The 115,343-nt window shown below is 35.3% G+C and carries 106 protein-coding genes (1 of these 106 running past the window's edge); 64 read left to right on the forward strand and 42 right to left on the reverse strand.

Going from position 1 to position 115,343, the window contains the following annotated elements; genetic code table 11:
* The 5 genes from ACFSRZ_RS00005 to ACFSRZ_RS00025 all read left to right on the forward strand — a co-directional run.
* Positions 1-1,469, forward strand: a 1,469-nt coding sequence (locus tag ACFSRZ_RS00005; RefSeq protein WP_379664453.1) for a T9SS type B sorting domain-containing protein, incomplete at its 5' end; no start/stop codon positions are given.
* 64 nt (positions 1,470-1,533) lie between these two features.
* Positions 1,534-3,522: an excinuclease ABC subunit UvrB gene (gene uvrB, locus ACFSRZ_RS00010; protein ID WP_379664454.1), complete on the forward strand. Its 1,989-nt coding sequence runs from the start codon at positions 1,534-1,536 to the stop codon at positions 3,520-3,522.
* 41 nt (positions 3,523-3,563) lie between these two features.
* Complete coding sequence (locus ACFSRZ_RS00015) at positions 3,564-5,936, forward strand: hypothetical protein (protein WP_379664455.1); 2,373 nt, start codon at positions 3,564-3,566, stop codon at positions 5,934-5,936.
* 87 nt (positions 5,937-6,023) lie between these two features.
* The gene (locus tag ACFSRZ_RS00020) at positions 6,024-7,250 is read left to right on the forward strand and encodes a hypothetical protein (RefSeq protein WP_379664456.1); all 1,227 of its coding nucleotides are present in this window, start codon (positions 6,024-6,026) and stop codon (positions 7,248-7,250) included.
* A gap of 137 nt (positions 7,251-7,387) precedes the next feature.
* A complete protein-coding gene (locus tag ACFSRZ_RS00025; protein WP_379664457.1) occupies positions 7,388-8,950 on the forward strand; it encodes a M28 family peptidase in 1,563 nt (520 codons plus the stop codon).
* A gap of 107 nt (positions 8,951-9,057) precedes the next feature.
* Here ACFSRZ_RS00025 and sucC read toward each other — a convergent pair whose 3' ends face one another.
* On the reverse strand, positions 9,058-10,254 hold the full coding sequence (sucC, locus tag ACFSRZ_RS00030) for an ADP-forming succinate--CoA ligase subunit beta (RefSeq protein ID WP_379664458.1): 1,197 nt from the start codon (positions 10,252-10,254) through the stop codon (positions 9,058-9,060).
* A gap of 343 nt (positions 10,255-10,597) precedes the next feature.
* Here sucC and ACFSRZ_RS00035 point away from each other — a divergent pair, with 343 nt between their 5' ends.
* The 7 genes from ACFSRZ_RS00035 (at position 10,598) to ACFSRZ_RS00065 (ending at position 19,954) form a co-directional block, all read left to right on the forward strand.
* Positions 10,598-13,033: a DUF5916 domain-containing protein gene (locus tag ACFSRZ_RS00035; protein WP_379664459.1), complete on the forward strand. Its 2,436-nt coding sequence runs from the start codon at positions 10,598-10,600 to the stop codon at positions 13,031-13,033.
* Positions 13,034-13,090: 57 nt separating this feature from the next.
* On the forward strand, positions 13,091-13,750 hold the full coding sequence (locus tag ACFSRZ_RS00040) for an ABC transporter ATP-binding protein (RefSeq protein ID WP_379664460.1): 660 nt from the start codon (positions 13,091-13,093) through the stop codon (positions 13,748-13,750).
* Positions 13,747-14,508, forward strand: a complete 762-nt coding sequence (locus ACFSRZ_RS00045) for a TIGR02757 family protein (RefSeq protein ID WP_379664461.1) — start codon at positions 13,747-13,749, stop codon at positions 14,506-14,508. The genes ACFSRZ_RS00040 and ACFSRZ_RS00045 overlap by 4 nt, the downstream gene beginning before the upstream one ends.
* Positions 14,509-14,596: 88 nt before the next feature.
* The gene (locus tag ACFSRZ_RS00050; RefSeq protein ID WP_379664462.1) at positions 14,597-16,081 is read left to right on the forward strand and encodes a S10 family peptidase; all 1,485 of its coding nucleotides are present in this window, start codon (positions 14,597-14,599) and stop codon (positions 16,079-16,081) included.
* Positions 16,082-16,098: 17 nt separating this feature from the next.
* A complete protein-coding gene (locus tag ACFSRZ_RS00055) occupies positions 16,099-18,054 on the forward strand; it encodes a BatA domain-containing protein (RefSeq protein WP_379664463.1) in 1,956 nt (651 codons plus the stop codon).
* Complete coding sequence (locus ACFSRZ_RS00060) at positions 18,051-19,307, forward strand: dihydroorotase (protein WP_379664464.1); 1,257 nt, start codon at positions 18,051-18,053, stop codon at positions 19,305-19,307. The genes ACFSRZ_RS00055 and ACFSRZ_RS00060 overlap by 4 nt, the downstream gene beginning before the upstream one ends.
* A gap of 2 nt (positions 19,308-19,309) precedes the next feature.
* The gene (locus tag ACFSRZ_RS00065) at positions 19,310-19,954 is read left to right on the forward strand and encodes an alpha/beta hydrolase (protein ID WP_379664465.1); all 645 of its coding nucleotides are present in this window, start codon (positions 19,310-19,312) and stop codon (positions 19,952-19,954) included.
* Between the two features lie 62 nt (positions 19,955-20,016).
* Here the strand turns inward: ACFSRZ_RS00065 and ACFSRZ_RS00070 are convergent, their stop codons facing one another.
* The 3 genes from ACFSRZ_RS00070 to ACFSRZ_RS00080 form a co-directional block, all read right to left on the reverse strand.
* A complete protein-coding gene (locus tag ACFSRZ_RS00070; protein WP_379664466.1) occupies positions 20,017-23,991 on the reverse strand; it encodes an FG-GAP-like repeat-containing protein in 3,975 nt (1,324 codons plus the stop codon).
* The gene (locus ACFSRZ_RS00075) at positions 23,988-24,407 is read right to left on the reverse strand and encodes a hypothetical protein (RefSeq protein WP_379664467.1); all 420 of its coding nucleotides are present in this window, start codon (positions 24,405-24,407) and stop codon (positions 23,988-23,990) included. Before ACFSRZ_RS00075 ends, ACFSRZ_RS00070 begins: the two co-directional genes overlap by 4 nt.
* A 532-nt stretch (positions 24,408-24,939) precedes the next feature.
* Positions 24,940-25,701 carry an MBL fold metallo-hydrolase gene (locus ACFSRZ_RS00080; RefSeq protein WP_379664468.1) on the reverse strand — a complete coding sequence of 254 codons (762 nt, stop codon included), beginning with the start codon at positions 25,699-25,701 and terminating at the stop codon, positions 24,940-24,942.
* A 77-nt stretch (positions 25,702-25,778) separates the two neighbouring features.
* Here ACFSRZ_RS00080 and ACFSRZ_RS00085 point away from each other — a divergent pair, with 77 nt between their 5' ends.
* The 4 genes from ACFSRZ_RS00085 to ACFSRZ_RS00100 all read left to right on the forward strand — a co-directional run bounded on the left by ACFSRZ_RS00085 (position 25,779) and on the right by ACFSRZ_RS00100 (position 28,964).
* Entirely contained in the window at positions 25,779-27,227 is a 1,449-nt protein-coding gene (locus ACFSRZ_RS00085; RefSeq protein WP_379664469.1) for a TonB-dependent receptor, read from the forward strand.
* 137 nt (positions 27,228-27,364) lie between these two features.
* On the forward strand, positions 27,365-27,913 hold the full coding sequence (locus ACFSRZ_RS00090) for an RNA polymerase sigma factor (protein WP_379664470.1): 549 nt from the start codon (positions 27,365-27,367) through the stop codon (positions 27,911-27,913).
* Between the two features lie 32 nt (positions 27,914-27,945).
* Positions 27,946-28,491 carry a hypothetical protein gene (locus ACFSRZ_RS00095; RefSeq protein WP_379664471.1) on the forward strand — a complete coding sequence of 182 codons (546 nt, stop codon included), beginning with the start codon at positions 27,946-27,948 and terminating at the stop codon, positions 28,489-28,491.
* 2 nt (positions 28,492-28,493) lie between these two features.
* Positions 28,494-28,964: a hypothetical protein gene (locus ACFSRZ_RS00100; protein WP_379664472.1), complete on the forward strand. Its 471-nt coding sequence runs from the start codon at positions 28,494-28,496 to the stop codon at positions 28,962-28,964.
* Between the two features lie 37 nt (positions 28,965-29,001).
* On the opposite strand, the gene ACFSRZ_RS00105 is transcribed toward ACFSRZ_RS00100, so the two are convergent.
* The 5 genes from ACFSRZ_RS00105 to kdsB form a co-directional block, all read right to left on the reverse strand.
* A complete protein-coding gene (locus ACFSRZ_RS00105) occupies positions 29,002-29,199 on the reverse strand; it encodes a hypothetical protein (protein ID WP_379664473.1) in 198 nt (65 codons plus the stop codon).
* Between the two features lie 126 nt (positions 29,200-29,325).
* A complete protein-coding gene (locus tag ACFSRZ_RS00110; protein ID WP_379664474.1) occupies positions 29,326-29,592 on the reverse strand; it encodes a hypothetical protein in 267 nt (88 codons plus the stop codon).
* A gap of 24 nt (positions 29,593-29,616) precedes the next feature.
* The gene (locus tag ACFSRZ_RS00115; RefSeq protein ID WP_379664475.1) at positions 29,617-30,240 is read right to left on the reverse strand and encodes a CatA-like O-acetyltransferase; all 624 of its coding nucleotides are present in this window, start codon (positions 30,238-30,240) and stop codon (positions 29,617-29,619) included.
* Complete coding sequence (locus ACFSRZ_RS00120; protein WP_379664476.1) at positions 30,237-30,932, reverse strand: HAD family hydrolase; 696 nt, start codon at positions 30,930-30,932, stop codon at positions 30,237-30,239. Before ACFSRZ_RS00120 ends, ACFSRZ_RS00115 begins: the two co-directional genes overlap by 4 nt.
* Positions 30,925-31,662, reverse strand: coding sequence for a 3-deoxy-manno-octulosonate cytidylyltransferase (gene kdsB, locus ACFSRZ_RS00125; RefSeq protein ID WP_379664477.1), 738 nt, complete (start codon positions 31,660-31,662; stop codon positions 30,925-30,927). Before kdsB ends, ACFSRZ_RS00120 begins: the two co-directional genes overlap by 8 nt.
* A gap of 463 nt (positions 31,663-32,125) precedes the next feature.
* Between kdsB and ACFSRZ_RS00130 the strand changes: the two genes are divergently transcribed.
* Positions 32,126-32,479 (forward strand): hypothetical protein, encoded by a 354-nt coding sequence (locus tag ACFSRZ_RS00130; RefSeq protein ID WP_379664478.1) that lies wholly within the window; start codon positions 32,126-32,128, stop codon positions 32,477-32,479.
* 56 nt (positions 32,480-32,535) lie between these two features.
* Here the strand turns inward: ACFSRZ_RS00130 and ACFSRZ_RS00135 are convergent, their stop codons facing one another.
* The gene (locus tag ACFSRZ_RS00135; RefSeq protein ID WP_379664479.1) at positions 32,536-33,507 is read right to left on the reverse strand and encodes a type I phosphomannose isomerase catalytic subunit; all 972 of its coding nucleotides are present in this window, start codon (positions 33,505-33,507) and stop codon (positions 32,536-32,538) included.
* 169 nt (positions 33,508-33,676) lie between these two features.
* Here ACFSRZ_RS00135 and ACFSRZ_RS00140 point away from each other — a divergent pair, with 169 nt between their 5' ends.
* From ACFSRZ_RS00140 to ACFSRZ_RS00150, 3 genes are all read left to right on the forward strand, one after another.
* Positions 33,677-34,405 (forward strand): DUF6090 family protein, encoded by a 729-nt coding sequence (locus tag ACFSRZ_RS00140; protein ID WP_379664480.1) that lies wholly within the window; start codon positions 33,677-33,679, stop codon positions 34,403-34,405.
* Positions 34,406-34,508: 103 nt separating this feature from the next.
* Entirely contained in the window at positions 34,509-35,318 is an 810-nt protein-coding gene (locus ACFSRZ_RS00145) for a DUF6090 family protein (protein WP_379664481.1), read from the forward strand.
* Between the two features lie 35 nt (positions 35,319-35,353).
* Complete coding sequence (locus tag ACFSRZ_RS00150) at positions 35,354-36,028, forward strand: DUF6090 family protein (RefSeq protein WP_379664482.1); 675 nt, start codon at positions 35,354-35,356, stop codon at positions 36,026-36,028.
* On the opposite strand, the gene ACFSRZ_RS00155 is transcribed toward ACFSRZ_RS00150, so the two are convergent.
* Both ACFSRZ_RS00155 and idi read right to left on the reverse strand, forming a co-directional pair.
* Positions 36,029-36,442, reverse strand: coding sequence for a 6-pyruvoyl trahydropterin synthase family protein (locus ACFSRZ_RS00155; protein WP_379664483.1), 414 nt, complete (start codon positions 36,440-36,442; stop codon positions 36,029-36,031). It lies immediately after the preceding gene.
* Entirely contained in the window at positions 36,435-36,953 is a 519-nt protein-coding gene (idi, locus tag ACFSRZ_RS00160; protein WP_379664484.1) for an isopentenyl-diphosphate Delta-isomerase, read from the reverse strand. Before idi ends, ACFSRZ_RS00155 begins: the two co-directional genes overlap by 8 nt.
* 126 nt (positions 36,954-37,079) lie before the next feature.
* Here idi and ACFSRZ_RS00165 point away from each other — a divergent pair, with 126 nt between their 5' ends.
* From ACFSRZ_RS00165 to ACFSRZ_RS00185, 5 genes are all read left to right on the forward strand, one after another.
* On the forward strand, positions 37,080-37,784 hold the full coding sequence (locus tag ACFSRZ_RS00165; protein WP_379664485.1) for a peptidylprolyl isomerase: 705 nt from the start codon (positions 37,080-37,082) through the stop codon (positions 37,782-37,784).
* 7 nt (positions 37,785-37,791) lie between these two features.
* The gene (locus ACFSRZ_RS00170; protein WP_379664486.1) at positions 37,792-38,466 is read left to right on the forward strand and encodes a hypothetical protein; all 675 of its coding nucleotides are present in this window, start codon (positions 37,792-37,794) and stop codon (positions 38,464-38,466) included.
* Between the two features lie 90 nt (positions 38,467-38,556).
* Positions 38,557-40,146, forward strand: a complete 1,590-nt coding sequence (locus ACFSRZ_RS00175; RefSeq protein ID WP_379664487.1) for a peptide chain release factor 3 — start codon at positions 38,557-38,559, stop codon at positions 40,144-40,146.
* Between the two features lies 1 nt (position 40,147).
* Positions 40,148-41,692: a hypothetical protein gene (locus ACFSRZ_RS00180; RefSeq protein WP_379664488.1), complete on the forward strand. Its 1,545-nt coding sequence runs from the start codon at positions 40,148-40,150 to the stop codon at positions 41,690-41,692.
* A gap of 19 nt (positions 41,693-41,711) precedes the next feature.
* Entirely contained in the window at positions 41,712-42,641 is a 930-nt protein-coding gene (locus tag ACFSRZ_RS00185) for a peptidylprolyl isomerase (protein ID WP_379664489.1), read from the forward strand.
* Positions 42,642-42,695: 54 nt separating this feature from the next.
* Here the strand turns inward: ACFSRZ_RS00185 and ACFSRZ_RS00190 are convergent, their stop codons facing one another.
* Positions 42,696-42,977, reverse strand: coding sequence for a hypothetical protein (locus tag ACFSRZ_RS00190; RefSeq protein ID WP_379664490.1), 282 nt, complete (start codon positions 42,975-42,977; stop codon positions 42,696-42,698).
* A gap of 224 nt (positions 42,978-43,201) precedes the next feature.
* Here ACFSRZ_RS00190 and ACFSRZ_RS00195 point away from each other — a divergent pair, with 224 nt between their 5' ends.
* A complete protein-coding gene (locus ACFSRZ_RS00195; protein WP_379664491.1) occupies positions 43,202-43,618 on the forward strand; it encodes a cupin domain-containing protein in 417 nt (138 codons plus the stop codon).
* A 10-nt stretch (positions 43,619-43,628) separates the two neighbouring features.
* Positions 43,629-44,339 (forward strand): metallophosphoesterase family protein, encoded by a 711-nt coding sequence (locus ACFSRZ_RS00200; protein ID WP_379664492.1) that lies wholly within the window; start codon positions 43,629-43,631, stop codon positions 44,337-44,339.
* 2 nt (positions 44,340-44,341) lie between these two features.
* Here the strand turns inward: ACFSRZ_RS00200 and ACFSRZ_RS00205 are convergent, their stop codons facing one another.
* On the reverse strand, positions 44,342-45,658 hold the full coding sequence (locus ACFSRZ_RS00205) for a sulfatase-like hydrolase/transferase (protein WP_379664493.1): 1,317 nt from the start codon (positions 45,656-45,658) through the stop codon (positions 44,342-44,344).
* Positions 45,659-45,842: 184 nt separating this feature from the next.
* Here ACFSRZ_RS00205 and ACFSRZ_RS00210 point away from each other — a divergent pair, with 184 nt between their 5' ends.
* From ACFSRZ_RS00210 to ACFSRZ_RS00250, 9 genes are all read left to right on the forward strand, one after another.
* Positions 45,843-47,168 (forward strand): hypothetical protein, encoded by a 1,326-nt coding sequence (locus tag ACFSRZ_RS00210; RefSeq protein ID WP_379664494.1) that lies wholly within the window; start codon positions 45,843-45,845, stop codon positions 47,166-47,168.
* 189 nt (positions 47,169-47,357) lie between these two features.
* The gene (locus ACFSRZ_RS00215; RefSeq protein WP_379664495.1) at positions 47,358-48,179 is read left to right on the forward strand and encodes a hypothetical protein; all 822 of its coding nucleotides are present in this window, start codon (positions 47,358-47,360) and stop codon (positions 48,177-48,179) included.
* Positions 48,180-48,196: 17 nt separating this feature from the next.
* Positions 48,197-49,465: a hypothetical protein gene (locus tag ACFSRZ_RS00220; RefSeq protein WP_379664496.1), complete on the forward strand. Its 1,269-nt coding sequence runs from the start codon at positions 48,197-48,199 to the stop codon at positions 49,463-49,465.
* A 2-nt stretch (positions 49,466-49,467) separates the two neighbouring features.
* Positions 49,468-50,388 carry a glycosyltransferase family 2 protein gene (locus ACFSRZ_RS00225; protein ID WP_379664497.1) on the forward strand — a complete coding sequence of 307 codons (921 nt, stop codon included), beginning with the start codon at positions 49,468-49,470 and terminating at the stop codon, positions 50,386-50,388.
* Between the two features lies 1 nt (position 50,389).
* Complete coding sequence (locus tag ACFSRZ_RS00230) at positions 50,390-51,562, forward strand: hypothetical protein (protein WP_379664498.1); 1,173 nt, start codon at positions 50,390-50,392, stop codon at positions 51,560-51,562.
* Between the two features lie 98 nt (positions 51,563-51,660).
* Positions 51,661-52,335, forward strand: a complete 675-nt coding sequence (locus ACFSRZ_RS00235) for a tetratricopeptide repeat protein (protein WP_379664499.1) — start codon at positions 51,661-51,663, stop codon at positions 52,333-52,335.
* Between the two features lie 17 nt (positions 52,336-52,352).
* Positions 52,353-52,883, forward strand: coding sequence for a YfiT family bacillithiol transferase (locus tag ACFSRZ_RS00240; protein WP_379664500.1), 531 nt, complete (start codon positions 52,353-52,355; stop codon positions 52,881-52,883).
* A gap of 507 nt (positions 52,884-53,390) precedes the next feature.
* Positions 53,391-53,849 (forward strand): Mpo1 family 2-hydroxy fatty acid dioxygenase, encoded by a 459-nt coding sequence (locus tag ACFSRZ_RS00245; protein ID WP_379664501.1) that lies wholly within the window; start codon positions 53,391-53,393, stop codon positions 53,847-53,849.
* 5 nt (positions 53,850-53,854) lie between these two features.
* Positions 53,855-54,193, forward strand: coding sequence for a tRNA-binding protein (locus tag ACFSRZ_RS00250; RefSeq protein ID WP_379664502.1), 339 nt, complete (start codon positions 53,855-53,857; stop codon positions 54,191-54,193).
* Between the two features lie 101 nt (positions 54,194-54,294).
* Here the strand turns inward: ACFSRZ_RS00250 and ACFSRZ_RS00255 are convergent, their stop codons facing one another.
* The 3 genes from ACFSRZ_RS00255 to ACFSRZ_RS00265 all read right to left on the reverse strand — a co-directional run bounded on the left by ACFSRZ_RS00255 (position 54,295) and on the right by ACFSRZ_RS00265 (position 57,927).
* Positions 54,295-54,453 (reverse strand): YqaE/Pmp3 family membrane protein, encoded by a 159-nt coding sequence (locus ACFSRZ_RS00255; protein WP_379664503.1) that lies wholly within the window; start codon positions 54,451-54,453, stop codon positions 54,295-54,297.
* Positions 54,454-54,564: 111 nt separating this feature from the next.
* Positions 54,565-55,206 carry a peroxiredoxin gene (locus tag ACFSRZ_RS00260; protein WP_379664504.1) on the reverse strand — a complete coding sequence of 214 codons (642 nt, stop codon included), beginning with the start codon at positions 55,204-55,206 and terminating at the stop codon, positions 54,565-54,567.
* Positions 55,207-55,419: 213 nt separating this feature from the next.
* Positions 55,420-57,927, reverse strand: a complete 2,508-nt coding sequence (locus ACFSRZ_RS00265) for a M14 family metallopeptidase (protein WP_379664505.1) — start codon at positions 57,925-57,927, stop codon at positions 55,420-55,422.
* Between the two features lie 179 nt (positions 57,928-58,106).
* Between ACFSRZ_RS00265 and ACFSRZ_RS00270 the strand changes: the two genes are divergently transcribed.
* The gene (locus ACFSRZ_RS00270) at positions 58,107-59,168 is read left to right on the forward strand and encodes a bestrophin family protein (protein WP_379664506.1); all 1,062 of its coding nucleotides are present in this window, start codon (positions 58,107-58,109) and stop codon (positions 59,166-59,168) included.
* 84 nt (positions 59,169-59,252) lie between these two features.
* On the opposite strand, the gene ACFSRZ_RS00275 is transcribed toward ACFSRZ_RS00270, so the two are convergent.
* On the reverse strand, positions 59,253-60,065 hold the full coding sequence (locus tag ACFSRZ_RS00275) for a DUF1338 domain-containing protein (protein ID WP_379664507.1): 813 nt from the start codon (positions 60,063-60,065) through the stop codon (positions 59,253-59,255).
* A gap of 160 nt (positions 60,066-60,225) precedes the next feature.
* Here ACFSRZ_RS00275 and ACFSRZ_RS00280 point away from each other — a divergent pair, with 160 nt between their 5' ends.
* The 3 genes from ACFSRZ_RS00280 (at position 60,226) to ACFSRZ_RS00290 (ending at position 65,169) form a co-directional block, all read left to right on the forward strand.
* Complete coding sequence (locus ACFSRZ_RS00280) at positions 60,226-60,684, forward strand: Lrp/AsnC family transcriptional regulator (protein WP_379664508.1); 459 nt, start codon at positions 60,226-60,228, stop codon at positions 60,682-60,684.
* 3 nt (positions 60,685-60,687) lie between these two features.
* The gene (locus tag ACFSRZ_RS00285) at positions 60,688-63,618 is read left to right on the forward strand and encodes an FAD-binding and (Fe-S)-binding domain-containing protein (RefSeq protein WP_379664509.1); all 2,931 of its coding nucleotides are present in this window, start codon (positions 60,688-60,690) and stop codon (positions 63,616-63,618) included.
* A 285-nt stretch (positions 63,619-63,903) separates the two neighbouring features.
* Complete coding sequence (locus ACFSRZ_RS00290) at positions 63,904-65,169, forward strand: MFS transporter (protein WP_379664510.1); 1,266 nt, start codon at positions 63,904-63,906, stop codon at positions 65,167-65,169.
* A gap of 167 nt (positions 65,170-65,336) precedes the next feature.
* Here ACFSRZ_RS00290 and ACFSRZ_RS00295 read toward each other — a convergent pair whose 3' ends face one another.
* The gene (locus ACFSRZ_RS00295) at positions 65,337-67,862 is read right to left on the reverse strand and encodes a DEAD/DEAH box helicase family protein (RefSeq protein WP_379664511.1); all 2,526 of its coding nucleotides are present in this window, start codon (positions 67,860-67,862) and stop codon (positions 65,337-65,339) included.
* A gap of 233 nt (positions 67,863-68,095) precedes the next feature.
* On the opposite strand from ACFSRZ_RS00295, the gene ACFSRZ_RS00300 reads away from it, so the two are divergent.
* Positions 68,096-68,533: a hypothetical protein gene (locus ACFSRZ_RS00300; protein ID WP_379664512.1), complete on the forward strand. Its 438-nt coding sequence runs from the start codon at positions 68,096-68,098 to the stop codon at positions 68,531-68,533.
* Between the two features lie 62 nt (positions 68,534-68,595).
* Here the strand turns inward: ACFSRZ_RS00300 and ACFSRZ_RS00305 are convergent, their stop codons facing one another.
* Positions 68,596-69,414, reverse strand: coding sequence for a tetratricopeptide repeat protein (locus ACFSRZ_RS00305; protein ID WP_379664513.1), 819 nt, complete (start codon positions 69,412-69,414; stop codon positions 68,596-68,598).
* A 149-nt stretch (positions 69,415-69,563) separates the two neighbouring features.
* Here ACFSRZ_RS00305 and ACFSRZ_RS00310 point away from each other — a divergent pair, with 149 nt between their 5' ends.
* Entirely contained in the window at positions 69,564-71,006 is a 1,443-nt protein-coding gene (locus tag ACFSRZ_RS00310) for a hypothetical protein (protein WP_379664514.1), read from the forward strand.
* Positions 71,007-71,232: 226 nt separating this feature from the next.
* On the opposite strand, the gene ACFSRZ_RS00315 is transcribed toward ACFSRZ_RS00310, so the two are convergent.
* On the reverse strand, positions 71,233-73,866 hold the full coding sequence (locus ACFSRZ_RS00315) for a valine--tRNA ligase (protein WP_379664515.1): 2,634 nt from the start codon (positions 73,864-73,866) through the stop codon (positions 71,233-71,235).
* Between the two features lie 225 nt (positions 73,867-74,091).
* On the opposite strand from ACFSRZ_RS00315, the gene ACFSRZ_RS00320 reads away from it, so the two are divergent.
* The gene (locus tag ACFSRZ_RS00320; protein ID WP_379664516.1) at positions 74,092-74,511 is read left to right on the forward strand and encodes a DUF1573 domain-containing protein; all 420 of its coding nucleotides are present in this window, start codon (positions 74,092-74,094) and stop codon (positions 74,509-74,511) included.
* Here ACFSRZ_RS00320 and ACFSRZ_RS00325 read toward each other — a convergent pair.
* Entirely contained in the window at positions 74,508-75,734 is a 1,227-nt protein-coding gene (locus ACFSRZ_RS00325) for a retropepsin-like aspartic protease (protein ID WP_379664517.1), read from the reverse strand. The genes ACFSRZ_RS00320 and ACFSRZ_RS00325 overlap by 4 nt on opposite strands.
* Positions 75,735-76,008: 274 nt before the next feature.
* Here ACFSRZ_RS00325 and ACFSRZ_RS00330 point away from each other — a divergent pair, with 274 nt between their 5' ends.
* Both ACFSRZ_RS00330 and murB read left to right on the forward strand, forming a co-directional pair.
* A complete protein-coding gene (locus tag ACFSRZ_RS00330) occupies positions 76,009-77,199 on the forward strand; it encodes a pyridoxal phosphate-dependent aminotransferase (RefSeq protein WP_379664518.1) in 1,191 nt (396 codons plus the stop codon).
* Positions 77,200-78,210, forward strand: a complete 1,011-nt coding sequence (gene murB, locus ACFSRZ_RS00335) for a UDP-N-acetylmuramate dehydrogenase (protein ID WP_379664519.1) — start codon at positions 77,200-77,202, stop codon at positions 78,208-78,210. It begins immediately after the preceding gene.
* Positions 78,211-78,337: 127 nt separating this feature from the next.
* Here murB and ACFSRZ_RS00340 read toward each other — a convergent pair whose 3' ends face one another.
* The 5 genes from ACFSRZ_RS00340 to ACFSRZ_RS00360 form a co-directional block, all read right to left on the reverse strand.
* Positions 78,338-79,495, reverse strand: coding sequence for a YHYH protein (locus ACFSRZ_RS00340; protein WP_379664520.1), 1,158 nt, complete (start codon positions 79,493-79,495; stop codon positions 78,338-78,340).
* Positions 79,496-79,510: 15 nt separating this feature from the next.
* Positions 79,511-80,701: a cytochrome-c peroxidase gene (locus ACFSRZ_RS00345; protein WP_379664521.1), complete on the reverse strand. Its 1,191-nt coding sequence runs from the start codon at positions 80,699-80,701 to the stop codon at positions 79,511-79,513.
* A gap of 140 nt (positions 80,702-80,841) precedes the next feature.
* On the reverse strand, positions 80,842-81,318 hold the full coding sequence (locus tag ACFSRZ_RS00350; protein ID WP_379664522.1) for a Spy/CpxP family protein refolding chaperone: 477 nt from the start codon (positions 81,316-81,318) through the stop codon (positions 80,842-80,844).
* Between the two features lie 5 nt (positions 81,319-81,323).
* Positions 81,324-81,647 carry a hypothetical protein gene (locus ACFSRZ_RS00355; protein WP_379664523.1) on the reverse strand — a complete coding sequence of 108 codons (324 nt, stop codon included), beginning with the start codon at positions 81,645-81,647 and terminating at the stop codon, positions 81,324-81,326.
* Positions 81,648-81,688: 41 nt separating this feature from the next.
* Complete coding sequence (locus ACFSRZ_RS00360) at positions 81,689-82,270, reverse strand: RNA polymerase sigma factor (RefSeq protein WP_379664524.1); 582 nt, start codon at positions 82,268-82,270, stop codon at positions 81,689-81,691.
* Between the two features lie 112 nt (positions 82,271-82,382).
* Here ACFSRZ_RS00360 and ACFSRZ_RS00365 point away from each other — a divergent pair, with 112 nt between their 5' ends.
* The 7 genes from ACFSRZ_RS00365 to lipA all read left to right on the forward strand — a co-directional run bounded on the left by ACFSRZ_RS00365 (position 82,383) and on the right by lipA (position 87,530).
* Positions 82,383-82,586 (forward strand): membrane or secreted protein, encoded by a 204-nt coding sequence (locus ACFSRZ_RS00365; protein ID WP_379664525.1) that lies wholly within the window; start codon positions 82,383-82,385, stop codon positions 82,584-82,586.
* 9 nt (positions 82,587-82,595) lie between these two features.
* Positions 82,596-83,702 carry a glycosyltransferase gene (locus tag ACFSRZ_RS00370; RefSeq protein ID WP_379664526.1) on the forward strand — a complete coding sequence of 369 codons (1,107 nt, stop codon included), beginning with the start codon at positions 82,596-82,598 and terminating at the stop codon, positions 83,700-83,702.
* Entirely contained in the window at positions 83,693-84,256 is a 564-nt protein-coding gene (locus ACFSRZ_RS00375) for an RNA polymerase sigma factor (RefSeq protein WP_379664527.1), read from the forward strand. The genes ACFSRZ_RS00370 and ACFSRZ_RS00375 overlap by 10 nt, the downstream gene beginning before the upstream one ends.
* Positions 84,253-85,476, forward strand: a complete 1,224-nt coding sequence (locus ACFSRZ_RS00380; RefSeq protein ID WP_379664528.1) for an Nramp family divalent metal transporter — start codon at positions 84,253-84,255, stop codon at positions 85,474-85,476. The genes ACFSRZ_RS00375 and ACFSRZ_RS00380 overlap by 4 nt, the downstream gene beginning before the upstream one ends.
* 29 nt (positions 85,477-85,505) lie before the next feature.
* Positions 85,506-86,150, forward strand: coding sequence for a hypothetical protein (locus tag ACFSRZ_RS00385; RefSeq protein ID WP_379664529.1), 645 nt, complete (start codon positions 85,506-85,508; stop codon positions 86,148-86,150).
* A 142-nt stretch (positions 86,151-86,292) separates the two neighbouring features.
* Positions 86,293-86,607: a hypothetical protein gene (locus tag ACFSRZ_RS00390; protein WP_379664530.1), complete on the forward strand. Its 315-nt coding sequence runs from the start codon at positions 86,293-86,295 to the stop codon at positions 86,605-86,607.
* A gap of 53 nt (positions 86,608-86,660) precedes the next feature.
* Positions 86,661-87,530 (forward strand): lipoyl synthase, encoded by an 870-nt coding sequence (gene lipA / locus ACFSRZ_RS00395; protein ID WP_379664531.1) that lies wholly within the window; start codon positions 86,661-86,663, stop codon positions 87,528-87,530.
* A gap of 279 nt (positions 87,531-87,809) precedes the next feature.
* Here the strand turns inward: lipA and ACFSRZ_RS00400 are convergent, their stop codons facing one another.
* The gene (locus tag ACFSRZ_RS00400) at positions 87,810-89,123 is read right to left on the reverse strand and encodes a dipeptidase (RefSeq protein ID WP_379664532.1); all 1,314 of its coding nucleotides are present in this window, start codon (positions 89,121-89,123) and stop codon (positions 87,810-87,812) included.
* A gap of 70 nt (positions 89,124-89,193) precedes the next feature.
* On the opposite strand from ACFSRZ_RS00400, the gene ACFSRZ_RS00405 reads away from it, so the two are divergent.
* On the forward strand, positions 89,194-89,694 hold the full coding sequence (locus ACFSRZ_RS00405) for a hypothetical protein (protein ID WP_379664533.1): 501 nt from the start codon (positions 89,194-89,196) through the stop codon (positions 89,692-89,694).
* Positions 89,695-89,802: 108 nt separating this feature from the next.
* On the opposite strand, the gene ACFSRZ_RS00410 is transcribed toward ACFSRZ_RS00405, so the two are convergent.
* From ACFSRZ_RS00410 to ACFSRZ_RS00420, 3 genes are all read right to left on the reverse strand, one after another.
* Positions 89,803-91,161, reverse strand: a complete 1,359-nt coding sequence (locus ACFSRZ_RS00410; RefSeq protein ID WP_379664534.1) for a pyridoxal-phosphate dependent enzyme — start codon at positions 91,159-91,161, stop codon at positions 89,803-89,805.
* 89 nt (positions 91,162-91,250) lie between these two features.
* Positions 91,251-92,381 (reverse strand): serine hydrolase domain-containing protein, encoded by a 1,131-nt coding sequence (locus tag ACFSRZ_RS00415; RefSeq protein WP_379664535.1) that lies wholly within the window; start codon positions 92,379-92,381, stop codon positions 91,251-91,253.
* A 130-nt stretch (positions 92,382-92,511) separates the two neighbouring features.
* Entirely contained in the window at positions 92,512-93,747 is a 1,236-nt protein-coding gene (locus ACFSRZ_RS00420) for an ABC transporter permease (RefSeq protein ID WP_379664536.1), read from the reverse strand.
* Between the two features lie 4 nt (positions 93,748-93,751).
* Between ACFSRZ_RS00420 and ACFSRZ_RS00425 the strand changes: the two genes are divergently transcribed.
* A complete protein-coding gene (locus tag ACFSRZ_RS00425; RefSeq protein WP_379664537.1) occupies positions 93,752-94,978 on the forward strand; it encodes an exo-beta-N-acetylmuramidase NamZ family protein in 1,227 nt (408 codons plus the stop codon).
* A 58-nt stretch (positions 94,979-95,036) separates the two neighbouring features.
* On the opposite strand, the gene ACFSRZ_RS00430 is transcribed toward ACFSRZ_RS00425, so the two are convergent.
* From ACFSRZ_RS00430 to ACFSRZ_RS00440, 3 genes are all read right to left on the reverse strand, one after another.
* Positions 95,037-95,798: a thioredoxin family protein gene (locus ACFSRZ_RS00430; protein ID WP_379664538.1), complete on the reverse strand. Its 762-nt coding sequence runs from the start codon at positions 95,796-95,798 to the stop codon at positions 95,037-95,039.
* Between the two features lie 40 nt (positions 95,799-95,838).
* Positions 95,839-96,678: a sterol desaturase family protein gene (locus ACFSRZ_RS00435; RefSeq protein ID WP_379664539.1), complete on the reverse strand. Its 840-nt coding sequence runs from the start codon at positions 96,676-96,678 to the stop codon at positions 95,839-95,841.
* Positions 96,679-96,779: 101 nt separating this feature from the next.
* Entirely contained in the window at positions 96,780-97,277 is a 498-nt protein-coding gene (locus tag ACFSRZ_RS00440) for a YkgJ family cysteine cluster protein (RefSeq protein WP_379664540.1), read from the reverse strand.
* 172 nt (positions 97,278-97,449) lie between these two features.
* Here ACFSRZ_RS00440 and ACFSRZ_RS00445 point away from each other — a divergent pair, with 172 nt between their 5' ends.
* The 4 genes from ACFSRZ_RS00445 to lpdA all read left to right on the forward strand — a co-directional run bounded on the left by ACFSRZ_RS00445 (position 97,450) and on the right by lpdA (position 102,022).
* Positions 97,450-97,917, forward strand: coding sequence for a hypothetical protein (locus tag ACFSRZ_RS00445; RefSeq protein ID WP_379664541.1), 468 nt, complete (start codon positions 97,450-97,452; stop codon positions 97,915-97,917).
* Positions 97,886-98,629 carry an iron-sulfur cluster repair di-iron protein gene (gene ric, locus ACFSRZ_RS00450; protein ID WP_379664542.1) on the forward strand — a complete coding sequence of 248 codons (744 nt, stop codon included), beginning with the start codon at positions 97,886-97,888 and terminating at the stop codon, positions 98,627-98,629. The genes ACFSRZ_RS00445 and ric overlap by 32 nt, the downstream gene beginning before the upstream one ends.
* A 136-nt stretch (positions 98,630-98,765) precedes the next feature.
* A complete protein-coding gene (gene argS / locus ACFSRZ_RS00455; protein ID WP_379664543.1) occupies positions 98,766-100,538 on the forward strand; it encodes an arginine--tRNA ligase in 1,773 nt (590 codons plus the stop codon).
* 95 nt (positions 100,539-100,633) lie between these two features.
* Positions 100,634-102,022: a dihydrolipoyl dehydrogenase gene (gene lpdA, locus ACFSRZ_RS00460; protein WP_379664544.1), complete on the forward strand. Its 1,389-nt coding sequence runs from the start codon at positions 100,634-100,636 to the stop codon at positions 102,020-102,022.
* A gap of 51 nt (positions 102,023-102,073) precedes the next feature.
* On the opposite strand, the gene ACFSRZ_RS00465 is transcribed toward lpdA, so the two are convergent.
* Positions 102,074-102,613 carry an outer membrane beta-barrel protein gene (locus tag ACFSRZ_RS00465; protein ID WP_379664545.1) on the reverse strand — a complete coding sequence of 180 codons (540 nt, stop codon included), beginning with the start codon at positions 102,611-102,613 and terminating at the stop codon, positions 102,074-102,076.
* A 299-nt stretch (positions 102,614-102,912) separates the two neighbouring features.
* Here ACFSRZ_RS00465 and ACFSRZ_RS00470 point away from each other — a divergent pair, with 299 nt between their 5' ends.
* Positions 102,913-103,278, forward strand: coding sequence for a glyoxalase/bleomycin resistance/extradiol dioxygenase family protein (locus ACFSRZ_RS00470; RefSeq protein WP_379664546.1), 366 nt, complete (start codon positions 102,913-102,915; stop codon positions 103,276-103,278).
* On the opposite strand, the gene rlmF is transcribed toward ACFSRZ_RS00470, so the two are convergent.
* From rlmF to ACFSRZ_RS00485, 3 genes are read right to left on the reverse strand one after another with little or no spacing between them, the layout of a single operon-like run.
* Positions 103,275-104,141, reverse strand: a complete 867-nt coding sequence (gene rlmF / locus ACFSRZ_RS00475) for a 23S rRNA (adenine(1618)-N(6))-methyltransferase RlmF (protein ID WP_379664547.1) — start codon at positions 104,139-104,141, stop codon at positions 103,275-103,277. The genes ACFSRZ_RS00470 and rlmF overlap by 4 nt on opposite strands.
* A complete protein-coding gene (gene bshC / locus ACFSRZ_RS00480) occupies positions 104,141-105,733 on the reverse strand; it encodes a bacillithiol biosynthesis cysteine-adding enzyme BshC (RefSeq protein ID WP_379664548.1) in 1,593 nt (530 codons plus the stop codon). The genes rlmF and bshC overlap by 1 nt, the downstream gene beginning before the upstream one ends.
* Positions 105,734-106,393: a methyltransferase domain-containing protein gene (locus ACFSRZ_RS00485; RefSeq protein WP_379664549.1), complete on the reverse strand. Its 660-nt coding sequence runs from the start codon at positions 106,391-106,393 to the stop codon at positions 105,734-105,736.
* Positions 106,394-106,506: 113 nt separating this feature from the next.
* Here ACFSRZ_RS00485 and ACFSRZ_RS00490 point away from each other — a divergent pair, with 113 nt between their 5' ends.
* The 5 genes from ACFSRZ_RS00490 to ACFSRZ_RS00510 all read left to right on the forward strand — a co-directional run bounded on the left by ACFSRZ_RS00490 (position 106,507) and on the right by ACFSRZ_RS00510 (position 111,384).
* Positions 106,507-108,990, forward strand: coding sequence for a M14 family metallopeptidase (locus tag ACFSRZ_RS00490; protein ID WP_379664550.1), 2,484 nt, complete (start codon positions 106,507-106,509; stop codon positions 108,988-108,990).
* A gap of 80 nt (positions 108,991-109,070) precedes the next feature.
* Positions 109,071-109,895, forward strand: a complete 825-nt coding sequence (locus ACFSRZ_RS00495; RefSeq protein WP_379664551.1) for a hypothetical protein — start codon at positions 109,071-109,073, stop codon at positions 109,893-109,895.
* A gap of 17 nt (positions 109,896-109,912) precedes the next feature.
* On the forward strand, positions 109,913-110,347 hold the full coding sequence (locus tag ACFSRZ_RS00500) for a hypothetical protein (protein ID WP_379664552.1): 435 nt from the start codon (positions 109,913-109,915) through the stop codon (positions 110,345-110,347).
* Between the two features lie 2 nt (positions 110,348-110,349).
* On the forward strand, positions 110,350-110,766 hold the full coding sequence (locus ACFSRZ_RS00505) for a DUF3995 domain-containing protein (protein ID WP_379664553.1): 417 nt from the start codon (positions 110,350-110,352) through the stop codon (positions 110,764-110,766).
* Positions 110,767-110,889: 123 nt separating this feature from the next.
* Entirely contained in the window at positions 110,890-111,384 is a 495-nt protein-coding gene (locus ACFSRZ_RS00510; RefSeq protein WP_379664554.1) for a hypothetical protein, read from the forward strand.
* A gap of 3 nt (positions 111,385-111,387) precedes the next feature.
* Here the strand turns inward: ACFSRZ_RS00510 and ACFSRZ_RS00515 are convergent, their stop codons facing one another.
* The 4 genes from ACFSRZ_RS00515 to ACFSRZ_RS00530 form a co-directional block, all read right to left on the reverse strand.
* Positions 111,388-112,119 (reverse strand): Dph6-related ATP pyrophosphatase, encoded by a 732-nt coding sequence (locus ACFSRZ_RS00515; RefSeq protein WP_379664555.1) that lies wholly within the window; start codon positions 112,117-112,119, stop codon positions 111,388-111,390.
* Positions 112,116-113,432: a 30S ribosomal protein S12 methylthiotransferase RimO gene (gene rimO, locus ACFSRZ_RS00520; RefSeq protein ID WP_379664556.1), complete on the reverse strand. Its 1,317-nt coding sequence runs from the start codon at positions 113,430-113,432 to the stop codon at positions 112,116-112,118. Before rimO ends, ACFSRZ_RS00515 begins: the two co-directional genes overlap by 4 nt.
* 32 nt (positions 113,433-113,464) lie before the next feature.
* On the reverse strand, positions 113,465-113,818 hold the full coding sequence (locus ACFSRZ_RS00525) for a four helix bundle protein (RefSeq protein ID WP_379664557.1): 354 nt from the start codon (positions 113,816-113,818) through the stop codon (positions 113,465-113,467).
* 77 nt (positions 113,819-113,895) lie between these two features.
* Positions 113,896-115,343, reverse strand: the 3' portion of a protein-coding gene (locus ACFSRZ_RS00530; RefSeq protein WP_379664558.1) for an amidase family protein. The gene runs 193 nt beyond the window's last position; 1,448 of the gene's 1,641 nt are visible here — the last part of the coding sequence; its start codon lies off the right edge, out of view; its stop codon occupies positions 113,896-113,898.

The raw sequence follows: 115,343 nt of genomic DNA on the forward strand, positions 1-115,343 counted from the left end.
TTCAAAACACAACTCAAAATCAACAAACAATATATGTGAGAGTAACAAACATCTCTACAACCTGTTTCAACACTGTCTCTTTTGATCTAATTGTGAATCCTCTCCCTGTAAACAGCCCTATAAGCGATCTTGTCTTATGTGATACTGATACTGATGGGCTAGTGCAAAACATTGACCTTAGCCTACAAACACAAAACATTATTGACGGACAAAGTCCAGGCGATTATTCTGTAAGCTACTACACCTCTTTGAATGATGCGCAAAACAATACAAACCCTATTGTTGGGCCTTTTACCAACACAACTCCTTTCTCGCAAACAATATATGTGAGGATAACCAACAATACAACAGGATGCTTTAGTACTGATAGTCAGTTTGATATCATTGTCAACCCTGAACCTTTTGCTAACAGAATAAATGATCTAGAATTTTGTGACAATGATCTAGATGGAGACGATACCAATGGTTTTATTCAAGATATAAATTTCGAAAACTTGGCAGCTTCAATTTTAGGTCCAAGTCAAGATCCAAATGATTTTCAAGTTACTTTCTACGAAACACTAGACGATGCTAATACAACGAGTAACCCTATTACTTTTCCTTACAGCAACTCAACAGCCAACGTACAGGAAATATTTGTAAGAGTAGATAATAATAATACAGGGTGCTTTAACACAAGAGTATCTTTTCAATTGAATATAAATCCTCTCCCTGAATTTGAAGTTACCTCGCCTCAATATATTTGTCTTGGTGATACTGGCTTGTTACTTGAAGTAGAAAACCCTACAGAACTCTATGACTATTTTTGGGTTGACGCTAACGGAAATACAGTTTTAGGTGAAACAATAACTGCTACTCAAGCAGGCACGTACTCTGTAACAGCTACTAAGTTAGATGGCACAGGCTGTTCTAGAACTAGAGATATTGTTGTGATTGCCTCTAGTGTAGCAACTATTACAGAAGAAGATGTAATTATTGATGATGGTGATAGTGATAATTCGATTTTAATTAACAACAATAATGGAAACTTAGGAATTGGCGATTATGAATTTGCCCTACTAGATTCTGAGAATAACATTGTATACAACTATCAAGATGAACCTTTCTTTGACAATCTTCCAGGAGGTATTTATACCATCTTAGTTCGTGACAAGAATGGCTGTGGTGAAGCAGAACTGGAAGTTGCTGTTATAGAATTACCTAAGTTTTTCACACCTAATGATGATGGTGTAAATGATACTTGGAATGTAAAAGGAGTTAATACCGACTTCTTTCCAAAAAGTAGAATATCTGTCTTTGATCGATTCGGAAAACCCATTGCTCAATTCAGTATAGATCATCCCGGCTGGAATGGTAGATACAATGGTCGAGTTGTAATCTCTAACGATTATTGGGTAAGAGTTGAACTTACAGACAGAAATGGAAAAGTAAGAGTTGAAACGCAAAATTTTGCTTTATTGAGAAGATAAAAATCCTCATTTTTATTTTCGATTTTCCATCCCATAAAATGAAAAAGCTTCGTATTTTTATGGGATGGATTTTAAGCTACAGTCAGAGTTCAAACCCACTGGTGATCAACCCGAAGCAATCAAACAACTTTCAGAAGGAATCGTATCGCAAGAGAAGTACCAAACCCTCTTGGGAGTTACCGGTTCCGGTAAAACATTTACCGTTGCCAATGTGGTAGAAAAGGTAAACAGACCTACCTTGGTATTGGCTCACAACAAGACTTTGGCGGCACAATTGTATTCAGAGTTCAAACAGTTCTTTCCGGAAAATGCCGTAGAGTATTTTGTTTCTTACTATGATTATTACCAACCGGAAGCTTATATCCCCGTTACAGGAACTTATATAGAAAAAGACCTCTCTATTAATGATGATATTGAAAGGCTGCGTTTAAGCACTACTTCTTCTCTCCTATCCGGAAGACGTGATGTATTGGTAGTAGCCTCTGTATCCTGTTTGTATGGTATTGGAAACCCTATAGAGTTTAAAAAGAATGTCATTCCTGTTGAAGTAGGTCAGATTATTTCCAGAACAAAATTCTTGCATCAACTAGTTACCAGTTTATATTCACGAACAGATGTAGAGATCAAAAGTGGAACTTTTAAAGTCAAAGGAGACGTGGTTACCATTTTCCCCTCTTATGGAGAGAACGGATACCGAGTACATTTCTTTGGAGATGAGATCGAAGAAATAGAATCCATCGATATTGTTAGCAATCAGGTTCTAGATCGATTTGAAAGCTTAACCATCTATCCAGCTAACTTATTTGTAACCTCACCGGAAGTATTACAAAATGCCATTCATCAGATTCAAGATGACCTGATGAAGCAACACGATTACTTTAAAGAAATAGGAAAACATTTAGAAGCAAAGCGTTTGAAAGAACGTACAGAGTTTGATCTAGAAATGATCCGAGAATTGGGTTACTGTTCTGGAATCGAGAATTATTCTCGTTATTTGGATGGTCGTGAGGCCGGAACTCGTCCTTTCTGTTTGCTAGATTATTTTCCGGATGATTATTTAATGGTGATTGATGAGAGTCACGTAACCATTCCTCAGACACATGCTATGTATGGTGGAGATCGTAGTAGAAAAGAAAACTTGGTAGAATATGGTTTCAGATTACCTGCTGCTATGGACAACAGACCTTTGAAGTTTGAAGAATTTGAAGCATTGCAAAACCAAGTGATCTACGTAAGTGCTACTCCGGCTGATTACGAATTACAAAAAACAGAAGGGCTATTTGTAGAACAGGTCATACGACCTACAGGTTTGCTAGACCCGGAAATTGAAATTCGTCCTAGTTTGAATCAAATTGATGATTTGATCGAAGAAATACAAATTCGTGTAGAAAAGGATGAACGTTCTTTGGTAACTACTTTGACCAAAAGAATGGCAGAAGAACTGACCAAATATCTAACAAGAATTCAAATTCGTTGTCGATATATCCATTCAGATGTAGATACTTTGGAACGTGTTGAGATCATGCAAGATTTGAGAAAAGGACTGTTTGATGTATTAGTGGGTGTAAACCTACTTCGTGAAGGGCTGGATTTGCCTGAAGTATCGCTCGTTGCCATATTGGATGCTGATAAAGAAGGTTTTTTACGCTCGCATCGATCTCTAACTCAAACAGTAGGGAGAGCTGCCAGAAACGTAAACGGAAAGGCCATCATGTATGCAGATAAGATCACTAGAAGTATGCAGTTGACTATTGATGAGACCAACAGAAGGCGCGAAAAACAAATTGCTTACAATACTGCAAACAATATCACTCCAAAACAGATCAATAAAAAGATTGATGAAACTCTTTCCAGGCAAGCTGTAGCGTCCTATCAATACAATACTGCAACACAGAAAGTAGCAGAACAAGATTTGGAGTATTTGCCGAAATCTGAAATTGAAAAACGAATTAGAGACAAGCGAAAACAAATGGAAGAAGCTGCTAAAGCCTTAGACTTTATAGTAGCTGCTCAGCTAAGAGATGAAATTAAAGTACTGAAGGAAAAACTTTAAATTAGGATTTCCTTATTTATTGTGATACTTTTATTCAAGTTATGAAAAACTTGAATCTTATCACACTTAGATCTTTTTGCGTTTTTTGTTTTTTATTATGCATCTCATCATATTGTTTTTCTCAAACCAATATTGTTGATGCATACAAGAATCACCACAAATATCCGCAAGAAGAATTCCATCTTAGATTTAACAAAGAAGCTTTCTATCCCGGAGAAAAGGCTTGGTTTGAAGCATTTGTGACTAATTCAAAATCAGGGAGACTCTTTGAGCACACAAAAAAGGCCAGCTTACTCATATACGATCATGAAGGCAAGTTGATTGCTCAAAAATACTTACAATTTCAACAGGGAATCTCCAATTCTTTTATTCAGATTCCTGCAACTTATAAAGCATCTACGCTATTCTACAAACTGACAACAAATTGGAGTAAAAACTTTGACACAAACAAATTGTATGAATTAAAAATTTATACCAAAGAAAAAGGGAAAACAACAGGAAGTCTTTTAAACAGTGTCTCTTTCTTTCCTGAATCCGGTCATATAATTCACGGAATAAACAGTTTCACCGGAGTAAAAGTTGTCGATAAAAACGGAGATGGTATCGTCGTTAGTGGGAAGATCAAAGATGAGAATAACAAAGTAGTTGCTATCTTTAGAACAGACATTACAGGAATTGGAAAATTTAGGTTTCGCCCGAATTCTGCATTAAAATACTTTGCTGAGATCGATCAAGATTCAGAATACAGAAAGTTTGCTTTACCTCAAGTTAAAAGTTCAGGTATTCTTATTAGTGTTGTAGAGAAAGAAGACTCCTTTTCTTTCTATTTTAAATCCAAAGATTTTACTCCCAAAGACACACCTGCTATCATCATCCATTCAAAAGGAAATGTAGCACTATCAAGCCCTATCAATCTCAAAGGAGGACAAGTCTTTTTCAGCCTCCCTAAGCGACAACTCTCAAAAGGGCTAAATACCATCACACTTTTTGATGGAACCACTCCTCTAGCAGAAAGACATTTCTTTAATAACTATGGTATCTCTTCAAACAGAGAAGACGTTCTGGTAAAAGCTAAACGAGCTTCTATAGATAGCGTTGAATTTCAACTTCGCAACTGGCTTCCAAATTCTCAGATGTACTTGTCAGTTTCTATTGTTCCGGAGGAAAATTTACTTGTAAAAAAGAACACATTTAAAACACACTTTTACCTTGGTAACCTTACCAAAGGATTCAATTACTTTAATTCTACTGAAAGTATTTCAAAGATCAACACACACTTGCTCACCTATACCAAAGATAAAAGCAAGTGGATACGAATCATTACACAAGATACAACTGGTATTGAACATCCTTTTGAGACAGGCTTTACTATTAAAGGGAAGCTTTTAGACAGGAAAAAGAAAGGAATCCCCAATGTCAAAGTTGATTATTACACCGATCATCAAATAGGTTATATAAATACTGATGCATCTGGAAACTTCTTGCTAAAAGATCTGATTGTAAATACAAACGACAAAGTGATACTTTCTGCCAAAAAAGGAAAAGGAAGTCAACGTCAAATTTCATTCGAAGTTTCAGAACACACAGAAAACCACGATACTATTGTTACCTTAAAAAAGAAGCAAGTAATAGATATCAGCAATACATCATACTCTCCTTTTGTTGAGGATAGCGAACTCTTAAAAGAAGTTGTTGTCAAAGGAAACGCTACCGCAAAAGATGATGATACTTATGTCAATCCTATGGACAAGTCTACGTTTAACGAGTCTTTTACAGTTACAAAAGACTTGATCACAAAATACAGAGATGTATTGTCGTATTTGAGCACACGAGGCGGTGTTAGAGTTATTTATAGTGCAGGAAGCATTTACATCTATTCTACACGTACAAAAGATCAGACAATTTTAGGCAGAAACAATTTTGGTGTAGATGTTGGAAGTCCGGGTAATATGATGAATGTTTATGTAAACAGAACTTTGATCAGACCCAATCAATTTGAAATATTGAAAGAGATTTCTTTAGATCAAGTGAAAAGCATCAAAATCAATCGTTCCGGTATTGGTGATGGAGGGAAAAATCCTTTTGGTTCAATCAATATTTATTTAACTAACGAAAGTATTTTTGGCTATAAAGATCCTACAGACACAAGTGTTTATCGACATGAGTTCTTTGCCAAAAACGGGTTTTCTAAGTCTACTCCATACGAAGCACCAAATTACCTTTACGATCCGTACAGTAACGAGTATAAAAAACATGCGACTTTATACTGGAAACCAAACATCATGCTTGCCGATCAACCGTATACTTTTCGAGTTGAGATTCCTGAAAACATTCAGAGATATAAAGTTGTAATTCAAGGAATGACTTCAAATGGTGATATTATTGATTTTACAAAGGAGATTTCTTTACAATAATCATACGTAAATTTCTTTTGCAAAACATTGAAATCATGTACCTTTACCCGTGAAAAAAAATTGTATTTCTAAAATTTATTTAACGGTATGAAACAAAAAATTTTGCTATGCCTGCTATTATTGGCAGGAGCAACTGCTATGGCACAAATCGAGTTTAAAAAAGGGTATTTTATTGATCGAGAGGGAACAAAAACCGAATGCCTTATTAAAGATGATAATTGGGATGTGATCAAAGGATCTTTTGAATACAAAATCTCAGAAAACGATCCTGAAATTATCAAAGAGTTTGGTAGTATTGATGAAATCAGCATTTATGACATTAACAAATACAAAAGGTTCAATGTAGATATTGATGTAAGTATTAGCAACATCAACAGGTTAAGTGCAGACAGAAAACCTAAGTTCAGGAATGCTCCCCTTTTATTAAAGGTATTGATCGAAGGAAAGGCTTCATTATTTCAATACAAAGAAGATAAGATTGTTCGCTTTTTTTACACAAATGAAGCTAACCAAGTACCTGTTCAGTTAATCTACAAAAGATATTCTACCTCTAGAGGAACGTTGGGGTATAATGAGCAGTACAAACAACAATTGAACTTAAATGTAAAATGTGAAGGGACAAAGAACGCTTTAGATCGTATATACTACTCAAATACAGCTTTAACAAAGTACTTTATCAAATATAACAACTGTTTTAGCGATTCTTTTAAAGAGTATAAAGAGTTCGAACAAGGTAAAAAACTTTATGTAAAAGCAAAAGTTGGTACTTCTATGTCTAATATGTCAATAAAAAAATACGGTACTCAATTTATATTTGGGTACGAGGTTGATTTTGGAAATAAAATCGTTCCTATTTTTGGTTTTGAACTAGAATATATGCTACCTACAAAAGGAAACAAATGGTCTCTATTTATCGATCCTAAATTTAGATCTATCAATACCACAGTTACAGCGGTAACGTCAGATAGACCTATAAACAATACTGAAGAAATTGAGCTCACATACAAATCAATCGAAATCCCTATCAGTATTCGTAATTATATATACTTAAAATCTAAATCCAGACTTTCTCTTAGTTTTGGTATTATGTTTGAAAAAGGGTTCAAAAGTTCTAAGTTCGATTTTGGAAGAGACATCCCTAATATAATCCCTAAGCTGGATGCTTTCAATGGTTTAGTATTTGGTGTAGGCTTTCACAAAAATGATTATGCAATTGAATTAAAATACAACTCAAGAAATGTAATAGAAAATACTTCAGGTTGGTCAACTAAGTATCAAAACTTAGATCTTAGCTTTAGTTATACCTTATTTTAAGAGTAAAATTTCAGCCACTCAGTCGAGTGGCTTTTTTTATGCTTAAATTTTTGTTAATAAATGTTAAAAAACGAAGGCTTGTAAAGCCTCTCTCCCATCTTTTTCGTAATATCACGGGTCAAATCAACATTTCAAAAATGAAAAAAACACTATTACTAGCCAGCGCCTTAACGGTCTTGTTCTCTTGCCAAAAAGAAGCAACCAAGGAAGACGTTGTGAATTATGCCAGTTCTATTACTCAAGATGAGCTAAAAGAACATTTATACATTTACGCTTCAGATGAGTTTGAAGGACGTAACACTGGAGAACCTGGGCAAAAGAAAGCTGTAGAGTACCTTAAAAAGGAATACGAGAAGTTAGGAATTGGACCTGTTATTGAAGGAAACTATTTCCAAACTGTTCCTTTAAATGAAGTAAGCACTCCAAAAGTTAGCATTACCGCTAATGGAAAATCATTCAACTATTACGATGATTTCATTGCTCTTGGTTCTGCAGAATCTGCAAAAGTAGACGCTACTGAGATTGTATTTGCCGGATACGGTATTGATGATGAAAAATATTCTGACTACAAAGGTCTTAATGTAACAGGGAAAATAGTTGTCGTAAAAGCTGGAGAGCCTAAAGACAAAGCCGGAAACAATGTAATTACCGGTGATAAGAAAGCTTCTAAATGGTCTAACGGACGTCAGGCGCTTTCTGCTAAAAGAGACGCTGCTAAAGAGCAAGGAGCAAAAGCTTTATTCTTTATGGACAATAGTACATTTGAGCGTTATTCTTCATTCTATAAAAGACGTGAAGAAAGCGGACATGGTAGTCGTTTGTCTTTACCTCGTAAAAAAGACGCTGAGACAAACATGTACTTTTTCTTGATCAGTGATAAAATGGGGAAAGCATTGGTGAAAAACATCAATAAATCAGCAAAACCTGCTACAGTTCCTTCAAAGTTTGCAATGGACTTCCAAACTTCTACTACTCCAAAACCTTCAGAGAATGTAGCTGCTATCATCAGAGGTTCAGAAAAGCCTGATGAGTATATTGTTATTTCTTCTCACTTAGATCACGTTGGTGTAAACGAAAAAGGAGAAGTTTTTAACGGTGCTGATGATGACGGTTCCGGAACAGTTTCTATTTTAGAAATTGCAGAAGCATTCAAAACTGCTGCTGATGCAGGTCATGGTCCAAAGCGTTCTATCATTTTCTTAAACGTAACTGGTGAAGAAAAAGGATTGTTAGGATCTAGATACTATACAGATTACGAGCCTTTAGTACCGCTTGAGAATACAGTGGCAAACTTAAACATTGATATGATTGGTCGTATCGATCCAAAACGTAAAGGAGATCGTAATTATATTTATTTGATTGGAAGTGATAAGTTAAGTACTGAACTACATAACATTTCTGAAAAAGTAAACGATGAGTTTATGAACATAGAATTGGATTATACATATAATGATGAAAATGATCCAAATCGTTTTTACTACAGATCAGACCACTACAACTTTGCAAAGAACAACATTCCAATTATTTTCTACTTTAACGGTACACACGATGATTACCACAGAGTAACTGATACTCCTGATAAGATTAACTACGATCTTTTAGAGAACAGATCTCGTTTGGTTTTCCATACTGCTTGGGAATTGGCTAACCGTCCAGAGCGTATCAAAGTAGACAAAGGTGAAGAAACAGTAAAACCTTAATTAAATAGTCAATACATAAATAGAAACACCACTCAAATGAGTGGTGTTTTTTTTATAGTGTAACAACTAGTCTTCTATCCTGTTGTCTTGTTTATCTAGTCAAAGAATTATTTCGTCAATACTTCTTGTACTTTATCAGCAGCTTCTTGGAACTCTGTTGCAGAGATAATTTCCATTCCACTGTTGTCAATCAATTCTTTAGCTTCTTTAGCGTTGGTTCCTTGTAATCTACAAATAATAGGCACATTAATCTTATCACCCATGTTCTTGTAAGCATCTACAACACCTTGTGCTACTCTATCACAACGTACAATACCTCCAAAGATATTTACCAAGATCGCTTTTACATTAGGATCTTTTAAAATGATTCCGAAAGCTGTTTCTACACGCTGTGCATCAGCAGTACCTCCAACATCTAAGAAGTTTGCAGGATCTCCTCCAGCTTGTTTGATCAAGTCCATAGTTCCCATTGCCAATCCGGCTCCGTTTACCATACACCCAACGTTTCCGTCAAGATCAACATAGTTTAATCCGGCAGCATTTGCTTCAACTTCAATTGGGTTTTCCTCTCTTAAGTCACGTAACTGAGCATAGTCTTTATGACGGAACAAAGCATTGTCATCTAAAGTTACTTTAGCATCTACTGCTAAGATCTTATCATCAGATGTTTTTAAAACCGGGTTGATCTCGAATAAAGAAGAATCAGATTTTACGTAAGCAGTATATAATGCTGTTACGAATTTTGTCATCTCTTTGAAAGCTCCTCCAGATAATCCAAGGTTGAAAGCAATCTTACGAGCTTGAAATGGTAATAATCCCATCATTGGATCGATCTCTTCTGTAAAGATCAAATGTGGAGTTTCCTCTGCTACTGCTTCAATATCCATTCCTCCTTCAGTAGAATACATGATCATATTTCTACCAGTTGCTCTGTTTAATAAAACAGACATATAGTATTCTTCAGGTTCAGAATCTCCAGGATAGTATACATCCTCAGCAATCAATACCTGATTTACTTTCTTTCCTTCTGGTGGAGTTTGTGGAGTTTTTAACATCATTCCAATGATATCATTAGAAATAGTTTCAACTTCCTCTAAGTTCTTAGCAAGTTTAACTCCTCCTCCTTTTCCACGACCTCCCGCGTGAATCTGCGCTTTAATTACATGCCAGCTAGTTCCTGTCTCTGTAGTTAATTGTTTTGCTGCATCAACAGCTTCCTTATGATTACTGGCAACGATTCCGCGTTGAATTCTCACGCCAAAACTGCTTAAGATTTCTTTTCCTTGATATTCGTGTAAGTTCATGTATAATCTTTGTTTAAAACGCTAGCAAAAATACAAATTTCGATTCGATATCATCACTATGATGTTGATAAAAAATAAAACAATTTTAGAGTCGATTTCAAATAGTTACAGTTCACTACATTCTTGTTACAGTTCATGTCATTTCATTTTTCGAAGAGAGCAACCCATTCTAATTTAGCCACATCTATGAATGTTATAGAAATCTTAAAATTCGGATTTCAAATGTTAACATCTGTAACGCTTAAGATTTAGCGTTGTCCTTAGGGTAAATCAACAGGTTCAAATGAATCCTGAAAGAATTGATAAATAGATAAGCAACCATTTAAACTACAAATCAACCAAAATGTCTAAAGTTCTATCCTTATTTGTTATTCTTTTTTTATCGGCAAATTGTTTATTTGCTCAAGAAGAAATTAATAGCAATCGAAAAAGAATCAAAACCACGAGAATTACTAAAGCGCCTAAAATTGATGGGCTCTTAGATGATGAAGCATGGAAAAGTGCCGAAATTGCCAAAGACTTTGTTGTATTCAGACCTGACAATGGAGAGAAAGCTCCAGATACTCATAAAACAGAAGTAAGAGTAATATACGATAATGACGCTATATATATTAGTGCCAACATGAACGATCCTGATCCGTCTAAGATCCCTATGGAATTTACCAATAGAGATAACTTTGGACAATCAGATTTCTTCTTGGTAACCATCAATCCTAATGATGATGGGCAAAATGGATTCGAATTCATTGTAATGAGTACAGGATCACAAGCCGAATCTAAAATTTCTGAAGGAAATGAAGATTTTAGCTGGAATGCTGTATGGCAAAGTGCCGCAAAAGTAAATGGAGTTGGATGGTCTGTAGAAATGAAGATTCCATACAGAGCCTTACGTTTTGCCAACAAACCTGTACAATCTTGGGGATTTAATTTCCACAGAAGGGTTTTGAATGAAAATGCACAATATACATGGAACTGGATTGACAATACCAAAGGTGTTTGGACTCAATACGATGGTTTGGTTGAAGATTTTAGAGATATCAAACCTCCAACACGTTTAGCTTTTTACCCTTATACCTCCGGAACTATTGATTCTTATGATGGAAATTCTGAAAGCTCAGGAAGCATCGGTATGGATGTTCAGTATGGTATTACAGAAAACTTCACCTTAGACGCAACATTAATTCCTGATTTTGGTCAAGTTGGATTTGACAATGTGAGTTTGAACTTAGGGCCTTTTGAACAAGTATTTAACGAACAAAGACAATTCTTTGTAGAAGGAACCGAATTGTTTGGAAAAGGAAACCTTTTCTTCTCAAGAAGAATTGGAAACACACCTACAAACTTCTCTGCCGTTTATGACAATTTGGGTGCAGATGAAGAAGTTGTTGATAATCCTAATGGAGTAAAAATGCTAAATGCCGTTAAAATCTCCGGAAGAACAAAAAAAGGATTGGGTATCGGTTTCTTTAATGCAATTACAGAGAAAACAGAAGCTACCATCAGAAATAACAATACAGGAGAAGTACGTAAAGAAGTTACCGAGCCTTTTGCCAACTATAATATTATGGTATTGGATCAAACATTCAACCAAAACTCTTCCATCACATTAATCAATACCAATGTAACCAGAGATGGTAATTTTAGAGATGCCAACGTAACCGGATTGCTATGGCATGTAAGAACAAAGAATAGTAAGTATTTTGTTGACGGATCTTACAAGCAAAGTAACGTAATGCAAGGTGGTACTACTGTTACCGGACATACTTTTGACACTAGTATAGCAAGAGCTGCCGGAAATTGGAGATGGGAAGCCGGATACAATTTTGAAGACAAGAACTACAATCCAAATGATTTGGGAGTATTGTTTAGCAATAACGAGCAAACTTTCTACGGAAATGTTTCTTACAGAATCTTACAGCCAAAAGGGAAGTTTAACAACTACGGTGTAAATGCATGGTGGAATATCAACTATTTACACACTCCGGGAACATACACCGGTAATAACGTAGGAATTTCTTCATGGTACAATACTCGTAATCAAATTAATTTTGGAGCAAACATCAATGGAAATATAGGACGTCAGTTCGACTTTTTCGAGCCAAGACAAGGAAGTACGTCTGGAGTTTTCTTCCTAAGACCTACTAGATTAAGAGCTAATTCATGGTTTAACTCAGATAGAAGAAAGAAATTGTCTGTAAGTGCAAATGCCTACAAAACAGCATTCTTAAATCACCCTAGAGACGGATACGGATTCAATGTTTCTCCTCGTTACAGATTTAGCAACCAATTATCTTTCTCATACGGATTCGGATTCAACCAAGATTATAACGATCAAGGTTGGGTAGGTGAAGACAGCGGAAATCAAATATTCGGACAAAGAGATCGTAAAACCTTTAATAATACCATCTCTGCGAAGTACAACTTTAGTATCAACTCTTCATTGAGTCTGACATTCAGACACAACTGGTCGGATGTTCGTTACGAATCGCAATTTTACAATTTGAGAACTGACGGATATTTAGATCCAAACTTAAACTACAATGTAAATCACGATATCAACTTTAACAGTTGGAACTTAGACCTGAACTATTTCTGGCAATTCGCTCCGGGAAGTCAATTAATTGCCTTCTACAGAAACAGTATTTTTAGTGTAAACGATCAAACCGGAGACGATTTCTTTACCAATCTGGATAATTTATTCAGCGAACCAAAGCAACATATCTTTTCTTTGAGATTGGTATACTTTATAGATTACAACAGAGTAAAAAACATATTCTAAAATCAGTAGCCTTTTTGAGCACTTTTTAATACTTTCGTTATCATTAAGTGCTCATCAATGGTTATTGCAAAAAACATACACAAATATTACGGAGATGTAGAAGTATTAAAAGGTGTTGACCTTGAAATACAAAAGGGAGAAATTGTAGCAATTGTAGGCCCTTCCGGTGCCGGAAAGACAACGCTGCTGCAAATTTTAGGAACACTTGACAAGCCTATCAAAGAACTGGATTTCGAACTATCTATCAACGGAACCTCTCTTAAATCTCTTTCCGACAAACAAGTTTCATCCTTTAGAAACGAGCACATAGGCTATATTTTTCAATTCCATCAGCTATTACCGGAATTCACTGCCTTAGAAAATGTTTGTATTCCCGCATTTATTGGCAAGAAAGACAAAGTCAGTACAGAAAAAAAAGCCAAAGAGATCTTAACTTTTCTAGGATTGGAAGATCGTATTCAACACAAACCCAATGAACTTTCGGGAGGTGAGCAACAAAGAGTTGCCGTAGCCAGAGCTTTGATCAACGATCCTTCTGTTATTCTTGCTGATGAGCCTAGCGGAAATTTAGATTCAGCCTCAGCTGAAAGTTTGCATAACTTATTTTTTGAACTGAGAGACAAATTCAATCAAACCTTTATCATTGTAACCCACAATGAAACTTTAGCCAATATGGCTGACAGAAAGTTGACAATGAAAGATGGTGTTATTGCATGAAAAAGTCAGAATTAAAGGAATTTCTTGACGAAAAGGTCATCCAATACAATCATCCAAAATTTGTAACCTCAGACCCTATTCAAATACCACATTCTTTTTCAAAGAAAGAAGATATCGAGATCTCTGCATTTCTTTCTTCTACCATCGCTTGGGGAAATAGGACTATGATTATTAAAAATGCCAAGAGAATGATGGAGATCATGGATCATGATCCCTATAATTTTATTTTGCATCATACCGAGAAAGACTTAAAAGGAGTAGAATTTGTTCATAGAACCTTTAATGCTATTGACTTTACTTACTTTATCAAAGCATTGCAAAACATCTATACAAAGCATCAAGGATTAGAATTTGCTTTGCTCCCATCCAAAGACGCAATCAATTATCAACATGCAGTTGCCAATTTTAAGACATTGTTCTTTGAACTGGATCACCCAAGCAGAACAGAGAAACACATTTCCAATCCTTTAAAAAATTCTGCTGCCAAAAGAATCAATATGTTCTTACGATGGATGGTACGAAATGATAATTGTGGTGTAGATTTTGGTATTTGGAAATCGCATTCTCCTGCAAAACTCTCTTGTCCTCTAGATGTACATACCGGTAATATTGCCAGAAAGCTTAAGATCTTGAACAGGAAACAAAACGATTGGAAAGCACTGGAACAGCTAGATACTACCTTACGATCTTTTGATCCTAACGATCCTGTAAAGTATGATTTTGCTCTTTTTGGATTGGGTGTCTTTGAGAAATTTTAAACGGATACTTGCTACCTGTTTAATTAACATTTCTCTTGGAGATAAGTCATTTTTTTCCGCTAAATTAGACGTCCTTAATTCTTTTCACATGAGAAAACTATTACTTCTACTAACCATCATTTGTTTTGTAAATGCATTTGCACAAGACAAAAGAATTCCTTTAGATACTACAGTTGTTACAAATAATGAAGTCGTTATCAACGGTAAAAAAATTTCTTATCAAGCCACTACAGGAATGCAACCTGTTTGGGATGATAATGGTGAGATCATAGCCTCACTGTACTACACATACTACAAAAGAACCAATGTAAAAGACGCTTACAAAAGACCTATTATCATGTCTTTTAACGGCGGACCGGGCTCTGCTTCTGTATGGATGCACATTGCATATACCGGGCCTAAAGTTTTGAAGATAGATGATGAAGGATATCCCATTCAGCCTTATGGAGTAAAAGACAATCCGAATTCTATTTTGGATGTTGCTGATATTGTATATGTAAACCCTGTAAACACAGGATATTCAAGACCTGTAGTAAAAAAAGGAAAGAAACTAGATAAATCAAAATTCTTTGGAATTAATGCAGATGTAAAATATTTAGCCGGTTGGTTAAACACTTTTATTACGCGTAACAATCGTTGGCAATCTCCCAAATACATTATTGGAGAGAGCTATGGCGGAACTCGTGTAATGGGGTTGGCTGCCGAGCTACAGAACAGACAGTGGATGTACTTAAACGGAGTGATCATGGTATCTCCGGCAGATTATTTGGTATTAAGAACCGGAAGTTCAGTAGAATCTGCTATTAACCTTCCTTACTTTACTGCTGCAGCGTGGTATCACAAAATGTTACCGGCAGAATTACAAAGCAAAGATCTTTTAGAAGTATTACCACTTTCTGAAGACTATGCAATTAATGAGTTAATCCCGGCCATGGCAAAGGGAGGCTTTATTTCTCCAGAGGAAAGAGATAAAGTTGCAGAGAAGATGTCTTACTTCTCAGGAATTAAGAAAAAAGTGATCTTACAACACAATTTAGATGTTCCAAAAAGTTATTTTTGGAAAGAGTTATTACGTGATAAAAATGGGATGACTATAGGTAGATTAGATTCAAGATACAACGGTATTGACAAGAGAGTAGCAGGCGACAGCCCCGATTACAACTCAGAAATTACTTCTTGGCTGCATTCTTTCACCCCGGCAATCAACTACTATATCAGAGAGCACTTAAACTTCAAAACAGATGTTAAATACAATGTATTTGGACCGGTAAGCCCATGGGATCGTAGAAATAACGATGTAAGAGAAGGTTTGCGTCAGGCTATGGCACAAAATCCGTATTTAAAAGTCTTGATCCAATCAGGGTATTATGATGGAGCTACCACCTATTTTAACGCAAAATATACCATGTGGCAAGTAGACCCTAGTGGAAAAATGAAAGATAGATTTGAATTCAAAGGATACAGAAGTGGGCATATGATGTATCTTAGAAACGAAGATTTGAAGAAATCAAATGATGATTTGAGAGAGTTTATCAAAAATAGTTCGGCAAAAGGAAAAGCCGCAAAATATTAATTGGCAGACGTAGATTTATGCAGTTTAAACACCCTGAAGTTTTTTATTTTTTATTACTACTTTTAATTCCAATTCTTGTACATTTATTTCAATTACAGAAGTTTAAGAAAGTAGCATTTACAAACGTTTCTTTTCTTAAGAAAATAAGCTTAGAAACCAGGAAGAGTTCACGCTTAAAAAAGTGGTTGATTTTAAGCACAAGACTGCTTGGACTTTTAGCGTTACTTTTTACATTCTCACAACCCTACTTTAGTAGTAAAAAAGTAGAAGAAAAAAATCACAATTTTGTTTATTTGGATAACTCCATGAGTTTAAATACGAATGGGAGTAACGGTAATAAATTACGAATTGCAACTCAGGAATTGATCGAAAATTCTTCAGAGTTAGATGAGTATACTTTGCTAACAAATGATGAAATTTACAGAGATCTTACCAAAAAAGAGTTTGAAGAACTCCTAAAAAACGTTCCATTTTCTTCAAAAAAAGGAAATTTAGAGCAAAAATTGCTAGAAATCGAAAGTCAAAAAAATACTAAAAGCAAAACTTTATATAAAAATATATTAATTTCTGATTTTCAATACTTTACAAAAAACAAAAATACAAAGTTTACAAATGTAAATAGCGCTTTTTCTCTAGTAAAACTGAAAAACAGTCAACAAAATAACGTTTCTATAGACAGTATGTTTATCTCAAACAATACTGCAGATGAAATTAACATCTCTTTTGTGATCAAAAATCAAGGAGGAGAAAAAAAGGACATCCCCGTTGCTTTATATGATGATGAAAATTTGATTAACAAACGCTCCTTCTCTATCGAAAAGGATAATGCAAAAAACATCGAATTTTCAATACCGAAAACTACGAACTTTAAAGGAAAAATACAAATAACTTTTGACGATATTTTTCTTTTCGACAACACTTTTTTCTTCAGCATAAATTCGCAACAAAAAACACAAATTCTAAGCATTGGAAACGACAGTGATTTTCTCTCTAGAATATTCACTCAAGAGAGCTTTGATTTTTCAAGTTCATCACTTCAAAATGTAAACTATAATACTATTCCGGAACAACAATTAATTGTTCTGAATCAGCTCAAAAATATTCCAAGCGTTTTACAAAATTCACTAGTGCAATTTTTAAAAGAAGGAGGACATCTTTTAATCATTCCCGATAAAGAATTAAACATCTCATCTTATAATACTTTTTTTAGATTGTTTGCCAACGGATCTATTAATGAGGTAAGAAAAGATTCTCTTAAGATCACAAAGATCAATTTTGACCATCCTTTGTACACAAATGTATTTTCGAAACGCGTCAGCAATTTTCAATTTCCTTCAGTAGCTTATCAATTTACAAACACACTACAAGGAGATCAGATTATCTCTTACGAAAACAACAGAGCATTTTTGCAAGAAATCTCAAATCCCTACTCAGAAGTTTACTGGTTCTCCTCCCCTTTGGATTCAAAAACAACCAATTTTACCAACTCTCCTCTTATTGTACCTACTATTTTTAATATTGGACAACGAAGTTTGGAAGTTTCCAAGCCTTTTTACACGTTGCAAGAAGAGAATACGATAGAAATTAATAAAAAAATCAAAAAAGACGAGATTCTCACCATTTCAAACGAAGCAGAATCTTTTATACCTCTGCAACAATCGTATCCCAATAAAGTAAAGCTTACTACAAAAGAGAAACCTATACTTCCCGGATTTTATAAGATTTCCTTAAAAGAACAGGCCTTAGAAACAATTGCCTACAATATTTCTAAAGAAGAAAGCTCCCTAGATTTCTACAGTACAAATGAGCTAACCAAGGTCAATGAGAACTTTAAAGTATATGACTCAATAGAAGAACTTTTTACAGAAATCAATCAAAAAAATGAAGTTCAATGGCTATGGAAGTTGTTTTTGGCAATAGCTATTGTATCTTTGCTGCTGGAAATTTTAATTTTAAAATTCTTCAGAACATGACCACGCTTATAAAATCGGCTACGATTATAGATGCTTCAAGCTCGCATAACCTTAAGAAAAAAGACATTTTAATCGTTAACGGGAAAATCGCCCAGATAGCCAATTCAATTAAGCAAGAATCCAATTACAAAGTAGTTCAACTAGAAAATCTTCATGTTTCTTCCGGATGGTTCGATACCAGCGTTTGTTTTGGTGAGCCCGGTTATGAAGAAAGAGAAACCATTACCAATGGTTTGAAAGTTGCTGCTAAAAGTGGATTTACAGCAGTAGCAGTAAACCCAAATACTCATCCTATTGTAGACACAAAGTCAGATGTTGAGTTTTTAATTAATAAGGCCAACAATTCGGCAACAAAACTTTTTCCTATCGGAGCTCTTACACAAGGAAGCAATGGGATAGAACTTGCTGAAATGTTTGATATGCAACAATCCGGAGCAATTGCCTTTGGAGACTATAACAAGTCTGTAGTTAACGACAATCTACTAAAAGTAGCTCTTTTGTACGCTCAAAACTTTAATGGTTTGGTACTTAGTTTTCCTAAGAACAAAGCCATTGCCGGTGAAGGTGTTGCCAATGAAGGTGTAAACAGCACTAGATTAGGATTGAAAGGAATTCCGGCTTTAGCTGAAGAAATACAAGTAGCCAGAGACTTGTTCTTACTGGAATACACAGGAGGAAAACTACATATTCCAACTATTTCTACAGCCAAATCAGTACAATTGATCAAAGATGCTAAGAAAAAAGGATTACAAGTTACTTGTAGCGTTTCTGCACACCACCTTTCTCTTACCGATGATGAATTGGAAGGGTTTGATAGCAATAGCAAAGTAACTCCACCTTTGCGTACAAAGAAAGACACCAAAGCATTGATAAAAGGATTGAAAGATGGTGTGATCGATATCATTACATCTGACCACAATCCAATTGATATAGAAAACAAGAAAGTAGAGTTTAGCATTGCTGAGGACGGAACCATTGGTCTGGAAAGTTTATTTGGAGCCGTAAACGCTCATTTAGACATAGAAACCACTGTTAAAGCCCTTACAGTTAATCCTAGAACCATCTTTGGACTAGACAATTACTCTATCGCAAAAGACCAGGAAGCAAATCTGACGCTTTTTGACCCAACAACAGAATACACCTTTACTAAAGAAGACATCCTATCTTTCTCAAAGAATTCTGCTTTTACAGGAAAGCAATTAAAAGGAAAGGTTTACGGAGTATATTCTAACAAAAAATTAGTGTTACAATAATTATGAGCAATTCTTTGCACTACATCGTAAGAGAACCTAAAAAAGGTTCTGAAAACCCGCCTTTATTAGTTTTATTACACGGATACGGCAGCAATGAATTAGATCTATTCTCCTTTGCAGACGAATTACCTGACGAGCTACTGATAGTAAGCTTAAGAGCTCCTTATGAAATGGGATTTGGAGGGTATGCTTGGTATGCTATCAACCTAGATGCAGAGAACAACAAGTTTTCAGATTTGGTGCAAGCTAGGGAATCTTTAACTAAGATAGCTTCTCTTATTGATGAGCTAAAAACGCAATACAATTCTGATCCTGAAAAGACTTTCTTGTTAGGGTTTAGCCAAGGTGCTATTTTAAGTTATGCTTTGAGCTTTAATCACCCTAACAAAGTACAGCATGTAGTTGCGCTAAGTGGCTACATCAATCACGACCTTATGCCTGAAAACATTGAAGAGAAATTCAATACTGATTATTACATTTCTCATGGTTCTGTAGATCAGGTTCTTCCTGTAGATTGGGCAAGAAAGGCTTCTCCTTTCCTGGATTCTTTAGGGTTAAACAATGTATACAGCGAGTATCCCGTAGGTCACGGTGTTGCTCCGCAGAATTTCTTTAGCTTTAAAAAGTGGATTGAAGAAAGATTATAAATATCAAAAAAAGGAGTTCATCTAGAACTCCTTTTCTTTTTTAACTCTTACTTATTACATTGCTATCTCCTATCAATTATTACCTTTTTGGTAATTGTACCTTCTCTAGATATAATCTTTAGAGTGTATATTCCCATAGATAATTTTCTACGTCCTATTTTCACGTCTTGTGATTTAGAACTTTGCTTTATAGATTTTTCTTCTATAAGCTTACCAAAGAAATCGTAGAGTCTAATTTTCACATCCTCTTTTGCATTAACCAGTTTTATTTCAAACTCGCCATTAGAAGGATTTGGGTAAACAATTGCATCAAAAGTATTCTCTTCATGATTCTCTTTGATATTATTTTTCAACAGAGCTTGAATATTTCCTTCAATACAAGTAGCTCCACATTCACCTAAGCTATCAGGGTGACTTGTTCCTACACCGTGATTTGTTAAGTGATGCATTACTGCATTAGGACTAATACTTATAGTTACATGTTTCGTTCCTTTTTTACCATTTGTATGATGACATACTATTACTTTCCCATTGGGGTTTCCGGCATTATTATATGCTCTAACATCTATAACACACACATAGATATCTGTTGTTGCCGAACATCCATTGGAATTGGTTACAGTAACAGTGTAAGTCGTAGAAGCCTCAGGACTTATTGTTGGATTTGCAACATCTGCTACAGCTTCACCTGAAGAAGATGTCCAATTGTAAGTAAATCCGGTTCCTCCGGTAACTACTGTGTTTAAAGTTATACTTTGCGGACCAAATCCTAAATAAATTGTGTTAGTGTCTTGAGTTTGCACCGCGGTAAAATCATCAATAGAAATAGTAGGTATATCTCCAACCACAGTAACAGTAGCTGTTTGAGAACTTGTATTTCCTGAACTATCTACGGCAGTTAATGTAACTGTATGATCTCCTATGTCTGAACATGCAAAGCTATCTCTACTAACAATTAATGAGAAATCACAATTATCATAGGAGCCATTATCAATACTCGCAGCTGTAATATTTGCCACACCATCAACTAGAGTAACAGAAATATCTTGAGTTACAACAGTAGGCGCTATATTATCTATTACTGTTACTGTAGCGCTTGCTGATGATATATTACCACTAGTATCTGTAACATATAGACTAACTGTATTATCTCCTAAATTTTCACAAGTGAAGGAAGCATTATCCAGTTCAATTGTTTCAATAGCACAATTGTCTGAAGATCCGTTGTCTATTTGCTCTGCGGTAATTGATGCGTTTCCGTTTCCATCTAAATAAACTGTTATGTCTTGTACCTGAACATCCGGCGCAGTATTATCTTCTACAACAATATCAAAAGTTTGCTCATCATTTCCGCAAGCATTTGACACTTGTAAAGTAACAGTAGTTACACCAATATTGAAAGCTGCCCCAGAACCGGAACCACTTCCGCTACCAGAGGTTGCTCCACTAAAACTATAGGTTAGAGATGCTTCCGGGTCTCCCTCAAAATCAGGCGTATAATCTACTACCGCACTACAAGCATCCGCATCATTTCCTACATCAATATCTGCAATAACACTTAAGAAGCTAGCCGGTAAACAAGTGATTTCTGCTGTTAAAGAAATTCTTATTTCTGATTCATCACAATCATTAGAGTTTACCACAAACTCGGCATTATACACTCTAATATCAACTGCATTAAACAAAACATCAACTCCTATTGTTGTGTTTCCTAAAGTGCCACTTGTTCCAAATCCAAATGTATCTAAACTGAAAAATGCTGCATCTGGACCTTCTATAGAAATATTGGTTATATCTAAAATAGAGCCGGCTACAGTATTAGAAATTGAAAATGATTGACTTACATTTTGGTTTGGAAATACATTTCCAAAATTACCATCCCCAAGAACATCTATTTCTGCAGGGTTCTCACTAACACTTACTACATCAGAAGTAGCAGAACATCCAAACAAGTCAATTACTCTTACACTATAATCTCCCGCAGAAGTAGCTACATAGGATTGCTGTGTCGCATTGGGTATATCTACTCCGTTTAACATCCATTGATAGATTGAAGATTGCGATGCTGTTAGAACCGCTTCTCCATTTGGTGGACACAGAAATGCATTTCCGCTAGGCGATACATCTACCGTTGGGTTTTCATTTACTACAATAGGTGTAGGTAAAGATTCTCCCGAACATCCTCCTGCATTGGTAACTTCTACAGTATACGAACCTGAAGTTGTTGCGATATAGGTTTGATTTGTTGCTCCCGGAATGTCTACCCCATCAACCTTCCATTGGTATGAGTCTCCGTCATTAGCATTCATTGTTACTGTTTCTCCTTGACAAACGGTAGTTTGTCCTGACACAATAATTGCTGCAGGTTGTACATTTACTGTTGCCGTACAGGAAGCTGTATTTCCTGCTCCATCTGTTGCAGTTAAAGTAACTGTATTTTCCCCTATGTCTGCGCAAGTAAAATCTGTTTGCGACAATGTTAAAGACTCGATCCCACACGCATCTCCTGAACCATTATCTATCATTTCTGGTGTGATACTAACCGTTCCATTAGGATTCAATGCAACAGTAATGTCTCTACAGGCAACAGTAGGAGGAGTTACATCATTTTGAGCTCCTGTATTTCTATGAAACCTGATTGTATTACTGCTAATCCCAGAAGTTGCAATATCCGGAACAAAATCTCCGTCCAAATCTCCAATAACAATTCCAGATACTTCCGCTCTAGAAGACGAAGTATAATCAAACCTTGGAGCAAAACTTACGCTTCCAGTTGTAGCTGTTGTATTTCTGTAAACAGAAAAGACATTAACCCCTAAAGATTTTGTTACAATATCGGGGTATCCATCTCCATCTACATCTCCTACTCCAATTCTATAATTATTTCTTGGAGAAGGAATATTTACAGTAGGAGCAAATGATATATTTCCTACAGTTGACGTATTTCTCCATATTGCAGTATTGGTTGTTCCTAAATAATTACACGAGGTAAAGTCTATTCTTCCATCCTTATCAAAATCTGCAATTTGAGATCTGTACGGGAAACTTCCTCCTGACCCCCAATATTCTGGATTTTCAAATGATGCTGTAAAACTACCATCTGCTGTTGTATTCCTAATAGACACCGCTCTATTGGCTCCTCCTTGAGATGCAATAAAATCGGTTTTCCCATCACCATCAATATCTGCAGCTTGTATACCGGTACATCTACTTCCAACGTATTTAACCAGAATTCTATTTGTAAAATTAAAATTACCCGGTCCTGTACTTGTGTTAAAAGCCACATATATCCAGTTACCGTTTTCTCCTATAATGTCAATTTTTCCATCATTATTAAAATCACCGGCAGCTATTTGATAACCTGAAACTCCTCTCGAATTTACAGCATATGCTAATCCAAAATTACCCGGTCCTGTACTTGTATTTCTTAAAACACTTACATTGGTTACCACATCTTTCTTTCCATCTCCATCAAAATCTGCTATGGCTAGTGTTCTTGTTGATGTAGGAAAATTATATGCAGAAAAACTAATAGTTCCCGGAGAACTATTGTTCTTTGCTATGGTAACTCCTCTATTTAATCCGGCAGAAACTACTTCCGGTTTCCCATCATTGTCCATGTCTTGCGAAACCATATTATAAGCTCCATAGATTCCTCCCAACTCTTGTGCAACATTTTGATAGGATGTTGATGTAAGCGGTGTAGGACAGAAAATTCCGTTAAAATGAGTCTTTGAATAGGCTGTTAAATTGCATTGGTTTTTAACACTAATTAAAGAAGTAGTACTTCCTTCCGGAACCCTAACTTCTAGTGTACCGAATGTTGAAGAAACCACTGTAGCTTGAGTAGCTCCAAAGAAAACTTGATTATCGCCAGGAGTTGCGCTAAAGTTAGCTCCTGTAATCGTTACTGTACTTCCAATAAACCCTGTTTTAGGCGAAAAATCATTAATAATAGGTCTATCGTTACATTGCGCATTTAATTGTTCGCTTACTCCCAAGCAAACAATAAAAATAAGTAATGCTATCTTTTTCATAACCCTGTTTGATATGTTATTTCAATTTTCATTGTTTTTAGATCAATCTTCTCCGGGTAATCAAACTTTAAGTTTGAATATTTGCTAGAGTCGCATGATGCTATAAACATATCTCCAAGCTTTGTTTTGAATGGAGTAATCTTAACTACTGCTGTATTACCATTATCATCAGAGAAGTTCAAAGTAAATCCAACTTTAGGATTTGTTCCGTCTTCATTGAATGCATTTAATAAAACCACAGCTTTAGAATTAGGAGAACATTTTACAATACTGTAAGAAACATCAAAGTGAAATTCTGCTTCTTCGAGAGCTGTCCAATTTTTAATCACTTCAGGACTAGTTTGAGCAGCCAAGTTAACTGTAAATAATAGCGCCATAGCAATAATGACACTAAAAGAAAAAGGATTTTTGTGCATAGTTATTTGATTTAGTTAATTGATTTATACATGTTATAAATTGAATTATAAATGTCATCTAGAGGGCATTAACTATAAAAGCTCGTAATCAAAAAAATGATAGGGAACCATATTAGAAATAATATGCTCAGATAGGGAACTAGAGAAATTTTAGATTAACTTATTGTCTTAACAATAAATAGTTGTTGTAGTTTATTTTTAGCTATTGCTAAATGAGAAAGGAATTTTGTGCATAGTTATTTGATTTAATTGATTATACATGTTGATAGGTTACATTGTAAATGTTATCTAGAGGGAGGTATACCATGTAAAAAATAGTAATCAAAAAAGCGATAGGGAACCATATTAGAAATAATATGCTCAGGTAGGGAACTAGAGAAATTTCAGATTAACTTATTGTTTTCTAAAATTAAATTTGAATGTTAGTTATTAATTGTGTTATTGTTACTGATTGCTAATTTAAGAAAAAAAATAATACAACGCAATGAATATCAGTTATTTACATACAAACCCCTTTGTTTACCTAGCAAAATCATATGCTAAGCACCAATCCATCATAGCTCAAAAACACATTCTCAGGAAGTAGTTTTTCTACTTCTGCGTGAAACCCTAGCTTATGACTGATATGGGTAAAATAGGCTTTTTTAGGTTTCAATTCTTTTACAAAAGCTAAAGCCTCTTCTAGATTTAAATGTGTAGGATGTTCTTCTATTCGAAGTGCATTTACAATTAAGACATCAAGGTTTTCCAATTTCTTTTTTTCTTCATCAGAAATTGTTTTTAAATCTGTGATATAGGCTACATCATCAAATCGATATGCAGTAATCGGCAGCTTGCCGTGTATTACTTCAATAGGAGTTACCTCTACCCCATCCAATTCAAAAGAATCTTTATCAATAATATGTTCTTCTAGTTTAGGTGCTCCGGCATATCTATTTTCTGTCTCAAAAATATAGGCAAACCTGATTTTGAGGTTATCTACAATTCTTTTTTTGGCATAGATAGGAACTTCACCCATTTGATAACAAAAGGGACGCAGATCGTCAATTCCGGCTGTATGATCAGAATGTTCATGTGTAAATAAAACGCCATTGATAGACTGTACATTCTCTCTCAACATTTGCTGACGGAAATCTGGACCACAATCAATAATATAGTTTACATCACCCCAAGATATCATTACAGAAGAGCGCAATCTTTTATCTCTTGAGTCTTCAGATAAACAAACAGGATCATTATTAGCAATCATAGGAATTCCTTGCGAAGTTCCTGTTCCTAAAAAAGTAATCTTCATATACACAAAAATAGCATAAAATTTGATGGTTGATTTCTAAATTTAGTACTTTTGTTTTTCAAGCAAAACCTAGTAAAATGGCTATTTCTTTAAAAGGAGATCAAAAAATAAGCAATGTCCCTGCTACGAAAGCAAAAGCATTACGAATTAATTTAAATACTGACATCTACGGTACGTTTGCAGAAATTGGTGCCGGTCAGGAAACGGTGCGTAATTTCTTTAGAGCTGGTGGGGCTTCTGGAACGATTGCAAAAGCGATGAGTGCGTATGATAAAGATTTTTCTGATGCAATTTATGGAATTGAAGAAGACGGACGTTATGTAACAGAATCTCGTTTGAAAAGAATGCTTAGACATGAGGTAGATCTTATTGAAGATCGCTTGAGCAGAAAAAAACACCCGGACAAGTTGTTCTTTAGCTACGCAAATACTGTAGCAACAATAGATTTTTCTAAAAAATTCAAAGGACATGGTTGGGTAGGTATTCGTTTTCAACTAGATCCATTAGAGGATTATAATGAAATTGTATTGCATTTACGTTTTAAAGAAACGGATGCTCGTTTGCAACAAGAAACACTAGGGGTTTTAGGAGTAAATCTTATTTATGGAGCATTTTACTTAAATGACAATCCTAAAGAGTTACTAAAATCATTCTACGATAACTTAGACAAAGATCAGCTTGAAATTGATATGATCAATTTCTCAGGGCCTCGATTTATGTATGTAGACAATCGTTTGATGAGTTTACAATTAGTAAAGAACGGCATGACCAATGCGGTAATGTTTGGGCCTGATGGAAACAACTTACTACCGGCACAAGTTCTTTACAAGAAGAATATCTTAGCATTAAGAGGAAGTTTTAGACCTGTAACCAAGGTTAATATGGACATGTTCGAAAATGCTAAAAAGCTATTCTTTAAAGAAAAGAAGGTAGATCCTGAAAACTCTCAGATCATCTTTGAGATCACCTTGAGTAATTTACGTGCCGAGGGAGAGATTAATGAACGTGATTTCTTAGACAGAGCTGAATTGCTTTGTTCATTAGGTCAGAATGTGATGATCACCAACTTCCAAGAATACTTTAAACTGGTAGAATACTTTAGTGAGTTTACCAAAGCTCGTATGGGATTAGCCATGGGTGTATACAACCTTATCCAGATCTTTGACGAGAAATACTACCGTCATATGAGTGGAGGAATTTTAGAAGCCTTCGGAAAACTATTCTACAGAGATCTAAAGGTATACATGTATCCTTATAAGGATGAAAAAACGCAAGAGTATATTACTAGTGATAACCTGAAAGTTCACCCTCGTATGAAAGAACTTTATAAGTTCTTTAAGAACAACGGTAAATTAATTGACATTACTGATTTTGATCCTGAGATCTTACATATCTTCTCTAGAACTGTACTGAGAATGATCTCTGAAGGAGAAGATGGGTGGCAAGAAATGTTACCGGAAGGTATCTCTGAAACAATTGTTCAAAACAGACTTTTTGGTTATTCAAGAGCTAGAGTAAGAAAATAACAGTTCGCAAGATCTCGTAAATATATTTACAGTTCTTTGTCTCGGATAATTGGATAATCTAACCAATAGAGCATCTAAAAAATAATTTAATTAAACCTTTCTATCTTTACTAGGTCTAAAATAGAAAACTAGTTAAGTTGGTAGATGAAGTAACTTTAGTTGAACAACTCCAGGATGTTCAAACCAAAGAGCAGGCTTTTCGAATATTGATCAAAGAATACAAAGAGCGTTTGTATTGGCATATTCGAAAGATCGTTATATCTCATGATGATACTGACGATGTGCTGCAAAACACCTTCATCAAAATTTTTCGAGGAATTGACAATTTTAAACAGGATAGCAAGTTATATTCTTGGATGTACAGAATTGCTACTAACGAATCCATTACATTTTTAAATAAAAGAGCTCGAGAACGAAATACAGATATTTCTGAGATCAAACAAGATTTGGTAGGGCACTTAAATTCTGATGATTGGTTCTCTGGTAATGAAATTCAACTAATTCTACAAAAGGCAATTGCTACTTTACCGGAAAAACAACAGCTGGTATTTAATATGAAGTACTTTGACAACATGAAATACGACGAGATTTCCAAAATTCTGGAAACCTCTGTTGGAGGCTTAAAAGCGTCATATTTTCATGCAGTTAAAAAGATAGAACAATATATAAAGTTATATACAGATTAAACTTTTATAATAAAAGTTTGTCTAACAAGAAGATGGAAAACAACTATAGAAATATCGAAGATCGATTATCAAAAATCCCAAAAGATTCAGGATTTGAAGTTCCTCAAGGATATTTTGATCAGGTTGAGGATGATTTTTCTTTTAAATTAAAGGAAGAGATCATACCTACAAACTCTGGTTTTGACCTTCCTGAAGGGTATTTCGAATCTTTAGAAGATCGTATCTTAGAAAGAGTTGAGCTACCTAAAAAAGGGAAAATAGTTCCGTTAAGAACTAGAATTGCTCGATTCTCTAGCGCAGCAGCAGCTGTGGTTCTATTGTTTGCATCCTATTTAATTGTTTATGGCAAAGGTGATCCAGATCTTACTTCAGACGAAGTAATTGCTTGGATTGATGAGAATATTGAAATCGTTTCTACAGAAGATATTGTAGATGCATTTGATGAAGACACAGATCTTGAAGATACTTTTGTCTTTGATAATGATTTAGAAAATGATATTATTGATAAATATTTAGACGAAAATGACACTTACATTCTAATTAAAGAATCTGAGGGTCTGTTTGAAGAACTTAATTAATTATGAAAAACATTCGTTACATAATCCCCATACTCGTGTTCTTTTTAACTGTGAATGCGTATTCACAAAGAAGAAGTAAGCACGATCCAGATAAGATTAGAGCTTATAAGATTGCTTATATCACAGATAAATTAAACCTTTCAGAAGAAGAGGCAAAAAAGTTCTGGCCGGTATACAATGCTCATGAAAAGAAAGTATCTGAACTTCGAAAAGAAGAAAGTACTAAGATCTGGAGAATGATCAGGAGCAAAGATCAAATTAGCGAATTATCTGAAGCAGATGCCAAAAGTGTAATCACTTCTATGATGGCTATTCAAGAGAAATATCACAAGGTAAATAAAGAATATGCCCAAAAGTTAAAGAGTATTTTTACTTACAAGAAGATTCTTCAACTGAAAGTTGCTGAGAGAGGGTTTAAACGAGAACTTTTTGAAAAGCTACGAAAGCAACGAAAAAGAGTTAAGAAAGAATAAATGAAATAAAAAAAGGAAGCAATTATGCTTCCTTTTTTTATTCTCTTATGATGGCTAAACAGGCCGATAAATCGGGTTTATTTACTGTGTACTCTTTTAGCCATATGGTTAATTCTTTTACTTCGTGTGGTAGTAGTCTTGTTAATGCTTTTTCTAATTCTTTGCAAAATAGATCTGAACTAAAACTTACCTTTTTCAGGATGGTTTTAGTATACTCATACATTGCTCTAGCCATTTGGGGATAATTTTAGGTTCATAAATATAACGAAGCCGAAACTGTTTTCGTATGTAAACAAAAATAAAAAATAAAAACCACTCTTGAACAAAGAGTGGCTTATCAGAATTATAAAAAAAAGTTAATTTATAATTTGTTTACTTTTTCTATCAATTGCGTAGCTTTTGATTCTAACTCAGCACTAATAGATTTAAAGTGTGCTCTCTTGTCTTCAACATCTTTTGCGTTTACCTTAGCAATTAACTCATCTATGGCTTCAACAGCTTCACCTATAATTGCTTCAGACTTCTTCATATCTGCTTTTGGGTTAGAAATTTCCCATAAACAGCATTCTACTATAATATCATCAAAAACACCGTTAATGTCTTTCTTTAGATTCTTAATACTTGCCATATCGTTCTATTTTAGGCTACAAAGTTAGCCTATTTTATCTAATTCTGATTGATAGTGTTTAAAAAACTCACCCACATGATACCCATCAGCCAACGCATGGTTTACAGCTATAGAAACCGGCATCATTAATCTCCCTTCTTTTTCTGAAAACTTAGCAAAAGCTAACTTAGGAACAGATTCTTTGAATCCGGATACAGGTTCTTTATGACTGGAAAATTGAATCCATGGCAATGCAGAACAATAAATACAATCTTCTGTATTCACCGGAGGAAATAAGTCAGTGCTATTTACAATGCGCTCTTTCTCTTTTTCCAAGTTATTATTAAACTCTTCAAAGTCTTCTGAATAATGGATAAATGAAAATCCGAATGTGGTATCTTCTCTTGGAATGGTAGCAGAAGCATGAATTACATCATGAATAACCACCTTATCTCCTTCTATTCTATATTTTAAATTCTCTACAGCATTGATTGCTTTGATACATGCATGTAAGTACAAAGCAAAAAACGAGATCTTCTTTTCTTTTGCGTATTGAAAAGCTTTGGTAACATCTACATCTGCAACAACAGCAAAATAAGGGTCTTGTAGTTTACTAAAATGCTCGAAATGTTTTTTTCTGTTCCAGTTTTCTATATCCAAATATCTCATAGCACTAAAGCAGGTATGTCTTTTATAGATTGAACGGTTTTATAATCGGAATTTGCAGCATCTTGCTGAGATACTTCTTCATGAGCCCATGTTGTATGGAAAGGCACATGAATAGCCGATGCTCCTATTTCAATAAGCGGTAACACATCAGATTTTAAAGAATTTCCTATCATTAAGAGTTCTTTGGGTTCTATATCTAAGTGTTTTACCAACTTTTTATAGTCAGGTACTTTCTTTTCGCTCATCACCTCAATATGATGGAAATAATCTAACAATCCAGATTTTTCCAACTTTCGTTCCTGATCCAATAGATCTCCTTTGGTAGCAACAATTAACTTGTATTTACCTTGCAATTGCTTCAAAACCTCTACAACTCCATCCAACAATTCAATTGGTTTCTCAATCATCTCTTTTCCTATATCTAAGATCTCTTCAATGACTTTCTGAGAAATTGTATAATTAGAAAGTTTTAAAGCGCACTCTACCATAGACAACATGAATCCTTTTACTCCGTATCCATACATATCTAAGTTCTTGATCTCGATTTTGAATAATTCTTGATCAATTTTATTCTCAGTCTCGTATTGTGAAAGTAAGCGAGCAAATCTCTTTTCTGCCTCTCTAAAATATGTCTCATTTACCCAAAGGGTATCGTCTGCATCAAATGCAATGACTTTGATATTCTTATGCATTGTCTTTTAAAATTCTTTTTGCTTTTTCTAAATCTTGCGGAGTATCTATTCCTACTACAGCACTACTGGTTTCTACCATTTTAATTCTCTTTCCTACTTCCAAATAACGAATTCCTTCAATACTTTCTGCCAATTCTAATGGTGTTTTGGGAGTATAATAGAAGTCGATCAATGCGCTTTTTCTAAATGCATACACACCAATATGCTTGTAGTGTTTTACTTCTATTGAAGTATTTCTTACATAAGGAATTGGGTTTCTTGAAAAGTACATAGCAAAATCATCCTGATCAACAATCACCTTTACATTGTTCGGGTTTTCTATCTCATCTACTCCATTCATCTGCACTTTTAGAGAAGCAAGATCTATCTTTTCTTCCGGATCATTCTTAAAAACATCAATAAGCTTAGCCAAAGAAATTTCGTCAATAAAAGGCTCATCACCTTGTACATTAATAACAATATCTACATCCAATTCTTCAACGGCTTCGGCAATTCTATCGGAACCACAATCGTGTTCTTTCTGACTCATAATTGCCTTTCCTCCTGCATTGGTAATGGTTTCAAAGATCACATCCGAATCTGTAACTACATAAACTTCATCAAATAACTGTGTAGCTAAAGTAGCTTCATAGGTTCTTAGAATAACCGGTTTTCCTCCCAAATCTTTCATTAATTTCCCCGGAAAACGCGAAGCACTGTAGCGTGCAGGTATCATGGCTATTATTTTCATCTGCTGATGTCTGATTTTAGGCCTCAAAGATACATATTTATGCATTCTTAATTTTGATTAGCTCAAATATTGAAATCTTTAAAACTTTAACATTATAATTAACAAGTTGATTTCTTGTACTCAAAATTAATATCTACATTTGGTGTATATGAAAGGCCTTAAAAACACATATAGATTTATTGCTCAGATGATGGTTTCCGTGATCTGTAAGAAGACTATGCGTCAACAATATATCTATGTAGAAAAAAGCACCGATCATATACGTAGGAAAAGATAAAATCTTATCAAAATATATTTAGTAAAAGGTGCTTTTTTAAAAGGCACCTTTTTTTGTTTGTATAACTTAAAAAGGAAATATCATGAAAATTAGTAAAACAGTAAAAACATGCATGCGTCAACAATTCATTAACTCGTCACAAAAAGTAAAAGACCCAGAGCCATTGTTGAATTTTAATCCGTAGTCATGCATAAGTTTTATATAGAAAAAAATAAGAACTCTTTTGAGTTTACAGTAAATAAAAGACAGGTAAATAAGTACAAAGCTTTGAGCACTTCAGTTCTCTTTGATAAAGTGGAATACATCGCCAAAAGTTCGATATTTCCTTACAACGATATTTTAGAGGAAATTCCTAAAAGTTTTGAGTTGAACTTTGTGCAAAATGCTTATTTGAATGATGAACTGATTGTAGAGAACCAGATCAAAAAGCTAAGCAATTCCGATCTGGAATTATTGGTAAAAGTTTCTAAAAAACAATCTGTTAAAAATGAAATTATCTGTGAAGCCGTCTTTGGCTACACATTTAAAAGAGCTTCTTAATTTGTTTTAAGTTGATTTTGGTTTGTTTGCAACAGGCTCGGTTTACCGAGTCTGTTCTATTTTATGTATACCTCTAACAACTCTGCTTTGGTTTTCGAAGTAATTGAAAACTGTTGTAATGAAGCCGGCACCAATAAGGTTTCTCCGGTTTGCAGCTGCTCTTTTTGTCCTTCTTTCTCAAAGACCACTTCGCCTTCTACACACATGTAAATAACAAAAGAGTCTTTGCCTTTATGATCTATTGATACTTCTCCGTTTACAGGAACAACATGGGTTGTAAAATAAGGGCAAGAAACAATCTCTGAAGATGTGTTCTGAGTTTTTTCATATACCGTCTTGTAGGTAGGTTGCGCTTTGTAATCGATGGCATCAATAGCTTCTTCGGTATGCAGTTCTCTATAATTCCCTTGAGCATCTTGACGATCCCAATCGTACACGCGATAGGTAATATCTGAAGTTTGTTGAATTTCTGCTAACAACACTCCTGCCCCAATAGCATGAACTCTTCCGGTTGGAATGAAATACACATCACCTTTAGATACTTCGTCTATGTTCAGAATATCTGTCAACGACTTATTTTCTAAATGATGTAAGTACTCTTCTTTGGTTACATCTTTTTGAAAACCTACGATCAAATTTGCTTTTTCATCAGCTTGCATCACATACCACATCTCTGTCTTTCCAAAAGAGTTATGGCGTTTCATAGCCAAATCATCATGTGGGTGCAATTGTATACTTAAAGCTTCTTTTGCGTCGATGAACTTGATCAATAAAGGAAACTTATTTCCAAAATGATTGTAAATTTTTTCACCAACCAATGCTCCTTTAAACTCCTCGATCAATTCTTTTAAGTCCTTTCCTTTTAGCTTTCCGTTAGCTACAATTGAAGTATCTCCTTCTACATCAGAAATTTCCCAACTTTCTCCAATATCTTTTCTTTCAGATTCTTTTTGAAGAAGAGTCATTAGCTTCTCTCCTCCCCAAATTTTGTCTTTTAAAATAGGTGTGAACTTTATGAACTGATCCATAGATTATATTTGAGCCGCAAATTTAGGATAAATCCCAAAGAAAAGCATCATTAAAAAATAATTAACTTTGAGATAAGCTGTAAAGTATTAAATATAAATTTTGCAAGCTTAATTATTTGTAACATTTTTACAAGAACAAAAACTAATCATTAACTAATCAACCTTTTAGATGCTAAAAATTTTTAGAAGAGTTCGCCAAAAATTACTTCGAGAGAACAAGGTTAGCAACTATATGCTATATGCTATTGGTGAGATTGCTTTGGTCATGATAGGAATTCTTTTGGCCTTACAGGTAAACAATTGGAATGAAGAGAGAAAGAGCAACAAGCAACTAAAAAGCATTCTTAAGAATGTTTCGCTAGATCTTAAAAGAGATACTGCATCTGCAAGTAGAATCATTCGCTTTTACGACACCATTAAGAAAAAAAGCGACCTGATCATTCAAAAAAAACTCGACAGAAACAATTATAAAGAATGTCCGGAATGCAGAAGTTTGGTAACTATTTATCAACCTTTTGTCATACAGAAAAAAGGATATGAGCTTCTTAAGGACTTTTCTAATAATCATCAAACAAAAACAGATACGTTAATTACCAATATCACTCAATTCTACACTACATTCGATGTTTTGGTAAAAGACAGTAACGCTTTTATCAAAGAAGAAGTCTTTAAGAATATAGAGTTCTTTAAAACTAAAGATTGGTTTGTAGATTGGACTTTAGGCAAGTATTCTAGAGATATGGTTATCTTTTTTACAGAAAGTGAAGAGTATCGGAAAATGGTGGCTGCCAATGATGTATTGGCCGGAAGAAATCACAAACTTTTTGTAGATCTGTATAATAAGGGGGCTGTTGAATTATTAAAAAAGATAGAAGAACGAATCAAAAAAACGGAATAAATGGATGGGTTTGATATTGTAATGGTTATTGCCATTATCTTGTTTGCTAGGTTGGGAATCCGTTTGCTTATAGGATATAAAAAGCATAAAAAAGACAACAATAATGATCAAGTTCTTTAGAAACGTAAGAAGATCTCTTGTTTCAGAAGGAAACACCGGGAAATACTTTCGTTATGCCATCGGAGAAATCCTTTTGGTCGTAGTAGGTATTTTACTGGCGTTGCAAGTAAGCAATTGGAATTCTGATTTAAAAAGAGAAAAACAGGAGTTAGATTTTCTCGAGCATATAAAAGAAGACCTTTCTAGTATGCTTAGCGATATCAATGACGATTTCCATTCTTTGCGATTAGGAGAACGTGCTCATTTTAGAATTATAGATCAAATTTCTAAAAACGAAAGTTATCAAGATTCTCTGTGCTTTGATTTTTATTGGTTGATGAAAGATGAGTATGTATATCCTGTACGTTCTACTTACGACGCTATAAAAGAGGAAGGTTTTGCCATTATAAAGAACGATTCGATACGAAAAGGAATACAAATTGCTTACGAGAACATTTTTCCAAGAATAAGCAAACAGAACCCTTTTTATCCGGATGTAGAAATCTTCTTTTCTGACTATTTGCAAAAGCATTTTACAGCCAACACCGACTCTACACTGGTAATGATAGAAAAGTTCCCAGATTTCACATTGAAGTACCCTTATAAAAAAGCAAGTGAAGGAAAACCTCACCTTGTTACTGTTGGATTTGTACCTAAAAACTTCGAAGAATTAAAAAAGGATGACACATTTAAAGTTTTGATGCGCCAAGCTTATCGATATAGGTCCTATAAAATCAATCGCTATCGTGGAGGGCAATTCTATGTAAAACAATTAATTGCTCTTTTGGAAAAAGAACTAAAAAGACGAAAATGATCAAACTTTTTAGAAAAACACGTCAAAATTTTCTTATGCAAAACAAAACAGGTCAGTATTTTAAATATGCCATTGGAGAAACACTCTTAGTTGTGGTTGGAATTCTTATTGCGCTATACATCAATAACTGGAATGAAGGTAGAAAAGACAGAATAAAAGAGAAGTCTATTTTAAAAGAACTTCACAAAGACTTCTCTAAAAATTTGCAGGAGTTTAAGAGTGTAAAAGACATTTATGAAAGTTCATTAGCCGCATCAGAGAAATTCAAATTTTACATCAATCATCCCAATCCTGTTCAGGTAAAAGACAGCATAGGTAAGTATTATTTTAAAGCGTTTAACGGTATTACTTACAATCCTTCTAACGGTATTATAGAATCTTTGATTTCTTCAGGAGAATATCAATTGATTAGCAATGACACATTGAGAAACTATCTAATCTCATGGAAAGATGCATTAATGGATTATGTAGAAGAGGAACAAGTTGCTAATGTATTCTGGTCAGAAAAGATTGAACCTTTTTTAATTGACAACGGAGATTTCACCAAATTAGAAAATCCTGTAAATTTTAAAGTTATTACGACCCAAAAGTTTAAGAATTTGACAGAACGCCATATTTTCTATTTACGAAATGTATTGCGTTCCATTAAATATGAACCTCTGGATTCTTACTTGAATGAAATTGTTAGACTATCTAAAACTGAAGAATAACTACGCTCCAGAGTAGCTTACAGAATTTCTTGGTGTTTCGTACAAAGTAACTTCTAAGTCTAGTGTTTCTTTTATATGTACTCGTAGCTTGTTGTAGATTACCACACAGATATTTTCCGCAGTTGGATTTAACTCCTTGAATTCCGGCACTTCAATGTTTAGGTTTTTATGATCAAAAGCATCTTCTATTTCTGCTCGAATCAATTGCTTTAGTTTTCCCAGATCATATACAAAACCCGTTTCAGGATCGATCTCTCCGGTTACAGAAACAATCAATTCATAATTGTGTCCGTGATAATTAGGATTGCTGCACTTTCCAAAAACCTCTAGATTCTTCTCATCACTCCAATCCGGGCGAAATAATCTATGTGCTGCATTGAAATGTGCTTTTCTATGTGCGGTTACTCTAGGCATCTTTTAATTTAGCATAGGATTCCTGAAAAATAATCTTGAACCAAGCTGTATAAATTTCAGGATTCTTCTCTATGTCTTCCTTCACAGCTTCTAGAGGCATCCACTTATAATCTTCTACCTCTTCCTTGTTAATGTTAGGCTCTCCATTAAATCTTCCTATCATTACATGATCGAGCTCATGCTCAGTCAATCCATTATCAAAAGGAGCTTTGTATACAAACCAAAAAATCTCTTCTAACTCACAAACAAACCCCATTTCTTCCTGTAAACGACGTTTCCCTGCTTCTAAAGAAGTTTCTCCATCTCTTTGATGCGAACAACAGGTATTTGTCCATAATAAAGGAGAGTGATATTTGTCAGCTGCTCTTTGTTGCAGCATTAATTCGCCTTGGTCATTAAATACAAAAACCGAAAAAGCTCTGTGTAATACTGCTTTTTCGTGTGCCTCCATTTTTGGCATGAGCCCCAATTGGTTGTCTTGCTCATCAACCAAAATAACTAGTTCTTCCATTGATAATCTTTCGTAAAGCAAAAATAAGAAATTGAAACTAGACTGATTCAACCGCCTTTTGTTAATCTTTCGCCAAGAAAAACAAGCTAGAGTTTCTTAAATTTGTTCATTCCAAAATTACTATCAATGAGATATTTTGTTGTTTTATTCCTTCTGTTGGTTGCATTTTCTCAATGTAAAGACAACGAAGTAAAGCAAGAAGTAAAAGCTACTCCTCAAAAAACTATCAAGAAAAAATCTGAGACTTCTACTGTAAAAAAAGAAGTTCCGGTAGAAAAGGAAACCGATACCATTAACAAAAATAATGTAGTAGAATTCTTAACAGCTTACGGAAAGTTAAACCCGGAAACCATCGTTCTTTTTGAAACTCGTTTGGGAAATATCAAGATCCGTTTGTATAAAGACACACCTCTTCACAGAGCTAGTTTTATCTTTCTAACCAAAACAGGATACTTTAGCACAACTTGTTTCCATAGAATTGTTCCCGGTTTTATTGTACAAGGAGGAAACTCAGATCTTCCTATTACTCGTAAAAAAAGAATCAAATACAACTATAGAATTCCTGCCGAAATAAAATCATATCACAAACACAATTACGGGTCATTGGCAGCAGCCAGACAATGGGAAGACAATCCTAAGAAGGTATCTTCTCCTTTTGAATTCTATATGATTCAAGACAAAAGGGGAAGTCACCATTTAGATGGAGAACACACTATTTTTGGTGAAATTATTGAGGGGCTTAGTACTATGGAAAAGATTGCTAAACTGGAAGCAGATAATAAAGAGTGGCCGGTAAAAGATGTTTTTATAAAAGCATCTGTAGTTAAGTAAATATACCATGAAACAGTTTGTTCTATCCATACAGAAACTCACTAAAATCATTCAAGATGATCAGAGCTTGGCTGAACAAACCTATGATTTTGTTGATCTTCTTCAGCTCTCAGAAAGCGAATTGGAGCAAATAAGAAAAGAAGTTGTAGATATCAAACTTATTGATTCTAACGATTTTTGGGATCTCACAGAAGAAGTCTATAAAAGTTTGATCTTAAAAACTATCCAATCAGACCTGCTTCAATATTTTAAAAAACTACAAGAAAATCAAACTTTCATTATCCGGTATAACTTTCATCCTTGGCACAAGTTTTCTCTTACAGCAGAAAACATAGAACCCCCTGAGAAAAAACACTCAGCTGTTTTGGAGATGAAAACCAGTTATGCAGAAAAACAGTTGCAAACGCTACTGGATCATTTTCAGATCAAAGGCGGAAACTGGAAAGATGATCTGTACGATTTTGACTATCATTTCAATTTTGAAAGTGTTGTAGAAACTCTTTTTTGTGAATTGGCTTTTGAATGTTGGAAAGAAGTAAAACCCAATACAATTAGCTTTATTACAGAAATCAATGGCGGTAGTTACACGTATGATCTTAGCAATGGAGAAAATTTAGACAAAATGAATTTGACGGTTCAAGAGTATATTAATCAAGCAAATTCAACAAAAAACAACTCGTAACTCAGTATTCGCAATTCAACATTTGTAATTCGTAATTCTCTATTCGTAATTTTCAATATTAAACTTACCTTTGCACATCAATTTTTGTAGATGAGTTTTTTAGAAGAAATACAACGTAGAAGAACATTCGGAATCATTTCTCACCCTGATGCCGGAAAAACCACATTAACAGAGAAGTTATTATTGTTTGGAGGAGCTATTCAAGAAGCAGGAGCTGTAAAGAATAACAAGATCAAAAAAGGAGCTACTTCCGACTTTATGGAGATCGAACGTCAGCGTGGAATCTCGGTAGCCACTTCTGTATTGGCTTTTATTTACAAAGACAGAAAGATCAACATTCTAGATACTCCTGGGCACAAAGACTTTGCTGAAGATACATTTAGAACACTAACGGCTGTTGACAGTGTAATTGTAGTAATTGATGTTGCCAAAGGGGTTGAGGAACAAACTGAGAAACTCGTAGAAGTTTGTAGAATGCGTAAAATTCCAATGATCGTATTCATCAACAAACTAGATAGAGAAGGAAAAGATGCTTTTGATCTTTTAGATGAAGTAGAACAAAAATTAGGGCTTAGAGTAACTCCTATGAGTTTTCCTATTGGAATGGGATACGATTTCAAAGGAATCTATAATATTTACGGAAAAAAGATCAATCTCTTCTCAGGAGAGAACAAACAAACCATTTCTGAAGGTGTTGAGTTTGACGATATCACCAATCCTGAATTGGATGAAATTATTGGAGAAGATGCTGCTGAAACCTTAAGAGAGGAATTAGAGTTGGTATACGAAGTGTACCCTGATTTTGATCAGGAAGAATATGTAAATGGAAACTTACAACCTGTTTTCTTCGGGTCTGCCTTAAACAATTTTGGAGTAAAAGAATTGCTAGATTGTTTTATAGACATCGCTCCTAACCCACAACCTAAAAAAGCAGAAGAGCGTGTTGTAGATTCTAAAGAAAATAAGATGTCCGGGTTTGTCTTTAAGATTCATGCAAACATGGACCCTAAGCACAGAGACAGATTGGCATTTGTAAAAATCGTATCTGGAACCTTTAAAAGAAACACACCTTACTTACACGTTCGTAACAAGAAAAAATTAAAATTCTCGAGTCCAAATGCATTCTTCGCAGAGAAGAAAGAGATCGTTGAAGAATCTTTCCCGGGAGATATTGTTGGACTGCATGATACCGGAAACTTTAAGATCGGAGATACTTTGACAGAAGGAGAAGTTCTGAATTTTAAAGGAATTCCGAGCTTTTCACCAGAGCATTTCCGCTATGTAAACAATGCTGACCCGTTGAAGTCTAAGCAATTATACAAAGGTTTAGATCAATTAATGGACGAAGGTGTTGCTCAATTGTTTACCTTAGACATGAATGGAAGAAAAATTATTGGAACTGTTGGGGCACTCCAATACGAAGTAATTCAATATCGATTAGAGCATGAGTACGGAGCCAAGTGTACCTATGAGAACATACACGTACACAAAGCTTGCTGGGTACAACCGGAAGATGAGAAAAATGAAGAATTTAAAGAATTCAAAAGAGTAAAACAACGTTATCTTGCTAAAGACAAGCAAGGACAATTAGTATTCTTGGCAGATTCTGCTTTTACCATTCAAATGACACAGCAGAAATATCCAACAGTGAAATTGCATTTCACAAGTGAATTTGAATAACATGAAACAACTGACCACACTTTTAGCTGTATGCTTGTTTTCTACTACGCTTTTTGCTCAAGAAGATCTGAGTAATCTAGAAGGAAACACCTTAAAAACAGGAATTCGACTTAGTTATCATTCGGTACAAATGCCTAATGAGAAAGTAAGTTATCCTTTAGAACCTAGAATGGGCTTTTTAGGAGCCAATTATCTAATCCATATCAATGATTGGTTGTATACCGGTTTAGGATTTCACGGAGCTCTGTTTGGCGATCAGGGTGGACTTTTTACACTGGGCGCTAATCTTGGTGTAAACACAAAAATTTACAAGAACCTTTATTTTGATGCCAATATCCATGTAGCCGGAGGTGGTGGTTTTCGCTCACTGGTAAACGGTGGATTGATGCTAAATCCAAACATAGGTTTGCAATACAAAAAGAAAGGTTTTGCGTTTGGAGCACAATATTCTGCTATTAACTTTACCAACGGAATTATAAGAAGTGATGGTGTTTCTTTCTTTGTAGAGATTCCTAGTTCTGTTAGAAAAGCTAGTTACGAAGACGCTCAGAGAGAATTCGTTGCTAAGAACCTAAACTCAGATAACTATTGGAAGAAGCCTGTAGTAAGAAGTGTAACACAAGCTCGATTTGATTTCTATTTCCCTATTGGAGACTCAAAGAAAGATAATGGCGAAGATTTAGATGTTACCTTATATGTTTTGGGAGGTGAATATCAAAAGTATTTGACAGAAAGAACGTTTATCTATGCGCATACAGATGCTATTTACAGAGGTTTAACAGCAGGTTACATGCAATTGTTCTTTGGGGGTGGTCATAATTTTGTACAAACCAGAAGCATCAATCTCTTTGGAAAGTTTGGTTTGGGAGCTGCCGGAGGAAGAGTAGCACAAGAAGGAGGTTTTATGATGTACCCAAGTGCTGGTTTTGATATTAAAATAGCTAAAAAAGTTGCATTTAGCGGACATGGTGGATACCTAAGAGCTTTAGATGGATCTTTAGAAGCTTATACATTAGGATTTGGAATCAAGTATTTGAACTTTACAGGAGGTTCAGAAGATCCTAATGGAAACTCGATCGAGAAGTTTAGAACTCAAGGAATTCGTATTGCTATAGAAAATCAATCCTTTGCAGATGTAAAACGTTTTGGGGCTCACACAGTAGATCTTCAATCTATTGCATTTAGAGTGCTGTACGACATCTCTAAATCGTTCTACTTAGCAGGTGAAGCCAGTTTTGCTTACGAAGGAAATTCCGGAGGGTATGCCCATGGTTTATTTGCCTTAGGATATCAAACACCTAAATTCTTCAACCAAAACTTCTCATTGTACTTTGAAGGTGGTGTAGGAGCTGCCGGAGGAGGAAGAGTAGATACAGGTGAGGGAATTATTGTAAGACCAGTTGCAGGTATCAACTATCACATTGCAAAAGACTTTAGCGTCTCTTTCTCAGGAGGAAAATTAATTACTCCTATTGGAGATGCCAATTCAACAAATATAAATATCGGACTTACCTATGGTTTGTCTACATTAATCGCAAAAAAATAAAAAACGAAAATCAATACTCATGAATAACGGAATCTATGCAAAGTTTACAACTCCAAAAGGAGACATCTTGGTAAACTTAGAACATGAAAAAACGCCGGGAACAGTTGGAAACTTTGTAGCGTTGGCAGAAGGAGATCTTGAAAACAGTGCAAAAGCTCAAGGAACTCCTTATTATAACGGATTAAAATTTCACCGTGTGATCCCAGATTTTATGATCCAAGGAGGATGTCCTCTAGGAACAGGAACAGGAAGCCCGGGATATCAGTTTGATGATGAAATTCATCCAGATCTAAAACACGACGCTCCAGGTAAATTATCTATGGCCAATGCCGGTCCTGGAACTAACGGTTCTCAATTCTTTATCACACACGTAGCTACTCCTTGGCTAGACGGAAAGCACACTGTTTTTGGAAGTGTGTTAGAAGGACAAGATGTTGTAGATGCTGTTGCTCAAGGTGATGAAATGTCTGTTGAAATTATCCGTGTAGGAGAAGAAGCTGAAAAGTGGAATGCTGTTGAAGCTTTTCGTCTGTTTGAAGGGGCAAGAGAAGAACGCGAAGCTGAAGAAAAAAGAAAGCAAAAAGAGTTGTTAGACAAAGTAGCTGCCGGATATGACGAAACGCCAAGCGGATTACGTTATAAGATCATCCAAAATGGTGACGGAAAACAAGCTACAAAAGGAGCTACAGTATCTGTACACTATAAAGGACAGTTATTAGACGGAACTGTATTTGACTCTTCATACAAACGTAAGCAGCCTATCGAGTTTGCTATTGGAGTAGGACAGGTAATTCCTGGATGGGATGAAGGTATTCAATTACTAAAAGTAGGTGACAAAGCTCGTTTGGTAATTCCTTCTAACTTAGCTTATGGAGAAAGAGGTGCCGGTGGAGTAATTCCTCCAAATGCCACTTTGATCTTTGATGTTGAGTTAATGAATGTAAAATAAAGAACACTCATTATAAATACAAAAAGCCGTTCCTTTAGGAACGGCTTTTTCGTTTTAAGAACAATCAGACGCTATCCAATGATGAAAGTCGACAGTCTGACCTTCTTCACAGGCAAAATATACATTGTCTGTACCATCTACATTAAGACTGGCTGCAAAATGCTTTTTGTTTCCTACACTAGGATCACACCCCATCGTAGAATTACTAATCTTTACAATACCTTGATTGGCATCAATTTGAGCTTGCAAAGCAGCAGATACATCTATTGCTTGCGTTTTGTTTTCGTTACCTCCGTTTAAAGCTCCATAAACGGCAAAATTTACTGAAATTGACATAGTTTATTAATTTAAGTTTCTCTTACTCTGTTTAGGTTTTTCAGATTCCACCTCTTTTCTTTCAAAACTATGTTCAATTACACTCGCATAATAGCGTGTTTTAGCTCCTTTATAAAAACCATTAGTAACACCTAACTATTTTTATGTAAGTAATATGACTCGTAAAAATTAATGGGTATTTTTATAGAGAAATTATAATTCGTCATTTTAAAAACTCAACCAGTATGATCAAGAAAGCATCACTACTCTTCATAGCCTCTCTCCTATTCTTTTCCTGTCAAGAAAAAGCTCCACAAAAAATAGAGAGCACAGTATTATTGGAAACTACAAAAAGCTGGAATGGTAATCCGCTACCTGAGTTAAAAGGACAAACTAAAGTAACTATCTCAAAAGTTATAATTCCGGCTGGAGCAAGTCTTCCGTGGCATTCTCATCCTGTGATTACAACAGGCGTATTAACCAAAGGAGAATTGACTATAACAGATAAAGACGGGAATCAAAAAACCATCAAGGCCGGAGATGTATTGGTAGAGATCTCTAACGAAAGGCACTACGGAAAGAATACAGGAAAATCAACTGCTGAGATCTTGGTATTCTATGTAGGCGAAAAAGACAAAGCCGTTACACAGATAGCTCTTTAATTAAGTATCTATGAAACATCAAATCGCTTATATTACCGATCTTCATCTTGAAGAACAATTCCCAAAAGATCAAGGAGTAGATTGTCAAAAGAATTGGGAGCAAATATTACAAGATGTTACCTCTCGAGGCATCGATCATATTATTATCGGAGGTGATATTGGTGAATATTCTGTCAACAAAATATTCTTCCAATCTCTCAATACCTTTCAAGTTGATGTTTCTCCGGGAAATCACGATTCATCCTCTGAAATAGTAAAACATTTCAACCCAGGCATTCTAAACTCACAAGAAAAACTCTACTATCGTAAGGACTATAACCCGTATACTTTTCTGTTTTTAGATTCCAGTTTAGGAGTTATTGATCCAGAGCAATTGCTATGGTTAGAAAAACAACTTGCCTCTGCTCAAAAAGCTATCATTTGTATTCATCATCCTATAATAGAAGTTCCAACAGAAGTAGATCGTTTGTATTCGTTGCTCAATAGAGATCAGGTGCAGCAAGTTTTACAGAATTCTCAAAAAGAGATCACTCTGTTTTCCGGTCACTATCATTTAGATGATGAGAGAACTATAGGTCTTATACGCCAGTATGTGAGCCCTGCAAGTTCCTTTCAAGTAGCTAAACTTCCTGACGATATCCAGATAGACACCAATAGCTTCGGCTACCGTATTCTTACCTTACAAGAATCTGAAATACAAACAGAAGTTATCCTGTTTTAAATCTATTGACGGATGATTGCAGCCTCGGCTTCCAAAGCTGTTTTTGCAGCAGATGCTTCTGTACTTAAAGTTGTTCCAATCAAGTTATTGGTTTCGTAGGCATCAATTGTCAAATTATAAAACTCTTGATTCCCATTTTCGTGAACGATCAATTTATAGCCGAAGTTTCTTATTGTATAAATTACCCCGTTGCTTGATCTTTCCGTATATACAAAATCTCTTTCCGTAGCATTCTCATCAGATAAAAGATCATAAAAACTATAACTGTCTTGAATTTCTTGTACAGTAACTCCCGCAATCGAAGAAATGGTTGCAAACAGATCTGCTGTATGTACCAAAGCCGATTCTCTAGCTCCAAATCGATTCACCCCTACTCCAGATACGATCATCGGTACATTTACTCCTCCTTGATAAATAGATCCTTTGGCACGCATAGCACTGTAAGGTGATTGTGCTACTTGATTTGGAGTTCCATTATCTCCTATAAAAATGATAATGGTGTTATTTCTCTCTTCGGTAGATAAGCTATTGAGAAATCTTCCCAATTCACTATCCATTGCTTCTACTGCCGACATATAATAAGGTAATGGATTGGCATCAATAGATGCTTGATCTGTAGGTAAATTTCCTTGAGAGTGCAATCCGGTGGGTGCAAGATGAAAAGGGGTGTGTGGTGCATTAAAAGCCAACCACAAAAACCAAGGTTTTGTCTGACCTCCCACCCAATCTACTGCCAAATCTACAAACTTAGTTGTGGTATATTCAGTAGAATTTCCGGATTGCCCATTTTCAACCAAATTCCAATTTGTATAAGACTGAACTCCTCCATTTAAGATTCCAGCATAATAATCGATTCCCATTGTAGTAGGGTCCGAGATTGTATTTGATAAATGCCACTTTCCTATAATAGCTGTTGCATATTCGTTTCCGGTATGTGTATCAATATATTCTTGCAATGAAGTTTCTGCTGTAGAAATGTTATCTCCTACTTCCAAAACTCCGGTTCTAAAGCCATATTTTCCTGTAAGTATAGATGCTCTTGTAGGTGTACAAACCGGGTACGACCATAGATTGTCAAAAGTGATCCCTGTAGTGATTAAACTTTGCAATGTAGGCATCATAGGTTTTACACTTCCTTCTGTATAATTGATCATAGCATCTTTTCCAAGATCATCGGCTATTATCAATAAGATATTGGGTTTGCTACTGGTTACAGGATCCGAATCATCTATCGGGTCATCAATTACTTCTTCTACAGAAGAACTACAACTAAACATAACAAGAGTTATAAGCGACAGGAAAATTGATCTTAATTTCATTCGGTTCATTTGGTTTCTTTCTTAGACCCAAGATTATATGAATAGTTTATTTTTTGGTCACTTTTCTTCATCCGTCCTATTCTCCGTTTTTCAAAACAGGTAAAAACACCTGTGCTTTATAAACGCTTTGTTTATAGTTTTAAACTCCGTCCCATATAAAAGTAACCAGTAAATATTCTTAATCATGACTATCAATTTTTACAACAAAACAGGAAACACAGATTTGTACTTATTTTTTGACTTCGCACCAGGCGGAGCAACAAAAGCAGAAGGATTTGCCAACATGGAGTACCTACAACCTTGGGCATTACCGGCTCCAGAGAGCGAGATCTTACCACTAAGCTTAGACAAGCCTTACACATGTAGCTTTGAATACTTAAATTCAGGAACTTTTTGGTATATCATCACCAATGAAGCCGGAGCAAAAACCATTAAAGATCATCCTAGCATTTCTATGGGAACAGCTGACCCTAACTGGGTAGGTGGTTTCTTTGAATTGACCTATTTAGAAGGACAAGACACTTATTTTGACGTAACCAATGTAGATCAAGTTGGTTTGTTATGTGGTGTTGAATTTTTAGATTCTAAAGGAAGTAAAACAGGAACTTGCGGATATGGTGAAACCGCTAATGATATGATCTCCGGGTTGATCAGTGCTTGTAGTTTAGCTACAGATACTTCAGCAAAGGTATCGCTAACCGGTACTGACGGAAATACATACACAAAACTTTGGGGACCTACAGTTCCTGAGGTTACATCGCAGTACAAAGGTACTTACGATGATTACATTACCAAGATCACAGAAAACGGCACAACCATAAACATCCAATCTGATAGTACTAAAGGGTCTCCTCACGGAGGAACACAATTAGACGCTTTTAATTTTACCGGAAAATTCGGTGCTCCAGACTTTGACATGCCTACAGGATGTCCTATTGAAAAATCTGACGTAGTTGTTTGGTTTACATCAGACGATTGTACCAAAAAAGGAGATACCACATATATTTTCTGTACTAAAGATGCTATTAATGGAGGAACCATTATGAGTGGAAACAGTCCAAGCGGAATGTATGTATATCCGGCTTTTGAATATGCAGATCCTAGCGATCAAAGTAAAATTAAAAAAGGAGGTTGGGCAAACAATGTTTCATTAAACTGGACAGCTACCGGAGTCAATGCTGTTGCAGATACAACTTGTTTTCAAGCTATGATCAGTAGTGTACTTAGAGACCTTGTTACAGCAATGAACTTAGGCTATATAGGAATTTCTGAAGACACAAATGATTTTACATATAAAGATAACTCAACGTACGCTTCTCAAGCAACTCAAGATAAATATATGAATGAGTGGAACAATTACATCACTAGCAATTCTGATTCTTACGGAATGGCTTATTCTGATGGAACGCATGCAAAAGTACAATTTCATCCTGCCGCAGACGGTTCAATCAACTGTCACATTTTTGGGCAAGATGATGCAGACACTAAAAATTATTGGTCAAAGAGTTAATCAACTCCACACTCTTGATAATTGATAAAAGCACCCGTAAACGGGTGCTTTTTCTTTGTACCGCTACCTTTCTCCTATTTTTCAAAACAGGTAAAAACACCTATAAACATCAAAAGCTTAGTCTCTAATTTTAGTACTCTACTTTTTGGTAGAGATTATCTAAATATCAAATTCAAAAAAACCAATCTCATGAAAAATTTAATTTCCATTATTATCCCCGTAATAGAACAAATGGAAGATAGCCACATCAAGAGTCAACTTCTGAGTTATTTTCCAAAGCAAGATGAGCAGTTTAAAATTATCGAAAGTAGTTTCACTGCTCTTACATCAACAGAACAAAAGAAAGAAACCTTGTATTCTTTCTTTCATAGCTGGAGTCAAACAAATAATAGTGCTGTAACTGTAGCGGGATTAAGTAACAGGATGACAATGCTTATTCATAAAAATAAGCCGGTGGTTAGCGAATATGATTTATTTAGATCCGTAGCAAGTTTAAACAGAATTGTAGATGAAGATCTTGCTGTAGTAGGTAGAGTATTACACTCGAAACTATTCTATACTATGGCAACCAATATTAGTGGTAATGATACATGGTTGACAAAAAAATACTTATGTCCAGAAGCCAAAGCTTTCAAAGATTGGAAAGACAAGAACTCACTAAGAAACAAAGACATCATGATTGGTTTGTTAACCACATTAGTTCATGAGATCTATACACATGGTGAGGTTGAATTTATCTTACCCAAATTTGATCAATGGTTGCGAGCAACTACAGATATGAGTGATCAAGAAATTCAACATTCATTAGCATGGATAGAAGTACATTGTGGACCTACTGAGAAAGATCACTTTTTCCACGCAGTAAACGCTGTTGCTTCTTACTCTAAAGCCCAAAATATAGACATTACAGAATACGATCTGGAAGAGATTATTACAGATTATTTGCGATTAAAATCGGAAGTAATGGGTGTTCTGGAAAATCAATTAGCAGAAAGTGCACTAGCATCATAATATAAATCGTTCCCAACATGATAGACCAAAAAGAAACAACAAAAGCATCTGTGGCAACTCTTTCTAAAAAAGAGTTGCCACATCAAAAACTATTAGACAACCTTAAAAATTTTATCGGAGAGATTCCTTACGAAGAAGGAAATACATTTCTAAATCAGCCGGTACTCGTAAACAATGATTATTTAGTAAACTCAGAACGCATGAGTAGCATTCTGAATTCTCTATTGGTTATGTTTGTTTACAATTACTTTAGAGATGTAAGAATTCAAGGAGTCTATCAACTAGATAAAGAGCTTCAAGAAATTCTTTCTATGACTGAAGGAGTTCCTTATGAACTGGGTCTATATCGTCCGGATTATATTTACGACATTAATGGTCAGGCAAAAATCTGTGAGATTGGATGTAGGTACCCTATCAACGGATGGATGCTAAGCACTTACTTAAATAGTTCTGTTTCCTCATTAGTAAAAAATGTTGATGAGAATTGGAATGCTATTCCAGAACAAAATGATTTCATTGAAGAGCTTTCAGGCCGTTTTGATGCTGATGAGCCTATCTTCATAGTACGTAAAAGCGAAAAAGGAACCGAAGTTAACTACCTTAAAAACGAATTAGCTTCTAAAGGAATTACAATGATAGACGTAGCGCCTGAAGATTTGCAACTTGTGGGCGGACAAGTAATGGCAGGAGATCAGGCAGCACGTCAATTCTATTTAGAAATGGATCGTGAAGAGTTAAAATCTTTCGACAAAGATGTATTGAAAGCCATTATCAAAAGTGGTAGATGCATCAACGATGTAAGAACGTTGATCCTAATTCACGATAAAAGAATACTCACCCTGTTGTACAATGAAGAAATTATGGGTAGCTATATTAATTTAGATGACTACAATTTTTTAAAGTCATACCTCATTCCATCTTTCAATATAGATAACCCGGGTGATCGTGAATTCTTATTGAATTCTGAGGAAAATTGGATACTAAAGCCCAATAGTGGTGGTCGTGGAATTGATATGCATGTCAAAAGCGAATGCGATCCGAAAGTTTGGGAAAACTTAGTACAAAACGAATGGAATAACTACATGGTACAACCGTATGTAGAGCAAAAGAAATTCGAGATCAATAGAAACGGAACAACAGAATCCATCAACTTGGTAGGGCTAGATCTTTGCTTTAATGGTAAATCTTATGGTCCCGGTTTGTTTAGAGGTTCTTCTAAAAGTATCGTAAACTTACACCAAGGAAGAGGCGTTGTATTTCCGTGTGTTCTTGACAAATCTGAATAATTATGGAGTTTTCCGTTGTTATTCCTCTTTACAATAAGGTCAATTATATTGCAGAAACACTTGCCTCTGTAGTAGCTCAGGAAAAACTTCCTAAAGAATTGATCATTATTGATGATCGCAGTACAGACGGAAGTTTAGAAAGAGCCAAAGCGTTTTTAGAAACTACTCCAAAACGATTTGAGAAAGTTGATGTTAAAATTATCGAACTCGAAGAAAATAGAGGCCCCGGATATGCTCGTAATCTCGGTTTTTCCAAAACCACCGGAGATATCATTAGTTTTTTAGACGCTGATGATCTGTATCATCCAGAATTACTAAGTCAAGTAGAACAGCTTACCAATCAGCACAATATCGATTTTTTGGTTGTTGGAATCCAATTATTTCCTAGTAAGATTGAATATCCAAAACTCATTAGCTTCTATGCAGACCTTACCTCTATTACCAGGGATGGATACCGATTAGATCAACCTCTAAAAACTATTACTTCTCCCGATTTTGTTATGGGAACCGGAAGCAATGTTTTTGCCAAAAGGCAATGGATGGAATCTATATCTTATGTAGAAAACGCTTTATTTAATGAAGCCAATGATTTTTGGTACCGAGTTCTTAAAAATGTGTTGGCCAATCTTGGAAATGTAGGACTATTGATGGGAAATTACATTCAGGTACGAGAAGTACAAGGAAGTCTATCCAGAAAAAAATACCGAAGCTGGAGCGAGATCGAAATTCCTCCTATCTACAAACGATATAAAAAAAGCACCTACAAATACGACAAATTGTTAATGGGCGTGATCTGTCAACGATGGATCAAGCACTCCTTTAGGAACCTTAGTTCTTCCAGACAAAAGGTTTACTTTACTTACAGGCATCGATCTATTTTCTTTAAGCAGTTACGATACTACTTTTTACGCATAAACGCCTGATATGGAAAAACAATTACAAGAACATTTTTTGCGAATCAAAAGTTCGCCTATGTTTCGTTCTTATTACGATGGAATCGAACATTATCAAGACGCACCTATCATTCAAAAACATCAACTGGTAGACGCTCTTAGAGAGCGTTTTACCTTAGAAGGCGAAAAAAAAGGAGTCTATTTAGTTAGATCCGGAGGTTCCAGTCATAAACCACTAATTTTTCCTGTAGATATTCAGGAAAATCTATTGCAGCGTCAGCGTTTGGCAGAAAGACTTACTAGCGAAGGTATATTCTCATCAGAAACCATTGCTTTGAATCTTTTTAGCTACAAAGCACTTTACAGAACTGCTTCTATTTTTGATGATGTTTTAGAAAGGTGCAATGCCACTACTCTACCCATCAGCAGCAGTGCCCCTCATGATATGGCTTATAAGATCTCAGAAGAGTTTAAACCCGATTTTATTTTAGGCACTCCTTCTAAGTTAGTTCTATATGCCAAGTATTTGCAAATAGACAACAAGCAATCAAACATCAAAAATGTTCTATATGGAGGTGAGTTTTTACTGCCTTCACAACAAAAGATCTTACAAGAAACACTTAATACCCAACAAATTTATTCCTTATACGGGTCTGCGGAAACCGGAATTTGGGCTTGGTCAGATTTTTCTAACAGTCCTATGCATTTTCATTTCTTGGAAGATGTTTTGATAGAGATTATCAATCCAAATGAAGAAGGTTTTGGTCATATTGTGGTAACCAATTTGCTTAGAAAACGCTTTCCTTTGTTTCGCTATCAAATGGGAGACATTGGAAAAGTGATAGAAAAAGACGGAAAAAAAATATTGATTCTAGCTGCCAGAGAAGACAATTCGTTTGTGATTAACGCAGATTCTTTCTTTTTAAAAGACTTTCAGGGATTCTTAGGAAAAGTAGACAGGTATCAATTTCAGCTCTCTATGAACACTTCCTTTCAAAATGAAATAAAAGTGTTGCTAATCAAGTCCGATATCACAAAAGAACAAGAGAAACAATACGTACAAGAAATTACCGAAGGTTTGCAAAAACATTTAAAATGTGATCCCCAATTTACCATCTTAACTGTCGAATTTACAGACGAGAAGGAACTGTATGCAGACCCTACAACATCAAAGACACCAAAGATCAAAGATTTTAGAGATTAAAAGATGTAACAAAACAAACTAAAAAGTCGTCTCATGTACATGAAACGACTTTTCTTTTTACAAACAAAAGTTTATTTTTAACAACTAAACCTCACTATATGAAACGCGTCTTTTACCTTTTAAGTATATTCTTATTAATTTCTTGTGGAAATTCTAAAAACTCTCCTGAGTTTATAGAAGCTGCAGAAGGGAGATACCTCTTTAATTCTGATGAAACTCTTGATGTTCATTTTGTAGATGGTAAGATGAATGTTAAATGGCGAGGTCAGGATATGGTTCCAATTAAGGCTGGTGACAATTCTTTCTACTTAAAAGAAATGAATGAAAAATTGATCTTTGTTTCTGAGCCAGAAATGCATATAGAACTTGCTCCTAAAAGAGAGCATGATGGAGAAAAATTTAGTTTTCTAAAACTGGCTAAAGGAGAAAAAACACCAAATGAGTATTTTAGAAACAAAGAATACGAGAAAGCTTTACAAGGGTATTTAGCTATTCAAAAAAGAGATTCTTTAGATCGCACGATCAGAGAGTGGAGTATGAATCAGTTGGGTTATCACTACATGAGAGAAAATAAAATGGAAGACGCAAAGGCTATTTTCAAGATCAATATTGCATTGTACCCAAAAAGCTCTAATACTTATGATAGCATGGGAGATGCTTACCGTAAAGAGAAAGATACTGTAAAAGCTATCGAGTATTACAAAAAAGCTTTGGCAATTAATCCTGAGAACAGAAGTTCAAAACGTCAATTACAAAAACTTACTAAGGAATAATCAATCGCTAACCTACAATGACTGACTTACGATATCCAATAGGGCAATTTGTAGCTCCTGAGAACATTACAGAAGAGATCAAACAAGAATGGATACAAACCTTGGAAGATTTTCCAACACGACTGAAAAACTTGGTAAAAGATCTTTCAGAAGAACAGCTAGAAACTCCCTATAGAGAACGTGGTTGGACAATAAGACAAACAGTTCATCATTGTTCAGACAGTCATCATCATAGTTACATACGTTTCAAATGGGCATTAACGGAAGACAACCCTTTGATTAAAGCATATGAGGAAGCAAATTGGGCTGAGTTATTTGATACCCGAACTGCCCCTATTCAATTATCGTTAGATCATTTAAAAGCTGTACATGCCAAATTAGTGTATCTTCTTCGTGGATTGACAGACGAAGACCTCAACAAATCTTTTGTACATCCTGAAAGCAAAGACACTGTTGTTTTGAGAAAAAATATTGGCATCTACGCTTGGCATTGCAATCATCATTATGCGCATATAGAAAACCTGTTGATTCGCAAAGGTTGGAAATAACATAGCCTGTTTATAGTTTTCTCTTCAACTCCGCTCAGAGAACAGTGATTATTGATAGCTACATTGTCACTGCGATTCCGAGTCTTTGGAAGAAGCAGTCCGTTTATGGGGTGATGTGTTTATGGGTTTATAAGTTTGTGTCAAATCAAACTATCAACTCGATTAGGAACTACGTTGTCACTGCGATTCCGAGCCTTTGGAAGAAGCAGTCTGTTTATGGGGTGATGTGTTTATGGGTTTATAAGTTTGTGTCAAATCAAACTATCAACTCGATTGGGAACTACGTTGTCACTGCGATTCCGAGCCTTTGGAAGAAGCAGCCTGTTTATGGGTTGATATGTTTGCTGGTTTATAGGTTTATAAGTTTATAGGCTTGTTTCTCTTCGACTTCACTCAGAGAACACGACTTCGCTCAGGGAGCGCGAACAATGGTCAATCGAGAAGTCTTCATTAGAACCAACAATATTGTATTTAAATTTCTATCTTTAGGATTCAAATTTTTTCGATATGAAAACCGCACAACAATGGTTTGATGAGTATGCTGTAAGTCATCAAAATCCTACCAATCAAATGGTACACTATATTTGTGTTCCAGCTATTTTCTTTAGTGTTATTGGGCTCTTAATGAGCATTCCTACAGGGTTTCTTAAAAGTACTTTTGGCTTATATAATCCACTATTGGAAAACTGGGCAGTTGTTGTAGGGTTGATCATTTCTATCTTCTATTTACGCCTTGGATTTTGGTACTTTGCACAAATGATCTTTTTTATTCTCTTAGCCATTGTAGGCAACTATTGGTTAGGGAATAATGTAAACATCTTATATGCTTCTATTACTATTTTTGTTGTGGCTTGGATTGGGCAGTTCTACGGTCATAAAATAGAAGGAAAAAAACCTTCATTTATCAAAGACTTACAATTCTTATTAATTGGCCCATTATGGGTAGTAAAAAAATTGAGTAAATAATACCAATGGCAGAAGAAATTGCATTTGAAGACTTTCTAAAAGTAGACATTAGAGTAGGAACTATTATTGAAGTAAACGACTTTCCTAAAGCTCGTAAGCCCGCTTATCAATTAAAAATCGATTTTGGAGATCTGGGAATCAAAAAATCGAGCGCTCAGATCACTGATCTCTACACCAAAGAAGAATTACTAAACCGTCAGGTAACATCTATTGTTAATTTCAAACCTAGGCAGATTGCCAATTTTATGAGCGAATGTTTGGTTTTGGGTGTATACAATGATGATGGGCATGTAGTTTTGCTACAAGCTTCTAAAGAGATTAAAAACGGAGAGCAGATTAGTTAACAGTTGGGCAATGATCAGTTATCAGTTATACAATTATACAATTACCAGTGATCAGTGTTAATTGTTAATTGAAGTATTGTTTATTGAAGCATTGTTCATCGTTAATTCTTCGGGTTATTTAAGATCACCAAAGCACCTATTACACCAGGAACCCAGGCACATAAAGTTAGCAAAAACACTATAAAAAAGGAGCCACATCCTTTGTCTATAACCGACAAGGGTGGAAATAGAATGGCTAATAATACACGTAAAAAACTCATAGCTTATTTGTTGGTTAGTACACTTAAAAGACGCACCAACATTGATTTTGTTACACAAAAAAACCCACAAACTCAATGAATTTATGGGGTTAACAATATTTTTTGAACTGTCTAATCTAAATTAGGCTGAGGAGTTAATCTTAAATAAGGCTTTACTTCTCTATGTCCTTTTGGAAATATTCCTGGAATTTCTTCATTGCTTACCGAAGGTACAATAACACAATCATCTCCATTATTCCAATTGGCCGGAGTAGCTACTTTGTGATAAGCTGTTAATTGTAAAGAATCAATCACCCTTAATAACTCATCAAAGTTTCTCCCTGTAGAAGCCGGATAAGTAATGGTTAATTTCACTTTTTTATCTGCTCCAATCACAAATACAGAACGTACAGTCATCTTATCATCAGAATTTGGATGAATCATATCATATAATGTAGACACCTTGCGATCTTCATCTGCTACAATTGGAAAATTTACTACTGTATTTTGAGTCTCGTTAATATCTTTAATCCAACCATGATGCGAATCTATCCCATCAACACTTAAAGCAATAACTTTTACATTTCTTTTGTCAAACTCAGCTTTATAGTTTGCTACTGTTCCCAATTCGGTTGTGCAAACCGGTGTGTAGTCTGCCGGATGAGAAAATAACACACCCCAACTATCACCCAACCAATCATGAAAATTAATTTCTCCTTCTGTTGTTTGGGCCAAAAAATCCGGAGCTATATCTCCTAATCTAATTGTACTCATTTTATATAAATTTAGTTGTTAGTATTTTATTTGGTTTGCCGTAAATGGCTCTACGTATCTTAAGTCGTATTTACCTCATATTATTACATCTATAAAAGAAAAACCCCACCTCTATTTCGATTACTCTTAATGTCAGTGGGGATTATTTTTCTTTATTTTCAAAAAAATCAGTCTACAAGAACTCAATACTAACACTTAAGTGCTAAGTACAAATTACATTTGATTTCCAAAGAATACAGCGTTCATCAATAATTTGTTGGTTCCGTACCAGAAAGCTCTAAAGTTGGTATTGTCTGTAAAGATCATTACTCTACCTCTTCCCATACGTTGAACTTTAAAAGGCACCGTGTTTTTGATCACCTTGGCATTCTCTTTAGAGATATATCCGCTTAACAATGGATTACTGGTATACTGAATAGGGTTGTTATAGCTTCTCTTATCTGGCTTGATAAAAACTGTTGTGTTTCTAAACATCGCAATCTTATCATTCTTATACCCAAAGTTAACCGGATGAGAACGATCTACTTTTGCTTCAAAAATAGCTCCTCCAATTACTTGAGCTCCCGATTGTTTTGAACGGTCTTCAAAAGACACATTCTTTACAGTATCTATCTTTGCTTTGTCTAAATCTAACGTCATAAATTTCTGACTCTTTAACCAGTTTGCAGCATTTCTGTAACCTACAAGAACTCCACCATTTCTTACCCAGGTTTTTAGCTTGTCTGAAGCAGCTTTGCTCATGCTATAGCTATTTGGGGCAATTATGGTTGTGTATTTGCTAATATCTACACGATTAAAATAGCTCATATCCAGTTTGGTTACATGCATATCAAAACGTTGGTCAAACAAGTGCCAGATCTCTCCTGCATCGTTTCCAAAGATGTTTCCTCCTACCAACATTGCTACTTTAGGTTTTCTGATGTTTCTGAAATTGTTACTTCCTAAATCAATTCCATCATTCAACCCAGTACTAACTCCGTTGATCTGTAAATGAGAATCCTCAGCTACTTTTTTCAGGAAGCGATACAATTCGTTCGAATCCATTTTCTGGTTCTGTACAGGAATAAAAATGGTTCCGTAATCGTATGAAGTTCCTCCGTTCTTAAAGTTTTTCATAGAAACTTTAGCACGCAGTCCTTTCTGCAAAATGGTGTTTAAAGCTTTTGGAGCATAATATTCGTTCCAAGGCATTAAGTATCCAAGATCACTTTTTACACTTACGCTTCCTTTTTTAAGCTCTAAGTTCTTTATCTCATTCCCTACTCTATTCAAAGCAACATTCTCAGCATAGTCAACTCCAAAAGAATGGTTAAAAGTCCAAGCCGATACATCATAGAACAAGCTGTCTCTAAATTGGGTTCTTACATCGAACATGGCTTTTACCAAACGACTGTTCTTCTGATTCATTGGTACGATATAGCTATATCCTTTTTTGAATCGCTTACCGTTGCTTGTAAAATCAGATTTGATATCGTGAATTTTCACATTGTGCCTTTTCAATATTTCGGCCAAGTGATAGGTTTTTGCAGCATCTTTTTCATCACCAAAAACAATGGCTTTTCCTTTGGCTGCTTCTCTTCTTGCTTGCTTGTAAAAATCTTGCTGGTATTTCAAGATCTTAACACGCATATTCTTAGCAGCTTCTAAAGTAGACATGGCTGCTGTATATTGGTTTCTAATGGTAAATGGGAAAGTTAGTAATCCGTTACTGGTTTCTTGTGCATGACCACGAGAACTTCCTTGCTCAAATAAGATTCCGATACTTCCGTTGATATCCGGGAAGGTTGATCCTTTTCCGTAGTAGAAATCGTCAAAACTCTCTTCTGAATAGTATTGCGAACCAATCTTATCCAAAGCCTTAGCATGGTAAGTAGCAATCTCTTTTGTAAGATCCTGGTTCATTTGAGGTGTTAAAGGATGTGTTCTACTAGGAATTCCCGGTTGAAAAAAGAAAGTAGAATTCGACCCCATTTCGTGATGATCTGTTAAAATATTTGGCAACCACTTATGAAAGGTTTTGATTCTTGCTCTGGATTCCGGTAACTGCACCGGTAACCAATCGCGATTCATATCAAACCAATAGTGATTGGTTCTACCTCTAGGCCAAACTTCTGTATATTCTCTGTCGTTCGGATCCGGATTTACATTCTTACTCTTGTTGGTATTTGCCCAATATGCAAAACGTTGCAATCCATCAGGATTGAAAGAAGGATCGAACAAGATCACAGCATTGTTTAACAAACTTTGTGTTGAAGACTTAGAAGATGCTGCCAAATAGTACGCAGCTGCCAAAGCAGCATTAGAACCACTAGGCTCGTTTCCGTGAATAGAAAATCCTTGGTATACAACAATAGGATCGTTACTCACATCAATAGACGCATCGTTTGTAGCAGCAATATGTCGTTTACGAATCTCTTCTAATCGTGCATGATTTTGAGGAGAAGTAATGGTTAACAATAACAACGGGCGACCTTCAAAGGTCTTTCCTCTATCTTCTAAAGTAATTCTATCAGAAGAAGCTGCCAGCGCTTTCATATACTCAACTAACTTATCATGAGTTACATGCCACTCACCTACTTCATGTCCTATGATCTCTTTAGGAGTTGGAATATTGGTATTGTAACGTTCATCACCAGGAATGTAATAACGAAGATCTACCTTTTGAGCTGATACAGAAAAACTTAGCATCAACAAAAGGAAAACAGATAAAAAATTTCTCATTGGGAATTTTGAATTTAGTTCTAACAAATATATTAAAATCACAATCAGCAAAAGATTCCTACTCAGGATTTAACGACATTTCTTTATCTGTTGAACCTTCAAACCTTAAAAGCTACTATAGATAAGGCTCAAGTTCTTTTCAAAAAAACTCTTATTTTTGAGAGTCAACTAAAAAAACTATGCTTACCAAAATCCGATATTCCGTTAAAGACATGTTTCTCTGGTCTCGCGGCGAAACTTTTATCTTTTTAACCTACACCGGAATCATTACCTATTTATACGAAGTTCAAGAGTGGTCTTTCTTAAATGTACCATGGACACCTGTAGCTTTAATTGGTACCGCTGTTGCCTTTATGGTTGGTTTTCAAAACAATGCTGCCTATGATAGAATTTGGGAAGCACGTAAAATTTGGGGAGCTATTGTAAATACATCCAGAACTTGGGGAATGAAAATTCAAGACATGCTAAACAACAACCATGCAGTAGACCCACTTTCTGAGCAAGAATTAAAAGAGCAAAAAAGAATACTGATCTACCGACATATTGCTTGGATGACAGCACTGCGATATGCCATGAGAGAAAGCAGAAGTTGGGAAGCTTCTCATAAGTCTAAAAGCAATAGAGAGTGGACCAAAATGCTACACATTCCGGAACGAATTTCTACCTTAGAAGATAACCTATTAATGTATTTGTCTCCGGAGGAAAAAGCGTATGTAATGAGTAAGAAAAACAAGCAAACAGCACTTTTATATTTACAGTCTAAACACATCAGAGAACTTAAAGACCAAGGATATATTTGGGAGTTTGCTTTCTTAGAATTAGAAAATGTTTTGGAAGAGTTGTTTACGCATCAAGGAAAATCTGAACGAATTAAAAACTTCCCTTATCCAAGGCAGTACGCTACTTTAGCGTATTATATGGTAAAGCTTTTTGTTATTTTATTGCCTTTTGGTTTGGTACCGGAATTTGCAGAAATAGCAAATCAGATCTCATTTACACACCCTGTTATTGGGTCTTATTTTATTTGGTTGGCCATTCCTTTTTGTGCCTCTGTATCTTGGGCATTTCATATTATGGAACGTATGGCAAGAGTAGGTGAAAATCCGTTTGAAGGAATTGTAAACGACGTACCTATTTCTACCATTTCAAGAGGAATTGAGATCGATCTACGTCAGATGTTAGATGAAGAAGAAGACATTATCCCAAGTCAGTTCCCGGAAGATCACAACGCTCAACTATAGTTTTTATGCATAAAAAAAGCATCATTTCTTGCAGCCCCCTAAAGCTTGAAATGATGCCAAAAACAAATCTCTTTTTCTAAAAGCCTAAGCTTCCTGCAATCTCATATCTGTACTTTCAAAGATTTTATCTGCCGAACCGGCAATGAATCCTGAATACAATTCTCCTGTAATCATTGGATAACGAAATGCAAACTCATAATAGCAAGATGTAATCTCTTGTGTACGCTCTTGAAACTCAACCGGAATTCTATCAGCCAATACGCTAGATTGTTCTAATAATTGCTCCGGAGTTCCTTTGATCTCACCTCCAGATGCATTCATTTTAAAACCGTTTTCTTTTAAGAAGTCATTTACTTCTTGTAAAGAAGAAAATGTATCTAATCTGTTTACATCAACGGTAAAATGGTTTGAGCAAAATCCGTTTACATACAACCAAGCTGCATATTCTGTTTCTTCTAACAATTGGCTGTATACTTCGTAACTAGGTTGCTCCCATAAGCGACCTTTAAAGATCAACTCATCGGATGTTAATTCTTCTTCAGCAATGCTGTCGATCATTTTCTTTACCTCGTTTTGCAACGCAGGAGAAAACTCTTCTACCAATAGTTGACTAATAAATACTCTTGGAGCATCTTTGTCTGTCATATGCTCAAAATGCTTTGCATATAACTTCTTTTTTTCAAAGTTATACTCACCACACTCTTCATAACCTGCTTCTAAAAAAGGAACAGCCAATACATCAATATCCACACGAGGATCGTTAAATGTTCTAAAAGCAACATGATCGTTATACACGGTATTGCCTTTGCTTGTAAATAGATCTTTAATCTTTTCTGCAGAAGGAGTACGCTCTGTATACTCATTCCACAATTTGCTAAAAAGCTGTGTTGTTGTCATTTTTAATTCAAATAATTTACATGGCAAAATTAAAACGATTTGATTCTATTTCAATCACACAAAACACAATTTAACCTATATACCATTTATTTTATGTCAAATTGATTTTTATCTAATTCAAAAATTGTATTTTTGTTTCAACTCAGTAAAAAACTATTTTATGGAGAATCAATTTGATTATGTAGACAAGCAATTGTTGTCACATTTAAGGGAAGATGCCAGAAAACCCTACTCTCAAATTGCAGAAGAGTTGAATGTTTCTAATTCTTTAGTGCATCAGAGAATCAAAAAGTTAACACAGGAAGGCGTAATTAAAAAGACCGAGTTTATCTTGGATGAAAGAAAGCTAGGTTACAAAACCAAATCCTATACAGGTATTCGATTGCGCGAAGCTCGTTTTGCTAAAAGTGTGATGGAAGAACTTCATAAAATACCGGAAATTGTTGAGTGCAATTATGTTTCGGGAAACTACGCTATATTTATTTTGATTTTCGCAAAAGATAACGAACATTTGCAGAGAATTTTATACGATAATGTACACTTGATCTCTGGAGTAGCAGGTACAGATTCTTTTATCTGTTTCAATACCGGTTTTCAAAGAAACGTTCCAATCGAATAGTCCATGGTCCAAACTACAGCCTTACAAGCATTGCAATCTTCTTTAACAGGAGAACTATATTTTGATGACCTGCATAAGAGTATTTATGCTACGGATGCTTCTGTATATCGTAAAATTCCTTTAGCCGTTGCTTTTCCTAAAGAGATTGAAGATATTCAAAAACTAATTGAGTTTGCTCAAAAACAACAGATTACTTTGATTCCGCGTACCGCCGGAACTTCCTTAGCCGGACAATGCGTGGGAGAAGGTATTGTGGTAGATGTTTCTAAATATTTTACGCAAGTATTGGGCTTTGATGAAGTTGCTAAAACAATAACCGTTCAGCCCGGAGTTATTAGAGATGAGCTTAATCTCTTCTTGAAACCTTACGGATTGTTCTTTGGCCCCAACACCTCTACCTCTAATCGTTGTATGATTGGCGGAATGGTTGGGAATAATTCTTCGGGTAGTACTTCTATCAAATACGGAGTGACTCGTGATAAGGTATTGCAAATTGAAGGGTTATTGAGTGATGGAACTCCTGTAACTTTTGGCGAATTGACTTCACAAGAGTTCAAGACAAAAGTTTTAGAAAATACTTTAGAAGGAAAGATCTATCGGGCTTTAAAAAACGAACTTTCTCAAGAAAAAATACAACAGGATATTCATACTGAGTTTCCTAAAGATTCTATCCACAGAAGAAATACAGGGTATGCGGTAGATGAATTGCTGCATTCTGAGTTGTTTGGTGGAGATCAAGAAACCATTAATGTTGCCAAGTTATTATCGGGTAGTGAAGGTACTTTGGTATTCTCTACAGCCATCACCTTACAATTAGACGATGTACAACCCAAAGAAAGTATGATTGTGGCTTCTCACTTTGAGAGTGTAAACGAGAGCTTAAAAGCTACCGTTTTGGCCATGAAACACGATCTGTACACTTGTGAATTGATGGATAAGGTAATCTTAGATTGTACCAAGAGTAATCGTGAGCAAGCGCAGAATCGCTTTTTTATCAAAGGAGACCCGGAAGCTGTATTGATGTTGGAAGTATCTGCAGATACTCCTGAAGAAACAGAACGCTTGGCTGATGCTTTGATCGAAGATCTGAAACAAAACAATTTTGGATATCATCATCCTAAAATATCGGGCGGAGATATCAAACGTTTGTTTGATCTGCGTAAAGCGGGATTGGGATTGTTGGGAAATATGATTGGCGATCCGAAAGCTGTGGCTTGTATTGAAGATACTGCCGTTGCTTTGAACGATTTGCCTGATTATATCGAAGAGTTTACCCAAATGATGGAACGTCATCAGCAAAAGGCTGTGTATTATGCACATGCCGGAGCCGGAGAGATTCACTTACGTCCTATCTTGAATTTAAAGAAGTCTGAAGATGTAAAGCTCTTTAGAACCATTACTACAGAAACTGCTGAGTTGGTAAAGAAATACGGCGGTTCGTTTAGTGGTGAGCATGGAGACGGAATTGTTCGTGCGGAGTTTATTCCGTTGATGATTGGAGAAGAAAACTATCAGTTGTTACGCCGTATCAAAAAGGCTTTTGATCCTAATAATGTATTTAACCAAGGAAAGATTACAGATGCTTTTCCTATGGATAAGCATTTGCGTTATGAGGTAGATAGAAACGAGCCTGAGATTGATACGCTACAGGATTTCTCTGACAATATGGGTATTTTACGTTTGGCTGAAAAGTGTAACGGATCTGGAGATTGTAGAAAGCCTGCGGCTGTAGGCGGAGCCATGTGTCCGAGTTACCGAGCCACCAAAGATGAAAAGGATACTACACGTGCGCGTGCCAATACTTTGCGTGAGTTCTTAACCAACTCAGAGAAGGTAAATAAGTTTGATCATAAAGAGTTAAAAGAGGTTTTTGATCTTTGTTTAAGCTGTAAAGCTTGTGCCAGCGAATGCCCAAGTAATGTAGATGTTGCTGCTTTAAAAGCAGAGTTTTTATATCAATATCAAGAAGAGAACGGATATTCTTTTAGAAGTAAATCTTTTGCCAATTCTACCAAGGTAAACAAATTGGCTTCTAAGGTTCCGGGATTGTACAATGCCTTTGCGCGCAGCCCAATTACAGCGCCTATCATCAAGCGTGTAATGGGAATTCACCCGAACAGAACCATTCCAAAAGCCACTAAAAGCTATACATCTTTTTACAATCATGCCAAGTCTTTGGGTGAGGATGTGCAAAAAGAAACCATCAAAACAGTGTATCTTTTTGTGGATGAATTTACCAACTACCTGGAGTCTGAAATTGCGGTTGATGCAGAGATGTTGTTGAGTGTTTTGGATTATAAGATGATTCCTGTAGATCATTTAGAAAGTGGCCGTAGCTATATTTCTAAAGGGTTCTTAAAAGAAGCCAAAGAACTGGCAAATGAGAACATCGAGTTTCTAAAAACCTTTATCTCTAAAGACAGTCCATTGGTAGGAATAGAGCCTTCTGCCATTCTTACCTTCCGAGACGAATATTTACGTTTGGCTGATGATAAAGAAGCAGCAAAACAAATTGCCGAAAATACATTTACAATAGAAGAGTTTATCGCAAATGAATTTGCGAATGGCCATATAAACGCAAATATATTTACGAGTGATGCAAAAGAGATCAAAATTCATGGGCATTGCCACCAAAAAGCACTTTCTAGCACGCATGCTACTTTTCAGATCTTAAACATTCCCAAAAACTACAAACCGGTGATCATGAACACAGGATGTTGCGGAATGGCAGGTTCTTTTGGGTATGAAAAAGAGCATTATGAGGTAAGTATGCAAGTGGGTGAAGATACCTTGTTTCCGAAAGTGCGAAAGGCTCCAAAATCGACTATTATTGCGGCTTCGGGTACGAGTTGCCGACATCAGATCTTAGATGGTACGCAGCGTGTAGCTAAACACCCGGTGACTATTTTGAAGGAGGCGGTTTCTAATTTTTAGTTTATAAGTTTATATGTTTTGTGTTAACTCAAATATGGTTGAGAGGGTTATTTCTCCCTTCGACTTCGCTCAGGGAGCACGACTTCACTCAGAGAACAGTTACAATGAACAATACTTCAATGAACAATTAACAGTGATCATTGATTATTGATTATTGTCAACTGATAATTGACAATTGCATAAATGATAATTGTATAACTGATCACTGATTGTTGTTAAATATTCTCATTTCAAGTCTCTGATCGTGAAAAATTCCTAATTTACACAGGATTAAACCCATCCAACGTGTCGAAACCTAACAAAGCCCTGTCTATTTTTGCTTTAATAGTTGCGGGAGAAGCTGTTTTTCTCTTGCCGTTTATTTTAATGCGTGTCTTCCGTCCTATCATTCGTGAAGCTTTTGTAATTACAGATCTTCAAATTGGAAAAGCGCAAGCTTTGTACGGAATCACAGCCATGATCTCCTACATTTTTGGAGGCTTTTTTGCAGATAAGATGGAGGCTCGAAAGTTACTAGCGGCTTCCTTGGTTTTAACGGCTTTGGGTGGATTTTGGATGATTACCATCCCTTCTTTTGAGAGTCTGCGTATCCTATACGGATTTTGGGGAGTTTCTACCATCCTACTTTTTTGGGCCGCTCTCATAAAAGCTACTCGACAATGGGGAAATGAGAACAATCAAGGGTTGTCATTCGGATTGCTGGATGGCGGTCGTGGTGCTTTTGCAGCGGCTATTGCTACGTTTGGAGCTTTTATTCCGAGTTTGTTCTTTCCTGAAGATGCTACGCAGGTAACCTATGAAGACAAAGTGCAAACCATGCAATACATTATTGGATTTGTTACTGTAGTGGTTTTACTGGTGGCTATTTTTGTATGGAGAATGTTGCCTGGGCAAGAAGAAAAGAGTAAAGATCAAGAAGAGAATATTGTCAGTATCGATTTTAAAGCGGCTTTAAAACTGATTACAAAACCGAAAGTGATCTTTCATATGCTGATCATCGTTTGTGCGTATTCGGCTTACAAGATCACAGATGTTTATGCTACTTATGCAAAAGATGTGTGGGATTACAGTTTGGAAGAGGCTTCCTTTTTTGGGGTACTGATTCAGTGGTTACGTCCGGTTGCGGCGATTACCATCGGGTGGATTGCAGATAAGTTCATTCCATCGAAATTGATTCTTACTTGCTTTGTGGCAATGATGCTTTGTTCTTCTTTGATCGGGTTTGGATTGTTGGATGATCTACCTGTTCTGATGTCCATCTTTACCTTTGTCTTAATGGTCATCGGTACCTACGCGCTACGTGGCTTGTACTTTGCGATTATTGAGGAAGCAAAGATTCCACTAGCAGTAACAGGAACTTTGGTAGGAATCATTTCTTTTATTGGTTATACGCCGGATATTTTTATGTCGCTTTTGTCAGGATATATGCTAGGCGAAAATCCCACGGTGGTTGAATACCAACATTTATTTCAGCTCTTTACTTTATTTCCGCTTGTAGGTTTATTGGCTACTCTAGGTTTCCGTAAGGTGATTGGAACGAGGGTGGTTTAGATTTATAAAACTGCTTTATTGGTAGACGGGTTCTTTCTATCTAGTCACGGATTATGCTTCGGCAAGCTCAGCACAAGAAATCTGCGCCAGCTGATTTATAAACTCTCTTTATTGGCAGATAACTCAGAACTAATTAACTATAATCCGAATAATCTAATTTATCTTTCTTAACTTGTTTTCTTATAATACTTTTCAGAATATTCACTAAGTAAGTCATCTACTCTTAATTGATGAATATTAACAAATTCTTGGACTCTTTCATCTGAAAGAGAATCTATTTCATATTTACTAAGCTCTCTAAAAAAACTTTTTACGTTATTTCGAAACTTCCTTAGCTTTCCTCTTCTCATTATTTCGACTTCATGAGTAAAATCAGCATGAAAAGAGACATTTTTAGTTGGAATTATCATAACTCTTTTAACAGGTTCATTATTATATTGATTTTCAAACCATCCACAATGAGTATTCATTTGTCCTACTTCATGTTTGTTTATCTCTTGCCTTTCGACTTTTACTTTACTTTTACACTCAAATATAAAATACTGATTACCAACACCACACCATAAATTATCTGGTCCTTTCTTGAACTCTTTATCTGGTCTTTCACTTAAAAAACCGAGCATTAGCCCCAGTTCTTTCATAGCTGACTCAAATTTTTCTGCCGTAATGCCAAACTCTAAATTAGATAATACTCCTTCAACCGACAGCATTAATTCCTCAAAGTTTTTGTGTTTTTTTATCCAATCGATTATTCTCTTAATTCTATTTTCATTTACATATTCTAATTTTTGATAAGTAATACCTTCACTTGGTTTTAGTAATTCATTATTTTTAAGAAAAGCACTTTTTTGAAGACTATTAGAATCTTTTCTACTTTGAATAAATTTATATCTAGCCATTATTTGAAGATACCATCCTTTTTCACTATCATCTTTGCAGTGATTATCAACAATTTGCTGTATCAGTTCACTTGCCTTTTCATACTCACCTTTATAATTTAACTCTGCAGCTTTCCTCTCTAAGGTTAGCACTTCATATATTGTACTTGAAGATTTTTCTATCTGAATTCTATTCATTTCCTCTTTATAAAATTCTTTCCATCCTTCATCACGTTGTAAACTTTGCTTCATTAGAGATTTAACAACATCAAAAGGTTCTTTTTCCCCTGTTATTTCATCAGATGCCATTTGGGCTATTTCCATTCCAATTTCAATTTGTTTCTTGGTTTGAGGTGAAAAATACTTGTTTGTTCTGGAGCTCTTTATGAACTTTATCAAGTCTGCTCCAACAATAAGTATTAAAGAATAATCTTTTTCCCCTCTAACACTTCTACCTAGCCCTTGTTCGATTTTTTGAGCAATCTTAATATTAATAGAATCACTATCCATCCTATTTGATTCCTCATATCTATCCGATAAAGAACGAAAAAAAGGTTTTCCATCTATAACAAGAATCCTACATGTCTCATCTGGTAAATCAATACCATCATACCTATTAGCAAATACTATAGTCTGCTTAAACTTTCCTTTTTTTAAATGGTCTACTGCTGCAGAAACTTCACTTGATTTAGGTATCAACGCTCCTAATTTCTCATAAGTTTTAGATTTATCAAATGAAGATACTAACGAAACCAAACCATAATTTTTATCTGATGGTTTTGCTAAATTATTAACCATCTTGTCTCTATCTAAACTATCATCTACTAGAGAAGGAATAACTAACATTTTTTCACCAGACCATATCTGGTCTGGATTATCTAATGGATTCTTTATTGCTTCAGAGCTAAATCCAAGTCCTTTAATAAAAAAAGAATCATCTTGAGTTGTTGCAGACATCAGTATCCTTTGCCCTGCTTTATGAAATGATGAAAACTTCTCTATAGGAATATGAATTGGACTAATCTCTATACTTTCTCCTGAAATAAATGCTTGACAATTTTTTAAATTATCCTTTATAAAAGGCCATGAAAACATTATCGATAAATCTTCTCGTTGAGAAGATATTATTTGAAGAACTTCATCAAATTTATCTATCCAGTTCCAATAGGGAATTGGTAAAAAAGAATTGTAATCACCATTTTCTATCTCTAAAAAAGTACCTTCTCCTTGTTCTGGAAGAGCATCTTTAAACAACTCAAACAACTCTTTATATACTATATGATCATTTTTAAGGCTTATAGTAAATGCTTTTCGAATAGAATCAATACATGCATGCGAATCATCTAGAATTATATTTTCAACAGGTATAAAATCATGCCCTAAACCAAAAATAGTTTTACCATTAAAAACTTTTTGAACATGAGTTATCAGGATTTTTTTTCCATCCACAAATTCATTAGGTAATGAATTATCTTCCCCAATCGCACAATAATTTATTCCAAACTTCTTTGCATCCTTCCTTACTTGTTGAACAAGATATTTATTAGGGCATATAAACAAACATGGACCTTTTCCTGAGTTAATTTTAGATTGAAGTATTAATAGCCCAATCAACGTTTTACCTTCACCCGTGTGTAGTTTAACAATTAAATCTTTTTGAGATTTATATGATTTATACCATTCTGAAAGTATTTTATTTTGAGCAGGTCTCAATGGTCCTGCAACACTTCTTCTATCTAGAGAATCATATATCTCTATTGGATCTATCTTTTTCTCTATTTCTGATTTATTAAGTCTCTTCCTAAAATCTACCATTATTTTACAAGTTTGGTTAAGTAATTATGAATCGATTTTTATAATCTATATCTCAAATAAATTATTAGATATAGAAAATTTGAAATTATCAGGTTACCCATAAACATCCTTACGGAAAACCTTAATTTCATCGACAATTTCCTGTAGTTGAACGGCTCTTTCTTACCCAAAAACAACTAACCTATTGACAGTCAGTATTTTTTATACTAACTTTATAGAAAATATAATTCCAAATGGCAACGAATAAGATCATGTTAAAAAATGCATTCCTGATCTTTTCAGGAATCGTGCTATGGTTTCTTGTAATGAAACTGCTGGGGTTGGAAACACGTTCTGAGCTTCGTTTTATCAACTTTGTTTTTGTTTTGTGGGGTGTCAATCGCTCTATCAAAACAAATATCTTAGCCAACGGCGAAACTTTATACGTGCGAAATCTGGCGATCGGAATTGGTACCTCTGCCCTGGCAGTAGGAATGTCTATTGTAGGATTAATCCTCTATGTAAATCTGTTTGAACCGAGCTTTATCGCTTTGATCCAGGAGTCATTTTTATGGACAGGTACGGTTACCATGCCGTTAATTTCCTTTGCTTTGTTTATTGAAGGAATGGCCTCTTCTGTGGTCTGTTCGTTCATCCTGATGCAGTATTATAAGAATTACAAACCTGCGTAAAAGAATAAAAAAGCCGCTGATGAGCGGCTTTTTTTCAATAATCAATTATTAGTTGTCAGTTATCAATGATCACTGTTGATTGAAATATTCTTCAATACAAATTTTGCCAGTTCTACATTCCCAAATGTGGAAGATTTGTCAAAGATCACTTCCAAGAGAATATTAATAGCTCCTTCGGTATCTTTTTGGATATAATCAATAGCTAATGCTTTATTAATTTTTAAGCTTCCTTCGGTTTCTACATCGCAATCCAATTGCAAGCCTTTTTCTAGTGCATTGATTCTTTCCTCTCCGTCTAAGGTATTGGCATAATCTTTCCAGTAAGGAGCGTAGTTAGGAAATTTTGTTACTAGAACATCTAAAAACTCCGCTTTCTGTTCCGGGTCTTGAACCCATTCGAGCGTAATGTAATTTCTATACAATCCTTTTTCAAAAACACCTTCTTGTTCTTTTTTCAATGTAAATACAGCTATTTTGGAGGTAAAGAATCCGTTTGGGGCCAATACATCGGTCATTTGATAGTACTTCAATGCATTATCGTAATCGTCTTTTAACATATAGGTAAAAGCCAAGTCATACAATGGATATGGCCATTTGGGTGATCTCTCATGCGCTAAAAACAGCTTTTCAATTGCTAGATCGTACTCTCCTGCTTGTCCAAACTGTCGAGCTTCATTATGCAATACCATTGCTTCTTCGGAAGCATTGTTAACACCAATCATCTCATATTGATACCTACCTGTAGCTTGCGCCAATTCTTCAGTAGTAATCTCATTACCGTTTTTGTCTGTAAATTTTAATGTTGGTGGCTTCTGCTCCTGAACGGGTTGTTTAGGCTCATTGCCTACTTTTTTCTTCTTGAAGAAATTAAAGAGTCCCATAACAATTTTTAAATGAAGTTAGTATGGATTAAATGTACTAAAAAAGCCACTATTCAACAGTCTTTTCTATTTCTAATCCTATTTTACCTACTTATAGGGAATACGATCTTTTCATCTAGCCACTAATTTGGTCTTCAAATATTCGCGTCATGAAAAACTATACAATCATCAAAACATTTGTACTGTTATTGAACTTATCATTATCAGTACAGAGCATGAATGCTCAGGAAATTACCCCTACTAAAGAAGACAAAGCTAAACTAGCAAGAGAATTTGCACGTGTAGCCACAGGAAACACCTTCTCCTCTATTGGAAATTTTGCAGCCATAAGCACTGATAACAAAACGCTATCTGCATCAGCTTTTTTTATTACAGATGACTTTAATGTAATTAATATAGAAATATCTGGAGGTGCTATTAATGGGATAGCAGCTGTTTTTCAGGAAGGTAGGTTAAACAGTAAAGTAAGTTTTGGTGCATCATATAACGTTATGTTGAGAAAGCTGAACAGGAAAAACAACGTTATTTTTATAAATGATACAGAAGAGCTTAACCTAAAACTCGCTATTGAAGAGGAAAAAAGAAAGCTACAGAAAAAAAGATTCGCTTTTTTTAATCAAACAAGTAAAGCTGCATATAACAAAGAAAAAAACAAGTTAGACGCTGAGTTATTAAAGATAAAAAATGATACTATTCAAGATAAAGCAGCAATTGCTATTCTCGTATCTAACTCTGAACCTAAATACAAGATTAAACCTCTACAGAAAAAAATTAAGGCCGCACAGGAAAAAGCGAAAAGAATTAGCTCTTTACTTGAAGAAATGAAAAGAAGTCAAGATTATTTTGACAAACTTAAATATGATGAGTTAGCTACTGCATATAGATTAGAAAGCTCTAAAAAAGTTAAAGATTTAGAAGAGAAAATAAAAGATTTAAGGCCATATGCTTCTTCTTTTTCATGGTTATCTTTTGGATATAAAGCAACAAATGATTCATTTTCTTTGTTTGATGAATCACTACCTCTAAGTGAGCAACTGTCAAAACAGAGTTATACCTCACAAACAATCTTTTTTAATTTCAATCATCAAAATAATGCTCGAATCGTTAGAGAAAATGGAATTATTAAAAAAGTTCTTAAGTATCGAGGAAGAGAATATTTTTCAATAGGAGGGAAATTAGAAGTGACCCACAACTTATCTTCTTTGGATCAAGTAGAAATTGTAGATACTACGATTATTGATGTTAATACTGGAAGAGAAAAAACAACTAAACAAAATGCATTTTCCGGAGCTTACTTAAATGACTTAACAAATGGGTTAATTTACGCTGACTACTTCAAGTTTTTTTCAACAAAAGAAGATATGGCTGTTCATTTAAACCCTACAGTTTTGATGAGAGAAAACTTTAAGCCAGTTAGTTCATTTCAAATTGGAATTCTTTTCCCTTTTAAGGATAAAGACAAACAAAAAAATACTGTTAATCTAGAAATATTTTATCGTGCTAACGATATTTTCAATACTTCAAATAGCAAAAAATCCATACTAAATAGAAATACAATAGGGTTGCAAGCTATTTTTCCCTTTAACTTTTAATATTAACCATTAAATTTAAAATTATGTGGATTGTTATATGCCCAGAAAATGATTACCACAGCCCTATTTTTAGTAAAAAGGCTGATGCGTATCGAGCAGCCGAAGACCATAACAGTAGAACTGGTCACAGTGCTAGTGTTTATAGAGCTGCAGAAGAAAGTGATTAAACAAAAAAACCACGCTTTTCAGCGTGGTTCTCTATACTCTTTTATCTTTACTTCTTATCCTATTGCAAAGATGCCAAACTAGACTTGATAGTCTCGATCTTTGCCAAGGTATCTGATTCTTTCTTGCGCTCTAAAGCAATTACTTGCTCCGGTGCGTTGTTTACAAAGCGTTCGTTAGACAGCTTCTTCTGAATTCCGAATAGGAATCCTTCTGCGCGCTTCAACTCTTTGTTTAACTTTTCGATCTCTTCTTCTACGTTGATATTGTCTAAAGAAATCGGCACAAAATATTCGTTTGATTTTACTCTAAATGATGCTCCGTCTATTTTCTCTTTTACTTCATTGATCTGTGATACATTGGTCAATTTCTGAATTACAGAATTGAATTCTGATGTAAATCCTTCATTATTGATCACAGATACTTCAATGGCTTCTTTAAAAGCAATGTTCTTTTCTTTTCTAACGGTTCTCAACCCTGATACAACATCCGTAGCAAAATCAAAGTTAGAGATCAACTCCTCATCAAAAGAAGTTTGTTCAGGATACTTCGCAATGATCAATGCTTCTTCCGGAGTTCTCTCTTTTAACGTTTGCCATACTTCTTCTGTTAAGAATGGCATAAACGGATGTAAGATCTTTAAGTTATCTTCAAAAATATCGATCACCTCTGCATAGGTTTTCGCATCAATAGGCTGCTGATATGGAGGCTTAACGATCTCTAAGAACAACCCGCAGAAATCATCATAGATCAATTTATAGATCGCCATCAAAGCATCCGATAAACGGTATTTGCTATAGTGATCTTCGATCTCAGCTAATGTCTTCTGAAACTTAGAACGATACCATTTGATTGCCAACTTGCTAGATTCCGGTTGCGCAACTTCTTCTGAAGTTTCCCAAAGTGTTGTTAAGTAAAATGCACTCCACACTTTGTTTGCCAATCCTTTTCCTTGCTGACATAATGCTTCGTCAAACAACAAATCGTTTCCAGCAGCAGAACTCAACAACAATCCTACACGAACTCCATCTGCTCCAAAGTCTTTTATTAATCCTAAGGCATCCGGTGAATTTCCTAAGGATTTCGACATCTTTCTACGTTGTTTGTCGCGTACCAATCCTGTTAAATATACATTCTCGTACGGACGTTCGTCTTTGTACTCGTATCCGGCAATGATCATACGTGCTACCCAGAAGAATAAGATATCCGGTCCGGTTACCAAATCATTGGTTGGGTAGTAATATTTGATCTCTTCGTTCTCAGGGTTACGGATTCCGTCAAATACAGAAATTGGCCATAACCAAGACGAGAACCAAGTATCTAAAGCATCCGGATCTTGTTTTAGATCCTCAATGGTTAGTTTTGAGTTTTGAGTTTTCTCCTTTGCTAGTTGTAATGCTTCTTCTTTGCTTTCCGCTACCACAAAATCTTCTTTTCCTTCTCCGTAGAAGTAGGCAGGAATTTGTTGTCCCCACCACAACTGACGAGAGATGTTCCAATCGCGAACATTCTCCATCCAATGACGGTAGGTATTCTCAAACTTTTTTGGGAATAACTTTACTTCTCCTGTTTTTAATACAGCATCCAGCGCAGGTTTTGCCAATTCTTCCATCTTTAAGAACCACTGATCTGACAATCTTGGTTCAATCACAGCTTTGGTTCTTTCAGAAGTTCCTACATTGTGCGTAATACTTTCTGTTTTCACCAAACGTCCCATTTCTTCTAATTCCTTGGCAACATCTTTTCTGGCTACTACTCTATCTTTTCCTTGGTGATGCATTCCGAAACTATTCATAGATCCATCAGCATTCAATACATCAATCACTTCTAATTTGTGACGATCTCCAATTTCTTTATCATTTACATCATGTGCAGGAGTTACTTTTAAACACCCTGTACCAAACTCAATATCTACATAATCATCTTCAATAATTGGTATTACACGGTTACAAAGAGGAACAATTACCTTCTTTCCTCTCAAGTGTGTATAACGCTCATCATTTGGGTTGATACATACGGCTGTATCTCCTAAAATTGTTTCCGGACGTGTAGTTGCAATGGTTACGAATTCTTCTTCTCCTTCGATCTGATACTGTACATAGTACAACTTATCATTTCTCTCTTCATAGATCACCTCTTCATCAGACAAGGTTGTTTGTGCTTCAGGATCCCAATTTACCATTCGGTATCCACGATAGATCAATCCTTTGTTATACAGATCAACAAACACTTTGATCACGGCTTCAGACATATCCGGATCCATTGTAAACTTTGTTCGATCCCAATCGCAAGAAGCTCCTAACTTCTTTAATTGCTCAAGGATGATTCCTCCATACTTGTCTTTCCATTCCCAAGCATGCTCCAAGAACTCTTCTCTAGTTAAATCGTTCTTATCAATTCCTTGCTCCTTTAATTTTGCTACTACTTTTGCTTCTGTAGCAATAGAAGCATGATCCATTCCCGGAACCCAACAAGCATTTTTACCCAATAAACGAGCACGACGAATCAATACATCTTGAATGGTATTGTTTAACATATGTCCCATGTGCAAGACTCCGGTAACATTTGGTGGCGGAATTACTATTGTATACGGTTCTCTGTCATCTACTTCTGAATGAAAATAATTGTGTTTCATCCAGTAATCATACCACTTGTCTTCTACTGAAGTTGCATCATATTTTGATGGAATGCTCATAAATTTGGAATACTTTTTGAATATAGCCTACAAAAGTACAACTATCTCCAATATTTAAGAAATGAAAAGAGAGTAAAGATGGTTGAAATTGAAATTGAATCTTGAAGTTGAAGTTGAAAACTGAGTACTAAACACTAAGTGCTAAAAACTCATTAACTATTGTATTCAAAAACTTTAACTTTTTTGCGGATGATTTATTTGTACTTTTACAAAAAAGAAAATCTTATGAGAGCTGTATTGACTTTTGCTTTGATCTTGTTTGTGGGTTTCTCTTCTTTTGGTCAAGATGACAAACCTATTTTTAAATTTAAAGCCGAGACCTTAAACTACGGTAAGATTGCACTGGGTTCTGATGGAAAACGTGTGTTTGAATTTACCAACGTAGGAAAGTCTCCGTTGATCATTACCAGAATTCAAGCTTCTTGTGGATGTACAGTTCCTAAAAAACCTGAACGACCAATTATGCCGGGAGAAAAAGGAACGATTGAAATTTCTTACGACACCAAAAGAGTAGGCGGATTTTCTAAAGCTATTACCATTTTTTCTAACGCAAAGACTCCACGTAAAATGGTAAAGATCAAAGGATATGTAGAAAGAGTAGCTGCTCCTGAAAAGAAAAAGAGCATGCTTTCTAACGATAGCTAGATAATCCTTTTCAAACGAAATTTATAGGTATATTCTTTTCCGTCTCGTTCTATCTTTAGAATGATGCGTCTGTTGTTGCTCGACTGAAAAAGTCTGTTAATATCACTCAGCTTGTACACATGTGCCGGTCTTCTATTGATCGTTAAAATAACATCGTCTATTTTGAGTCCTGCCTTATGCCCCGGCGATCCTTCTACCACATTATGAATTCTATAAGACGGTCGGAATTTATAACGATAGGTAGTTACCACAGAAACACTGGTATTTCCTGAAGTTTGACTGTTTCTAGAATATCCTGTATTTATCTTAGGTGCTTCTTCTACTTTTACCAATCGTCTTCCGTTGTGAATTACATCCAATCCACTCATATTATAGTTGAATCCTCCTTTTAAAGAACCTGTTTTCTTTAAAATGATGCGTCTGTTTGGATAATCAATCCACACTCTGAATCGTTTTAAGATATTTCCTCCTATACTTCCATTTCTTCCTATTACCCTACGAGCTATCTTGGTAGAAACCGTATCTAAGAACGATACTGTAGGCTCCATGATCTCAAAACTACCGATCTTCATTCTAGGAATTCGGCTACGGTTTCCGTAGATGGTTCCGCTTAACCCTTCTCCTAAAATATCTCTGAAATGCTTATTAGGAGTCATAATGTTACTCTTGGTATGTTCAAACAACCAAAAGGCATCACTTCCTCCTGAATCGATCAAGAGTTTTACCGGTGTTAGTGTGTTTCCAATAGTGTCTACCTGCGCATCTGCATACATGTATGGCTTATTTTTGATGAGCTCTATTTTGAACTCTTCACAGGATTTACATTTTCGTATTGTATTGTTTTTGGGATTGTAAAAAGTGACGTACTTTTTGTTGTAATCGATCTTTACGATCATGTCTTTGATCAATCGATATCCAATAATTCCGTTAATGGTAATCCCCATTTTTGCTGATAGATCAAACTTGTCATTAACAACCAGGTGTATAGACTCGTTATAACTAATCAGATTATTTAGTGTAAAGGTATTATTTCTGGATAGTAAAGATTCTACTGCTTCTCCGTTTCCTAGTCCTTGTAAATTAACCTTCTGTACATTCTTTAACTCAAGACTGTCTTGATCTGAAAGGTTAAAAAGGATGGTTTTATTGACCCCTGTATCTAAAATAAAGTTCAATTTTCTATTATTGATCTCTAGTGGAATTACAATCAAATTATTGATCAATCGGAATTTTACCTTGGTCTTCTTCTGAGTGGGATCAAAAAAACGAAAACCGCTCTGACTAACAACTGTGCTAGAGCTTATTAGACAAAATAGTAAGGCAAAAAGAGTAACATGTTTTTTCAAATGCAGTTGAGTTTCTTAACTAAATGTACAAATTTTAAGAAATTTCCTTTTCTTTTTTAGAAAACTTTAACCTTTCAAAACAACCTCTAAAACTATCTTATTTATAAAATTTATTTCGCAAATTTGCATGTGAAAATTCAATTTTTAAACAATGCCATCGATATCACATAAGGGGCAAGCAATGCCCGAATCTCCTATCCGTAAATTGGTTCCTTATGCAGAAGCTGCAAAGAAGAACGGAACTAAGGTTTATCATTTGAATATTGGTCAGCCAGATATTAAAACACCACAAGTTGCATTAGATGCTGTAAAGAACAATACTATTGAAGTATTGTCTTATGCTCGCTCTGAAGGTTCTGAAGAATACAGAGAAAAGCTAGCGGCTTATTATCAAAAGAACAACATTCACGTTGGTTCTAATGATATTATTGCTACTACCGGAGGTTCTGAAGCTTTATTATTTACTATTGGAAGTATTACTGATCCGGGTGATGAAATTATTATTCCTGAGCCTTTTTATGCGAATTACAATGGTTTTTCTACCGCTTCAGGAGTAAAAGTGGTTCCTGTGATCTCTTCGATTGATGATAATTTTGCTTTGCCAAAAATTGAAGATTTTGAAAAACTAATCACTTCAAAGACCAAAGCGATCTTGATCTGTAATCCCGGAAACCCAACCGGATACTTATACAGTAAAGAAGAAATAGAAAAACTAAAGCAGATTGTTCTTAAACACGATCTGTTCTTGATTGCTGATGAAGTATACAGAGAATTTGCGTACGATGGAAATACGCATCATTCTGTAATGTCTGAAGAAGGATTGGAGCAAAATGCTATTATGATCGATTCTGTTTCTAAGCGTTACAGTATGTGTGGAGCAAGAATTGGTTGTATTGTTTCTAAGAATCAGAATTTTATCAATACAGCGATCAAATTTGCGCAAGCGCGTTTGAGTCCACCAACTTACGCATTGCTTGCCAGTGAAGCCGCTTTAGATACTCCGCAGAGTTATTTTGATGATGTAATTGAAGAATATGTAGAGCGTAGAAATACGTTGATCTCTGAATTGCAAAAGATCGAAGGTGTAAAAGTTGCAAACCCAAAAGGAGCTTTTTATTGTATTGCAGAGCTTCCTGTAGATGATACAGATGCTTTTGCTCAATGGTTATTAGAAAAGTTTAATGACAATAACGAAACTGTAATGGTTGCTCCGGCAGGAGGATTCTACTCTACAGCAGGAGAAGGAAAGAATCAGGTTCGTATTGCATATGTATTAAACAAGAAAGATCTAACTCGTTGTGTTGAGATCTTAAAGAATGCCTTAAACCAATACAATTCCTAGTTGAACATTCAACAAAACATATCACTTAAAGAATACAATACGTTTGGTATCGATGTTACTGCCAAACGTTTTGTTTCTGTAGAGAGCTTTTATGAGCTTCAAGAAGTCATTAAACAAGAGAAAGATATTTTCTTACTAAGTGGCGGAAGTAATATGTTATTGACCGGCGATATTGAAAAGCTGGTTGTTCATGTAAATATCAAAGGGATTTCTATTGATGCTGAATCGGAAAGCCATGTGAATCTTACTGTTAATGCCGGTGAAGATTGGCATCAGTTTGTTTTGTGGTGCCTGGATCAAAATTATGGAGGAATAGAAAATCTTTCTTTGATTCCGGGAAATGTGGGTACCTGCCCTATTCAGAATATTGGTGCGTATGGCGTAGAAGTTAAAGACGTGATCACCAAAGTAGAGGGAATTGATATTGCTACCGGAAAAAGAATCGAATTTTCTAATGAGCAGTGTCTATTTGGATATAGAAATTCCATTTTTAAGAATGAACTGAAAGGTAAATGTGTATTGACTTCTGTGAGTTTCCGATTGACTAAAAAAAATCACACTTTAAATACGAGTTACGGAGCAATCGAAGCTGAGTTAAATACACAAGGAATTGCTTCTCCTACCATCAAAGATATTTCCAATGCGGTAATTAAGATTCGTCAATCTAAATTACCAGACCCTAAAGAAATTGGAAACAGCGGTAGCTTTTTTAAAAATCCTGTGATCTCTACAGATCATTTTGAAAAACTTAAAGAAGCTTACCCCAACATTCCTAGTTATCCTATTTCTGAGCAAGAAGTAAAGGTTCCAGCGGGATGGTTGATTGAAACTGCCGGGTTTAAAGGAAAGCGTTTTGGCGATTTTGGCGTACATAAAAAACAAGCTTTGGTGCTTGTGAATTATGGAAATGCTAGTGGAAAAGACATCTACAAATTAGCACAAGAAATTCAGCAAACCATTCAAAATACTTTTGGCATCTCACTAGAGATTGAGGTGAATGTAATTAGATAAAAAAAAGCCTCCCGAGAATCGGAAGACTTTTGCATTTAATTAACCAACCAAAACCAAATGTTTTTATAGTCCTGTTCTACCTCTATTTATTTAGACACAAATACTCATAAAAAGTTGTTTTTGCCTCTTAATTTCTTCTCCTTCTACCTCTTTCGGGTCTTGGCGCCTTGTCCAACTCTTCTTTGCTTATATAATTATCTCCGTTTACATCTACTTTATCAAAGTGATCACTCAATGGGCCTCTAGCTTCTTTTTTACTGATTTTCCCATCTTTATTTCTATCCATCATCTTAAGAATCTCTTCGCTACTTGGTGGCGACTGTCTTCTATTGTTTCCAAATCTGTTTCTAGTCATTCTTCTACCTCCGTTTCCTAGAATGCCGCCTCCAACAGCAAAATCTTTGCTTGGTGTTCCTACAAAATATCTTGGTAGCGAAGGAAAATCATCTGTAATTACATAATAGTATGTTCCTTTAGGAAACTCGGGAGTAATCCCAAATCTTCCGTTTGCCTTGTCTAGATTTCCCAGACCTTCTACATATTCAAAATCTCTTACGTAGGTACCGTCATAGTTACCATCCGGAGCTGTTTTTCCATCTCCCGGCCTCTTTCCTTGTTTTAATTGATAGCTTGACGTTAGAGCGATTACTTTTGAGCCTGCATTCATCGGATCTTCATAACCAAATTTGTAGTAGATCGGGAATCCATCTGCTGCCCATCCTACTTGCTGCATCCCTTCTTTCTTCATACTTTTTATAAACTCCCAAGGAGTTCCGTGGTAATGATATTCTCCGGTAGGTTGTACATGTGCATTATTACAATCGTCTCCTAAATTTACATTGGTACTCAATGCTTCCAATGTCCAATCAGAATTCATATTTCTGCCTCTTCCTCCAAAGAATTCAGCTGCTGTAGGTTCTAACTTTACTCCGTTTAACGCTACACCAAACTCATAAGCCGGAAATCCTTTTCCAAATCCGTCTGCAGATACAGATGTCAGTTTACTTGCTTTTTTAGGGTTCAATGGAATATTATATTGTTTGTTTTGCTCACTGATGGTATTTGGATTTCCCGGATTGGGGAACTCTCCTACCTTATGATCCGGAATAGCATTGGCTGTAATAATCCTGTAATCTCCTTTGGTCTTTTCTGTTACCTTGTTCTTTTGCGTTAAGGTTTGGGTACATTTTATACCACTGGTTACAGAAAAAGTTCCATTCTTTTCTTGTGCTGATATTCCTATGGTTATGGATAGCGCTATTGCTAATGTGAATTGATCTTTCATCGTTATTCTGTGCTTTTAATTCTCTTTGAATGGATCTGAATACTTTTCGTCTGTTACAAAGTTGTTATCTGTAAGTGTGAGTAGAAAATCGATCAAGCCTTGTCTTTCTGCTGGAGTAAGATTCAACCTTCTTACTTGTCCTCCTCCAACTCTCAATCTGTTATCCAAGTCGGCACTATTTTGTACTCCTGTATCGTAATGATCGATCACATCTCCTAGTGTTGCAAATCGTCCGTCATGCATATAAGGCGCTGTGAGTTCTATGTTTCTTAACGAACCTACTTTGAACTCTCCTCTATCTCCATTGTTTCCGGTAACTCCTCCCACACCTAAATCTGTGAGGATTGCATCCAAACCATTGTTTCTAGCTGCATCACCTACCATAGCATTGGTATCATGACAGTCTGAACATCGAGTTCTGTTACTGTAGAATAAGTTCTTTCCAAGGTTTTCTGAAGCTGTAAAGTTTGGAAACGGAGTATTTTCATTGTTTACCTGTGCCATTCCTTGATCAAATTTTGATTCATAAGAAACCATAGATCTTACAAATTGTGCTAAAGCCATAGATATTCTTTCGGTTGTAACATTGGCATCACCAAAAGCTCTGGTAAATAAAATTTGATAATATTCTTCTGCTGCTACTTTATTGGTCAACTCATCTAAAGTCAACCCCATTTCAACGGCATCTTGGATAGGCATTAAAACCTGATCTTCAAGTGAGTCTGCTCTTTCATCCCAGAAAAACCTTCCATTGTTATAGAACTTAGCATTGGCCAATCCCATAGAGTTTCTTCCTGTTAATCCTCCTTCAAATCCAATACTTAAAGTATTTGGGTCTGAAAAGCCATTCTCTTGAATGTGACAAGAAGCGCAGGAAACAGTGTTGTTTGCCGATAGTTTTTTATCGTAAAAAAGAACTCTCCCTAAAGTTGCTCCGGCATCTGTGATGGGATTATTGTTTGGCGTGTTGTCTTCGTCTTGCAATTGGTTGTCTAAAAAATAAATCGGAAGGATAATATTGGCATAGTTAAACGAAGTCGTTGGTAAATTTAATGTCAATGCTAAAATATCATCATCAGTTACATCTCCATCGTCACCGTCGTTTACAATATCATCATTTGTGATGTCTACATATTCTTCTTCGCTAGCACATGAAATAATGTTAATCGCTAAGATCAGCAGTAAAATATTTTTTAAGTTCCTCATAATACATCTTTTTAAATGAAACAATGGTTGTAAAAACAGGTCGTTTTATCATTTGGATGTAAGCGAAAAGAAAAACTTGTGCTTGTGCTAAAAAAAAATTGAATTAAAATAAAAAACCCCGACAGTTGTCAGGGTTTATTTTAAAAATCTCTTTCGGGAGGTCCCGGTGGGCCTCGTCTGTCTGGACCCGGTTTTTTTGGACCTCTTCGTCGCAGTACTTTATCTATAATTTTATCGAATATTTTTGCTTGATCTTCATCACACAAACTTCTTACTTCTTTAAAAAAGGCATACATTTCTTTTTGCTTGGCTTCTTCTAATTCTCCAATTCTGGAAGTAATAGAATCCGGAGAGAACCCTTCTTCTGCAAAAGAATTGAATAATTTCTTCCTCAAATCTCTTAACTCGTCATCTAATTGCATCATTTCACGTCGATGCACACGATCTAACATGAAAAAGCGATCTTTTTGTTCTTCAGTAAAGTTAAGCTCTTCTGTAAGAAAACCTGGACCTTTTTGAGGTTGTTTTCCCATCTTCTTATCCAAGATCATATACAACAACAGTGCATTGATGATCAACATGATAAGCAAGAAGGCATATAGTAGTTTTTTTCTCATGTCATTTAGTTTAATGTGAGATCTGAATCTGAATAATCTAAATCGTAATCTTCAACAAAAGCCTCAAAACCTGTTAGCTCTTGATCTATCCCTTGTGAAGTAAACGAAAAATAAATGGCTGTAGCATTGATCATGACAATTAATGCGAATGCTGCTAATTGCAGTTGTGGAGTAAACCATGCCAACGACGGTACTTTTTCTTCTGATTCTTGGCCAATTTGGTTCAATACTTTGTTCTTAAAGAAAGGACTCACCTTTACTTCTTGAATCTCATCTAAAACATCGAAAGTATTGTTATTTTCTATACTGTTGTTTTTATTTGTTTTCATCTCTATTTCTTTAAGATGCAATATCTTTTCAAAACTTGCGTTTATGATTCGTTTTTATAAAAATTTTCTAATTTCTTCTGTAAATTCTTCTTTGCTCTAAACATAATAGATTCTACAGAGGACAAACTTTTTCCGGTGATCTCTACGATCTCCTGATAGCTTTTACCATCGATCTTTGCTAGTGTAAATACTACCCTCTGACTTTCGGGCAGGGTGTTTATAGCTAAAAAGATCGTCTCTGATTTCTCTTTATTTTCCAATAAAATTCCGGGGTGATTGAACTCTGTAAAAAAACTTGTTTTGTCTAACGGAATCTCATCTCCTAATATCGTTTGCATAAAAGCAAATCTCTTCTTGGCGTTTTTCTTTCGTATAAATTCCAAGCACTTGTTTGTACATATTTTGTAGATCCAAGTAGAGAGCTTAGAGTTTCCTTTGAATTTATGCACAGATCTATATACTTCTAAAAAAACCTCTTGTGCTATATCTTCTGCATCTTCCTTATTTGGCACAAAAGAAATACAGGTATGAAACACTTTTTGCTGATACTCATCTAATAACTCTGCAAAAGCTGCTTCGCTCCCTTTTTTTAGTTTTCTTATGAACTCGTCTTGGTTAGTCAAAAAAGTAGAATTCTGCTCTTCCGAAAGTATAAAAAACTTAGAATAACTCAATCATTTGGAATTATTTTTTCTGAGAATATGATTATCTTTGCACACATAAAAACGTATTTGAATGAAACTTTTATTTATCACATTAGGATTATTAGCCTTAGCTATTGCAGGTATTGCTATTAAGATCTGGGCTAAAAAGGATGGTGAGTTTGCCGGAACTTGTGCGAGTCAAAATCCTGCTTTGAATACTACGGGTGAAGCTTGTGGTTTTTGTGGTAAGACTCCAGACCAGTTTGATACGTGTACTGAGACTTCTCACCAATAATTTTTTGAAATGATCTTTACTGTACTCTTCTACATCTTTGTAGCTGTTACGGTAATACAATTGATCTATTTTATCTCTTTTTTTTCTTTTGCTTTTCATCAATCCAAGCAAAGTAAAACTACAACAGAATTTCCTGTCTCTGTAATTGTTTGTTCTAAGAATGAAGAAACCAATCTTCAAAGATTGATTCCTTTGCTTTTGCAACAAGAGCATTCGAAATTTGAATTGGTATTGATCAATGATGCTTCTTCTGACAATACTTTGGAAGTGCTTCAAAATTTTCAAGAAAAAGATTCCCGTATCAGGATTGTTAATGTGGAAAACAACGAAGCTTTTTGGGGAAATAAAAAATACGCCTTAACACTGGGAATTAAAGCTGCCAAATACGATCATTTGCTCTTTACAGATGCTGATTGTGCTCCTGCATCTGCACATTGGATCTCGCAAATGAGTCAACAGTTCTCTACAACCAAGAGTATTGTTTTGGGCTATGGAAAATATAAATATGTAGGCTACTCTCTAGTGAATCTAATGATTCGTTTTGAGACATTACTTACCGCTGTGCAGTATTTTAGTTATGCGCGTTTAGGATCGCCTTACATGGCAGTTGGTAGAAACTTGGCGTATACCAAAGGAGAGTTTTTTAAAGTTAAAGGGTTTATCAATCATATTCAGGTGCGTTCCGGTGATGATGATCTGTTTATAAAAGATGCTGCAAACAATAAGAATACAGCCATTAGTTATCATCCTGATAGTTTTACCATTTCTGAAGCTCCAAAGAGTTTTACTGAATGGTTTCGTCAAAAAAGAAGGCATATATCTACAGCTTCCTTATACAAGTTCAAGCACAAATTCTTTTTAGGGCTTTTCTTTGTATCTAAATTCTCTTTTTGGTTGCTAGCTCCTTTTATCGTGTACTCAGAACCTATTGAAATGTCCTTACCTATCATAGGTTTGTATTTCGTATTCAATTATATTGCTTTAGGTGTTTCAGCCAAGAAACTAAAAGAAACACAGGTTATTTATTTCTTACCTCTGCTAGAAATCTTTTTGGTCTTATTTCAAATTACTATATTTATTGCCAACACGATTTCAAAACCCACCCATTGGAAATAACTGAAGAGATTCTAAATCATCACATCAGACAAGCAAAAGAAGGAAGTCAGATATCGTTTAACTTTTTGCTCGATCATTTTTGGAGTGATGTATATCAGTATCAACTCAAGAGAACTCAAAATGATAATGATGCAGAAGATATTACCATCCAATCTTTTTCCAAAGCTTTTGACAAGATCGATTCGTTTGATGCAAAGTATAAGTTCAAGACTTGGCTAATTACAATTTCAAAGAATATCCATATCGATATGGTTCGTAAGAATAAATCTTCTTTGAACCTTAAAACTACCCGAGAACAAGAAGAAGAGGCTTATGCTGTGGCTGATGATAGTCCTTCACCGGAAGACAAGATCATTACAGAACAAAATCTCGCTAAACTATTGAGAGATATCAAACAACTGAAGCCTAAATATCAGCAAGTTATTCATCTGCGCTATTTTCAAGAGTTGAGCTATAAAGAGATTTCTGAACAGATTGGAGAGCCAATGAACAATGTAAAGGTGAAGTTACTTCGTGCCAAAAAATTGTTAGCAGAAATCATAAAAAGATCATGAGTGCAAAATCCATTTTACGTTCTTTAGGCCCGGGACTCCTTTTTGCAGGAGCCGCGGTAGGGGTTTCCCATTTGGTACAATCTACCAGAGCCGGAGCTGAATTTGGATTTGGTTTGTTATGGGCATTGTTACTTGCCAACTTATTTAAATACCCTTTCTTTCAATTTGGTCCCAGGTATGCTGCTGCAACCGGAGAAACCTTATTGGATGGTTACAAAAGACTGGGAAAAGGTATTTTAATTGCTAGTTATGTAGTGAGCTTTGTAACTATGTTTATCATACAAGCTGCTGTTACTATTGTAACTGCAGGGTTGGCTAAAAACCTTTTTGGACTCAGTATCGAAATGGTAGATTGGTCATTGATCATCACCGGAGTAAGCATTGTTGTTCTGTTAGTTGGTAGGTACAAACTACTGGACAGTATGATGAAGTATATCATATTGTTGCTAACCATATGTACTATTGTAGCTGTAAATGTGGCTCTTTTTAAAACTACCGATACTTTTGATTTTTCTCAGGTATTACCTCAAGGAACCGTTGAGATCACGTTTCTTATCGCCTTCTTGGGATGGATGCCTGCTCCGCTAGATATTTCTATTTGGCAATCTATTTGGTCTTTAGAAAAAGAGAAAACCACTTTTCAAAAGATCAGTCCTAAGCAAGCTATTTTTGATTTTAATGTAGGGTATATCGGTACCATTTTCCTTGCGGTATGTTTTGTGATGTTAGGTGCTTTAGTGATGCACAAATCAGGTGAGACTTTCTCCGGTTCGGGAGGGGTTTTTGCCGGACAGCTTATTGAATTGTACACAAGCAGCTTAGGCGATTTTGCATATATCTTTATTGCTATTGCTGCCTTTACCACCATGTTTAGCACTACCATAACTACATTAGATGCATCGCCTAGAACTATGACTTTAGCCAATAACTTACTCTTCAATAAAAAAACAAAATTGAACTACTGGTTTTGGATCATCCTTTTAGGATTGGGAACTTATGTTATTCTCCGATATTTTAGAGACAACATGGGCTTAATGGTAAAGATAGCTACCGTACTGTCTTTTTTAACTGCTCCTTTCTATGCCATTTTGAATTATATTCTCATTACCGGAAAGCACACTCCTGAAGAGCATCGCCCTAATATCTATTTAAGAATATTAAGTATTTGTGGTATTTTATTCTTAGTAGGATTTAGTGTTTGGTATTTATTCAGCTTATAAGCTAGCTATATTTACACAAAAAACCAACTATGAAAATTAAAATTGCCGTTCTCTTTATCATTACTTTTTGTCAATATTCATTTTCTCAAGATATAGAGTGGAGTACTTATGATTTTGATTCTATTGTTTATTTAGATATGCCTAATGAGGTATATGAAATGGATACTATCATAAATAATCAAAAGCTTTATCAAATATTCTCTAAAAATGATTCAGTAGAGTTTGTTGCTCAAAAAATACTTTTGGGAAAAATGTCCTCAAATGGAGAGGTGATAAGGCCTCCAGACGACATCAAAAGCTTAAACAAACTATATTCAGATCTCATATGGGTTTTTACCGAACCTTATGAGCAATACTTTGGCTCCAGTAAAGAAATTATAAAAAATGATTTAAAAGGCTTTAAACTGACTTTTAAAAATGATAATGAAAAAATTGTAATTGAAGTTGACTTATTTATTGTCAATAAGAGTTTTTATACTTTTTCCTACTCCAATTTAAATGGTTTAAATGAAGCAGACAGAGATTTGTTCTTTAACTCTATAAACTTTGATAGTAAACAAGAGTTAAAGCAATATCATAAATCACCTTCTGTTTTTAATAAGTATACAGCTCTAACTCTTGTCACATTACTATTATTGTCATTCTTTTTCTCATTGATAAAAAGAAGAGCATAAAATCATTACAATTAAAAACCAAATATCTACAACACTTATAGTCAAGCAATTACACCCTTTCTTAAAAATACGTATTTAAACTCTTGTCTTACAATTGATTAGCCTATACCTTGATTCATTATTAATCAATTAATCATGTATTATGGCACGTATTAGTGGAAATATCCAACCCAACGGAACAAAAACATCGAACACCAGTAACAGTAAAAATGATTTTTCTGTAGATTTTAATGAGTATACTCAAATGTATACCATTACTTATGACAAACCTTTTAAAGAAGTACCTTCTGTATTAGTGAACAGAACCAATCAAGAAATAGGTCCTAATATCAATGTGAATATCACAACGGCGATCAATCCGGGAAAAGAATACAGTACGATTCAATTTTGGAACAATGACGAAAATAATTATGAAGGTTTTAATTTTTGTTTTGCTGCTTTTGGAGATTTAGCTTAAGCATTGAAATCATTTCTTTTCTTCGTACCTTTGTTGCTTAAATATTTCTATTGATGAGTAGCGATACAGTTGTAGCAACGGAAAGAAAGAAAAAACCTGAATGGTTACGTGTAAAACTTCCTGTAGGAAAAAAGTACACAGAGCTTCGTGGACTGGTAGATAAGTACAAACTAAATACTATTTGTACCAGTGGTAGCTGTCCTAATATGGGTGAATGTTGGGGAGAAGGAACTGCTACGTTTATGATCTTAGGAAATGTTTGTACGCGTTCTTGTGGGTTCTGTGGTGTAAAAACCGGAAGACCTGAAACAGTAGAATGGGATGAGCCTGAAAAAGTGGCACGTTCTATTAAGATCATGAGCATTAAGCATGCTGTGATTACTTCTGTAGATAGAGACGATTTAAAAGATGGCGGATCTATTATTTGGGCAGAAACGGTACAAGCAATCCGTAGAGCCAACCCTCATACAACCTTAGAAACTTTAATTCCTGACTTTCAAGGAAACGAGAAATTATTAGATCGTATCATTGAAGTACATCCAGAAGTAGTTTCGCATAATATGGAAACTGTACGTCGTTTGACTCGTGAAGTACGTATTCAAGCAAAATACGACAGAAGCTTGGGTGTTTTAAAATACTTAAAAGATAATGGTATGCGTACCAAATCCGGAATCATGTTAGGTTTGGGAGAAACAGAAGAAGAAGTAATTCAAACCATGAAAGATCTTCGCGAAGTTGGTTTGGATATTATTACCATTGGTCAATACCTACAACCAACCAAAAAACATTTACCGGTAAAACAATTCATTACTCCGGATCAATTCAAAAAATATGAAGAAATTGGTCTAGAATTAGGGTTTATGTATGTAGAAAGTGGTGCTTTGGTACGTTCTTCTTACAAAGCGCACAAACACGCTAGTTAAGCGTATTATTAAATTCCTAATTTTTTAGCGATTTACTGTGATTTTTTCAAAGCGAAAACGGTTACATTTTAAAGAATTCATAATTATTTTCTTTTAAATGTTAAATAAAAATAAAAATCACATCTTTTTAACAAAAAAATCAAAAATAATTCATTTTGGCACGGTAATTGAAATATACTTTACGAAGCAAGTAAAATTGTTTTCATTGTGTAAATTATTTGAATTAGTTGATTAGTAAAAACCACCTCGCCTGAGGTGGTTTTTGTATTTACAAAATACTTATTCTGTACTTGTTTCTTCAGACTGTATTTTCTTAGCTATATTTTCTACTTCATCTAAAACTCTCAATAAGTTTCCGCTCCATAATTGAGCGATCTGTTTTTCTGTATATCCTCGTTTTACCAACTCGGCTGTAACATTTAAAGTTTCTGATGCATCATCCCATCCATAGATTCCTCCTCCACCATCAAAGTCAGAGCTAATTCCTACGTGATCAATCCCGATCTTTTCAACCAAATAATCTATATGATCTACAAAATCTGCCACATCAACAGGTTGAGCTTTGCTTTTTACACTTTCTGCTGCTTTCTTAGAGACCTCTCTTCGTTTGGCAATGTATTCACTAATTTCTTCGTCTTTCATCTTTCTCACTTCTCCCCAAGGTTTGATCTCAAAACCTTCTTCTTTAGCTACTATTTTCATTTCTTCACCAAGTGCTTTTCTGTATGCATTGTGCTTATCAGTCTTTAAATAAGAACTAAAAGCCACAGTTTGTACAACACCTCCATTTTCTTTTAACCATTCCAATTGTTCATCATCTAAATTTCTACTGTGATTGCACAAAGCTCTTGCAGAAGAATGCGAAGCTATAATTGGTGCTTTGGAAAGTTCGATCATATCTTTCATCGATTTTTTTGAAGGATGAGAAACGTCAATCATCATTCCCCATTTGTTCATTTCTTTGATCACTTCTTTTCCTAATTCACTTACACCGTTATGCAACCAAATGCTGTCTTTTTCTCCGGTATTGGAATCGCACAGTTGACTGTGTCCGTTATGTGACAACGACATATATCTAGCTCCACGATCGTAAAACTCTTTTACTCGAGAAACATCGGTACCCACAGGATATCCGTTCTCAATTCCGATCATAGCCACTCTTTTTCCTTTTGAGTCGATCTCTTTTACCTCTTTAGAACTCGTAGCCAAACCAATTCTGTCGGGCGCTAATTCATTCACCAATCTATGAATAGCATCAAACTTACTAATTGCATTCTTGTATGCTTTTGCATATCCTTCTTCATTTAACTCTCCCTGCCCGGTATACACAATTAACCAAGCAACATCCAAATCACCTTCATCCATAAATGGCAAGTTTACTTGAGTGCTAAGTTTCTGATTATAATTTTTCTCTGCCGTAAAATTATTGACGTTGATATCGACATGCGTGTCTAGTTTGATCACTTTCTCATGAATTTCTTTGGCTTTTTTTAGTACCTCATCTGAATACTCCATAGGATTGTTTTCATTTGTTTTTTCTTTCGCACAGGAAGCAATAAGTACGAATAAAAGGAGAATTTTAAATGCTTTCATTTCAATTGGTTTAGTTATTGCTGTTAAAGATAGGAATCTTAGTCTATTCAATTTTTATTACTTTTAAATTATGAAAGTCAGATATTTACTTCTTTTCTTTTTATGCAACAGCACTTTGTTCTTTGCACAGGAATCTTTTGTTTTAAAAACTCCTAATGCAAAAAAACTCAAACAAAAGTTTGAGAAGAGCAATTACCAGATGAATATCATCGTATCTTATTTACAAGCAAATTACAAAGCTGTCTCTGGAAAAGTAGATGTAAAGAATGATGAAGAAATGGGTGGAGTTGAATGTGGTTATACCATGAAATTTGAGTTTGGGATCACATACACATACCACAACTGTGGTGAAGCTGCCCCTATGAAAGAGAAAATTGTTTTTCCAAAAACTGAATTGGCGAAATTGAAAAAATGGATAGAGCAGATTGACAAGGCAAATCCTTCTAATGAAGAAAGTGTTTGGTACAAAGGCAAGAATGAATATGGCCCAAAAAATGAAGAGGCCGGTTGCTATTATAAAATAAAACAATCTAAGTCAGAGAGTGTCGTTGATATTTTCTGCGGATGTTAGACATAAAAAAGGAGCTTTAAAAGCTCCTTTTTTATGTCTGATATTTTGTCTGTTCGAACGGAGTCGAGAACTTCTTACATTTCGACTCTGACCGTTTTTACATATGACTTAGATTGCACTGATAATATCGTACTTGGTAATGATGTGGTGCTTTCCATTTCCTAGATCAACCAAAACAGCTTGATTGTCTTTATTGATCAGCTTAGATACTTTATCTATAGAAGCATCTTTTTTCACAATAGGATAAGCAGCTCCCATCACATCTTTGATTGGTTTTTCTGCAATGTTCTTATCTTCTAAGAAATATTTTAACAAGGTAGATTCATCTACAGACCCAACAAATCCGTTTAAATCTTCAACAGGAATTTGAGATATTTTATATTCTCTCATTCTTTCAATTGCATGAGAAACCAATTCTTCTGTTCTTACAGTCAATAAAGGTTTGTCTGCATGATCTTTGATCAAATCTTCTGCTGTAGTAATCTCTTCATCTAAGAATCCTCTGTCACGCATCCAATCATCATTAAACATCTTTCCTACATAACGACTTCCGTGATCGTGGAATAACACAACAACTACATCATCTTTGGTAAAGTGCTCTTTCAATTGAAGAATTCCTTTTACGGCAGATCCCGCAGAGTTTCCAACAAAAATCCCTTCTTCTTTTGCAATCTTTCTCGTATACACAGCCGCATCTTTATCGGTTACCTTCGTAAATCCGTCAATCAGACTAAAATCTACATTTTCAGGTAAGATATCTTCTCCAATTCCTTCGGTAATGTATGGATAGATCTCATTCTCATCAAAGATTCCTGTTTCGTGGTATTTTTTAAATACAGATCCGTACGTATCTACTCCCCAAATCTTGATGTTTGGATTTTTCTCTTTTAAGTATTTCGCAGTTCCAGAAATGGTTCCTCCGGTTCCTACTCCTACTACAAAATGAGTGATCTTTCCTTCTGTTTGTTCCCAAATCTCAGGTCCAGTTTGCTCGTAGTGTGCTACAGCGTTAGAAGGGTTGTCATATTGATTTACATACCAAGAGTTTGGTGTTTCTTCTCCTAATCTTTTAGAAACAGAATAGTATGATCTTGGATCATCCGGTTCAACATTCGTTGGACATACAACTACCTCTGCTCCTACTGCTCTTAGGATATCCATCTTTTCTTTAGACTGCTTATCAGAGATCACAAAAATACATTTGTACCCTTTTACAATTGCAGCCAAAGCCAATCCCATTCCTGTGTTACCTGAAGTTCCTTCAATAATGGTTCCTCCCGGTTTTAAACGTCCGTCTGCCTCTGCATCTTCAATCATCTTTAATGCCATACGGTCTTTCACCGAATTTCCCGGGTTAAAAGTTTCTACTTTTGCCAGTACCAAGGCATCTACTTCTGAGGTTACAGAATTTAATTTTACCAAAGGAGTATTTCCTATGGTTTCTAATATATTTTTAGCGTAGTTCATTCAATTAAAATTGTGGTGCAAAGGAACGAAATATTTAACAATGTATAATTGTATTTCACAATAAAGGCGATGATTTTTTAATTGCATAACTAGAACACAAAAGTGTCTAGAAATAACTTTGCAAATTTAGATTTATGAACTGCTGCTCCATCCAACGGATTTCCCCACCACATGCCTTCACTGTTTGCTAAAAGTAGTAATGTAAGTTTCTTTTCTGGAACCTTAAGATACAAGGCGGTAAACCCTGCTTCTTCATCCCACCCCGCATGCCAAATCAATTTTTCACCACGGTATTCCTGTACATACCACCCAAAAGCATAAGGAAGCTTGATTCCTTCCGGATTAGTTGCCGGAGAAAATAGTTTTTTCATTACAGCTTCAGAAGCCAGAACTCCATTATCTAAAGCAATATCATATTTAGCAAGATCATTAACTGTAGATACAATACCCGCTCCGCCAGCAAGATGTCGTTCCGGGCGTAATAGCTCTCTATACCTACCTTCTTTATACTTGTAACCTTGCGACATATCAAAGAATACGTGAGGTTTATCTCGCTGCCATTGGCTAGCCATTGTCCAACTCATATCTGCCGGCCCCAAAATCTTTTCCTGAATAAGCTGTGCCAATGTATTATGACCTCTTTCAGCTGCTTGGATCGGATTTCCATGCATGTATTCTACATATCGTGAAAGCCTGGAATACATAATAGGATTGTAAAAAAATCGAGTTCCCGGCTTTCCATTAACCGTATGATTGAGAACATTCTGAATTGTGATGGGTTCTTTACAACGCAGATCTTTACCAAAAATGATCTTAGAATTTGACAACCAGTTACAAAAGCCTGCCCACCCCGGCATGTCATTAATTCGGTTATTCAAATCTACCTTACCTTCTTCTTCCAGTTGTAAAAACAAAAGCCCTAGAAAAGTTTTGGTTACAGAAGCAATCCAAAAAGGAGTATCAGGCGTGACCTTTTGAAATTCAAATCCATCTCCTGTATCAAAATGAGAAGCTCCATAACCTGTAGACCACGCCAGTTCTTTATCTTTTACAATAGCCACTGCCAGTCCCGGAATATGTTGTGCTTTTCTTAATGAGTCTAAGGCTTTACCAAAAGCTGTATATACCCCTTTCTCTTGAGCTTTTGTAGTCTTTTGAGATAGTGCTACTGTGCAAAAAAACAGTGCAGCAATCCATGTTATTCGTTTGATGTGTTTCATAAAGTGTAAAATGAGCTTGTTCTTATAGAGTTCTGATCGAAATCTATATTTGAATTATTTTACACTATAGACGAAAGCTTATTAGAGGAGTTGCGAATTTCTACAAAACCTACTTAAAACCAGTAAATTGCTAAGCGAATCGGATGGATTTTGAAGGTTGAATCTTTGTTATGATTACAGAAGGAATTAACAACATAGCAAAACACAAAACCAAGGTTCCTATGTTTAGCAATAACATTGAAAACACATTGATATACACAGGCACTTCAGAAACGTAATAATTTTCTGGGTCTAGCGTGATAAAACCAAAGTATTGTTGTGCTAAAAGAATTGTGAGTCCTATCAAATTTCCCCAAAACAATCCTTGTAAGATCAAATAGGTTGCATTGTATAAGAATACTTTACGAATACTCCAGTTAGAGCTTCCTAAAGCTTTTAAAACTCCGATCATAGGCACACGCTCTAAGATCAACACCAATAAAGCTGTGATCATATTAATTCCTGCCACTAGGATCATAATTCCGATAATAAACCAAATATTATTATCAAACAGGTCTATCCATTCAAAAATAGCCGGATAACTTCCTACAATGGTTTTAGAATCCAATGTAGAGCCTGTTTGGCTGTAGATCTCATTTCCTTTTTCTGTGAGTTGATCAAAATCATCAATAATCACTTCAAAGCCTCCTACTTCATCGTCTTTCCATTTGTTTAATCGTCTTACTTCACGTAGATCGCCAATCATCATACTTTGGTCAAACTCTAAGAAACCTGTACTGTAGATTCCCTTGATGATTAACTTATAATTGCTTGGTAGTTTGTTTTTTGAAGATTTTAAAAAGGAAACTAAAACAGTATCGTTCAGTTTTAATTTGAGTCGGTCTACCAATGTTTTCGACAACAGAATATCGCGAGTTCTTTTTTGGTCAAAATTTGGCACATCTCCTTCAACCAAATATTCTTTAAAGAAAGACCAATCATAATCCGTAGAAACTCCTTTAAAAACAATTCCCTCGAAATCTGTTTTGGTACGGATCAAACCTGCTTTGTTGGCAAAGACTTGTACGTTCTTAATCCCGTCTATGTTCTTAAAGTTTGGATAAAAATCTTGATTGATACTGACAGGTGCAATAGAAACATCAGAATTGTTATTGTCGTAATTTGTAATCTGCACATGCCCTTTAAAGCCCGACATTTTATCACGAATCTTACGTTGTAATCCGGCTCCGGTTGCTACCGAGATCATCATGATAATAATTCCCAAAGCAATTGCTGTGATTGCAATTTTAATTATTGGAGACGATATGCTACTTTTGTATTCCTTACCGGCAATAATCCGTTTGGCGACAAATAATTCGTAATTCAATTCTATGATTTTAACTGCTCGTAAAAGTACGTATTTATTCTTTGCTTTTTTACTGATGATTCATATGAGTTCTTGTGCTCAAAACTCATCAAACACTATTGTAACGGCGGCAGACCAAACCTCATTGTATCTCAAAAAGTTAAAAGGTAAAAAAATTGCCGTTGTAGCCAATCAAACTTCGGTTTTATCGGTTCTACAAAGAGCAGAAGTTTCAGAAAATGTGATGGGATCTAAAAAGGTAACACAACACCTGGTAGATTTCTTGCATAATTACAATGGAGTTACTGTAAAGAAAGTATTTGCTCCGGAACATGGATTCCGAGGAAAAGCAGATGCCGGTGAAGAGATCAAAGATGGTGTAGATACAAAAACCGGGCTTCCTATCATTTCTTTGTACGGCAAGAATAAGAAGCCTAGTAAAGAACAATTGAAAGGAATTAATGCTGTTGTTTTTGATATTCAAGATGTAGGAGTTCGTTTTTACACATACATTTCTACATTACATTATGTGATGGAAGCTTGTGCTGAATCTGGAATTCCTGTAATTGTTTTGGATAGACCAAATCCTAACGGACATTATATAGACGGGCCTGTTTTAGAACCAGAACATAAGAGTTTTGTGGGTATGCACCCGGTTCCTGTGGTTTATGGAATGACAATTGGAGAGTATGCAAAAATGATCAATGGAGAGAAATGGTTAGCCAACGGTATCAAAGCAAAGCTTACTGTGATTCCTTTAAAGAATTACACACATCAATCTGAATACAGCTTACCAATCAAGCCTTCTCCTAATTTACCAAATGATGTTTCTATAAACCTGTATCCTAGTTTGTGCTTTTTTGAAGGTACTAACGTTAGTGCGGGTCGCGGGACTGATATGCAATTTCAAGTATACGGTTCACCATTTTTAAGTGATAAGAATCCGTTTTCATACACGCCTTCTCCTAATGAAGGAGCTAAGTACCCAAAACATGCTTATATGATCTGCTATGGTGAAGATTTGAGAAAAACGCCACGTTTAAAAGAATTGAATCTAAGTTGGTTGATGAAAGCTTGCAAAGAGAACACAACCAAGAATTTCTTTAATAAGTTCTTTACCAAACTAGCAGGTACTACTATGTTACAATCGCAATTAGAAGGAGAAGTTCCTCAAGCAGACATTAAACGTACCTGGAAAGAAGGTTTGGAAAAGTTTAAAAAAGTAAGAGCGAAGTATTTGTTGTACAAATAGAATTAGAAAAATAAAACCCGGATTTAAAAATCCGGGCTCATATATATCTAAATAATTTTTAGCTCTTTTCTAATTTTTTAGCAATGTGATTGCGTAAGAAACTGTAGAGTCTTTTGTTTTCATCATGTATTTCTTCTTTAGAAAACATCTTTTCTAACCTCTTTAACGCTTTTTTATCTTTATCTTTTAAAGTACATGCATATACATGTTTCAGTAGAGCTATTCGTTGCTTCTCAGCCTTTGTAGCTTCTTTTTCTACCTCTTCTAAGTAGGTAATTCCGGTTTTTATAAACCTGCTTTTTAATTTTCCTTCATACTGCAAGGAAAGAACTAAATACTTACTGGCAATTTCTATAGCTTTTCTTGTTTCTTTTTCTTTTTCATAGGTGGTAAAGTCTTTGTGAAGAGAATTGAATACAGGAGAATAGGCTTTCAGAATTTTTTTAATCTGACTTTTGGTTACATCTGTAGAACATTGCAATAACATTTTTCCATTCGGATCAAAAATCATCATAAACTCCGGATACATTGGCAAGCTATATTTTCTTGCCAGTAACGGTCTTTCTCTGTATTCATCACTTACTTCCAAGCTTACAAAAACAAAGTTTCTTTTAAGCAATTGCGTTTCAAAATCATTAAAATCAATTTTCTCAAAATGCCTTCCATAAGGAGTCGCTGGGTTGTAAAAATTCACAAAGATCATCTTTCCTGACTTGGCTGCTTCTTTTTTAGCTTCTTCATAAGAATTGTACCAAATATCATTTGCATTTGCAGTGATAGAAATTAGAAAGACAACGAGTAATAAGTAAAGTTTTTTCATAATATATTTTTTTTGAGTTCAATTAATTCAGCAGCAAAAATCATTCCGATTTTCCTGAAACTGTTGGTTTTCTATATTTTTGAAAAGGTTGTTTTAATAACTCCCATAAATTACTGTTGATCTTTTCATCCGGAAAGGTATCTACTCCGTACACGATCTTTTCTCTATCCAAATACATATAAGTTCCCAACAAACGATCCCAGACAGAAAATATATTTCCGTAGTTAGAGTCTGTGTAAGGTAATAGATTATGATGGTGAATTTTATGCATATCGGGAGAAACAATCACATAACTCAACACCTTATCCAACCGTTTGGGCATTTTAATATTGGCATGAGTAAATTGCGTAAAGATGAGCGACATAGATTGATACAGCATTACAATAGCAATAGGAGTTCCAATGATAAAGACTCCGAACAGGGTAAATGTAAATCGAATCATACTCTCCAATGGATGATGTCTGTTTGCCGTAGTTGTATCTACTTTATGATCTGTATGATGTACCAAATGAACCATCCATAAAGGCTTTACTTTGTGTTCTACTAAATGTGGCAGGTAGGCTCCAAAGAAATCTAAGAGCAAGACTCCTAGAACAATCTTTGCTCCTGTAGACATTTCCGGCAACCAATTGATAATACCAAAATCATTGGCTTTTACCCAATCTGCTGTACTTAACAATAAAAATGCTAAAGCAAAATTAATGACTACTGTAGTTGCTGTAAAAAACAGATTTGGAAACGCATGCTTCCATTTGTGATAACTAAAACGAAACAGTGGCAAGGCGCCTTCTAACAACCAAAAAAAGGTGATTCCTCCAACCAAAATAATGCTTCTGTGAAGCGAGGGAATGTTCTCGAAGTAATTGAATATGGTTTCCAAGATGTGTAAATTTCCTTCTAAAATAAGGAATTTATTGTCTCCTCCCTAACCCTCTTCTTGGAAGGAATTGGAAACATCCTCTTGAGAGGATCATGGAGTATTTATAACGGCAAACGTTTCTTCAATTCTTCTACAATACTATAGGTGGCCGGGCAAATTTCTGTATTCTTAATTGTCAGATCTGTGATCTGTAGAAACTTTCTTCGATTGGTATGTGGATATTCTGAACAGGCTTTTGGTCTTACATCGTAGATAAAACAAGTATTATCTGACTCATCTAAAAAGGTACAAGGCGCCGACTTTAACACCATGAAATCATCTGAATCTCTCTCTAGATATTGATCTACAAATTGACGTTCTTTCATACGCAGGTGCTTTGCTATACGTTGAATATCTTTTTCTGTAAACATTGGACTGGTTGTTTTACAACAATTCCCACAAGTCAAACAGTCTGTTCTTTCAAACTCTTCATCGTGCAATTTCTGCATTAAAACATCCAAGCGCTTAGGTTTTCTTTTCTTAAGCTTTTGAAAATACTTCTTGTTCTCCTGTAGTGCTTCCTTTGCTAATTTTGGTAATTCTTCCAGTCGTTCGTCCATAATGCAAAAGTAGGAGAAATGATCCATAAGAATCTACTTCCTCAAGTTCCTTTTTCAAATTCCCTTTAATTATTCTTTCCATTGTGATTTCAGTCATAAAATAATTGTGGTTTGATATAGAACTTTGTCTTGTATTTTTGAAGAAGTGTAATTCTTCTCAAAATAAAAAATTATGTACCACAAGGCATTTAAAATTAGAACTTCCCTGATATTTATCTGGTTAGGATTTGTATTGGCTATCAGCTTTATGGAAGCTTGGCTTAAGTTTCAGGCTCCCGGAATTACTACAGAACTTGGATTGGGAATTGGGAGGTTGGTATTTGGCGCTCTTAATAAAGTAGAAATCGCTTGTTTGCTCATCATCCTTCTTAGTGTGTTCTTATCCGGAGCCGGAATTAGAAAAAACAACAGTATTCTAATTGTACTCACAGTGATCATACTTGCTCAAACTCTTTACCTACTCCCTGAATTAGATAAAAGAGCAGTTGCGATCATTGAAGGGCAAAATGTACCGGAAAGTAACCTACACCTCTACTATGTACTCTTGGAAGTTGTAAAAGTTATCTGCCTTGCTATTTATGGTATTCAACATTTAACCTCATTAAATTATGGAAATTCACCTACAAACTCTCGTAAGTGATATTGTTGCTGAGAATTACAAAGCTGCCAATATCTTTAAACGTCATCAAATTGATTTTTGCTGTAACGGACAACGTTCAATTCAAGAAGTTTCAGAGCTCAAAGAGATCGATCCTGAGTATTTGATCCAAGAAATTAACCAATACATTCAAGAAGAAGTAGAAAGCGATACCAACTATCTGTCTTGGGATATTGGCTTTCTGTCTGATTATATCTACAACAAGCATCATAAGTATGTTGAAGAAAAATCTCCTATTATCCTAGAGTTCTTAAATAAGATCTGTAAAGTACACGGAAGACAACATCCTGAGCTTTTCGATATTCAAGTATTATTTAGTGAAGCTGTCAAAGACTTAGCTGCACATATGAAAAAAGAAGAACTCATTCTGTTTCCTTATTTCAAAAAGCTAGCACAGATCTCTAAAGATGATTCTAAGCCAATCAATTCGCCTTTATTTGAAAATGTTTCTAGTCCTATTGCCGTTATGCACCTAGAACACGACAATGAAGGAGAGCGATTTAGAAAGATCTCAAAGCTTACAAATAAGTACACTACCGGAGAAGATGCATGTACCACCTATCGGGTTTGTTTTGCAATGCTTAAGGAGTTTGAAGAAGATCTGCACAAACACATTCATTTAGAAAATAATATTCTGTTTAAAAAAGCTCTTGAGATAGAGGAAGAATATAAGCGATCGAAGGCATTGTCTTAAGGTTTCAAACCGACTTTATCTGTATTCTTAAAATGTGCATTTTTGGGGTCTTTTGTCACTCAAATAAAAGTAACAGAGACATCCGTATCAAAACAAATAAAATACGTAATTTTGCACTTCAATTTTAATGAATTCGATGAATATTCAAGCACTACTTGAAACAAAAGTAAAAGAAGGTTTTTCTGCTTTATTTGATACTGAATTGCCCAGCGTAGAATTCCAAGCTACACGCAAGGATTTTGAGGGAGATATTACTGTGGTTGTATTTCCTATGCTTCGCTACAAAAAAGGGAATCCGGTACAAATTGGAGAAGAACTGGGAAGCTACCTAAAAGAGCACGTTGAAGAGATCAAAGATTTTAATGTTGTAAAAGGATTTTTAAATCTAGTTGTTTCTGATACTTTTTACATCAATTTCTTCAATGGTATTGCTACAAATGAATCTTACGGTTTCGTTAGTGAAACTGTAGATGCTATGATGGTAGAATATTCATCTCCCAACACCAACAAGCCTTTGCACTTAGGACACATCAGAAATAACCTTTTGGGATATTCTGTAGCCGAGATTTTAAAGGCTGCCGGTAAGAAAGTGTACAAGACACAAATCATCAACGATAGAGGAATTCATATTTGTAAATCCATGTTGGCATGGAAAAAATATGGAAATGGAGAAACTCCTGAGTCTACAGGATTGAAAGGTGATAAATTGGTTGGGAACTACTATGTAAAATTCGATCAAGAATATAAGAAAGAGATTGCCGAGTTGGTAGCCTCTGGTGTTTCTGAAGAGGATGCTAAGAAACAAGCTCCCTCTTTAGTAGAAGCTCAAAACATGCTCCGTAAATGGGAATCTGGAGATGCTGAGACTGTTGCGTTATGGAAAACTATGAACGGTTGGGTATACGAAGGATTCGATATTACTTACAAGAACTTGGGAGTAGATTTTGATGCTTTATACTATGAAAGTGATACTTATTTACTAGGAAAAGATGTGATTGCTGATGGATTGACCAAAGGAGTATTCTTTACTAAAGAAGATGGTTCTGTTTGGTGTGATCTGACAGATGAAGGATTGGATGAAAAATTGGTGTTGCGTTCTGATGGAACTGCGGTATACATGACGCAAGATATTGGAACAGCTATTCAGCGTGTTAAAGATTATTCCGATATCAACGGAATGGTATACACTGTAGGAAACGAGCAAGATTATCACTTTAAAGTATTATTCTTAATTCTTAAGAAGTTAGGATTCTCTTGGGCAGAGCAATTGTATCATTTGAGTTACGGAATGGTAGACCTTCCATCCGGAAAAATGAAATCTAGAGAAGGAACTGTAGTTGATGCCGATGATCTAATGATAGAAATGGCAAATACAGCCAGAGATATTTCTCAAGAGTTAGGAAAGCTTGACGGTTATTCTGACGAAGAAAAGAATGAGTTGTACAAAATGATCGGATTAGGAGCTTTGAAATACTTTATTTTAAAAGTAGATCCTAAGAAGAGAATTTTATTCGACCCACAAGCTTCTGTAGATTTCCAAGGAAACACAGGGCCTTTCGTGCAATATACCTATGCAAGAATTCAATCGATCTTGAGAAAAGCAGATTTCGATCATTCGAAAACTATTTCTGGAATTGACTTGCATGAGAAGGAGAAAGAATTGATCAAACAGTTAGAGCATTACCCGGAAGTAATTCAGCAAGCAGCAGCAAATTATTCGCCGGCTTTGATTGCTAATTACACCTATGATTTGGTGAAAGAATTCAATTCTTTTTACCAAAATGTCTCTATCTTAGGCGAAGCAAACGAAGACCAAAAAATATTTAGAGTACAGCTGTCTAAAAAAGTAGCTGATACCATAAAATCAGCATTCAGTTTGTTAGGAATTCAGGTTCCTAACCGAATGTAAACAACATGGTGTCTGAGCGGAGTCGAAGACACCTTAATAAAATTAGATAGTGTGATTTCGACTCCGCTCAATCACCCAAATAAAACAACTAAAAAATGAAATACGATGTAATAGTGATTGGTAGTGGTCCTGGAGGATACGTAACTGCCATTAGAGCTTCTCAATTAGGATTCAAAACTGCAGTAGTTGAAAAGGAAAACTTAGGAGGTGTATGTTTGAACTGGGGATGTATTCCAACCAAAGCTTTGTTAAAAAGTGCTCAGGTATATGACTACTTAAAGCATGTAGATGAATACGGTTTAAAAGCAGAAGCTATTGATAAAGATTTTGAAGCTGTTATTAAAAGAAGTCGTGGTGTTGCTGAAGGAATGAGCAAAGGTGTTCAGTTCTTAATGAAGAAGAACAAGATCGACATTATTGAAGGTTTTGGAAAAATTAAAACCGGAAAGAAAGTTGATGTTACTGCCGCTGATGGAAAAGTAACTGAATACAGTGCAGATCATATCATTATTGCAACAGGAGCTCGCTCTAGAGAATTACCAAACTTACCACAAGATGGTAAGAAAGTAATTGGTTATAGAGAAGCAATGAGCTTACCAAAGCAACCAAAATCTATGATCGTAGTTGGTTCCGGAGCTATTGGAGTTGAGTTTGCTCACTTCTACAACTCTATGGGAACCGAAGTAACAATTGTAGAGTACTTACCAAACTTGGTTCCATTAGAAGACAAAGATGTATCAAAACAATTTGAGCGTTCTTTCAAGAAATCAGGAATCAAAGTAATGACAAATTCTTCTGTTGAATCTGTAGACACTTCAGGAAAAGGAGTAAAAGCTACCGTAAAAACTAAAAAAGGAGAAGAAGTTTTAGAGGCTGATATCGTATTGTCTGCTGTTGGAATTAAAACCAATATTGAAAACATCGGATTGGAAGATGTTGGAATTATTGTAGACAGAGATAAGATCTTAGTAAACGATTGGTACCAAACCAACATTCCGGGTTACTACGCTATTGGAGATGTAGTTCCAGGTCAGGCTTTAGCACACGTTGCTTCTGCTGAAGGAATTACTTGTGTTGAAAAGATTGCAGGATTGCATACCGAAGCTATCGACTACGGAAACATTCCTGGATGTACCTATGCAACTCCAGAGATTGCTTCAGTTGGATTGACAGAAGCGCAAGCAAAAGAACAAGGATACGAATTGAAAGTTGGAAAATTCCCATTCTCTGCTTCAGGAAAAGCAAAAGCTGCAGGAACTCCTGAAGGATTTGTAAAAGTGATCTTTGATGCAAAATACGGTGAGTGGTTAGGATGCCACATGATTGGAGCCGGAGTAACAGACATGATCGCAGAAGCTGTTTTAGGAAGAAAATTAGAGACTACAGGGCATGAAGTATTAAAAGCAGTTCACCCACACCCAACTATGAGTGAGGCGGTAATGGAAGCTGTTGCAGATGCTTATGATGAAGTGATTCACCTGTAAATCATATTGAATATCATAAAAAAACCGAAGCATTAAGCTTCGGTTTTTTTATTAGAACCTGAATCCAATTCCTAATCGGAATCCTTTGATATTATTTATATCAGGATGAACATTTTTGGTAAATCGATGTGTGTATCTCAAACTCAAAAACCATTTCTCAGACAGGTCGTATTCTACACCTAAATGCGCTCCAAAATTAATTGGATTTTCTATTTTTCTATCAAAGAAATTAAGATTTCTTCTATTGTATAGATAGTTTACTTGAACTCCTGTAAGTACTCTGAATCTATCCGTAATTTCGTATTTTAAAGATATCGGTAACTCAAACATATTGAAGTTTTCACTCTGTATTCGAGAGTATAAAATTTCTGCCTGTAAGCGAAATTTTCCTTTTAAAGATCTTTCTACAAACAGCCCTCCGTAAAGGTTTGTAGGTTCTTGGTTCCGATACCCATTTAACGTGTGGAAATTGGAGTTTAACCCGGCTGTAATTCCAAATGTTGTCTTCTTTTTTTGAGTCAATTTTTTCTCTTGACTGAATCCTGATATCGATATCAATACCAAGAAACTAGCGATAATTAATCTTTTCATTGTGATTTTTATTTAATTGATTGCCTCTAAACTAGGCCATTAGAGTCTTAAAAAGAGATAACAAAAACACAACAAACAGCTAATTATCAGTTAATTATTCCTAAACACTTAAGAAACCTTTAATATTTCTTTAAGTATTGGCATCATATTTGTGCTTAACAAAACTTTAACGAAAACTTCCAACCATGATTCTAAGTTTACTAAAAAGCAAGATTGTGGGGAGAATTGCTAACTAAGAAAAGGTTATACACACTTTTTGAACCGGGGACTCCAATCTTCGGTTTTTTTTATCTTTGAATATGGCCAAATCTAATCTCAGACAAATAGAACCTGTTCTTCCTTCCCAAAATATCAAAAGAGATATTGAATGGTATGAGAAACATACAGGCTTTACCTTGGCTTTTGGAGATGATATGTATGCCGGATTAAAAAGAGAGCATTTGTACATTCACCTGCAATGGCATGCAGATAATGAGCAAGATCCATTACTAGGCGGTTCGGTAATCAAAATATTTGTGGAAGATATTGAGCCTATCTATAAAGAGTTTGTTGAAAGAGGAACCATCCAACCAGAAAAATTACGAATGAATACTCCTTGGGGAACCCACGAATTCGGTTTTTTCGACTTGAATAAGAATGCTATTTTTATTGTTCAGGATATTTAAAATTGCCAAGCAACAATTCTAGTTACTTTATTTCCCTGATGCATTGGAATTACTTTAAAAGCCTTGGCTTCTAATTTTTGAGCAGACTTCTGTAGACTTTCTACGTTTTCTTTTTTAGACACCAATGACGTAAACCATTTGCTTTGTTTAGGATACAAAGAACTCTCGTACAAATAATTGTGTAAGAAAGCTTTCTCTCCTCCTGTATACCAAAGCTCATTGTTATTTCCTGCAAAGTTTCTCACAGCATTGTTTCCCAGATTTCTCGATTTCCTGGCATTCGCACCTCTAGCTTCTGCTTCCGATTTATAGAAAGGTGGATTGCACATGGTTGCAGAAAACTGATCTTTTTCTTGAAGAATGTTCTTCAAAATATGTTGCTTATCGGATTGAAATCGAAGCTCAATCTGATCGTTTAATTGGTTTTTATCTATAATCTTCTGTGCAGCTACCAAAGAAGTAGTGTCTACATCTGTTCCGGTAAACTTCCATCCATAGGAAGCATTTCCTAACAACGGATAAATACAAGTGGCTCCTGTTCCAATATCTAAAATTTTTATCTCACTTTGATTTCCTGAAGCATTGATGAGATCAGCTAAATGATGAATATAATCTACACGCCCAGGAATTGGCGGACAAAGGTTTTCATCCGGAAAATCCCAAAAATCGATTTGATAATGAGACTTCAGCAAGCTTTTATTCAACTCTTTTACTGCTTTAGGGTCAGAAAAGTTAACGGACAGGTTTCCATACTTGTTTTTCGAAACAAAAGACTGTAGGGCTTGATTTTGCTTTACCAATAATGGAAAATCATACCCGGATTTGTGCTTATTTTTAGGATGTAATCCCGATTTAGAATTCATTAGAGTTCTAAAATAGTAAATTCTAATTGCAGTGGTTCAAGAGCTTCTTTAAGTGCTTTTACAAAGCCTGAACCATATTCTAAATAGTATTCAGAAAAATTACGCTGACGTTCTTCCAAAGCTTGATTAGGCAACAATTGATCTTGTAAATCCGTAATTCTATTTACCAAATCTGCATGCTTTCTTTTTTCAGCTCTCAACAAACGCTTTTGCAAGTTTTCTAAACCTTTCATTTGCTTTTTATGTTGCGCATTCACGGCTCCTACAAAAGAAACATCTGTTTGTTCTGCTACACGTTGCAAAGCTGCAAATTGTTGTTCTAATAAGGTTTGTGCATCTTGAAAACTAAATTGAATATCTGAATTCTCTCGTACTTTTTTTGCTAGCAATTCGTGTTGCTTCATAAAAACCTCTTCGTAAGAAATACTCAAGTTTTGCAATTTCTTCCCTTGCTTTTCAGATACAACTTGTACTGAGTTTCTCAATAAAAGAATTGGAAATGGAATGTCTACCTTTTCAAAGTAGCTTTTCAACTCTAACCAATAAGCCAACTCACCTCCTCCTCCAATATAACAGAGGTTTGGTAAAATGACTTCCTGGTACAGGGGCCTCATGATCACATTTGGGCTAAAACGTTCCGGGTGACTCTCTAATTCCTCTAAGATCTCTTCTTCAGAAAAAGTAATCTCAGTATCATTTACAATGTACTTCCCGTCTTCAAAAATGATTCGTTCACGTAAGGTATCTGTCAGATAAAACTGATTGATCTCACGTGGATTCACTTGAACTTTATATTCTTTGCCAAACTCCTCTATTGTTTCAGAAACCGCTTTAAAAGAAGTTTGATTCAGCAATTCATCTTTTACAATCGGAGCAAACAATCGCTTTAAATCTGCATTATCAGCATCAATAACTACCAATCCGTACTCCTTAAATAATTCGTTGGCAATATATCTCGTAGCTCCGGCAAGATTATCGTGCTCTACATAGGCTTTTTGAAATAGCTCTTTTAAATAGATGGCATTTCTTGAACCTCCTAAGTGCTGTGAAAATACAGCCAAGACCTCATCCAATCCATCAGTATCAAATCTTCCTACTGCTCCACCGTCAGGTCTATTCCAACTTACCTTTGTTCCTCTAAAATTGAAATAATTGATCTCATCAAAATCGTGATCTTCTGTAGCCATCCAATAGATAGGCACAAAATGCTGTTTTGGAAATTTCTTAGACAGCTCTTCACATAAATTGATGGTTGATATGATCTTATATAAAAAATACAAAGGGCCAGTAAATAAATTTAATTGATGACCCGTAGTTATGGTAAATGTATTTTCGTCTTTTAAAGAACTAATGTTAATTTCTGTTACTTCTGATATATCAACATTCGCATATTGATCTTTTAAGACTTCCACTAAAACTTCTCTGGAAGCTAATGAAATAGCTGTTTTTTTCTCTTTTATTTGTTTTGAGAAACCATCTATGTCTGGGAAATTATGATAGTATGCTTGAATGCTTTCATTCTTTTCTAAATAATCACGCATGGTTTTAGAAAAGAAGCCGGTTTGTTGAAATGGTATATGCGTAACTTTCATCTAATTCTTTCTTTGAAATAATGCATAAACGTAAGGTCTTTCACCTCCATACGGGTTTACAAATGTATAATCAAAACTCTCTTGAAGTGTAAACTCACTCCCTAAGTTGTCTTGTAACATTTGTACGTTGTATCGCTGTAAAGGCAATCCGCAACATTTCTCAGCACCATCCAATGCAAAAACAGCAATTAGAACAAATCCGTTGTGTTTAACTACTTTTCGAACCAGATCAAAATAAGCTTTCTGCTCTTCTTCTTTTAGGAAAAAGTGAAGCACAGCTCTATCATTCCAAAGATCTACACCTTCTAGTGTATTTAATTTTTCAGGCTTGATCAGATCATCAACAATAAAATTAACTAGGTCTGACTTCTCTCCCAATCGTTCTTCTAAATCTTGTAATGATTTTGCTGAAAGGTCATTAGCAATCTGATTTGTGTACCCTTCTTCAACCATGTCGTCAATCAGTGTTGAAGAACCTGCTCCTACATGTAAGATGCTAGCGTCTTTAGGTAATTGAGTTTTGGAAATTAACTCTAAAGTTTGAGTCGATTTTTCTTCGTACCATCCAAGCTTTTCGGTTGGATTCTTAGTATATGCCTTGTCCCAATGTTCGGTATAATTGACTTTAGAAACTTGACATTCGCTTTCGTTTGTAGTCATAGTTCAAAAATACGATTTTTTGGTACTTAGACGAAAGGGTCATTTCATTCTAACAAACATTTAACTACCTTCAAAAATATTCAGTACATTTGAGTCTTTTCAAAATAACTTACATGAAATTCAGACTTCTTTTTTTATTTGCATTTACAGTGTCAACACTGATATCTGCGCAAAGTATTCAATCGCCCGAAGAATTTTTGGGTTACAAGCCGGGAGAGCGTTTTACACGCCATCACAAAGTAATTGAGTATTTCAACTATGTGAGCGATCAATTAAACAATGTCGAACTGGAAAAATACGGTGAGACCAACGAAAAAAGACCGCTATATGTTGCCTATGTTTCTTCTCAAAAGAACATGGACAATCTAGAACAGATTAGAAGAAAAAACCTGGGACAAACCGGAATCATGCCTTCTAATGGAGAAAGTGACATTGCTATTGTTTGGTTAAGCTACAATGTACACGGTAATGAGGCTTCCAGTACAGAAGCTGCTATGCAAACATTGTACGAGCTTGTTACCAGTAAAAAAAGTTATTTAGAAAACACATTGGTGATTATCGATCCTTGCATCAATCCTGATGGTAGAGATCGTTATGTAAACTGGTTCAATCAAGTAAGCAGCTCACCTTATAACAAAGATCCGAATGCGAAAGAACACAAGGAGCCATGGCCAAGCGGAAGACCAAATCATTATTTATTTGACCTAAACAGAGATTGGGCTTGGGCTACTCAAGTAGAGTCTCAACAACGTTTGAGCGTATACAATAAGTGGTTGCCTCATATTCATGTTGATTTCCACGAGCAATACAAGAACAATCCATACTACTTTGCTCCTGCTGCTGAGCCTTTTCACGAGATCATCTCTGATTGGCAACGTGACTTCCAAACTCAGATCGGTAAAAACCATGCGAAGTATTTTGATAAAAACGGATGGTTGTATTTTACCAAAGAGAGTTTTGATCTATTATACCCAAGTTATGGAGATACCTACCCAACTTATATGGGGGCTATTGGTATGACATACGAGCAAGCCGGACACGGAATGTCTGGATTGGGGATAGAAACTGACCATGGGTATGAATTGACTTTAATAGACAGAGTAAAACATCATACAACAACAGGATTATCTACGGTAGAGATCTCTTCTAAAAATGCTAAGAAGTTAAACGAAGAGTTCAAGAAATTTTTCGACAACAGAAAGCTTGCTTATAAAAGTTATGTTTTGAAAAATGAAAACCAAGACAAGACACAACGATTAATAGATCTGTTAGACAAGCACGAAATTGCTTACGAATACACGAAAAAAGGACAAGTAAGAGGATACAATTACCAAACTCAGAAAGAATCAAGAATGAATGTTTCTGATAATGATCTTGTTGTACATACAGATCAACCGAAAGGAAAAATGGTAAAAGTATTGTTTGAGCCTAATGCAAAGTTGGCCGATTCTTTAACTTATGATATTACAGCATGGTCTATTCCTTATGCTCACGGATTTAAAGCAATGGCTTCTAAAGCTAAAGTTCCTTCTGCAAAAGGTGTAAACACAAGTGTTATTGTAAATACTCCTAGCAGAAATTCATACGCCTATTTAGCAAAGTGGAATAGCTTAGAAGACGGTACCTTCTTAGCACAAATGTTAGATGCCGGAATTCGCGTTCGTTTTGCTGAAGGTGATTTTAGTACTGAAGGTAACAGCTACAAGAAAGGGACTTTGATTGTTCTTAGACATGACAATCGTCAGAAAGATTTTGATGAAAAAATAATTACAATTGCTAATAAGTACGGAAGAAAATTAACTGCTGTAAATACTGGTTTTGTAAACTCAGGAAAAGATTTTGGATCTTCAAGTGTAAGTCCGATCAACAGACAGAAAATTGCTGTTCTATCCGGGCAAGGAACTTCATCTTTAAGTTTTGGTGAGATCTGGCATTTCTTCGAAACGCAATTGAAATATCCTTTAACAGTTTTAGATACTGATTATTTTGGTGGTGTAGATTTAGATAATTATGATGTGTTGATCATTCCGAATGGTTATTACGGAAGAGTATTAAACAAAAGCGGATTAGACAAAGTAAAGAGCTTTGCTCAAAATGGAGGAACTGTAATTGCTATTGGAAATGCATTGAGAAGTTTTGCAAATCAAAAAGGGTTTGCTTTAAAAACAAAGAAATCGAAAAGTAAGGAAGCTCCTAAAGCCAACCTGACTCCGTATGCGGATCAAGAAAGAGCTGGAGCTGATTATTTGATCACAGGTGCTGTATTTAAGAGTAAAGTAGACGAAACACATCCTTTGGCTTTTGGATATGGAGACGAATACTTCTCTTTAAAGTTAGGAAGCAGTTCTTATGACTATTTACAAAGCGGTGGAAATGTAGCTTACTTTACCAAAGACGCTACCAATGTATCTGGTTTTGCCGGAAGAAAAGCAGCAAAGAATATTCCTGAGTCTTTATTGATTGGTGAGGAAAGAAAAGGAGGAGGAAGCATTATTTATTTTGTAGACAATGTATTGTTCAGATCATTCTGGGATAATGGGAAACTATTCTTTGTGAATGCTCTTTTCTTAAGAAATTCAAGTGAAATAAAGAGGTAATTGACACCTCCCTAAGTCCCTCCTCAAGGAGGGATTTTTTTGTTATAATGCCTTCATAGGCTTTAAAATTGAAAATTGTAATGAAAGAAAACATCTCTGTATCAAAAGCAATAAATAGAGGTCAACTGATGATTAACTTACCTGTTTTCATTAGTATGCTTGGGGTTCCTGGATTAGCGCTATTTTTATCAAATAAAGGTATAATTCCAAGCTGGGGAATTGGTATAGGTTTTTTAATTGGGATTCTTTTAGCTTGGCTAATTTGGAGCTTTTTAATTACTAAATGGAAAGTTTGGGCATTTGAAAATGTAAGAAATGTTCATGAATTAAAAAGAAAAGCGATCAGAGATAAGCTTATCTGGCCTGATGACAGCATATTTAACAAAACTGAAATCTGGTCTTTTTCTGATAAAGAAAAATGGAACCGTCTTCAAAGAAAATTCAATAATGAAGACGTACTCAAAGAAGATCAATCTATACCTCCAAAGACTGAAATATTTTACTCAAAATTCAATTTTATTGAAATGGCAATAATGCTTGTAGCAGCTGGTTTTGGGGTTTATTTAATCATCAATGATCAATTAGTATATGGAGTCATCGCAACAGTTTTAGGAGGGTATCTTGCATATAAAGAATACTTACAGGCAACAAATTCTGAAGTGCAAATCTATATAGATAGCAAAGGCATGAGAACTATCAATACAGATTTTAAAAGCTGGTCAGAAATTCGTGATGAACAAGTTATTTTTCGTCAATCAGGAAAGCATAGAAGAGCATATTTATCTTACGAGTTTGATCATGGTTTTGAAGAATTATTAATCGACAATTATAATACCACTCCAAAAAAACTAGAATCTCTTATGCAAACCTATAAGGCACGCTATAAGAAATCTAAACGGTTTTAGTTATTTTTATAAGAACAATGTCTACATCTTACCCAGAAATACAAGCTTTAGAAAAACTTTGTCAAGACCATAGAGTTCACATACAGGTTTTAGACAAACAGGCTCCTTTTAAAGCCTTAGAACACGTTTGGGTAGATTTTACGATTAATAGAGAAACATTCACTTTGATAGTTGATGATGAGTACAAAGATTTTCAGATTGACAATCCTTCACTTCATTTGTGCTTAGTTTTACGCGAATTGGAAACTTACCATGAAGAGGAAGATATTCTAGAATGGACCAAGCATAAATATTTGGATGCCGGAAATTCGAAGGTTTTAGCGTATTACAGAAGCCTATCGGAAATCTATACTCGAATAGAAGGTCTTTTAGGGAAAATCAACTCACATATCTCCTATTTTGATTTTGAGCTCAATGCCGGAGCTGCTCAAGAATTACGTCGAAAAAAATAACTATGATACTTTCTATTATCCTTTCCCTTATATTTCTAGTTCTTTCATTAATTCATTTCAATTGGGCTTTAGGAGGCTCCTATGGGTTTGAAGTATCTCTTCCAACAAAGGTAAATGGAGAACGTATTTTAAATCCTAAAAAGATCGATAGTGCAATTGTAGGTTTAGGCTTGTTAAGCTTTTCCCTCTTTTATTTTTTTAATTCTCAACTCGTTTCTTATTCGTTACCTGACTGGATCACTACCTATGCTTCATGGATTATCCCTATCATTTTTACAGTAAGAGCTATTGGCGATTTTAAATATGTAGGTTTTTTCAAGAGTGTTAAATCCACCAAATTTGGAAAAGTAGATACACGCTTCTTTTCTCCATTATGTTTAAGCATAGGATTGACGGGTATTCTTATCGCAGTGGCTTAACTTCCTATCATTTTTATTTTCTCATCTGTTTTTTTCTTTTTAGATTTAACAAAATCAAAAAGTTACGTCCTCTCCTTAGTAACAAATGATTGCTATTGATTTGACTTTTATTTAACGAAGTAAATGGAAAAATTATTAGAAGGACTCATTTCTACTCCCGTAATTGTAGTTGCCGTTATTGGGGTTTTAGGAAACTGGCTGGTCTATCAGCTTAACAAGAGAAAAGAAATTGCGCAAAGAGAACAACAGTTCCTTTTGGAAAACCTGAAGGGTTTTTGGGAAAAACAAAGTAATTTATATTCTGAAGCGCTAAAAGTCTCTTCTGTCTTGGTATTCACAGAAGATATTGCATCTGATGAATTCACTTCTAATTACAAGCGATTTTGGGAGCTTTATTGGTCTGAGTTGCCTACTTGCGAAAGCTATGAAGTTGAATTGGCTATGGTTAAGATAGGTGAAAAAATAAAACAAAAAGCATCGGGAAAAGCTGTTAAGGAAATGGGCAAAGAATTATACGGCCTATCAACAGCCATCAGAGATTCTTCTCTTTTATTGGAATACTCAGAAGTCTTAAGAGCTCGAATTAAAAAAGATGTAAGAAAAAGAGTTGATCGATAATTCTTATTTAGGAAGCAAATCACAATACCAAAAACTGGTATCATAATTCTTTTGTTCTTCTTTGGATTGATGGCAGTTGTCCGAATCATCATCGTGTAAGGTATAAGAACGTAGCACCTTCTCTCCTATTTCAAATTCTACAGGTTTTGAGAAGATTGGGCCGTCAAAAACAAAGGTGTGGAATTCGCCATTCTCACCACATACATCCACTGTATCCGGTAGATCATTGATAAATTGCTCATCAATAATTCTTCCTACAAATTCTTCTCCTAAGAGCTTTGCATTTACACAAACTGTAATTGCTTTAAATCCTAATGCTAAAAATTCTTTTAGTAGAGCTCTCGTATCTTGTTTCCAAAGAGGATAGACTCCTTGCAAGTTTACCTCTGCCAGTTTTGTATCTCTATAAGCTTTTAGATCTTCTAAAAAGATATCTCCGAAAACAGAATAGTCGTAACCTTTCTGTTTAAATTTAGTAAGCTCCTCATGCATCTTTTGGTTGTACAATTCCATGGTTACATCTGCAGGGAAATACAATTTTTGTAAAGGCAGTCCAATATTTTCTGCTTGAGCATCCAACAGGTTTTCATGCAAACCGTGCATAGACACACGAGAATACTCCTGGTTTATATTGGTAAGCAAGGTACCAATCTCGTATTCTTTTTGCTGTAGTGTTTTATAGAGTGCTAAAGCTGAGTCTTTACCTGAGCTCCAGTTGAAATACGCTTTTTTCATGATTTTACAGGTGTTCCGTATAAGTCAAAATCTCCGGCTTCATGGATCTTTACATCAACAAACTCACCTATCTTGATATAATGCTCTCTGGCATCTACCAACACATCATTATCTACATCAGGCGAATCAAATTCTGTACGCCCATAGAAATAGTTCCCTTCTTTTCTGTCAAACAAACAACGATAGGTATTTCCTATTTTTTCTTGATTGATCTCCCAAGATATTTGCGACTGAATTTCCATGATTTCGTTTACACGACGAAACTTTACATCTGCAGGTACATCATCTTCCAAAACATAAGCTCCGGTATTTTCTTCATGAGAGTATTCAAAGGCTCCTAAACGCTCAAAACGCATTTCTTCTACCCAATCTTTCAATTCTTGGAAATGCTCTTCTGTCTCTCCGGGATATCCTACAATCAAAGTCGTACGAATAGCCATATCTGGAACTGCTTCTCTAAACTTATGGATTAAAGCCGTAGTCTTTTCATGTGTTGTACCACGCTTCATCGACTTCAGTAACTCGGTATTGATATGTTGTAAAGGAATATCTAAATAATTACAAACTTTAGGCTCGTTCTTCATCACCTCCAAAACATCCATTGGAAATCCTGCCGGGAAAGCATAATGCAATCGAATCCACTCGATACCTTCTACTTTTACCAATTCTTTTAATAGATCGGCTAAGGCTCTTTTCTTGTAAATATCCAACCCATAATAGGTAAGATCCTGTGCTATCAACATCAACTCTTTGATTCCTTTTTCAGCTAGTTTTGTAGCTTCTGTAACAATCTCTTCAATAGGTGTTGATTTATGTTTTCCACGCATCAACGGAATGGCGCAGAAAGAGCAAGGTCGGTCACATCCTTCGGCAATCTTTAAATAGGCATAATGTTTAGGCGTAGTAGTTAAACGTTCTCCTATCAACTCGTGTTTATAGTCTGCTTCTAAAACCTTTAACAAGTTAGGGAGGTCGTGCGTACCGAAATATTGATCTACATCTGTAATTTCTTTTTCCAAATCCGGCTTGTAGCGTTCACTTAAACATCCGGTTACAAAAACCTTGTCTACATCTCCCGCTTCCTTCTTTCCAACATAATGTAAGATCGTATCTACAGATTCTTCTTTAGCTTTTCCAATAAAACCACAGGTGTTGATCACCACAATGTTTCCTTCATCATTTTCATCTTCATGAACTACCTCTTTTCCGTTGGCTTTTAGCTGCCCCATCAATACTTCAGAATCATAGATGTTTTTGGAACACCCTAAGGTAACAACATTGATCTTATTTTTCTTTACAGATTTTGTACGCATAGTATATTAGTTGAAAGGAGTAAGGAGAAAGATTAATCCAAACTTCCTTTCAGTTTTTTAATATATGTATTTAATATTTTTGACACTTCTGAAAGTTGCTCTTGCAATCTTTCTGTTATTGAAAAGTTTAAATCTTGAATCAAGATTAAAAAATATCTTGTTTCTTCCAAAGAACCATTTGCTATATATAAAAAATGTAGCTTTTCTTTTATACTTCTCCTACCATAACCTTCTACAATATTGGCAGGAACAGAAACACTGCTTCTTTGAATCTGATTAATTAATCCAAACTTTTCTGAATTAGGCAAATTAGAGGTCATCTTATAAACTTCTAAAACCAACTCATGTGCTTTTCTCCAAAGCACTAAATTTTTAAACCCTTTCATAGCTCTCTTTTTCTTTTTTACTTACTCTTTTCTCTTTTTCTTATTGGGCGACAAAAATAAAGCTTCTCAGCTAAATTCTACTCATATCCTTCCGGCAATTTTCTATGCTTGGTTAGCTTCTCAAAAGCATTTCCTAAAATGAGTAGTTTTGCTTCTTCTTTAGGTTTGGCAATAAAAGTCATACTAACAGGTTCTCCGGATTCTTTATATCCCATAGGAACTGTAATATTCGGATATTCTGCAACTGCAGAAAATGCTGAATGATAATTGTTGATCGATAAAATTGCATCCAGATTCTCTTTGCCTAAAGCTTCGAAATATTGACGTGCATTTGCCATTAAAGTCTTCTTTATTTCTTGTAATTGCTCTACTGTTGTTGAATCTGCAACAATCCCTTCAAACAGTTGCTGCCCGTAAGGAGCTCTTAAAATAGTGTCTTGTAAATTGAAATCGATCACATCTTGTACAGATCGTACTTTTACGTTGTTGTCTGTATAATTTTTCAAATACTCAGGCAGATCGTGTTTCATATCTATATTCAATAAGGTTAAAAAGCCCGGTAATCCTACTTGTGGCGGAGTAATCTCTACGATCTCTGCCCCGGCTTCTTTCATCTTGTTCACATTGGCATTGAATACAGAATCTTGTAAATACGCTTTTAAAACACCAAATCGTTTACCTTTTACTCCATCATTAAAGTTTCCATAATTCTTATCTACGTGTACATAGGATTTTGGGTCAGACTTATCATATCCGTACATCGCATTGATAAAAATCCAATTGTCTATCACACTTTTGGTCATAGGTCCCGGTGTATCCAAAGTACTTGAGATAGGAACAATTCCGGTTCTACTCAACAACCCAATTGTTGGTTTCAATCCTACAACAGAATTCTGACTAGATGGTGAGGTAATAGATCCTGCTGTTTCTGTTCCTACAGCTGCTACTGCATAATTTGCCGCAACGGCTGTTCCGCTTGATGCACTAGAACCTCCTGTCTCAAATTTTCCTCTTCCGTAAGGGTTTAAAGATTGTCCTCCAACCGCACTGTATCCTAACGGGCAGCCTGAACAAAAATAATAAGCCCACTCACTTAAATTTACTTTTCCTAAGATCAAAGCACCTTCTTCTTTCAGTCGCTTTACAATAAAAGCATCTTCTGTATTCTTATTATCTGCTAGAGCCAAAGCTCCTGCTGTAGTTGGCATGCCTGCTGTATTGATGTTGTCTTTTAACAAAATTGGCATTCCGTAGATCTTATCGTAGTTTTTATTGTTGGGCTTGTTCAAATCTCTTTCGCGAGCTTCGTTTACCACATTAGGGTTAATCGCAATAATAGCATTCAATGATTTTGTGCTATCACTTTCAAATTTTCGAATTCTATATAGATAGAACAACGTTAGTTTTTCGTAGGTTAATTGACCTTCTCTAATGCTTTTTTGAATACTAGGAATATTCTGTTCTACAATTAGAGGCTTTAATGTATTGTATTCTTCTTCTGAAAAGTTTGCCAAGTCTTGCTCTA

It is taken from the genome of Pseudotenacibaculum haliotis (assembly GCF_042684245.1).
Classification (GTDB): Bacteria; Bacteroidota; Bacteroidia; order Flavobacteriales; family Flavobacteriaceae; genus Polaribacter; species Polaribacter haliotis_A.

Bases quoted from the DNA above. Each gene is read 5' to 3' on its own strand.
- uvrB (WP_379664454.1), top strand. From the start codon at position 1,534: ATGGATTTTAAGCTACAGTCAGAGTTCAAACCCACTGGTGATCAACCC.
- ACFSRZ_RS00015 (WP_379664455.1), top strand. From the start codon at position 3,564: ATGAAAAACTTGAATCTTATCACACTTAGATCTTTTTGCGTTTTTTGT.
- ACFSRZ_RS00020 (WP_379664456.1), top strand. From the start codon at position 6,024: ATGAAACAAAAAATTTTGCTATGCCTGCTATTATTGGCAGGAGCAACT.
- ACFSRZ_RS00025 (WP_379664457.1), top strand. From the start codon at position 7,388: ATGAAAAAAACACTATTACTAGCCAGCGCCTTAACGGTCTTGTTCTCT.
- sucC (WP_379664458.1), bottom strand. From the start codon at position 10,254: ATGAACTTACACGAATATCAAGGAAAAGAAATCTTAAGCAGTTTTGGC.
- ACFSRZ_RS00035 (WP_379664459.1), top strand. From the start codon at position 10,598: ATGTCTAAAGTTCTATCCTTATTTGTTATTCTTTTTTTATCGGCAAAT.
- ACFSRZ_RS00040 (WP_379664460.1), top strand. From the start codon at position 13,091: ATGGTTATTGCAAAAAACATACACAAATATTACGGAGATGTAGAAGTA.
- ACFSRZ_RS00045 (WP_379664461.1), top strand. From the start codon at position 13,747: ATGAAAAAGTCAGAATTAAAGGAATTTCTTGACGAAAAGGTCATCCAA.
- ACFSRZ_RS00050 (WP_379664462.1), top strand. From the start codon at position 14,597: ATGAGAAAACTATTACTTCTACTAACCATCATTTGTTTTGTAAATGCA.
- ACFSRZ_RS00055 (WP_379664463.1), top strand. From the start codon at position 16,099: ATGCAGTTTAAACACCCTGAAGTTTTTTATTTTTTATTACTACTTTTA.
- ACFSRZ_RS00060 (WP_379664464.1), top strand. From the start codon at position 18,051: ATGACCACGCTTATAAAATCGGCTACGATTATAGATGCTTCAAGCTCG.
- ACFSRZ_RS00065 (WP_379664465.1), top strand. From the start codon at position 19,310: ATGAGCAATTCTTTGCACTACATCGTAAGAGAACCTAAAAAAGGTTCT.
- ACFSRZ_RS00070 (WP_379664466.1), bottom strand. From the start codon at position 23,991: ATGAAAAAGATAGCATTACTTATTTTTATTGTTTGCTTGGGAGTAAGC.
- ACFSRZ_RS00075 (WP_379664467.1), bottom strand. From the start codon at position 24,407: ATGCACAAAAATCCTTTTTCTTTTAGTGTCATTATTGCTATGGCGCTA.
- ACFSRZ_RS00080 (WP_379664468.1), bottom strand. From the start codon at position 25,701: ATGAAGATTACTTTTTTAGGAACAGGAACTTCGCAAGGAATTCCTATG.
- ACFSRZ_RS00085 (WP_379664469.1), top strand. From the start codon at position 25,779: ATGGCTATTTCTTTAAAAGGAGATCAAAAAATAAGCAATGTCCCTGCT.
- ACFSRZ_RS00095 (WP_379664471.1), top strand. From the start codon at position 27,946: ATGGAAAACAACTATAGAAATATCGAAGATCGATTATCAAAAATCCCA.
- ACFSRZ_RS00100 (WP_379664472.1), top strand. From the start codon at position 28,494: ATGAAAAACATTCGTTACATAATCCCCATACTCGTGTTCTTTTTAACT.
- ACFSRZ_RS00105 (WP_379664473.1), bottom strand. From the start codon at position 29,199: ATGGCTAGAGCAATGTATGAGTATACTAAAACCATCCTGAAAAAGGTA.
- ACFSRZ_RS00110 (WP_379664474.1), bottom strand. From the start codon at position 29,592: ATGGCAAGTATTAAGAATCTAAAGAAAGACATTAACGGTGTTTTTGAT.
- ACFSRZ_RS00115 (WP_379664475.1), bottom strand. From the start codon at position 30,240: ATGAGATATTTGGATATAGAAAACTGGAACAGAAAAAAACATTTCGAG.
- ACFSRZ_RS00120 (WP_379664476.1), bottom strand. From the start codon at position 30,932: ATGCATAAGAATATCAAAGTCATTGCATTTGATGCAGACGATACCCTT.
- kdsB (WP_379664477.1), bottom strand. From the start codon at position 31,662: ATGAAAATAATAGCCATGATACCTGCACGCTACAGTGCTTCGCGTTTT.
- ACFSRZ_RS00130 (WP_379664478.1), top strand. From the start codon at position 32,126: ATGCATAAGTTTTATATAGAAAAAAATAAGAACTCTTTTGAGTTTACA.
- ACFSRZ_RS00135 (WP_379664479.1), bottom strand. From the start codon at position 33,507: ATGGATCAGTTCATAAAGTTCACACCTATTTTAAAAGACAAAATTTGG.
- ACFSRZ_RS00140 (WP_379664480.1), top strand. From the start codon at position 33,677: ATGCTAAAAATTTTTAGAAGAGTTCGCCAAAAATTACTTCGAGAGAAC.
- ACFSRZ_RS00145 (WP_379664481.1), top strand. From the start codon at position 34,509: ATGATCAAGTTCTTTAGAAACGTAAGAAGATCTCTTGTTTCAGAAGGA.
- ACFSRZ_RS00150 (WP_379664482.1), top strand. From the start codon at position 35,354: ATGCAAAACAAAACAGGTCAGTATTTTAAATATGCCATTGGAGAAACA.
- ACFSRZ_RS00155 (WP_379664483.1), bottom strand. From the start codon at position 36,442: ATGCCTAGAGTAACCGCACATAGAAAAGCACATTTCAATGCAGCACAT.
- idi (WP_379664484.1), bottom strand. From the start codon at position 36,953: ATGGAAGAACTAGTTATTTTGGTTGATGAGCAAGACAACCAATTGGGG.
- ACFSRZ_RS00165 (WP_379664485.1), top strand. From the start codon at position 37,080: ATGAGATATTTTGTTGTTTTATTCCTTCTGTTGGTTGCATTTTCTCAA.
- ACFSRZ_RS00170 (WP_379664486.1), top strand. From the start codon at position 37,792: ATGAAACAGTTTGTTCTATCCATACAGAAACTCACTAAAATCATTCAA.
- ACFSRZ_RS00175 (WP_379664487.1), top strand. From the start codon at position 38,557: ATGAGTTTTTTAGAAGAAATACAACGTAGAAGAACATTCGGAATCATT.
- ACFSRZ_RS00180 (WP_379664488.1), top strand. From the start codon at position 40,148: ATGAAACAACTGACCACACTTTTAGCTGTATGCTTGTTTTCTACTACG.
- ACFSRZ_RS00185 (WP_379664489.1), top strand. From the start codon at position 41,712: ATGAATAACGGAATCTATGCAAAGTTTACAACTCCAAAAGGAGACATC.
- ACFSRZ_RS00190 (WP_379664490.1), bottom strand. From the start codon at position 42,977: ATGTCAATTTCAGTAAATTTTGCCGTTTATGGAGCTTTAAACGGAGGT.
- ACFSRZ_RS00195 (WP_379664491.1), top strand. From the start codon at position 43,202: ATGATCAAGAAAGCATCACTACTCTTCATAGCCTCTCTCCTATTCTTT.
- ACFSRZ_RS00200 (WP_379664492.1), top strand. From the start codon at position 43,629: ATGAAACATCAAATCGCTTATATTACCGATCTTCATCTTGAAGAACAA.
- ACFSRZ_RS00205 (WP_379664493.1), bottom strand. From the start codon at position 45,658: ATGAAATTAAGATCAATTTTCCTGTCGCTTATAACTCTTGTTATGTTT.
- ACFSRZ_RS00210 (WP_379664494.1), top strand. From the start codon at position 45,843: ATGACTATCAATTTTTACAACAAAACAGGAAACACAGATTTGTACTTA.
- ACFSRZ_RS00215 (WP_379664495.1), top strand. From the start codon at position 47,358: ATGAAAAATTTAATTTCCATTATTATCCCCGTAATAGAACAAATGGAA.
- ACFSRZ_RS00220 (WP_379664496.1), top strand. From the start codon at position 48,197: ATGATAGACCAAAAAGAAACAACAAAAGCATCTGTGGCAACTCTTTCT.
- ACFSRZ_RS00225 (WP_379664497.1), top strand. From the start codon at position 49,468: ATGGAGTTTTCCGTTGTTATTCCTCTTTACAATAAGGTCAATTATATT.
- ACFSRZ_RS00230 (WP_379664498.1), top strand. From the start codon at position 50,390: ATGGAAAAACAATTACAAGAACATTTTTTGCGAATCAAAAGTTCGCCT.
- ACFSRZ_RS00235 (WP_379664499.1), top strand. From the start codon at position 51,661: ATGAAACGCGTCTTTTACCTTTTAAGTATATTCTTATTAATTTCTTGT.
- ACFSRZ_RS00240 (WP_379664500.1), top strand. From the start codon at position 52,353: ATGACTGACTTACGATATCCAATAGGGCAATTTGTAGCTCCTGAGAAC.
- ACFSRZ_RS00245 (WP_379664501.1), top strand. From the start codon at position 53,391: ATGAAAACCGCACAACAATGGTTTGATGAGTATGCTGTAAGTCATCAA.
- ACFSRZ_RS00250 (WP_379664502.1), top strand. From the start codon at position 53,855: ATGGCAGAAGAAATTGCATTTGAAGACTTTCTAAAAGTAGACATTAGA.
- ACFSRZ_RS00255 (WP_379664503.1), bottom strand. From the start codon at position 54,453: ATGAGTTTTTTACGTGTATTATTAGCCATTCTATTTCCACCCTTGTCG.
- ACFSRZ_RS00260 (WP_379664504.1), bottom strand. From the start codon at position 55,206: ATGAGTACAATTAGATTAGGAGATATAGCTCCGGATTTTTTGGCCCAA.
- ACFSRZ_RS00265 (WP_379664505.1), bottom strand. From the start codon at position 57,927: ATGAGAAATTTTTTATCTGTTTTCCTTTTGTTGATGCTAAGTTTTTCT.
- ACFSRZ_RS00270 (WP_379664506.1), top strand. From the start codon at position 58,107: ATGCTTACCAAAATCCGATATTCCGTTAAAGACATGTTTCTCTGGTCT.
- ACFSRZ_RS00275 (WP_379664507.1), bottom strand. From the start codon at position 60,065: ATGACAACAACACAGCTTTTTAGCAAATTGTGGAATGAGTATACAGAG.
- ACFSRZ_RS00280 (WP_379664508.1), top strand. From the start codon at position 60,226: ATGGAGAATCAATTTGATTATGTAGACAAGCAATTGTTGTCACATTTA.
- ACFSRZ_RS00285 (WP_379664509.1), top strand. From the start codon at position 60,688: ATGGTCCAAACTACAGCCTTACAAGCATTGCAATCTTCTTTAACAGGA.
- ACFSRZ_RS00295 (WP_379664511.1), bottom strand. From the start codon at position 67,862: ATGGTAGATTTTAGGAAGAGACTTAATAAATCAGAAATAGAGAAAAAG.
- ACFSRZ_RS00300 (WP_379664512.1), top strand. From the start codon at position 68,096: ATGGCAACGAATAAGATCATGTTAAAAAATGCATTCCTGATCTTTTCA.
- ACFSRZ_RS00305 (WP_379664513.1), bottom strand. From the start codon at position 69,414: ATGGGACTCTTTAATTTCTTCAAGAAGAAAAAAGTAGGCAATGAGCCT.
- ACFSRZ_RS00310 (WP_379664514.1), top strand. From the start codon at position 69,564: ATGAAAAACTATACAATCATCAAAACATTTGTACTGTTATTGAACTTA.
- ACFSRZ_RS00315 (WP_379664515.1), bottom strand. From the start codon at position 73,866: ATGAGCATTCCATCAAAATATGATGCAACTTCAGTAGAAGACAAGTGG.
- ACFSRZ_RS00320 (WP_379664516.1), top strand. From the start codon at position 74,092: ATGAGAGCTGTATTGACTTTTGCTTTGATCTTGTTTGTGGGTTTCTCT.
- ACFSRZ_RS00330 (WP_379664518.1), top strand. From the start codon at position 76,009: ATGCCATCGATATCACATAAGGGGCAAGCAATGCCCGAATCTCCTATC.
- ACFSRZ_RS00340 (WP_379664520.1), bottom strand. From the start codon at position 79,495: ATGAAAGATCAATTCACATTAGCAATAGCGCTATCCATAACCATAGGA.
- ACFSRZ_RS00345 (WP_379664521.1), bottom strand. From the start codon at position 80,701: ATGAGGAACTTAAAAAATATTTTACTGCTGATCTTAGCGATTAACATT.
- ACFSRZ_RS00350 (WP_379664522.1), bottom strand. From the start codon at position 81,318: ATGAGAAAAAAACTACTATATGCCTTCTTGCTTATCATGTTGATCATC.
- ACFSRZ_RS00355 (WP_379664523.1), bottom strand. From the start codon at position 81,647: ATGAAAACAAATAAAAACAACAGTATAGAAAATAACAATACTTTCGAT.
- ACFSRZ_RS00365 (WP_379664525.1), top strand. From the start codon at position 82,383: ATGAAACTTTTATTTATCACATTAGGATTATTAGCCTTAGCTATTGCA.
- ACFSRZ_RS00370 (WP_379664526.1), top strand. From the start codon at position 82,596: ATGATCTTTACTGTACTCTTCTACATCTTTGTAGCTGTTACGGTAATA.
- ACFSRZ_RS00380 (WP_379664528.1), top strand. From the start codon at position 84,253: ATGAGTGCAAAATCCATTTTACGTTCTTTAGGCCCGGGACTCCTTTTT.
- ACFSRZ_RS00385 (WP_379664529.1), top strand. From the start codon at position 85,506: ATGAAAATTAAAATTGCCGTTCTCTTTATCATTACTTTTTGTCAATAT.
- ACFSRZ_RS00390 (WP_379664530.1), top strand. From the start codon at position 86,293: ATGGCACGTATTAGTGGAAATATCCAACCCAACGGAACAAAAACATCG.
- lipA (WP_379664531.1), top strand. From the start codon at position 86,661: ATGAGTAGCGATACAGTTGTAGCAACGGAAAGAAAGAAAAAACCTGAA.
- ACFSRZ_RS00400 (WP_379664532.1), bottom strand. From the start codon at position 89,123: ATGAAAGCATTTAAAATTCTCCTTTTATTCGTACTTATTGCTTCCTGT.
- ACFSRZ_RS00405 (WP_379664533.1), top strand. From the start codon at position 89,194: ATGAAAGTCAGATATTTACTTCTTTTCTTTTTATGCAACAGCACTTTG.
- ACFSRZ_RS00410 (WP_379664534.1), bottom strand. From the start codon at position 91,161: ATGAACTACGCTAAAAATATATTAGAAACCATAGGAAATACTCCTTTG.
- ACFSRZ_RS00415 (WP_379664535.1), bottom strand. From the start codon at position 92,381: ATGAAACACATCAAACGAATAACATGGATTGCTGCACTGTTTTTTTGC.
- ACFSRZ_RS00425 (WP_379664537.1), top strand. From the start codon at position 93,752: ATGATTTTAACTGCTCGTAAAAGTACGTATTTATTCTTTGCTTTTTTA.
- ACFSRZ_RS00430 (WP_379664538.1), bottom strand. From the start codon at position 95,798: ATGAAAAAACTTTACTTATTACTCGTTGTCTTTCTAATTTCTATCACT.
- ACFSRZ_RS00440 (WP_379664540.1), bottom strand. From the start codon at position 97,277: ATGGACGAACGACTGGAAGAATTACCAAAATTAGCAAAGGAAGCACTA.
- ACFSRZ_RS00445 (WP_379664541.1), top strand. From the start codon at position 97,450: ATGTACCACAAGGCATTTAAAATTAGAACTTCCCTGATATTTATCTGG.
- ric (WP_379664542.1), top strand. From the start codon at position 97,886: ATGGAAATTCACCTACAAACTCTCGTAAGTGATATTGTTGCTGAGAAT.
- argS (WP_379664543.1), top strand. From the start codon at position 98,766: ATGAATATTCAAGCACTACTTGAAACAAAAGTAAAAGAAGGTTTTTCT.
- lpdA (WP_379664544.1), top strand. From the start codon at position 100,634: ATGAAATACGATGTAATAGTGATTGGTAGTGGTCCTGGAGGATACGTA.
- ACFSRZ_RS00465 (WP_379664545.1), bottom strand. From the start codon at position 102,613: ATGAAAAGATTAATTATCGCTAGTTTCTTGGTATTGATATCGATATCA.
- ACFSRZ_RS00470 (WP_379664546.1), top strand. From the start codon at position 102,913: ATGGCCAAATCTAATCTCAGACAAATAGAACCTGTTCTTCCTTCCCAA.
- rlmF (WP_379664547.1), bottom strand. From the start codon at position 104,141: ATGAATTCTAAATCGGGATTACATCCTAAAAATAAGCACAAATCCGGG.
- bshC (WP_379664548.1), bottom strand. From the start codon at position 105,733: ATGAAAGTTACGCATATACCATTTCAACAAACCGGCTTCTTTTCTAAA.
- ACFSRZ_RS00485 (WP_379664549.1), bottom strand. From the start codon at position 106,393: ATGACTACAAACGAAAGCGAATGTCAAGTTTCTAAAGTCAATTATACC.
- ACFSRZ_RS00490 (WP_379664550.1), top strand. From the start codon at position 106,507: ATGAAATTCAGACTTCTTTTTTTATTTGCATTTACAGTGTCAACACTG.
- ACFSRZ_RS00495 (WP_379664551.1), top strand. From the start codon at position 109,071: ATGAAAGAAAACATCTCTGTATCAAAAGCAATAAATAGAGGTCAACTG.
- ACFSRZ_RS00500 (WP_379664552.1), top strand. From the start codon at position 109,913: ATGTCTACATCTTACCCAGAAATACAAGCTTTAGAAAAACTTTGTCAA.
- ACFSRZ_RS00505 (WP_379664553.1), top strand. From the start codon at position 110,350: ATGATACTTTCTATTATCCTTTCCCTTATATTTCTAGTTCTTTCATTA.
- ACFSRZ_RS00510 (WP_379664554.1), top strand. From the start codon at position 110,890: ATGGAAAAATTATTAGAAGGACTCATTTCTACTCCCGTAATTGTAGTT.
- ACFSRZ_RS00515 (WP_379664555.1), bottom strand. From the start codon at position 112,119: ATGAAAAAAGCGTATTTCAACTGGAGCTCAGGTAAAGACTCAGCTTTA.
- rimO (WP_379664556.1), bottom strand. From the start codon at position 113,432: ATGCGTACAAAATCTGTAAAGAAAAATAAGATCAATGTTGTTACCTTA.
- ACFSRZ_RS00525 (WP_379664557.1), bottom strand. From the start codon at position 113,818: ATGAAAGGGTTTAAAAATTTAGTGCTTTGGAGAAAAGCACATGAGTTG.